Source organism: Pedobacter cryoconitis (assembly GCF_014200595.1).
In the GTDB taxonomy this organism is placed as follows: Bacteria; Bacteroidota; Bacteroidia; order Sphingobacteriales; family Sphingobacteriaceae; genus Pedobacter; species Pedobacter cryoconitis_C.
On sequence record NZ_JACHCG010000001.1, the window covers coordinates 1,903,157 to 2,018,499 of the forward strand.

97 protein-coding genes, 1 tRNA gene and 1 pseudogene (2 of these 99 running past the window's edge) are annotated in these 115,343 nt (G+C 38.9%); 59 read left to right on the plus strand and 40 right to left on the minus strand.

From position 1 onward, the window contains the following. From HDE70_RS07865 to HDE70_RS07880, 4 genes are all read left to right on the plus strand, one after another. Positions 1-1,493, plus strand: the 3' portion of a protein-coding gene (locus tag HDE70_RS07865) for an ATP-binding protein (RefSeq protein ID WP_183889214.1). Its footprint begins 277 nt before the window's first position; 1,493 of the gene's 1,770 nt are visible here — the last part of the coding sequence; its start codon lies beyond the left edge, outside the window; its stop codon occupies positions 1,491-1,493. Between the two features lie 100 nt (positions 1,494-1,593). Next, positions 1,594-2,085, plus strand: a complete 492-nt coding sequence (gene msrA, locus HDE70_RS07870; RefSeq protein WP_183889216.1) for a peptide-methionine (S)-S-oxide reductase MsrA — start codon at positions 1,594-1,596, stop codon at positions 2,083-2,085. 10 nt (positions 2,086-2,095) lie between these two features. Next, positions 2,096-2,830 (plus strand): SDR family NAD(P)-dependent oxidoreductase, encoded by a 735-nt coding sequence (locus HDE70_RS07875; protein ID WP_183889218.1) that lies wholly within the window; start codon positions 2,096-2,098, stop codon positions 2,828-2,830. Positions 2,831-2,985: 155 nt separating this feature from the next. Continuing rightward, positions 2,986-3,528: a GrpB family protein gene (locus HDE70_RS07880; RefSeq protein WP_183889220.1), complete on the plus strand. Its 543-nt coding sequence runs from the start codon at positions 2,986-2,988 to the stop codon at positions 3,526-3,528. An 18-nt stretch (positions 3,529-3,546) separates the two neighbouring features. On the opposite strand, the gene HDE70_RS07885 is transcribed toward HDE70_RS07880, so the two are convergent. Then, positions 3,547-5,100, minus strand: a complete 1,554-nt coding sequence (locus HDE70_RS07885) for an MFS transporter (protein ID WP_183889222.1) — start codon at positions 5,098-5,100, stop codon at positions 3,547-3,549. Between the two features lie 168 nt (positions 5,101-5,268). Here HDE70_RS07885 and HDE70_RS07890 point away from each other — a divergent pair, with 168 nt between their 5' ends. Both HDE70_RS07890 and HDE70_RS07895 read left to right on the plus strand, forming a co-directional pair. Further along, the gene (locus tag HDE70_RS07890; protein ID WP_183889223.1) at positions 5,269-6,273 is read left to right on the plus strand and encodes a pectinesterase family protein; all 1,005 of its coding nucleotides are present in this window, start codon (positions 5,269-5,271) and stop codon (positions 6,271-6,273) included. Beyond that, positions 6,263-7,915, plus strand: a complete 1,653-nt coding sequence (locus HDE70_RS07895; RefSeq protein ID WP_183889225.1) for a UxaA family hydrolase — start codon at positions 6,263-6,265, stop codon at positions 7,913-7,915. The genes HDE70_RS07890 and HDE70_RS07895 overlap by 11 nt, the downstream gene beginning before the upstream one ends. A gap of 14 nt (positions 7,916-7,929) precedes the next feature. Here HDE70_RS07895 and HDE70_RS07900 read toward each other — a convergent pair whose 3' ends face one another. Beyond that, positions 7,930-8,940 (minus strand): LacI family DNA-binding transcriptional regulator, encoded by a 1,011-nt coding sequence (locus tag HDE70_RS07900; RefSeq protein WP_183889227.1) that lies wholly within the window; start codon positions 8,938-8,940, stop codon positions 7,930-7,932. Positions 8,941-9,119: 179 nt separating this feature from the next. Between HDE70_RS07900 and HDE70_RS07905 the strand changes: the two genes are divergently transcribed. The 7 genes from HDE70_RS07905 to HDE70_RS07935 all read left to right on the plus strand — a co-directional run bounded on the left by HDE70_RS07905 (position 9,120) and on the right by HDE70_RS07935 (position 20,448). Then, a complete protein-coding gene (locus HDE70_RS07905) occupies positions 9,120-10,670 on the plus strand; it encodes a glycoside hydrolase family 28 protein (protein ID WP_183889229.1) in 1,551 nt (516 codons plus the stop codon). A gap of 6 nt (positions 10,671-10,676) precedes the next feature. Continuing rightward, positions 10,677-11,879 (plus strand): glycoside hydrolase family 105 protein, encoded by a 1,203-nt coding sequence (locus HDE70_RS07910; RefSeq protein ID WP_260160137.1) that lies wholly within the window; start codon positions 10,677-10,679, stop codon positions 11,877-11,879. A 50-nt stretch (positions 11,880-11,929) separates the two neighbouring features. Beyond that, the gene (uxaC, locus tag HDE70_RS07915; protein WP_183889231.1) at positions 11,930-13,330 is read left to right on the plus strand and encodes a glucuronate isomerase; all 1,401 of its coding nucleotides are present in this window, start codon (positions 11,930-11,932) and stop codon (positions 13,328-13,330) included. A gap of 93 nt (positions 13,331-13,423) precedes the next feature. After that, entirely contained in the window at positions 13,424-15,049 is a 1,626-nt protein-coding gene (locus tag HDE70_RS07920; protein ID WP_183889233.1) for an NADP-dependent glyceraldehyde-3-phosphate dehydrogenase, read from the plus strand. A gap of 241 nt (positions 15,050-15,290) precedes the next feature. Next, the gene (locus tag HDE70_RS07925; RefSeq protein ID WP_183889235.1) at positions 15,291-18,254 is read left to right on the plus strand and encodes a SusC/RagA family TonB-linked outer membrane protein; all 2,964 of its coding nucleotides are present in this window, start codon (positions 15,291-15,293) and stop codon (positions 18,252-18,254) included. Positions 18,255-18,269: 15 nt separating this feature from the next. Next, the gene (locus tag HDE70_RS07930; protein ID WP_183889237.1) at positions 18,270-19,904 is read left to right on the plus strand and encodes a RagB/SusD family nutrient uptake outer membrane protein; all 1,635 of its coding nucleotides are present in this window, start codon (positions 18,270-18,272) and stop codon (positions 19,902-19,904) included. After that, on the plus strand, positions 19,873-20,448 hold the full coding sequence (locus tag HDE70_RS07935) for an Rpn family recombination-promoting nuclease/putative transposase (RefSeq protein ID WP_183889239.1): 576 nt from the start codon (positions 19,873-19,875) through the stop codon (positions 20,446-20,448). The genes HDE70_RS07930 and HDE70_RS07935 overlap by 32 nt, the downstream gene beginning before the upstream one ends. A 75-nt stretch (positions 20,449-20,523) precedes the next feature. Here the strand turns inward: HDE70_RS07935 and HDE70_RS07940 are convergent, their stop codons facing one another. Together HDE70_RS07940 and HDE70_RS07945 are read right to left on the minus strand one after the other, a co-directional pair. Beyond that, a complete protein-coding gene (locus tag HDE70_RS07940; protein WP_183869605.1) occupies positions 20,524-21,633 on the minus strand; it encodes a polysaccharide lyase family 1 protein in 1,110 nt (369 codons plus the stop codon). Between the two features lie 140 nt (positions 21,634-21,773). Next, positions 21,774-22,169 carry a hypothetical protein gene (locus tag HDE70_RS07945; RefSeq protein WP_183889241.1) on the minus strand — a complete coding sequence of 132 codons (396 nt, stop codon included), beginning with the start codon at positions 22,167-22,169 and terminating at the stop codon, positions 21,774-21,776. Between the two features lie 137 nt (positions 22,170-22,306). Between HDE70_RS07945 and HDE70_RS07950 the strand changes: the two genes are divergently transcribed. Beyond that, positions 22,307-23,842 carry an alpha/beta hydrolase-fold protein gene (locus tag HDE70_RS07950; protein ID WP_183889243.1) on the plus strand — a complete coding sequence of 512 codons (1,536 nt, stop codon included), beginning with the start codon at positions 22,307-22,309 and terminating at the stop codon, positions 23,840-23,842. A gap of 25 nt (positions 23,843-23,867) precedes the next feature. Here the strand turns inward: HDE70_RS07950 and HDE70_RS07955 are convergent, their stop codons facing one another. Both HDE70_RS07955 and HDE70_RS07960 read right to left on the minus strand, forming a co-directional pair. After that, a complete protein-coding gene (locus HDE70_RS07955; RefSeq protein WP_183869608.1) occupies positions 23,868-24,269 on the minus strand; it encodes a hypothetical protein in 402 nt (133 codons plus the stop codon). A gap of 58 nt (positions 24,270-24,327) precedes the next feature. Then, positions 24,328-25,746, minus strand: coding sequence for a PLP-dependent aminotransferase family protein (locus tag HDE70_RS07960; RefSeq protein WP_183889245.1), 1,419 nt, complete (start codon positions 25,744-25,746; stop codon positions 24,328-24,330). Positions 25,747-25,838: 92 nt separating this feature from the next. Between HDE70_RS07960 and HDE70_RS07965 the strand changes: the two genes are divergently transcribed. The 4 genes from HDE70_RS07965 (at position 25,839) to HDE70_RS07980 (ending at position 29,094) form a co-directional block, all read left to right on the plus strand. Next, positions 25,839-26,735, plus strand: coding sequence for a DMT family transporter (locus HDE70_RS07965; RefSeq protein WP_183869610.1), 897 nt, complete (start codon positions 25,839-25,841; stop codon positions 26,733-26,735). A gap of 200 nt (positions 26,736-26,935) precedes the next feature. Then, a complete protein-coding gene (mqo, locus tag HDE70_RS07970; RefSeq protein WP_183889247.1) occupies positions 26,936-28,438 on the plus strand; it encodes a malate dehydrogenase (quinone) in 1,503 nt (500 codons plus the stop codon). Next, the gene (locus HDE70_RS07975; RefSeq protein WP_183869612.1) at positions 28,435-28,797 is read left to right on the plus strand and encodes a hypothetical protein; all 363 of its coding nucleotides are present in this window, start codon (positions 28,435-28,437) and stop codon (positions 28,795-28,797) included. The genes mqo and HDE70_RS07975 overlap by 4 nt, the downstream gene beginning before the upstream one ends. Before the next feature lie 114 nt (positions 28,798-28,911). After that, positions 28,912-29,094: a hypothetical protein gene (locus tag HDE70_RS07980; protein WP_221302016.1), complete on the plus strand. Its 183-nt coding sequence runs from the start codon at positions 28,912-28,914 to the stop codon at positions 29,092-29,094. A 4-nt stretch (positions 29,095-29,098) separates the two neighbouring features. Here the strand turns inward: HDE70_RS07980 and HDE70_RS07985 are convergent, their stop codons facing one another. After that, positions 29,099-30,142 carry a DUF4236 domain-containing protein gene (locus HDE70_RS07985; RefSeq protein WP_183889249.1) on the minus strand — a complete coding sequence of 348 codons (1,044 nt, stop codon included), beginning with the start codon at positions 30,140-30,142 and terminating at the stop codon, positions 29,099-29,101. Between the two features lie 309 nt (positions 30,143-30,451). Between HDE70_RS07985 and HDE70_RS07990 the strand changes: the two genes are divergently transcribed. Beyond that, on the plus strand, positions 30,452-30,880 hold the full coding sequence (locus HDE70_RS07990) for a hypothetical protein (protein ID WP_183869614.1): 429 nt from the start codon (positions 30,452-30,454) through the stop codon (positions 30,878-30,880). On the opposite strand, the gene HDE70_RS07995 is transcribed toward HDE70_RS07990, so the two are convergent. Beyond that, on the minus strand, positions 30,877-33,096 hold the full coding sequence (locus tag HDE70_RS07995) for a hypothetical protein (protein ID WP_183869615.1): 2,220 nt from the start codon (positions 33,094-33,096) through the stop codon (positions 30,877-30,879). The two genes, HDE70_RS07990 and HDE70_RS07995, sit on opposite strands and share 4 nt — an antisense overlap. 146 nt (positions 33,097-33,242) lie before the next feature. Between HDE70_RS07995 and HDE70_RS08000 the strand changes: the two genes are divergently transcribed. The 3 genes from HDE70_RS08000 to HDE70_RS08010 all read left to right on the plus strand — a co-directional run bounded on the left by HDE70_RS08000 (position 33,243) and on the right by HDE70_RS08010 (position 37,175). Then, complete coding sequence (locus tag HDE70_RS08000) at positions 33,243-34,145, plus strand: DMT family transporter (RefSeq protein ID WP_183889251.1); 903 nt, start codon at positions 33,243-33,245, stop codon at positions 34,143-34,145. Further along, positions 34,142-35,209, plus strand: coding sequence for a glycoside hydrolase family 130 protein (locus HDE70_RS08005; protein WP_183889253.1), 1,068 nt, complete (start codon positions 34,142-34,144; stop codon positions 35,207-35,209). The genes HDE70_RS08000 and HDE70_RS08005 overlap by 4 nt, the downstream gene beginning before the upstream one ends. 79 nt (positions 35,210-35,288) lie before the next feature. Further along, positions 35,289-37,175 (plus strand): PAS domain S-box protein, encoded by a 1,887-nt coding sequence (locus HDE70_RS08010; RefSeq protein ID WP_183889255.1) that lies wholly within the window; start codon positions 35,289-35,291, stop codon positions 37,173-37,175. Here the strand turns inward: HDE70_RS08010 and HDE70_RS08015 are convergent. Then, a complete protein-coding gene (locus HDE70_RS08015; RefSeq protein WP_183889257.1) occupies positions 37,159-39,120 on the minus strand; it encodes an ATP-binding protein in 1,962 nt (653 codons plus the stop codon). The two genes, HDE70_RS08010 and HDE70_RS08015, sit on opposite strands and share 17 nt — an antisense overlap. Before the next feature lie 244 nt (positions 39,121-39,364). On the opposite strand from HDE70_RS08015, the gene HDE70_RS08020 reads away from it, so the two are divergent. Beyond that, entirely contained in the window at positions 39,365-39,973 is a 609-nt protein-coding gene (locus HDE70_RS08020; protein ID WP_183889259.1) for an alpha-ketoglutarate-dependent dioxygenase AlkB family protein, read from the plus strand. 18 nt (positions 39,974-39,991) lie between these two features. On the opposite strand, the gene HDE70_RS08025 is transcribed toward HDE70_RS08020, so the two are convergent. Beyond that, complete coding sequence (locus HDE70_RS08025; protein WP_183869621.1) at positions 39,992-40,420, minus strand: DUF1810 domain-containing protein; 429 nt, start codon at positions 40,418-40,420, stop codon at positions 39,992-39,994. 133 nt (positions 40,421-40,553) lie between these two features. On the opposite strand from HDE70_RS08025, the gene HDE70_RS08030 reads away from it, so the two are divergent. Then, the gene (locus HDE70_RS08030; RefSeq protein ID WP_183889261.1) at positions 40,554-41,480 is read left to right on the plus strand and encodes an SDR family oxidoreductase; all 927 of its coding nucleotides are present in this window, start codon (positions 40,554-40,556) and stop codon (positions 41,478-41,480) included. A gap of 38 nt (positions 41,481-41,518) precedes the next feature. On the opposite strand, the gene HDE70_RS08035 is transcribed toward HDE70_RS08030, so the two are convergent. Next, positions 41,519-42,397, minus strand: coding sequence for an alpha/beta fold hydrolase (locus tag HDE70_RS08035; RefSeq protein WP_183889263.1), 879 nt, complete (start codon positions 42,395-42,397; stop codon positions 41,519-41,521). 105 nt (positions 42,398-42,502) lie between these two features. Here HDE70_RS08035 and HDE70_RS08040 point away from each other — a divergent pair, with 105 nt between their 5' ends. The 9 genes from HDE70_RS08040 to HDE70_RS08080 all read left to right on the plus strand — a co-directional run bounded on the left by HDE70_RS08040 (position 42,503) and on the right by HDE70_RS08080 (position 50,725). After that, positions 42,503-42,880, plus strand: a complete 378-nt coding sequence (locus tag HDE70_RS08040; RefSeq protein WP_183869624.1) for a MerR family transcriptional regulator — start codon at positions 42,503-42,505, stop codon at positions 42,878-42,880. Positions 42,881-43,052: 172 nt separating this feature from the next. After that, the gene (locus tag HDE70_RS08045; protein ID WP_221302017.1) at positions 43,053-44,192 is read left to right on the plus strand and encodes an epoxide hydrolase family protein; all 1,140 of its coding nucleotides are present in this window, start codon (positions 43,053-43,055) and stop codon (positions 44,190-44,192) included. Positions 44,193-44,221: 29 nt separating this feature from the next. Next, positions 44,222-45,175 carry a helix-turn-helix transcriptional regulator gene (locus HDE70_RS08050; protein ID WP_183889267.1) on the plus strand — a complete coding sequence of 318 codons (954 nt, stop codon included), beginning with the start codon at positions 44,222-44,224 and terminating at the stop codon, positions 45,173-45,175. A gap of 70 nt (positions 45,176-45,245) precedes the next feature. Further along, on the plus strand, positions 45,246-46,172 hold the full coding sequence (locus HDE70_RS08055) for an alpha/beta fold hydrolase (protein ID WP_183869627.1): 927 nt from the start codon (positions 45,246-45,248) through the stop codon (positions 46,170-46,172). A gap of 89 nt (positions 46,173-46,261) precedes the next feature. Next, positions 46,262-47,473 carry a TCR/Tet family MFS transporter gene (locus tag HDE70_RS08060; protein WP_183889269.1) on the plus strand — a complete coding sequence of 404 codons (1,212 nt, stop codon included), beginning with the start codon at positions 46,262-46,264 and terminating at the stop codon, positions 47,471-47,473. Positions 47,474-47,559: 86 nt separating this feature from the next. Then, a complete protein-coding gene (locus tag HDE70_RS08065; RefSeq protein ID WP_183889271.1) occupies positions 47,560-47,886 on the plus strand; it encodes a hypothetical protein in 327 nt (108 codons plus the stop codon). 52 nt (positions 47,887-47,938) lie between these two features. Then, entirely contained in the window at positions 47,939-48,877 is a 939-nt protein-coding gene (locus tag HDE70_RS08070) for a helix-turn-helix domain-containing protein (protein ID WP_183889273.1), read from the plus strand. Positions 48,878-49,029: 152 nt separating this feature from the next. Next, positions 49,030-49,980 carry a ketopantoate reductase family protein gene (locus HDE70_RS08075; protein WP_221302018.1) on the plus strand — a complete coding sequence of 317 codons (951 nt, stop codon included), beginning with the start codon at positions 49,030-49,032 and terminating at the stop codon, positions 49,978-49,980. Between the two features lie 169 nt (positions 49,981-50,149). Next, positions 50,150-50,725 (plus strand): Crp/Fnr family transcriptional regulator, encoded by a 576-nt coding sequence (locus HDE70_RS08080; RefSeq protein WP_183889275.1) that lies wholly within the window; start codon positions 50,150-50,152, stop codon positions 50,723-50,725. 166 nt (positions 50,726-50,891) lie between these two features. Here the strand turns inward: HDE70_RS08080 and HDE70_RS08085 are convergent, their stop codons facing one another. Then, entirely contained in the window at positions 50,892-51,716 is an 825-nt protein-coding gene (locus HDE70_RS08085) for a hypothetical protein (RefSeq protein WP_183889277.1), read from the minus strand. A gap of 249 nt (positions 51,717-51,965) precedes the next feature. On the opposite strand from HDE70_RS08085, the gene HDE70_RS08090 reads away from it, so the two are divergent. From HDE70_RS08090 to HDE70_RS08100, 3 genes are all read left to right on the plus strand, one after another. Beyond that, positions 51,966-52,715 (plus strand): HmuY family protein, encoded by a 750-nt coding sequence (locus HDE70_RS08090; protein WP_183869635.1) that lies wholly within the window; start codon positions 51,966-51,968, stop codon positions 52,713-52,715. A gap of 17 nt (positions 52,716-52,732) precedes the next feature. Then, the gene (locus HDE70_RS08095; protein ID WP_183889279.1) at positions 52,733-53,686 is read left to right on the plus strand and encodes a hypothetical protein; all 954 of its coding nucleotides are present in this window, start codon (positions 52,733-52,735) and stop codon (positions 53,684-53,686) included. A 160-nt stretch (positions 53,687-53,846) separates the two neighbouring features. Continuing rightward, entirely contained in the window at positions 53,847-54,479 is a 633-nt protein-coding gene (locus HDE70_RS08100) for a hypothetical protein (RefSeq protein WP_183889281.1), read from the plus strand. A gap of 71 nt (positions 54,480-54,550) precedes the next feature. Here HDE70_RS08100 and HDE70_RS08105 read toward each other — a convergent pair whose 3' ends face one another. From HDE70_RS08105 to HDE70_RS08120, 4 genes are read right to left on the minus strand one after another with little or no spacing between them, the layout of a single operon-like run. Beyond that, positions 54,551-55,306 (minus strand): LytR/AlgR family response regulator transcription factor, encoded by a 756-nt coding sequence (locus HDE70_RS08105; protein ID WP_183889283.1) that lies wholly within the window; start codon positions 55,304-55,306, stop codon positions 54,551-54,553. Further along, positions 55,303-56,331 (minus strand): sensor histidine kinase, encoded by a 1,029-nt coding sequence (locus HDE70_RS08110; RefSeq protein ID WP_183889285.1) that lies wholly within the window; start codon positions 56,329-56,331, stop codon positions 55,303-55,305. Before HDE70_RS08110 ends, HDE70_RS08105 begins: the two co-directional genes overlap by 4 nt. A gap of 8 nt (positions 56,332-56,339) precedes the next feature. Further along, the gene (locus tag HDE70_RS08115) at positions 56,340-56,819 is read right to left on the minus strand and encodes a hypothetical protein (RefSeq protein WP_183869640.1); all 480 of its coding nucleotides are present in this window, start codon (positions 56,817-56,819) and stop codon (positions 56,340-56,342) included. Positions 56,820-56,822: 3 nt separating this feature from the next. Further along, positions 56,823-57,773, minus strand: a complete 951-nt coding sequence (locus HDE70_RS08120) for a cytochrome P460 family protein (protein WP_183889287.1) — start codon at positions 57,771-57,773, stop codon at positions 56,823-56,825. Positions 57,774-57,967: 194 nt separating this feature from the next. On the opposite strand from HDE70_RS08120, the gene treZ reads away from it, so the two are divergent. Together treZ and treY are read left to right on the plus strand one after the other, a co-directional pair. Further along, on the plus strand, positions 57,968-59,794 hold the full coding sequence (treZ, locus tag HDE70_RS08125) for a malto-oligosyltrehalose trehalohydrolase (protein WP_183889289.1): 1,827 nt from the start codon (positions 57,968-57,970) through the stop codon (positions 59,792-59,794). Continuing rightward, positions 59,787-63,749, plus strand: coding sequence for a malto-oligosyltrehalose synthase (treY, locus tag HDE70_RS08130; RefSeq protein WP_183889291.1), 3,963 nt, complete (start codon positions 59,787-59,789; stop codon positions 63,747-63,749). The genes treZ and treY overlap by 8 nt, the downstream gene beginning before the upstream one ends. Positions 63,750-63,767: 18 nt before the next feature. On the opposite strand, the gene HDE70_RS08135 is transcribed toward treY, so the two are convergent. The 4 genes from HDE70_RS08135 to HDE70_RS08150 all read right to left on the minus strand — a co-directional run bounded on the left by HDE70_RS08135 (position 63,768) and on the right by HDE70_RS08150 (position 67,109). Beyond that, the gene (locus HDE70_RS08135; RefSeq protein WP_183869644.1) at positions 63,768-64,040 is read right to left on the minus strand and encodes a hypothetical protein; all 273 of its coding nucleotides are present in this window, start codon (positions 64,038-64,040) and stop codon (positions 63,768-63,770) included. Between the two features lie 111 nt (positions 64,041-64,151). Continuing rightward, the gene (locus HDE70_RS08140) at positions 64,152-65,045 is read right to left on the minus strand and encodes a helix-turn-helix domain-containing protein (RefSeq protein WP_183889293.1); all 894 of its coding nucleotides are present in this window, start codon (positions 65,043-65,045) and stop codon (positions 64,152-64,154) included. Positions 65,046-65,115: 70 nt separating this feature from the next. Then, positions 65,116-65,934 (minus strand): SDR family NAD(P)-dependent oxidoreductase, encoded by an 819-nt coding sequence (locus HDE70_RS08145; RefSeq protein ID WP_183889295.1) that lies wholly within the window; start codon positions 65,932-65,934, stop codon positions 65,116-65,118. Between the two features lie 110 nt (positions 65,935-66,044). Next, positions 66,045-67,109 (minus strand): DUF6588 family protein, encoded by a 1,065-nt coding sequence (locus tag HDE70_RS08150; RefSeq protein ID WP_183889297.1) that lies wholly within the window; start codon positions 67,107-67,109, stop codon positions 66,045-66,047. Positions 67,110-67,445: 336 nt separating this feature from the next. On the opposite strand from HDE70_RS08150, the gene HDE70_RS08155 reads away from it, so the two are divergent. The 8 genes from HDE70_RS08155 to HDE70_RS08190 all read left to right on the plus strand — a co-directional run bounded on the left by HDE70_RS08155 (position 67,446) and on the right by HDE70_RS08190 (position 77,571). Then, positions 67,446-68,459: a sensor histidine kinase gene (locus HDE70_RS08155; protein ID WP_183889299.1), complete on the plus strand. Its 1,014-nt coding sequence runs from the start codon at positions 67,446-67,448 to the stop codon at positions 68,457-68,459. Further along, on the plus strand, positions 68,456-69,217 hold the full coding sequence (locus HDE70_RS08160; RefSeq protein ID WP_183889301.1) for a LytR/AlgR family response regulator transcription factor: 762 nt from the start codon (positions 68,456-68,458) through the stop codon (positions 69,215-69,217). The genes HDE70_RS08155 and HDE70_RS08160 overlap by 4 nt, the downstream gene beginning before the upstream one ends. Positions 69,218-69,378: 161 nt before the next feature. Next, complete coding sequence (locus tag HDE70_RS08165) at positions 69,379-70,713, plus strand: TolC family protein (RefSeq protein ID WP_183869650.1); 1,335 nt, start codon at positions 69,379-69,381, stop codon at positions 70,711-70,713. A gap of 6 nt (positions 70,714-70,719) precedes the next feature. Continuing rightward, positions 70,720-71,781, plus strand: coding sequence for an efflux RND transporter periplasmic adaptor subunit (locus HDE70_RS08170; protein WP_183889303.1), 1,062 nt, complete (start codon positions 70,720-70,722; stop codon positions 71,779-71,781). 9 nt (positions 71,782-71,790) lie between these two features. After that, positions 71,791-74,919: an efflux RND transporter permease subunit gene (locus HDE70_RS08175; protein ID WP_183889305.1), complete on the plus strand. Its 3,129-nt coding sequence runs from the start codon at positions 71,791-71,793 to the stop codon at positions 74,917-74,919. 15 nt (positions 74,920-74,934) lie between these two features. Next, positions 74,935-75,957 (plus strand): DUF6268 family outer membrane beta-barrel protein, encoded by a 1,023-nt coding sequence (locus tag HDE70_RS08180; protein ID WP_183889307.1) that lies wholly within the window; start codon positions 74,935-74,937, stop codon positions 75,955-75,957. A gap of 55 nt (positions 75,958-76,012) precedes the next feature. Further along, complete coding sequence (locus tag HDE70_RS08185) at positions 76,013-76,990, plus strand: helix-turn-helix domain-containing protein (RefSeq protein ID WP_183889309.1); 978 nt, start codon at positions 76,013-76,015, stop codon at positions 76,988-76,990. A gap of 92 nt (positions 76,991-77,082) precedes the next feature. Further along, positions 77,083-77,571 carry a GNAT family N-acetyltransferase gene (locus HDE70_RS08190; protein ID WP_183869655.1) on the plus strand — a complete coding sequence of 163 codons (489 nt, stop codon included), beginning with the start codon at positions 77,083-77,085 and terminating at the stop codon, positions 77,569-77,571. 19 nt (positions 77,572-77,590) lie between these two features. On the opposite strand, the gene HDE70_RS08195 is transcribed toward HDE70_RS08190, so the two are convergent. After that, positions 77,591-78,481 (minus strand): cation diffusion facilitator family transporter, encoded by an 891-nt coding sequence (locus HDE70_RS08195; RefSeq protein WP_317617399.1) that lies wholly within the window; start codon positions 78,479-78,481, stop codon positions 77,591-77,593. 124 nt (positions 78,482-78,605) lie between these two features. Between HDE70_RS08195 and HDE70_RS08200 the strand changes: the two genes are divergently transcribed. Next, complete coding sequence (locus HDE70_RS08200; RefSeq protein WP_183889311.1) at positions 78,606-80,567, plus strand: ATP-binding protein; 1,962 nt, start codon at positions 78,606-78,608, stop codon at positions 80,565-80,567. 53 nt (positions 80,568-80,620) lie between these two features. Here HDE70_RS08200 and HDE70_RS08205 read toward each other — a convergent pair whose 3' ends face one another. From HDE70_RS08205 to HDE70_RS08235, 7 genes are all read right to left on the minus strand, one after another. After that, entirely contained in the window at positions 80,621-81,532 is a 912-nt protein-coding gene (locus HDE70_RS08205; RefSeq protein WP_183889313.1) for a metallophosphoesterase family protein, read from the minus strand. A 63-nt stretch (positions 81,533-81,595) separates the two neighbouring features. After that, entirely contained in the window at positions 81,596-83,356 is a 1,761-nt protein-coding gene (locus tag HDE70_RS08210; RefSeq protein WP_183889315.1) for a RagB/SusD family nutrient uptake outer membrane protein, read from the minus strand. An 8-nt stretch (positions 83,357-83,364) separates the two neighbouring features. Continuing rightward, on the minus strand, positions 83,365-86,904 hold the full coding sequence (locus HDE70_RS08215; RefSeq protein WP_221302019.1) for a SusC/RagA family TonB-linked outer membrane protein: 3,540 nt from the start codon (positions 86,902-86,904) through the stop codon (positions 83,365-83,367). 97 nt (positions 86,905-87,001) lie between these two features. Next, complete coding sequence (locus tag HDE70_RS08220) at positions 87,002-87,961, minus strand: FecR family protein (protein ID WP_183889319.1); 960 nt, start codon at positions 87,959-87,961, stop codon at positions 87,002-87,004. A 76-nt stretch (positions 87,962-88,037) separates the two neighbouring features. Then, the gene (locus tag HDE70_RS08225; protein ID WP_183889321.1) at positions 88,038-88,634 is read right to left on the minus strand and encodes a sigma-70 family RNA polymerase sigma factor; all 597 of its coding nucleotides are present in this window, start codon (positions 88,632-88,634) and stop codon (positions 88,038-88,040) included. 64 nt (positions 88,635-88,698) lie between these two features. Beyond that, on the minus strand, positions 88,699-89,964 hold the full coding sequence (locus HDE70_RS08230) for a TolC family protein (protein WP_183889323.1): 1,266 nt from the start codon (positions 89,962-89,964) through the stop codon (positions 88,699-88,701). 77 nt (positions 89,965-90,041) lie between these two features. Beyond that, the gene (locus HDE70_RS08235; protein WP_183869662.1) at positions 90,042-90,785 is read right to left on the minus strand and encodes an SRPBCC family protein; all 744 of its coding nucleotides are present in this window, start codon (positions 90,783-90,785) and stop codon (positions 90,042-90,044) included. 222 nt (positions 90,786-91,007) lie between these two features. Between HDE70_RS08235 and HDE70_RS08240 the strand changes: the two genes are divergently transcribed. Both HDE70_RS08240 and HDE70_RS08245 read left to right on the plus strand, forming a co-directional pair. Beyond that, positions 91,008-93,746 carry a PAS domain-containing protein gene (locus HDE70_RS08240; protein WP_183889325.1) on the plus strand — a complete coding sequence of 913 codons (2,739 nt, stop codon included), beginning with the start codon at positions 91,008-91,010 and terminating at the stop codon, positions 93,744-93,746. A 138-nt stretch (positions 93,747-93,884) separates the two neighbouring features. Then, a complete protein-coding gene (locus HDE70_RS08245) occupies positions 93,885-96,383 on the plus strand; it encodes a M1 family metallopeptidase (RefSeq protein WP_183889328.1) in 2,499 nt (832 codons plus the stop codon). Between the two features lie 55 nt (positions 96,384-96,438). Here HDE70_RS08245 and HDE70_RS27480 read toward each other — a convergent pair. Continuing rightward, positions 96,439-96,708, minus strand: a pseudogene (locus HDE70_RS27480) (nuclear transport factor 2 family protein); the annotation flags it as partial. 363 nt (positions 96,709-97,071) lie between these two features. Continuing rightward, on the minus strand, positions 97,072-97,338 hold the full coding sequence (locus tag HDE70_RS08255; protein WP_221302020.1) for a hypothetical protein: 267 nt from the start codon (positions 97,336-97,338) through the stop codon (positions 97,072-97,074). A gap of 1,162 nt (positions 97,339-98,500) precedes the next feature. Between HDE70_RS08255 and HDE70_RS08260 the strand changes: the two genes are divergently transcribed. Both HDE70_RS08260 and HDE70_RS08265 read left to right on the plus strand, forming a co-directional pair. After that, complete coding sequence (locus tag HDE70_RS08260; RefSeq protein WP_221302021.1) at positions 98,501-99,475, plus strand: alpha/beta fold hydrolase; 975 nt, start codon at positions 98,501-98,503, stop codon at positions 99,473-99,475. Positions 99,476-99,556: 81 nt separating this feature from the next. After that, positions 99,557-99,766, plus strand: coding sequence for a transposase (locus HDE70_RS08265; protein ID WP_260160517.1), 210 nt, complete (start codon positions 99,557-99,559; stop codon positions 99,764-99,766). A 535-nt stretch (positions 99,767-100,301) separates the two neighbouring features. Here HDE70_RS08265 and HDE70_RS08270 read toward each other — a convergent pair. The 4 genes from HDE70_RS08270 to HDE70_RS08285 all read right to left on the minus strand — a co-directional run bounded on the left by HDE70_RS08270 (position 100,302) and on the right by HDE70_RS08285 (position 103,989). Continuing rightward, complete coding sequence (locus tag HDE70_RS08270) at positions 100,302-101,306, minus strand: DUF6624 domain-containing protein (RefSeq protein ID WP_183869667.1); 1,005 nt, start codon at positions 101,304-101,306, stop codon at positions 100,302-100,304. Between the two features lie 200 nt (positions 101,307-101,506). Continuing rightward, positions 101,507-102,547, minus strand: a complete 1,041-nt coding sequence (gene gwsS, locus HDE70_RS08275; RefSeq protein WP_183889334.1) for a grasp-with-spasm system SPASM domain peptide maturase — start codon at positions 102,545-102,547, stop codon at positions 101,507-101,509. Between the two features lie 192 nt (positions 102,548-102,739). Continuing rightward, positions 102,740-103,711, minus strand: coding sequence for a grasp-with-spasm system ATP-grasp peptide maturase (gwsG, locus tag HDE70_RS08280; RefSeq protein WP_183869669.1), 972 nt, complete (start codon positions 103,709-103,711; stop codon positions 102,740-102,742). 71 nt (positions 103,712-103,782) lie between these two features. Next, positions 103,783-103,989, minus strand: a complete 207-nt coding sequence (locus HDE70_RS08285; RefSeq protein ID WP_183869670.1) for a hypothetical protein — start codon at positions 103,987-103,989, stop codon at positions 103,783-103,785. 127 nt (positions 103,990-104,116) lie between these two features. On the opposite strand from HDE70_RS08285, the gene HDE70_RS08290 reads away from it, so the two are divergent. Together HDE70_RS08290 and HDE70_RS08295 are read left to right on the plus strand one after the other, a co-directional pair. Further along, on the plus strand, positions 104,117-105,367 hold the full coding sequence (locus HDE70_RS08290) for a hypothetical protein (protein ID WP_183869671.1): 1,251 nt from the start codon (positions 104,117-104,119) through the stop codon (positions 105,365-105,367). Positions 105,368-105,414: 47 nt separating this feature from the next. Next, on the plus strand, positions 105,415-106,647 hold the full coding sequence (locus HDE70_RS08295) for a glycosyltransferase family A protein (RefSeq protein WP_183869672.1): 1,233 nt from the start codon (positions 105,415-105,417) through the stop codon (positions 106,645-106,647). Positions 106,648-106,861: 214 nt separating this feature from the next. Here HDE70_RS08295 and HDE70_RS08300 read toward each other — a convergent pair. Next, positions 106,862-106,951 (minus strand) — tRNA-Ser (locus tag HDE70_RS08300). A 105-nt stretch (positions 106,952-107,056) separates the two neighbouring features. Continuing rightward, positions 107,057-107,539 (minus strand): peptide-methionine (R)-S-oxide reductase MsrB, encoded by a 483-nt coding sequence (msrB, locus tag HDE70_RS08305; RefSeq protein WP_183889336.1) that lies wholly within the window; start codon positions 107,537-107,539, stop codon positions 107,057-107,059. 193 nt (positions 107,540-107,732) lie between these two features. Here msrB (HDE70_RS08305) and HDE70_RS08310 point away from each other — a divergent pair, with 193 nt between their 5' ends. Then, positions 107,733-108,635, plus strand: a complete 903-nt coding sequence (locus HDE70_RS08310; protein WP_183869674.1) for a helix-turn-helix domain-containing protein — start codon at positions 107,733-107,735, stop codon at positions 108,633-108,635. 87 nt (positions 108,636-108,722) lie between these two features. On the opposite strand, the gene HDE70_RS08315 is transcribed toward HDE70_RS08310, so the two are convergent. Continuing rightward, positions 108,723-109,223, minus strand: coding sequence for a DinB family protein (locus tag HDE70_RS08315; RefSeq protein WP_183889338.1), 501 nt, complete (start codon positions 109,221-109,223; stop codon positions 108,723-108,725). Between the two features lie 211 nt (positions 109,224-109,434). Here HDE70_RS08315 and HDE70_RS08320 point away from each other — a divergent pair, with 211 nt between their 5' ends. The 3 genes from HDE70_RS08320 to HDE70_RS08330 all read left to right on the plus strand — a co-directional run bounded on the left by HDE70_RS08320 (position 109,435) and on the right by HDE70_RS08330 (position 111,734). Continuing rightward, complete coding sequence (locus HDE70_RS08320) at positions 109,435-109,800, plus strand: hypothetical protein (protein ID WP_111633874.1); 366 nt, start codon at positions 109,435-109,437, stop codon at positions 109,798-109,800. A 106-nt stretch (positions 109,801-109,906) separates the two neighbouring features. Next, positions 109,907-110,437: a ferritin gene (locus tag HDE70_RS08325; RefSeq protein ID WP_183869676.1), complete on the plus strand. Its 531-nt coding sequence runs from the start codon at positions 109,907-109,909 to the stop codon at positions 110,435-110,437. A gap of 142 nt (positions 110,438-110,579) precedes the next feature. Next, complete coding sequence (locus HDE70_RS08330; protein ID WP_183889340.1) at positions 110,580-111,734, plus strand: alginate lyase family protein; 1,155 nt, start codon at positions 110,580-110,582, stop codon at positions 111,732-111,734. A 134-nt stretch (positions 111,735-111,868) separates the two neighbouring features. Here the strand turns inward: HDE70_RS08330 and HDE70_RS08335 are convergent, their stop codons facing one another. Together HDE70_RS08335 and HDE70_RS08340 are read right to left on the minus strand one after the other, a co-directional pair. Further along, a complete protein-coding gene (locus HDE70_RS08335; protein WP_183889342.1) occupies positions 111,869-112,999 on the minus strand; it encodes a TlpA disulfide reductase family protein in 1,131 nt (376 codons plus the stop codon). Between the two features lie 192 nt (positions 113,000-113,191). Beyond that, the gene (locus HDE70_RS08340; RefSeq protein ID WP_183889344.1) at positions 113,192-113,731 is read right to left on the minus strand and encodes a DUF4303 domain-containing protein; all 540 of its coding nucleotides are present in this window, start codon (positions 113,729-113,731) and stop codon (positions 113,192-113,194) included. A gap of 204 nt (positions 113,732-113,935) precedes the next feature. Here HDE70_RS08340 and HDE70_RS08345 point away from each other — a divergent pair, with 204 nt between their 5' ends. After that, positions 113,936-114,514 carry a fasciclin domain-containing protein gene (locus HDE70_RS08345; protein WP_111633899.1) on the plus strand — a complete coding sequence of 193 codons (579 nt, stop codon included), beginning with the start codon at positions 113,936-113,938 and terminating at the stop codon, positions 114,512-114,514. A 109-nt stretch (positions 114,515-114,623) separates the two neighbouring features. Then, the gene (gene msrB / locus HDE70_RS08350) at positions 114,624-115,127 is read left to right on the plus strand and encodes a peptide-methionine (R)-S-oxide reductase MsrB (RefSeq protein ID WP_111633870.1); all 504 of its coding nucleotides are present in this window, start codon (positions 114,624-114,626) and stop codon (positions 115,125-115,127) included. A gap of 10 nt (positions 115,128-115,137) precedes the next feature. On the opposite strand, the gene HDE70_RS08355 is transcribed toward msrB (HDE70_RS08350), so the two are convergent. Continuing rightward, positions 115,138-115,343: the 3' portion of a GNAT family N-acetyltransferase gene (locus HDE70_RS08355; RefSeq protein WP_183889346.1), read on the minus strand. The gene runs 220 nt beyond the window's last position; 206 of the gene's 426 nt are visible here — the last part of the coding sequence; the start codon falls outside the window, past its right edge; it ends in the stop codon at positions 115,138-115,140.

Below are 115,343 nucleotides of genomic sequence, written 5' to 3' on the forward strand. Positions count from 1 at the left end.
ACGGAGAAATGAAAACCTTTTATTTTGATTTCGAATACCGGGCAATAAAAAATGAATTCAATCAGACTATTTGTATCCTCCATACTGCAATTGATGTTACCGATAGAGTGACTAACCGCCAGCTGATGGAGGAATATTACAGCAAGGAGCTGGCACTAGAACGGGAACAGGCACTTAACGAAGAACTTGCGGCATCTAATGAAGAGCTCAATGCCGTAAACGAGGAACTCTCTCAAAGTCAGGAGGAACTGTTGGCCTTGAATGAAAGTTTAGAGAGAAGGGTGGAAGCCAGGGTAAAAGAACTCTCTGCCAGTGAAGCCCGGTATCGCAGAATTTCGGACGAACTCGCAGCAATTAATGAAGAACTGACCGCCTCAAATGAAGAACTGGCCTTAGCACATGAACAATTAAAGGAAACTTTCGATGAGTTGGAAGATAAGGAAATCGCCTTAAGGTTAGCTATTGAGGCTGCAAATTTTGGTACCTGGCATATACACTCTGAAAGCAGGGCATTTATAACCTCAGTACGCCTCAGGGAACTATTTGGGTATGATGCAACTCATGAAATTACTATTGAAGAGGCGCTCGGACAGATTACAGAAGAATACCGGCCATATGTTACAGAAAAACTGGAAAATGCACTTGCTGGTAATGGAGATTATGATGTTTCTTATCCTGTTATTGGATTTAATGATAAAAAAATCCGCTGGCTTAGAGCAATAGGTAACCTGAAGGCAGATAAGTCTGGAGAATTTTCTTCTTTCACCGGGGTTGTGATGGATATTTCTGTAATTAAAAAGGATGAGCAGCGTAAAAATGATTTTATTGCAATGGTCAGCCACGAATTAAAAACACCACTTACTTCACTCAACGGATATATTCAGGTACTTCAGCGTAAGGCTATTGTTTTTCAGGACAAATTTGTAAACAGTTCACTGGAAATGGCCGCCAAACAGGTTAAAAAGATGACCGGTATGGTCAATGGATTTCTAAATGTTTCCAGGTTGGAATCGGGAAAAATTGTGCTTAACCTGAGCCATTTTTCTTTGACAGATTTGATTGATGTGGTGGTAGAAGAAAGCAGGTTGATGGAGACAAGTCATATTATAAATTTTCAAAGTTGTGAGCATACACCTGTATATGCTGATTATGATAAGATTGGTAATGTAATAGTCAATCTTTTGAGTAATGCAGTTAAATATGCACCTACGGTTAAAAATATAGAAGTTACCTGTACAGTCATTAATCAAATGGTGCAGGTAGGCGTGAGAGATCATGGTATAGGTATTGGCGTTAAAGATATTAATAAGCTTTTTGACCGCTATTACCGGGTAGAAAGTAATAGCCAGGTTTCTGGTTTTGGAATCGGACTTTATCTGAGTGCTGAGATTATCGCCCGGCACAATGGCACAATCTGGGTAGAAAGTGAATTTGGTAAAGGCGCTACCTTTTATTTTAATCTGCCATTATACCAAGAAGAGATAAAAATGTAATTTAATAATCAAATAAACGGTTTAAAATAATTGTGGCTTGATTATACTTGCCTTTTACACAGCTGTGCTGTACCTTTATTAAACTAAAAGGAAAAATCATATGAATACTGAAAAAGCCATTCTTGCAGGCGGTTGTTTCTGGGGAGTGGAAGAGCTTATCCGTCATTACCCGGGTGTTATTTCAACAGTCGTAGGTTATACCGGAGGAGATGTACCCAACGCAACTTACCGTAACCATGGAACACACGCCGAAGGCATAGAGATCGTATTTGATCCATCAAAATTATCATATCGCGGATTACTTGAATATTTTTTCCAGATTCATGATCCGACAACACGCAACAGACAAGGTAACGACATCGGAACCTCTTATCGTTCTGCTATTTTTTATACAGATGACACGCAGCGCGAAACGGCGAATACTTTAATTGCAGAAATGGATGCCTCAGGAGTATGGCCGGGGAAAGTTATAACAGAGGTTGTCCAGGCGGCTGATTTCTGGAATGCAGAAGAGGAACATCAGGATTATTTGCAAAAACAGCCATACGGTTATACCTGTCACTTTGAAAGACCGGACTGGAAATTGAGTTAACATTTTATTAATGGCCAGAATATTTATTACCGGTTCAGCTGATGGACTTGGACAATTAGCAGCAAAACAACTGGTGGCACAGGGTCACCGGGTTGTACTGCATGCACGTAATGCAGAGCGGGCTAAATTAGCAATGGATAATGTACCTGGTGCTGATAACGCGCTCGTTGCTGATTTATCCAATATTGAAGAAACAAAAAAGCTGGCTGCCGAAGTTAGTGCTATAGGACAATTTGATGTCATTATTCATAATGCAGGTGTTTATCAGGTAGCGGCCAATTTGACTTTTGCTGTAAATACGCTGGCACCCTATATCCTGACAGCTTTAATCCATAAGCCAAAACGCATTATTTATCTCAGTTCTGAATTGCATATGGGGGGTAATCCTGATCTGATTAATTTGGACTATAAGATTGACCGGACAAGTTATTCAGACTCTAAAATGCAGGTCTTAATGCTTTGCAAAGCCGTTGCGCGTAAATGGCCTGAAGTTTTTTCCAATGCTGTTGATCCGGGCTGGGTCCCTACAAAAATGGGCGGGCAAGGAGCACCTGACAACCTGGAAGAAGGTTTTCAGACGCAGATATGGCTTGCTGTCAGCGATGATCAGCAGGCCCGGGTAAGTGGCCGTTATTTTCATCACCTGAAAGAAGCGAAGTATTTAGCTGCAACTGATGATATTCATCTTCAGGAGAAATTACTTGCAATTTGTGAACAGCTCAGCGGTATCCCTTTTCTTAAATAACTTTTATATCCTCTTTTAACAGGACATTTTATATACAGTTCAGCTGAGTAAGTGAACAGTTCAAGCGAATTTTTGGTTGCCTGGGCTATTTAATTCCTAAGTACAGCCACCTGCTCAGTAAATTTGGTACAACACCACCTGTTAAAAAAGAAGGGATGAAAATTAAAGTTGAACAATACAATCCGTTGTGGAAAGAATCATTTAATCAAATTAAAGTTGAATTAAGTGAAGTCATGGCTTCACTTAACCCACAGATAGAACATATTGGTGGTACAGCTGTAGAAGGTTTATCTGCTAAATCTATTATAGATATTCTGATCGGTGTAGACGATATTGATGAGCTGAACATAATTCCGGCTTTGCTCATGGATAAAGGTTACGTCTATTATGAAAACTATAACGAAGATATGCCGTATCGCAGATTTTTCGTCAACTTAACAAGTTCCCCGCTGCGTTCAGCTCACATTCATGTCTTACAATTGAACTCCGTACACTGGATACGCCACATTGCTTTTCGTGATTACCTTCGTACTTATCCCGGCATCAAAACTGAATATCAACTGCTGAAAGAAAAATTGAGTCAGCAGGAATGGAAGGACGGTAACGATTATAATGAAGGGAAAAACTCATTCCTGAAAAATGAAGAGCGGAAAGCTATCAAATGGTATAAATCCATAGTCAGGATGCAACCGATTTAAGATAGTACAGACAATAGTTTATATCCGGTCGGCTTTCAGCCTTTTGTTTGTCTTTTTGATAAAAACCACTGCCATTAACGCAGCTAAAAAACCAAGTCCGGCAGAGATTTTCATAATCTTCCCATAAGCATCAATAAAACCAGCATGATACGCTGCCAATACTTTCTTTTCCTGAATTGCAGTTAATCCTTCCGGTACCTTTGCATTCCCAAGATTTGAGGTTTGGGCAATTATCGCCTGTTTTTGCTGCGGACTAAAAGGTAACTCTTTAATCTCGTTTTGCAAAGCTGCGGAAAATAGCAAGACTGCCATGGAGCCCAAAACCGCATTTGCGAAAACACCGGCAATTCTTGATATCGCATTGTTAATACCTGAGGCTGTACCTGTAAAATGATCACTTACTGAGCCCATTACTGCTGCGGTAAGCGGGGCAACGGTCAAAGACATCCCAAAACCGAAAACAAGAATACCGGGCAAAAAGGTATTCCAGTAAGCTGAGGGGCCATTTGTCTGTTTGATAAAAGACAACAATAACAAACCCAGGCCAGCTAAAAACGGGCCTGCGATCAAAAATAACCCCGGCCCATATTTATCAGCCAGGCTACCGGCAAAACGTGCATTGACCACCATGAAAATAGTAAAAGGAAGAAAAGTAAGGCCAGATTCCAGTTGCGTATAACCCTGTACCTGTACCATATTTAATGAAATAAATAACATTCCTGCGCCAAGTCCTGCATAAAGGAAAAAAGTAAGCAGATTTGTTCCGGTGAAAATAGAATTACTGAATAAACTCAGCGGCATCATTGGATGGCTGCTTTTACGCTCGATTATAATAAAGGCGAACAACAACAAAATTCCTGCACTAATAGCACCATATCCCTGAATATGGCTAAAACCAACGGCTGGTAAACGCAGAAAACCAAAAGTGAGCAAAGCCAGTCCAAATGCAATAGCAATTGCTCCATAAAAATCCACTTTTTGTGTATTCTGCTCATCTTTGATCTCTTTTACTTTTGTCGCTAAAAAGAAAAGCACAATAACTCCGATAGGCACATTGATAAAAAAGATATAACGCCACAAACCCGCATCTGCCAGTGCCCCGCCAAGCGCAGGGCCACCCATAGTCACTAAAGTAGTAGCCGCAGACCAGGTTCCAATGGCCTTTCCCCGTTCTTTTTCATCAATAGCAGAAGAAATAAGTGATAAACTTCCGGGGATCATTAATGCGCCACCAATACCTTGTATCACCCTGAAAATAATCAGCATAGTGGCCGTGGAAGAAAACCCGCAGGCCGTAGAACCCAGGATGAAAATAAAGATCCCAATCATAAAGACCTTTTTCCTGCCCAGCCTGTCACCCAGCGTACCACCGATCAAAATCAGAGAAGCCAGCAGGAGTAAATAAGCATTTAATACCCAGAAAAGATCAGGCCCTGAAGCCTTCAAATGCTGTTGTAATGAAGGCAGGACCACGTTAAGTGCAGTGGCGTCGATAAAGGCCATTGCTGAAGCCATTATAGTACAAGCCATAACCCATTTGCCCTGGATACTTCGGAATGGTACTGTTGCCATAAATTTTGTCATTAATCAGCTCTTCTGCTGATGAGCAGTATTTAATAAAAATAGACAAAATCATTCGGATAAGAAAAAGCATCCGTACAACATTCCCGGCATCGTTTGCGCAGATTTAAATCCGGCAGTCAGTTAATTCCTGAAAAATTACAATTAGCATTGTCTTCTATGAAAGGAAAATTGATACTGCTTTTGACTGGCTGTTTATCCCTGACATTTTTTGCAAAGGCAAAGGTTCAGGATAAACAAATAACTGTTGCCAAAGATGGAACCGGAGATTATCTGACTGTGCAGGAAGCCATCAATGCAGTTCCTGATTTCAGAAAAGTCACGACTACAATTTTTATCAGGAACGGAATATATCAGGAGAAATTAAACCTGTCACCCTCAAAAAAACTTGTAAAACTAGTAGGAGAGGACGTTACCAAAACAATTTTGACTTACAATGATTACGCAGCAAAGAAAAATCGTTTCGGCGAAGAAATGGGTACTTCAGGTTCTTCCAGCTTTTACATTTGCGGAGATGGATTTAGTGCTTACAATATTACCTTTCAGAACACTGCCGGCCCGGTGGGTCAAGCTGTTGCCCTTTGGATATCAGGAGACCAAACTACCTTTTTCAATTGCCGGATAAAGGGTTTTCAAGATACACTTTATACCTATGGTGCAGGAAACAGACAATATTTTAAAAACTGTTACATTGAAGGAACTGTAGACTTTATTTTCGGTGCTGCGACTGCTTTATTTGAAGATTGTACTATTTCTTGTAAACAAGGAGCTCATTATATCACCGCATCTTCTGCTCCGGATACGATCAAGTATGGCTATGTATTTTTAAACTGCCGGATCACCGGTGATGCTTCAGCGCGTACCGTTTATCTGGGCAGACCATGGCGCCCCTATAGTAAAGCCGTTTATATCAACTGCGAACTACCAAAGCTGATCAAAACAGAAGGCTGGGACAATTGGCGCAAACAAAGCAATGAAAAAACTGCTTACTATGCAGAATATAAAAACAAAGGAGAAGGTTTTAATCCTGATCAACGGGTGGCATGGTCACATCAGCTCAGTGAGGAAGAAGTGAAACGCTATACAACGGATTTAATTTTTAAGGGATGGAACCCAAAAATTACACTGGCAGAAACCGGGAAATATATCAATTATGAGCATTAATATTTTAAAAGTTCACCCCAATGATAATGTGATTGTCGCATTAACTGATCTTAAAGCAGGTGAAACCGTTCAATATCAGGATAACTATTATTTGCTAACTGAAGATATTCCGGCAAAACATAAATTTTATACCTCAGCTATGGAGGAGGGTGAAAAAGTGATCATGTACGGGACCTTAGTTGGTAAGATACAAATTCCTGTGAAGGCAGGAGCGTTAATGACCACTGATAACCTGAAGCATGCAGCTGCCCCATACTTTTTCAGTCCTTATCAGTATCAATGGCAGGCACCGGATATCAGTAAATTCGAGGGCCTTACTTTTAACGGTTATCATCGCAAAGATGGAAATGTAGGTACCGCAAACTATTGGCTGTTTATACCGACTGTGTTTTGTGAAAACAGGAACCTTGATGTGATCAAAGAAGCATTGCACAATGAACTGGGATATGCGGTAACTGAAAAATACAAATCTTATACTCACCAGTTAGTGGAAGCCTATCAGAACGGGGCTGATACTGCAACACTTGCAGCAATTCCAATTGCGCTGGAACCCGAACACTTAAACACCAAAAGGCCATTCAAAAATATAGATGGGATCAAATTCCTGAATCATCAGGGGGGCTGTGGAGGTATCCGTCAGGATTCCGCTGTATTAAGTAAGCTACTGGCCGCTTATGCAGATCACCCTAATGTTGCAGGTGTGACCCTATTAAGCCTGGGCTGTCAGAACTTGCAGGTTCAGGATTTTTTGAATGATTTAAAAGAACGAAATCCTGCATTTGATAAAAAGCTCTATATTTTTGAGCAACAACAATCCCAAAGTGAAGAACACCTCATTACAACAGCCATCCGGCAAACCTTTGAAGGATTAATTGAAGCGAATCAAATGGAACGCCATCCGGCTCCTCTGAGCAAATTATGTATTGGGGTAAAATGCGGGGGCAGTGATGGCTTTAGTGGTATTTCAGCAAATCCTGCGGTTGGTTATTGTGCCGACTTGCTGGTCGGACTCGGTGCCAAAGTTTTATTGGCGGAGTTTCCCGAGCTCTGTGGTACAGAACAGGATATCCTAAACAGGACAAAAGACGAGCGAGCGGCAAGAAAATTCATGAAGCTGATGTCTGCCTACAGCCAGGCAGCAGAAAATGCGGGTTCCGGTTTTCACATGAACCCTTCACCGGGTAATATTAAAGACGGTTTAATTACAGATGCCATCAAGAGTAATGGCGCAGCAAAAAAAGGAGGGACATCACCCATAGAAGATGTACTGGACTATACTGAACCTGCATTGAAACCTGGCTTGAACCTGGTTTGTACACCCGGAAATGATGTGGAAGCGACCACTGGTAAAGCAGCAAGCGGAGCTACGCTGATTTTATTTACTACAGGATTAGGCACACCCACAGGAAACCCGGTTTGTCCGGTTATTAAAATATCGACTAACAACGCGCTAACAGCCACGATGAATGATATCATTGATATTAATGCAGGATCGGTGATTTCGGGTGAAAAAACTATTGAACAAATGGGAGAAGAGATTTTAACCTACTGCATTAAAGCCGCCAGTGGCGAAGTGATCCCAAAATCCGTTCTGTTAAACCAGGATGACTTTATTCCCTGGAAAAGAGGGATTTCCTTATAAGTCATCCCTGGTTATTACCGTACAAATAAGCTCGTATCCAGTACCTTTTTCTCAAAATCGTATACTGGATACTTACTTTCTATGACCTTAAGCAGCATCTGGGTCGCTATCTGCCCCATTTCAAAGGCAGGCTGGCGGATAGAAGTCAATGAAGGGTTCATCAGATCCAGTACATCAGAATTACTAAATCCTGTAATCGCGATATCCTGTGGAGTTTTGATATTTAAATTTTTAAATACCATCAGGCAATCAATACTTAATCTGTCACCTGCTACGAAAATCGCATCAGGTCTTTCCTTCAGGTTCATCAATTCTTTGATTGCATTTTCTGTTTCCTGATAAAACATGCCACCGTGCGGACAATACTTCACGTAGTCTTGTTCAAAAGGAATATGATGTTCCGCCAATGCCTTTTTGTAACCCTCCAGCCGTTCTATACTAATTGATAAATGGGCAGAACTCGTTAAATGTGCAATTCTTTTATACCCTTTATGAATCAAATGTTCTGTGGCTTCAAAAGCCCCTTTTTCATTGTTAGCTATAACTTTATGGGTGATAATTTCATCTGCAACCCGGTCGAAAAATACCATTGGTAATCCTTTTTGATGCAAATCCTGAAGATGTGAAGTGTCACTTGTTTCCGCAGATAAAGAAACCAGTAATCCATCTACAGATCTGGAAGCTAAATGCTGAATATTAATCTTTTCCCGCTCATAAGATTCATGAGTTTGCGTAATGATTACATGATAACCACGGTCATAAGCAATAGATTCAATCCCATTAATTGCCTGAGAAAAATAATGATTGGCAACCTCAGCCACAACAACACCAATTGATTTGCTCCGGCGTTCCTTTAAGCTCAGTGCAATAGGGTTAGGGCGGTAGTTTATCTTTTGTGCATACTCCCTTATAATCTTTTTGGTTTCAGGACTGATCTCATAAGTATCACGTAAAGCCCTGGAAATTGTAGAAGTTGAATAGCCCAGTGCACTGGCTATATCTTTTAATGTAGAGGGTACAAACATAACGCCTTTTTCTATTTGGTTAGAATTAACACAAGTTTACATATAAATTCTGATTGTAAAATGATAGAAAGCACCTACGGCAACGATTGCGTATTTATTTTAAGTGTAATAGTTTTATGCTGTCCTAAAACTATGTAGACTTGTTACCTATTGAAGAGAAAACAGCTAACCAGATTTTCATGAACAATTTCCGTCTAACCCTTACAGGCCTGATCCTCAGCCTGGCATTGAATCTAAGTGCACAGGATAAAAAAGCAGATCCTTTTGATCACCTGCCAGTAGTTAAAGAACCCGTATTCAAAACTGATACGCTCAGTATTGCTAAGTACGGGGCGGTAAGTGATGGCGTGACACTGAATACTATTCAAATTAATCAGGCTATAGCAGCCAGCAGTAAAAATGGTGGTGGTGTAGTTTTAATTCCCGAAGGAATGTGGTTGACCGGGCCGATTGAACTTAAAAGCAACGTAAACCTGCACCTGCAAAAAAATGCTTTACTCCAATTTACCAAAGATCTTAATCAGTACAAACTGGTAGAAGGAAATTGGGAAGGAGTGGCGCAGATGCGGAATCAATCACCTATCTGGGCTAATGAGCAGGAAAATATTGCGATAACCGGCTATGGGATTATTGATGGGGCCGGCGATGTATGGCGGATGGTTAAGAAAGATAAATTAACAGAAAGCCAGTGGAAAGCACGTATAGCTTCCGGTGGTTTGGTGAATGAAGAAAAAAAGATCTGGTATCCCTCAGAAAAAACATTTAAAGGAGCTGAAATGAAAGATCCCGGGCTGATTACTAAAGATAAATCTGCGGCATTTTACGACTCGATTAAAGACTTTCTGCGTCCGAACTTATTGGTACTTAATAATTGTAAGCAGATTTTGCTGGAAGGCGTTACCTTTCAAAATTCTCCCGCATGGAATTTACATCCTCTGATGTGCAGTGATCTTACTGTGCGGAATGTATATGTGAAAAACCCATGGTATGCACAGAATGGTGATGGTATAGACATAGAATCCTGTAAAAATGTACTCATCGAAGGAAGTACATTTGATGTAGGTGATGATGGGATCTGTATCAAATCAGGAAGAGATGCCGCAGGACGCAAACGCGGTATTCCGACAGAAAATGTGGTCATCCGGAATAGTACCGTTTATCATGCCCATGGCGGTTTTGTAATTGGAAGTGAAATGTCTGGCGGAGCCAGAAACATCTACATTACCGACTGTACTTTTATCGGTACAGATATCGGTTTGCGGTTTAAAACCACAAGAGGGAGAGGCGGCGTAGTGGAAAAAATTTACGCCAGAAATATCAATATGAAGGATATTGTTGGCGAAGCTATTCTCTTTGATATGTATTATGCAGCAGTTGATCCGATAGTTTTGTCCGGAGAAAAAAGAGAAACGCCAAAAATTAAGCTTTTGCCTGTCACTGAAGAAACCCCTGTATTCAGAGATTTTCATATCAGTAATATTGTTTGCGACGGAGCTTCCAAAGCTATATTTATCCGTGGCTTGCCAGAGTTAAATATCAGTGATATCTATTTTGATCAATTGACTATCAAATCTAAAGAAGGAATTGATTTACAAGAAGCTAAAAACATACAAATTAACCACATAAATCTGATTGTTGAACAGTCAAAACCATTAATCAGGATACAAAATGGAAATAATGTTTCCTACAAAAATCTTGATCCGGCTACGCAATCACTTCTCCTAAAATAAGCAGGTATGAAAAGATTATTTTTCTTAAAAGCAGGTTTGGTTTGTTTGTTCATTATGTCTGTGAATACAAGAACAATCGCACAGACCAAACCACTCAGTGAGGCTATGGCTGCTATGGTAATGGATATCTGGCAGGATTCCTTAAACCTTGATCCGGCTAATCCTAAGCCAGTTAAATGGGCCTATGATCAGGGAGTTATCCTGGAAGGGATAGAAGCTATCTGGAAAAGGACCAAATCAGATGTCTACTTTAAATATATGCAGAAGTCTATGGATTTCTTCGTCACCAAAAATGGGGATATCAACCGTTATAAACAGGCTGATTATAACATTGATAATGTTAAAAACGGCCGTACACTGCTTTCTTTATATAAAGTAACCGGGCAGAAGAAATATTTTAAAGCCGCCACCTTGCTCTGGGATCAGCTTAAAAAGCAACCCCGTACCAAAGAAGGCGGGTTCTGGCATAAAAAAATATATCCGAATCAGATGTGGCTGGACGGGCTGTATATGGGGGAACCTTTTTATGCAGAATATGCGGCTTTGATCAAAGCTGATCAAGCGTATGATGATATCGCAAATCAATTTATTTACATGGAGAAAAATGCGCGTGACAGGCGGACCGGATTACTCTATCATGGCTGGGACGAATCGAAACAAGAACGCTGGGCCGATAAAAAAAGCGGTGTTTCTCCGAATTTCTGGGGCCGGGCAATGGGTTGGTATGGGATGGCTTTGGTCGATGTACTGGAATACTTTCCGGAACATCATCCAAAAAGAAAAGCCCTTCTGGATATTTTGGACCGCTTATCAACTGCTATCGGCAAGTATCAGGATAAAAATTCTGGCTTATGGTACGATATTCTTGATCAGCCAGACCGTAAAGGGAACTATAAGGAAGCTTCGGCATCGTGTATGTTTGTTTACACGATCAGTAAAGGCGTTCGCAAAGGATATTTAGACCATAAATACTTTACAATTGCCAAAAATGGCTTTCAGGGCATAAAAGGAGAGTTTATCGAAGAAGGAGCGAAACCCGGGCAAATCAACTTAAAAGGTACGGTAAGTGTCTCCGGTTTAGGTGGAAAACCATATCGGGATGGCAGTTATACGTATTATATCAGTGAAAAGGTAATCACCAATGACCCTAAAGGTGTGGGCGCATTTCTATTGGCTGCTTCAGAAATGGAAATTGCAGAAGCACCTTAAAAAGGTCTTTAAAATATATAACAACCAATTTCTTATACTAATCTATTGCTGTGAAAAAGTTTATTGATGAAAACTTCTTATTAAATAATGAAACGGCCGTATTGCTCTATCATCAATACGCGAAAAATATGCCTGTGATAGATTATCACTGTCATTTACCACCAGATCAGATCGCTGAAGACAAGAATTTTGAAAACCTGACACAAGTTTGGCTCTACGGGGATCATTATAAATGGCGTGCAATGCGTGCCAACGGAGTTCCGGAAGAATATATCACTGGAAATAAAAGTGACTGGGAGAAATTTGAGAAGTGGGCAGAAACCGTACCCTATACACTGCGTAACCCACTATATCACTGGACACATCTGGAACTGCAACGCTATTTTGATATTTTTGATATTTTATCTCCGGCTACGGCCAGAAAAATTTATGATGAATGTACCCTAAAACTTCAAACGCCAGCTTACTCCGTACGGAACCTGCTACGAAAAATGAAAGTCAGTGCCCTGGCTACTACCGATGATCCAACAGACGATCTGGTACATCATCAAAAGATTAAAGCAGATGGCTTTGAAGTGAAAGTTTTGCCTGCATTCAGGCCTGATAAAGCAATGAACGCAGATGATTTCCCTGCAATGCTTGCTTATATCAAGAAATTGCAAGCCATTACATCTTATCACATAACAGATTTCGAAACTTACTTAAAGGCCTTAAAAGACCGTCATGATTACTTTGCGGCAAATGGTTGTTCTGTCTCTGATCATGGATTAGAACAGCTCTATGCTACTGATTACACCGATCAGGAGATAGACTTGATATTTGATAAGGTTATTCAACAGCAAGTATTAAATGAGCAGGAGATTTTACAATTTAAATCTGCTATGCTTTATCATTTCGCAATCTGGGATCATGAAAAAGGATGGGTACAACAATATCATCTTGGTGCATTAAGGAACAATAATTCACGTTTACTCGAGCGCCTGGGGCCAGATACCGGATGGGATTCTATTGGTGATTTTCAGCAGGGGCCTCAGTTATCAAAGTTTCTAAACAGACTGGATGCCAGTAATCAGCTTGCCAAAACCATTCTTTACAATCTGAATCCTTCAGATAATGAACTGATGGCAACAATGATCGGTAATTTTAATGATGGAACTATAGCCGGAAAGATTCAATTTGGTTCGGGATGGTGGTTTCTGGATCAGAAAGATGGAATGACCCGGCAGCTCAATGCACTATCAAACATGGGTTTGTTAAGTCGTTTTATAGGAATGCTTACCGATTCCAGAAGTTTCCTTTCTTATCCCCGTCACGAATATTTCAGAAGATTACTCTGTAATTTGCTCGGTGAGGATATAGAAAACGGTGAATTACCCGATAATATAGGCTGGATAGGGGAAATCATTAAAAATATCTGCTATAATAACGCAAAAGATTACTTTAATTTCTAAAATGGTTAATATGATTATATAATTTAAACGTTTAAGTATAAACTATTTCCTATTTTGTACGGGATAACTATTAATAAACATAAATTTTAACGGATGAATTTTCAAGACCAGCTCAATTCCATTTTTGTTGAAGAGCATGAAATACCCGAAGCATTCAGATTGCAGCAAGAACTGCATCAGCGCGCGTATTTAAGTAATGGTGCCATGCATCCCTGGGATGGAGAAGTTCACACTGTAGTTTCCCCTGTTTGTATCAAAACTCCTGAGGGTTTACAGCGTAAGGTGATCGGTACCTATCCATTATGTAGTGAAAAAGAAGCCATGGAGGCGCTTGACGCTGCTGTTGCAGCCTATGACAATGGCCGCGGCGAATGGCCTACAATGAGTGTAGCGGACCGGATTACCCATGTAGAGAAATTTACAGGCAGAATTATTGAAAAGAAACAGGAGGTTGTTAAGCTGCTGATGTGGGAAATCGGTAAATCTTATGCCGATTCTGTGAAAGAATTTGACAGGACAGTTGAGTACATTCATGCGACTATTGATGCCCTTAAAGATCTGGACCGTCAGTCATCAAGGTTTACGATAGAACAGGGGATTGTTGCACAGGTCAGACGTTCCCCACTTGGTGTAGTACTTTGTATGGGCCCGTTTAACTATCCATTGAATGAGACTTTTACCACTTTGATTCCCGCCCTGATTATGGGGAATACTTTATTGTTCAAACCACCTAAGCACGGTACGCTTTTACACTACCCATTATTGGAAGCTTTCAGAGATTCTTTCCCAAAAGGTGTAGTCAATACGATTTATGGCAGAGGAAATGTGATCATTCCCGGACTGATGAAATCAGGAAAGATTAATGTTTTAACTTTAATCGGTTCCAGTAAAGTAGCAAATGAACTGAAAAAGCTGCATCCAAAAGTTAACAGATTGCGGGCTATCTTAGGATTAGATGCAAAAAACGCAGCGATAATCACGGCACATGCAGACTTGGAATTGTCAGTTCAGGAAACTGTTCTGGGGTCTTTGTCTTTTAACGGACAAAGATGTACCGCTTTAAAAATTATTTTCATCCACCGTTCTCTGGCTGATGAATTCCTGAAATTATTGTCAGCCGCTGTAGCTAAACTAAAGTTTGGTATGCCGTGGGTAGAAGGTGTATCCTTAACTCCTTTACCTGAACCACATAAACCCGCTTATCTTAAAGAATGTATTGAAGATGCCATCACACATGGTGCCTCGGTAATCAATGCGCATGGCGGTACTACCAATGAATCTTTCGTATATCCTGCAATTGTTTATCCAGTAAACAAAGACATGAAACTTTATACGGAAGAACAGTTCGGACCGGTTATTCCTGTTGTTCCTTTTGATGACCTGGAAGAAACGATTGAATACCTGATTGAATCTACGCATGGTCAGCAGGTTAGTATTTTTAGTAATGACCACGTAGAAGTTGCTGCTTTAATTGATCCGCTGATCAATCAGGTGAGCCGTGTAAATATCAATTGTCAATGTCAGCGCGGGCCGGATGCGTTTCCGTTTACGGGTAGAAAAGATAGTGCAGAAGGTACATTGTCAGTTGTAGATGCACTTCGGTCTTTCTCTATCCGATCTCTGGTAGCTACCAAGCTGAATGAAAGTAATAAGTTGTTAATCAATGAAATAATTGATGGTAATAATTCTAATTTTTTAAGTACTAAATATCTGTTCTAAAAAATACTAAGCTTAATTACTGTGAAAAAAGGGAGTCCTGAAGTCAATTCAGAACTCCCTTTTTTTATGTGGATTATTGATTCCGTATTTCGGCAACGATTGCGTAGTTATTTTCCCGGATTTAAATTCATTTCGCTGGAAAACTATGTAGACTTGTTATAAAACTTAATTGATTTAATTTTTTGATTTCTCCCGGGAATAAAGAATTATACCCTTAAGCGATTATCCTAACCAAATATTTATGAGCAAATTTTATCTTTTAATTGTAGGGTTCTGCTTTTTTTGCAGTTTCCTATCCGCACAAACCCGCAAAATCTCGGGGCAGGTGACTGATGCAAAAAGCGGAGAAACACTGATCGGCGTGAGTGTCCTGGTCAAAGGAACCAGCCAGGGAACCAGTACCGATACCAACGGGAAATTCAGTTTAAACATTTCAGGTAACGATGCAATTCTGGTCATCAACTATGTAGGTTACCTCAAAGAAGAAGTAAGCGCAGCTGGCCAGACACAAATTCAAATTAAGCTGACACCCAATGAGACAGCCTTAAACGAGGTTGTGGTGATTGGTTATGGAACGGTAAAGAAAAGAGACCTTACTGGCTCAGTAGTTTCTGTGAAAGGCGAAGACATTGCCAAAGTTCCTTCTTCAAATCCATTAGAATCTATTCAGGGTAAAGTACCAGGAGTTGATGTAACCAGAAGCAGTGGTGCAGCTTCTTCAGGAGTAAATATCAATATCAGGGGGACGAGATCAATATCGGCAGGCAATGGCCCGCTGATCATTGTAGATGGTGTACAATATTCAAGTCTGCAAGATTTAAACCCAAATGATATTGCTTCTATGGAGATTTTAAAAGATGCTTCTTCCACAGCAATATATGGATCCAGAGGTGCTAACGGTGTAATTCTGATTACTACCAAAAAAGGGATCTCAGGACAGGCAACGGTTTCCTTAAACACCTATTATGGTGTGTCAAAAGTATCCAGATATCCTTCAGTAATGAATGCAGAGCAATATATCGAACAGCGCAGGCAGGCTAACCGTACTACAGGTAACTGGTCAGGTCCGGCAGACGATGTTAAAATTTTCAATTCCGCAGAATATACAGCGATACAAAACAAAGAGTTTCTGGACTATCAGGATCTGATCTTTCATGATGGAAGTCAGCAGGACTACCAGTTAGGCGTAAGGGCCGGGACAGAAAAAACCAAAGTATATTTCTCACTCGATTATCTGGATGAGAAAGGTGTCTTGAAAATGGACAAATCCAGTCGTTATACTGCCCGTTTAAATCTTGATCAGTCTATCGGTAAATACTTTACAACCGGGATGCAAGGGCAGTTTACACATTATGAACAAGATAACCGCCGTGACCCATTAAACCAGGTGAACAAAATCTCTCCGCTCGGTACACTTTATGACAATGATGGTAAATTCATCGTATATCCACTGGCAGGTACTTTTGTGAGCCCGCTTGCAGACGAACAGCCAGACGTCTATTCCAATAAAACCGTGATTAACCGCACACTGCTTTCCGCTTATATGGAATTCAAGCCTTTCAAAGGATTAGTTGCCCGTTCCAATCTTGGGGTAAACCTGAACAATGACAGGACAGGGACTTATGCAGACCGTTTTTCTCTGGATCGTAATGGCTCTGTGCCAAAAGCAACCTATTCAGCCTCGAACGGACATTTAATTAACATAGAGAACTATATTACCTATAGTAAAGAAATCAAAGATCATGCTTTTACAGTGACTGGGATTAACAGTTTACTTTATAACAGATCTGATAATATTGCTGCCTCAGGTGAGAATCAGTTGTTAAAATCACAATTGTTCTACGGTCTTGGAAATACGCAGAATCAGGCAGTAAACACAGCCTATACGATGAATAACCTGATTTCATTCGCAGGCAGGTTAAATTATGCCTACAAAGGTAAATACCTGTTAACGGCAACAGGGCGTACTGATGGTTCTTCGAAATTAGCAGAAGGCAATAAATGGGCATTTTTCCCTTCTGCCGCAGTAGCCTGGAGAGTTAGTGACGAACAGTTTTTAAAAGACAATAAAATCATCAGTGATTTAAAATTAAAGTATAGTTACGGTATTGCCGGCAGTGATAATATCAATTCCTATGCTACTCAGAGTAGTTTATCCAGGATTGCATTTGCTTACGATGATGCTCCGGCACTGGCTTACGGTTATTCTCCAAGAATTGGTAATCTGGCGTTGACATGGGAAAAAACGAAAACAAGTGATTTTGGATTAGAGATCTCGCTCTTTAAAAATAGAATAACTGCAACCGTTGATTATTATGATTCCAAAACCTATGATTTACTGTTAAACAGAAGTCTGCCACCAACAGACGGTGTAATCAGTGTAATTCAAAACATCGCAAAAACACGCAATAAAGGTATTGAGGTTTACATTTCTTCAAAAAACATCAGCCATAAAGATTTTCAGTGGACTACCAATATCAGTTTCAGCAGAAATAGAGAAAAGATTGTTGAACTTGCAGGAGGGGCGCAATCAGACGTGTTAAATTCCTGGTTTGTAGGCTCACCGATCCAATCTTTCTATGATTATGAAAAGATAGGGATCTGGCAAACAGCCGATGCAACAGAAGCGGCAAAATATGGGCAAAAACCGGGGGACATCAGAGTTCGCGATCTGAATAACGATGGTAAGATTGATGCCACCAACGACCGTAAGATTATAGGTACTAACCGCCCGGATTGGAGCGGAGGCCTTGAAAATACATTTACCTACAAAGCCTGGGATCTGAATATTTATCTTTTCGTCAGGATGGGGCAGACTGTATACGCCGATTTTTTGCGCAGATACGATCCGCAGGGAATTAACAACAGTTCTACGATTATTAACTATTGGACACCAGAAAATGCCACTAATGATTTTCCACGTCCAAATAAGAACATCTCGTTTAACTCTACACTCTATTCCACTGCTTTAGGCTATACAGACGGATCTTTTATCAGATTAAGGAATATTACATTAGGCTATACCGTACCCAAAAATGTATTGGAGAAGAGTTTTATCAAAAGCGTACGCGTTTACGCTACTGCCAGAAACCCTTTTACTTATACAAAATCATCTTTGCTTAAAGAATATGATCCTGAGCGGGGCGGATCAGAAGGTGCTCCGATGACCAAGCTTTATACCGTTGGCTTAAACGTTACTTTTTAACTCAAATTTATCGAAATGAAACAATATATATATAAAGGCATGATTGTCTTTGCAGGGCTGACAGTAACTTTTTCCTGCAAAAAATCACTTGTGGAAAACAACCCCTCAGGAATTACTGCTGAAAGTGTTTATACTACGCCGGCAGGATTTGAAACGCTTGTAAATGCGGCTTATTCCTATCAGCGCTGGTGGTATGGAAAAGAAGAAGGGCATAGTATTTCTGAGATGGGTACAGACCTCTGGATGAGTGGTGCTGGTGATATTAGTACTGATTTAACCCAATATATTAACCTTCAGGGTACAAATGCTGCGCTTACTACGGAATGGCAGCAATTATATGCGGCTGTTAATTTGTGCAATGCAGGAATAAATAAGATTGCAGGGGCAGGGCTGTCCTCCACTGCAAGGCCAATCAGAGAAGCCGAATTAAAGTTTCTGCGCGCATTTTATTACTGGCATATCGTTGAAACCTGGGGAGGAGTCCATTTTTCATTAAATGAAACTCAGGGAGTAATTACAACGGCGAATAAAACACCTGTAGAAACCTTTAATAAGCAAATTATTGATGACCTGTTATTTGCAGTGGCCAATCTGCCGGTTACCACAGCAGATTATGGAAGAGTGACCAAACCCGCTGCACAGGCTTTTTTGTCTAGAATGTACCTTACACAGAAGAAAAATGCGGAGGCCAGAGATATGGCTCTGGCAGTAATTAATGGTGGTTATGGTTTTACTTTATTACCTGCCTATGCTGACCTGTGGAAAATGGCAAATCTCAAAAACAAGGAAGTCGTTTATGCAGTTAACTATTCAACAAATTTATCTTTAAATGATCTTATAGATCCGATTCTCAATCCCCTGGGCCATAGCAGGGGTAGTAATAATGGACATATGTTATATGCGATGAAATACGATGATCAGCCTGGCATGTTGCGCGACCTGGCTAATGGCAGGCCGTTTGACCGTTATATGCCTACACGTTTTCTATTGGATTTATATGATGACAATGATTCCAGGTATGAAGGCTCATTTCAAACGGTCTGGTATGCAAATGGTACAACCAGGCCAGCAGGGATGAAAATAGGAGATACCGCTATTCTGACTACGAAAAAAGTGTTTCCATCTGCTGGTAAATTATATAAAGTATTTGATCGCAATGCTGTTTACAACGCAAACGGAACTGTTAAGGATCAATTACATTATGTCTCGCTGATTAAGTTTGCAGATCCTGCCAGAACAAGTATCAATGAGGCACAGAGTGCAAGAGATGTTTTTGTGATTCGTTTCGCCGAGTTATATCTGATTGCTGCTGAAGCCGAATTTAACCTGGGGAATCCGGGCGCCGCTGCAACTTACTTGAATGTGATCCGTAGCAGGGCCGCTAAATCTGGTAAAGTGGCTGCTATGCAGATTACGCCGGCACAGGTTACCTTAGACTTTATATTAGACGAACGGGCAAGGGAGTTTGCTGGTGAGCAAATACGCTGGTTTGATTTGAAAAGAGCTGGTAAATTGCAGGAACGTGTCAAAGCATTTAACCCTGATGCAAAAGGTATAACTGATTTTAACCTGATCAGGCCAATTCCAAGGACACAGCTGGATGCCGTTACTAATAAAAGTGAATTCACACAGAATCCTGGGTATCAATAAACTGAAAGAAGTTTTCCTGATTGGAATTCTGGATTTTAAAATGAAAAACTGCTTAAGCAGTGATTATTTGCAAAGCATTTCACTGGTCAATACCGGTACAGGTAAAATATTCCACAATGGACTGGGATTTAAGTTTTTGGAACTGCCTAAATTTGTAAAGAAAGAAGATGAACTGGAAACTGAGCTGGACAAATGGGTTTATATGCTTAAACACATGCACAGCCTGGATCAGATTCCTAAGTATCTGGATAAACGTGTTTTTGAAAAAATATTTAATATCGCTGAAATGGGCAGACTATCACCAGAACAACAATTTGTATACGATTCAATTTTGCAGCGGGAAGAAGACGATTATTGCCGGCTTAAATCTGCCGAGCGCAGAGGAATAGAAAAAGGAAAGGAAGAAGGTTTAGGGCAGGGAGAGGAAAAAGGGAAACATGAAACTGCACTGGCCATCGCAAGAAAGATGAAAGAAGAAAACTTTGATCTGGTTAAAATTGCCAGATTTACTGCACTTTCCATTGAAGAAATAGAAAGTCTTTAAGGAAAGAAGGAAGTGTAATCTTTGATTTAGACTATACTTCCTTCTTTCTTTTAGTATTCCTGTTTAAGAAACAAATCAGGAACAGTTATTACCAGTCAGCGTAGCTCCTGCACCACCCGATGAAGTAACCGCAGCTTTAACATTGGATGAATTCAATATTGAAATGCTGTAAGAAGGTGTAAATGCACTATTACCATTACCTATAACATTTCCCGTTACATTAGTAAACGTATTATCTTTAAGCTGAACAGCTGTAGATTTATTGTCCATTAAGTCAACAGGATTTTTAACATTTTCGAAAACGTTCGCCTCTGCCAGAATATTTGCCTCAAAACCCGCCTGTATACAGCTTTTACTTACCGTGCTGCTAAAATAGTTATTGACCAGATGGACTTTACCAAACCTGACACGGGGCATTCTTGCTACACAGCCTTCAGCCCACCAGCAACGTACAAATGTAACACGCAAGTGGTTCCTGTCAGCCGTAGCACTGTCACTTGAACCGATCAGGCCTGAAAAGCGATGATCATCTGAACCACCAGAACCACCCGCTCTTGGCGGCTTTAAATAACCAAATTTGCAATTAGAGACTGTAATATAATCAGAGATATTTTTGATATCAAAATTGCCATCAACACCGTCTCTGAACTCACAATGGTCAACCCATACATTTGTGCTCGCATCTAGTATTGCGTTATCCCAACCGTCAACATCATAAGCGCCGGGGCCTTCGAAGATCACATTCCGGATAATAATATTCGTGCATCTTTTAACATTGATAATGCCGGAATTAGCTTTGGTCTGATCATCGGAGACTAGTTTTGCTCCGGCAGAACCAAAGATGGTTTTTCCTGTCTGATCCTGGAAAGAGATTCTTCCGCCAGAAGGTATTGTAATCGTACCATTAACTTGTACCACTTTCACATTGACATTTTGTATGGCAGCTTTTAAATCCGCATAAGTAGTGACTACTGTTGGTGTAGCTGTCCCGCCACCTGTAGTTCCTCCGTTTTGTGAGGCCCATCCTTGCACCGTACAAGTAGCCTCAGTTACCGTTTTCAGCTTCGTTGCTGTTAAATTTTCTGTACCAGCCCCTGGATCTTTACTTTTCTGGCAGCCAAAGGAAATAAAGGCTATGCACAAGGCCGTAGCCGAACAGGTGAGGTAGTTTACTCTCGTTTTCATGTTTTTCATATTAGATTATAGTTGGTTAATTATTAAAATAATCATTGAAAAAATAGAAAGAAATTAAACAGTGAAATAAAAAACCGCAATCGATGCCGGTAACGATTGCGGAAAATATGAAGAAGCTAACCGGAATTAAATTAGTTGATATTCATCTTCATCACCTTGTCCAGTTCAATTGCTGAAACTTCAATAAGCTCAGGGCCGGATTCTAACGGATAACCGTCAACCTTCTTACCTGTTATGATGACCTTTTTGCCCGCAAATTTATTCAGGTTGATCTTTTTGCCAGCCTTCAATGCAAAAGTAGTTTCCGGTTGATTCGGCCCACCAGCTAAAGACTTACCTTTAAGCACATGTGTGCCATACTGGTAAGAAGTCATTCCTTGTTTTTGCAGCACACCAGCCCAATAAAATTTAGTTTGTTTAGTACGACTGATTTTTGACTTTTGAGGGGTAGATTTCTGCTGAGCAAAAGAATTCCCAGAAGAAAGGCAGATTAATATTGCTGCTGATAACGTAAGTAGATACTTCATATAGATGAAATTGATTAAGAATTATGTGTATTTATTATTCTTAAACGTTACAAATCATGATTACGCTACAAAATTTCAAGATAAAGAAGAGGGGGCAGGAGTAACATTTTTCCGGATATCCAGTCTATTACATAACAATGAAAATCAAAAACAAACTCCGCTTCTTTTTTGTGTTGATCTTAATGGCTGGTTGTCTGATAGATATAGCTAAAGCACAGGACACTGTCATTAGAAAAATTGATTATGGAAAGCTTGATTCCTTAAGCTCAAACCTCCTGAATCAAAAAAGAATGATAGAAGTATTTCTCCCGCAGGATTACGAGCCGGGAAGCGACCGTAAATATGATGTACTCTATGTGCTGGATGGGGGCAACTGGAATACGGGTTTAATCAAAGAAACCCAACATTTTCTAGAAGCAACATCCTTGATGCCCTCAACAATTATTGTCAGTGTTTTGGGCATCGACCGTAATAAAGACCTGAGTCCAACTCATCTTAAAGGTTGGGAAACTTCTGGCGGAGCGGATAAATTTCTAGGTTTCCTCAAAAATGAGCTTATCCCTTATATTGACAAAAAATATCCTTCAAATGGTGAAAATACACTTTGGGGACATTCATTAGGTGGCTTGTTTGTCACTTATGCCTTACTAAATGAACCACAAGCCTTTAAATCGTATATTGCAGTCGATCCGAGCCTTTGGTGGGACAACTGTTATATCCCAAAAATTGCATCCAGTAAATTACCTTCTTTATCAGGTTTAGGTATTACACTTTTTATGAGTAGCAGAGAAGGTGAAGAGGGTAAAACAATGAAGATTGATACCATGAATACCATTCTTGAAAAATACGCTCCTGCAGGATTAACCTGGAAAAGTATTGTTTACCCTAACGAAACGCATAATTCAATAAGACTGAAAAGTACCTATGACGGTTTAAAATTCTCCTATGCCGGACTTAATAATAAAGCACAATTTCATCCTATGAATGGTATTATACTGAAAGATAAACCCATTAAAATATGGTATTTTAATGATACGACTACAGTTCATTATACCCTTGATAGCACAGTACCTACTATTTTGTCTGAAAAAATGGGGCATGAACTTACTTTAACCAAGTCTGTAAGGCTAAATAGTAAAAACTTCACAGCCAGAGCCCGTTATAATGAGCTTATAACTGGTGACTTTATAGGTGGAAAAATCCTGCCTCCTGTTTCAAAACAGAAAAATCTAAAGCCAGGTGGTTTTAATTATGCTTATTACGTAGGTAAATGGGAAGAATGGCCAGACTTTAAAAACCTAAAAAATCCGGTGAAAACAGGAATTACAAATGGCGATTTTAACTTAGATGAACTTCACAAAAAAGATAATATTGCTGTAGTGATTGATGGACAACTGGAAACGAAGGAAGAGGGATATTACATGTTTATATTGGAGAACGGTGAAGAGGCAAACCTATATCTTGACAATCGTTTATTAATGCGAATGACCGATGCTAATAGCCAATTGTGTACTTACCTGGTACCATTGACCAAAGGTTTTTATCCACTTCGTTTAGAGTCTTTCCATAAAAATGAAGGCTATAAATTGAAGCTCAGTTATCTCACACCAGGTAATATGCATACCAAAAATGGTATTCCGATACCATTGAATCTTCAATATGGTCAAAACTAAAAATGTTTGGTAAGATCCAGGTCGTTTAACTAATAATAATTTGATAGCCTAGAATAAATGATAATAAAAATGGTAATAATATAAGAGCAGCTGAGTACAAACGGTTAGCCAAGCTTACTTTTACCAAATCACCACGATGGATAAAAATAAAAGGGCGGCCAAGATGAAGAATTGAAACCTTTATCAGCAGTAAGTCAATAACAATAAATAGAATAGGTAGTATAGAGAAAGGTATTAGTGCATAAGTAGCAGTCAAAATACACCCCGATATTAATAAAATTACTGAGAGTAATAATGAAAAACATAAGAATTTTGTCTCTTTGTATAAACGTAAATAATTGCGTTTTAAAGGCCTGCTACAAAATGGATCAATTAGATATATCCAGTATGCCGATCCTAAGACAAACCATATTAATTCTAACTTCATATATTCAATTAACGACAGACGAAAGTAATTAAATATTCCAGCTAAAAATTTAAAATCACTAACCTTTCAAACTCTTAGCCAGATTTCCAAGTAGTTTCAGTTTAGCTCTTATTTCCGCTGACCAGGATAAACCAATACAAAGTCTCATACAGTTTTCAAACTGACTTTGTAAGGTAAATATTCGCCCCGGGGTAATGCTGATTTGTTGTTTAATAGCCAGGTAATACAATTTCTTTGTGTCAATCTCCTTGCTGAATTCGATCCAGATGGCAAGCCCTCCCTGGGGTCTGCTCGTTTTTGTCCCTTCCGGAAAATATTCCGCTATAGCCTGGACATAATTCTGATAATTGAGTTGTAAAGTGCGGCGAAGCTGACGTAAATGATTTTCATACTTACCCGTCTTCAGGAAATTGGCAACTGATTCGTGAATAATAGAAGCAGAGGAAATAGAATGGATCAGCTTTAGTTTAAGTAATTTTTCCTTGTATTTACCCGGAGCCACCCAACCTACACGATAACCCGGTGCCAGGGTTTTGGACACAGAACTGCACCATAACACATTTCCTTCTTGATCAAATGACTTGCAACATTTTGGTCGCTGCGTACCAAAATACAGATCACCATAAATATCATCCTCAATCAAGGGGATCTGATGCTGAGCTAAAAGTGCAACAATTTCTTTTTTATGTTCATCAGGTATACAACTTCCTAAAGGTGTATTGAAGTTGGGAACCAGCAGGCAAAGATTAATTTTTGGAATAGCTTCCTTCAACGCAGCTATTTCTAAGCCTGTAACCGGATGTGTTGGTAATTCCAATATTTTAAATCCAAGGCTGACAGCCAGTTGTAACGTACCGGGATAACAAGGGCTTTCCATCGCTATCGTGTCCCCTGGCTTTCCCAGCGCCATTAAACAAAGAGATACTGCATTGATTGCGCCATGGGTAGTAATTAGTTCATTTTCATGCAAATTTCCTCCCCATGATAAAGAACGGATCGCGATCATCCTTCTCAATTTGATATTTCCCTGCAAAGGTTCGTAACCTGTACCACCCTCGCTGAGCTCACGGGTGGCCATGATGATCTCCTTTTTAAGCTTGGCCAGTGGTAGCAGATCTCCCGATGGCGCGCTAATGGAAAAAAGTGTCAGATTTTCATTTCCCATGTTGGCATAAACCTGGTTGATCAGTTCATCCGGTTCGTTGTCATTAGCCATAGATGACGGCTGGCTAACCTCAGGAAGCGGTAGTTTTAAATAAGGTAGCCGGCTTACAAAATAGCCTGACTGTGGTTTTGAATCGATTAATGATTGCGCTTCCAGTTCCAGGAATACTCTTTTTGCCGTATTCATGCTGATCATATATTCCTTACATAACATTCTTATAGAGGGCAATTTGTCTCCGGATTTTAAAAGCCCACTGGTAATCTGCCTGGCAATTCCAGTTGCAATGTCACTATACAGAAAATCTTTACTCATCTTACAAAGATAACTGTGTCCATTGAAATACACAAAACTGAGACTGTGTTTGTGTTTAAGCCTTCGCTACTTTTACGGGATAACCTAACAACATGGATACTAATCAGTCAATTCCTGATCAAACAACAAAAAATATAAGCCGCGGATGGATAAACGGAGCAATCGGCGTATTGATTTTCAGTGGGTCGATGCCTGCAACAAAGGTAGCTGTTCTGGGCTTCGGGCCAATTTTTGTCACTGTTGCCAGGGCAACCATTGCGGCTCTGCTTGCGCTGTTTATTTTACTGTTTTTTAAAGAAAAGCGACCAGAGCAAAAGCATTTTTTTTCCTTATTTATTGTAGCGACAGGCGCTGTCATAGGATTTCCGTTACTTTCTGCACTCGCTTTACAATATATGACTTCGGCACATTCGCTGGTGTTTCTGGGTATGCTGCCATTGACCACAGCAATATTCGGTGTAATGCGTGGGGGAGAGCGCCCCCATCCATTATTCTGGCTATTTTCCGGCTTAGGAAGCTTGTTGGTTATAGGCTTTGCAGTTGCTCAGGGCATTACCGCCTCACCAAAAGGTGATATCCTGATGTTCCTGTCAATAATCTTATGCGGGCTCGGTTATGCAGAAGGAGCGAAGCTTTCTAAAACACTTGGCGGCTGGCAGGTGATCTGCTGGGCATTAGTGCTTTCGCTACCCCTGATGGGGCCAGTTATGTTTTATCAGCTTCCTGCTACGTTCGCAGAAATTGGTACACTGGCCTGGATAGGGCTGGCTTATGTCTCTATATTCAGTATGCTGATTGGTTTTATATTCTGGTATCGTGGTTTAGTACAGGGTGGTATAGCCGCTGTGGGGCAGTTACAACTATTGCAACCATTTTTTGGATTAACTCTTGCCGCTACCTTACTTCATGAACAAGTGAGCATAGGAATGTTAGCTGTCACTGTTGGTGTAATCCTTTGTGTTGCAGGTTCAAAGAAATTTGCAAAATAAATAAGCTGACATCAATTATAATAATGGCAGCAAACAACAATTAATCGAAATTTCAGTCGTTGGATAAAGGGAAATAAGTTTGTAACGCTTCATCTTAAAGCCAGAAAGCCGGTAATGGATTTGGTATTGGGAAGCCCGATGGGTGTAGATATTCATCCTGAAAATAATAGATTTTTCATCACACATTAAAATAGAACACCATGAAAGAACCAGTTCATTCAGGAAACACAGACGTTATTCTCATCGGAGCAGGAATTATGAGTGCAACCCTTGCGGTCATGTTAAATGAGCTTGATCCCAATCTCCGGATCAAAATCTATGAAGTACTGGATCAGCCTGCACAAGAAAGTTCCAATGCCTGGAACAATGCAGGTACCGGCCATGCTGCACTTTGCGAGCTTAACTATACGCCTGAGAAAGAAGACGGAAGTATTGACATCTCTAAAGCACTTGAAGTCAATACAGAATTTGATTTATCACGTCAGTTGTGGTCATATCTGGCCGGGAAAAACATAATTAAAGACCCACAATCATTTATAAACTCAGTGCCGCATTTTAGTTTTGTGCAGGGAGCTGATAATGTAGAATTCCTTAAAAAGCGCTTTGAAGCACTTTCTGCCAGCCCATTTTATCATGGGATGGAATTTTCTGATGACAAGCAAATTATCGAAAGCTGGTTACCTATTGTGATGGAAGGCCGTGATCCGCAGGAAATTGTAGCTGCAACAAAAATGATTACCGGAACAGATGTAGACTATGGTGCATTGACCAATATATTCCTGGACTCCCTTAAAGAAAAATCAAACATTTCTATTCATTATCACCACCGCGTACAGGATCTTAAACGCGAAGGTTCCGGATGGGAAGCCAAAATCAGAAATGAGGAAACAGGCCATCACCATTTTGTTAACGCAAACTTTGTCTTTATCGGTGCTGGTGGCGGATCATTAGCATTACTTCAAAAATCGGAGATTCCAGAGGCCGAAGGGTATGCTGGCTTTCCGGTTAGCGGGATCTGGTTACGCTGCGACAAGCAGGAAATAGCAGAGCGGCACCATGCAAAAGTTTATGGAAAGGCATCCGTAGGCTCACCGCCGATGTCAGTACCGCACCTGGACCAGCGGCACGTTGCAGGCAAGACTTCTTTGCTTTTTGGGCCTTATGCGGGCTTCTCTTCCAAGTTTTTAAAACATGGTTCTTACCTGGATTTATTCAGTTCGATTGATCCGCATAATATTCTTCCTTTGCTTGCAGTAGGCAGAGATAATATGGCATTGACCAAATATCTGATCGGGCAGGTTCTTGAATCTAAAGAAGAGCGTTTTGCCGCATTACGTGAGTTCTTTCCTGGAGCCAATGAAGAAGACTGGCAGCTGGAAACCGCAGGGCAACGCGTTCAGATTATCAAAAAAGATCCTGAACATGGAGGAATTCTGGAATTCGGTACAGAACTGGTCGGCTCGTCTGATCAAAGTATAATTGCGATGCTTGGTGCATCACCCGGCGCATCTACCGCAGTTTGGATTATGGTCAATGTATTGGAACGTTGCTTTGCCGAAAAGATGAAAAATGAGGGATGGGCTGAAAAATTGAAAGAAATGATCCCTTCTTACGGACAATCACTAAAAGACAATCCAGCGCTTTGCCTGGATTTAAGAAAGAAAACTGCTGAAACACTTCATCTTCAAAATATAAAATCATGATCAAAGCCTATTTAATGTATACCGGTGAGGACGGTGACTCTCATTTTACAACCGGCAGTATAGCTGAAGGAGCGCTGGTCAAAGCCGACCACGTTCTTTTTAAGGAAACTCCTGCTCATTCTACCTTTGACTGGCATAATGATCCCATACCACAGTATGTGATCACGCTGTCGGGCATACTCGAATTTACCATGAAAAATGGTGAGAGCTTTATTCTTCACCCTGGAGATGTTCTGTTAGCTACTGATGAGACCGGAACAGGACACGAATGGAAGCTCTTGAACGATGAACCCTGGAAACGTATTTATGCTGTATTTGAGGAAGGCGCAGACACACATTTTATCCCTGACAAGAGATAATTTTATTTGTACCTTTATTCATCAAATGGAATTAACCGGAAATAAAGTAAAACTCAGGCGCTTAACTATCAATGATAAAGATGGATTAATTCAAGCAGCCAGCGATGGTGAACTGTGGAATTTACCTTATACCTCAGATTAGGTGCTAAAGAGGAGGGAGTTATCCGATACGAACGGATCATGCCCGATGGCAGAAAGAGAAATTCTGTGCGGTATAGTATCATCGAAGAAGAATGGCCTGAGGTGAAGCAATTATTGGTAGAGAAAATGCAAAAAATCGGGAATATAAATATATAGATCATCAAATACCTGCGCCACTTAATTTATATAAGTTAGACCGTTTAATTGCTATTTGATACTCTTTAAATACGTTGCTGAATTCTTCAGTGGACTCATAGTTGCTAAATTCATATTCCTCATTTAATCCTGTGTGGGTTGATAATGTAATTTCACCATATCTGACTATTGGAATCTGATAGTTTCCATTAAACCTTTTATCTGGCGTCCCGTTTTTATTGACCCTGGCCCATGTCTTGTCAATTATTTTTGAGTCGGCGGGAACAGCATCTGTTTCTGTAAAACGTACAGCACGTTGTTGTAAATTGATTTCATCAATGCCTATAATTGCAAAGTCAGCCTGGTTAGCATACATGATTATAAAACTTGGGTAGCAATACAAATCAGCCCCATTTGCATTTTGGAAATAAAGTGCTTCAAAATTTGATCTCAGGCCGGGAATTGAGCTGAACGAGAACTTTACCTCCTGCTTATTGACAATAGTGCTTGCTGAGGAACGCGAAATCACCCTGTCCTGAAAATGTGCGCTTGTGATATCCCAGATTTTATGACTGGTTGCTAATTTCTTAAAGGCGTTAACCAATTTGTCATACTTTTCTTTGATTTCTGAGTCAAAATCAATCTCCAAATTGACGTAACAATCCTCAATTGCTGCCTTTGTCTGACTAATTGCTTCTTTTTGCATTTCAATATCAGCCGTTAAATTTTCAGAGATACGTTTAATGAGCAACCCATAAAGAAATATATAGCTGAACATACGCTTTAATTTTGAAGTTCCCAGAGTTGTCTGGATGTTTAATAAATCACTCTCTAACTCTTTTCTCTGTTGGTATGCCAGAACAATCGCTTCTTTTACACCTTTCATATTCTGGCTTGTTATTTTATGGATATCTGCACTAAAGATGTTGTCAGCAGGGGCGGGAGGCGTATAGGAGTCAGGAAGTATAATTGCTCCTTCAATATCGATTGAGGTTGATATACCACTTTTGCTTAAGTTTAAATGTACTCCAGGGATGATTTTTATTCGTTTGTGGAAACTCCAGGCCATTTTTTTCAGAATTACAGGTTGATTTTTTCTTCAAAAATAGAGGGTGACAATGTGACTTTTTTACGGAAAACCATAAAATGAAGTACTATTTTTCAAATACTTTTGCGGCTGTTTAAATGTGTGTTTTGTTTTAAAATACGGGGTATTGTGCATGAAATTTGCACGATACCCATGTGTTTCGATGATTGGTATCGTTACTTCTTACCTTATTGTATCGAATGGCATAAACTTCCTGGTGCCTAATCCATAAGATTTTTAAAAGCTGTCTAAAAACAAAAAAACGTAATCAAAAACATTAGCTTTGCCCGCATGCAAGCCACCGAACTAAGAATAGGAAATTACGTGAAGACTTTATCTGGCAATGACCCGATAAAAGTAATGTCTATCTATCCTGAAGGTATTAACAGCCATACCGATGTTAACGCCGAAATCATGACCGGCCTGGTATTTGATCAAAGTGGATTTATACCGGGTAGAGTAGAAGAAATTTTTCCTGTTCCGATCACTGAAGACTGGCTCGTTAACAAATTTGGTTTTAAAAATAATGGTCAGGGCTACTACCAGCATCATGAATTTAATTTCTTCTTATATCATATCGTGGAAGATGAATATTTCGACTGTTATAAACAAGTGCCCGCAAACGATGAAACAGGAGATTTTAAAACACTGCAACACGTTCATAAATTACAGAACCTGTTTTTTGAATTGTTTGAAGAAGAGTTAACCCTTAAAGATTAATTAATTCCTGATTTCCAAATAATACTGACCCGCTGATTCCCTGACAGGAGATATTCAAGATGCCCCTTTGGGGTTAGCTTTCCTTTTAAAGGCTTTGTTTTCCCATTTATGGTCACCGTAAAATCCGGCAGGCTGGAAGCATCGCCCTTAATCATCATCATCCGGCAAGATAACCGCTCATCTCCAAGGGTAGAAAAATGTATATTCTTTCCTTTGATGGCTTTAAAACCGGCTGTCGGATAGTCTACATAGATTAAAAAAGATTCATCCGGCACCCGGAGATAATGTCTTGGTAAAATACCAAATGCATTTCCTGCGCCGTAAACCTCCTGACCAACCGAACCTGACTTTTGCCAGCCATCCTGCAAGTCTTCTAATGCAATCCACAGCTTAGTATCAACTTCCCCGATTTTCGGTTTTTCCTCCAGCATTTCTTCAGGTAACATACCAGGATAATAATAAACCGCCCGGTCAACCAGGTAGCGGATATATTCGGCGATTAACAATTTTACCGAAGGAAGGATTTCAACACCTTCAGCATGTTTCAGATAATCATGTAAAGCACAGAATACTTCCTGCTCTTCATAAACAGCAGTATATGGTGCATCGTTAAGTGGAAATAACGCGAAGAATTTCGGGAAGTTTCTGCCATAACCATAATTACAATCCCAGATTTGTGTATTCCGGAAGATCCCTGCCAGACACTGGTAACTAAGATCCAGATAAAGCTCATTTTGAGTAATCTTGTAAAGCCGGAGTAACGCACCAGAGGCAAATGCAGTATTATTTGCCTGATAAAATACTTCGAGCCCATAATCCTGCAATGTTTTTGCAGCCTTTTCTGCCTCATTTAAAAAGCGTTTTTCTTTAGTTAACTCCCACGCCTGAAGCATAACATGTGCATAAATCCCGGCCACATCTTTTTCGCCCCCTTTACCTTCAGCAGTCTCTGCTTTAAGTACTTCAAGAGTGTCCATCTTATAAAAAACAGGCCATTGATAGTTGAAATGATGCGCTACTTTTATCGCGAAATCCAGAGAATCCAGAAAAAGCTTTTCTGCAACCTGATCGCCTTTCAAAGCAAGCCGCGATAAATTAAGTAAAGGATGGTGTAAATACCATGAATCCATAACACCCGGTTTTTTCTGTTCTTCTTCCCCTTCAAGTTTTTCTTCTGCGGCAGGCAACCAGCGCATAATTGAACCGATTTTCCGATCATAAAACGCAGGTAAGCCATCTTTAATAGTTTTCATGACCCTCAGTTCCGTTTTACTCCATTCCACATAATCCAGAAGTGGCAGCAGTACTGCTAGTTGTACCATGATCTCTGGTGGGGTATTGTAGTCACTTACGTAAGCATTGAAATATTTATGGCCCGCTACCTGGCTCCAGCATCCGGGACTCTCTATCAAGTCTTTTAAACCCTTATCCAGAACGTCGGGCCAATGCTGATACCTGGTTTCTGGTCTTGGAAGCAACAGGTAAATCCTTGCCAGCAGATTGAGAAATTGTCTGGCGATCATAAATTCCTCCCCGGAAACCCCCTCCTCAAAAGCCACAAATGCATCTGAAATAACGACTTCTTTTCCTGCTTTTAAAGGTTTCTCTATTGCCGAAGGAAGTGCAAAACCCATTTCTGGCCAGCTGCCGCCAACAACATCTGCACAGGAGGTTTGTGTTTGCTGACAATAATCTGCCAGTGCGGTCAGATTTTGAAGGTAAAGCATGGTTGCCGAACTCGGTCTGGTTTCAGTCAGATAAATTAATCCTGTCCGGGTACCTTCCTGACTCACATGTATCTTTCCTGCTGTATTTTCAGGGTTGCCCTTTTTACCGGTAAACAGAATATCTCTTGGCCAGAATGGAACAAAAAGATCCTTTGCTGGCGTCAGGGTTGTCGTGTAGCGCAATACAGGAACTGCTGATTGCTCATCTATTATAATAGTTAACTGCTGCGTTCCGCTATAACTATTGAGCTTAAATTGGATGCTCTGGCTACTTTCTGTTCCCTTTTTTACTGTGAGGAACCCTTCAGGGCTAAAGGCTGCCCGAAAAGCAACCTTTCCGCCATTTGGCATTTCTGTTACAATCCAGATGGAGTCTTTACGCTGATAAACTTTAAATTCAAAACTACCGGCAGATTTAACATAAAGTGCTGACTGGTTATTCTGTAACTCAGCACATGCAGCCAGTGCCCAGGGAGATAGTCCGTTCATAATCAGGTCTGTTTAATTTTGATGAGGACTCAACAGTAAGACGAGTGCATTGTTTTAAATAGATTGATTTAAAATTATTTAAACAATCCTGAGATATAACCTGTTAATTATTCATCATTGTTACCAATCAATCCGAATAATTCTGAATGAAAAATAAACAAACTTCTTCCATATTATGGCTGATTTTTATCATGTTGGTATGGGGGAGTACCTATGCAGTGACTAAGTCCGTGGTCCATGTGTTACCGCCTGGTTGCTTTGCTTTTGTACGCTTTATAATTGCTTTACTATGTCTTTTACCAGTTTATCTCTCAGATCGTAAAGCTATAGCCGCCCAGCAATTTAAAAAAAATGATTACTGGTGGCTTTTTCTGATGGGAATAACAGGGATTTCAGGTTATTATGTTTTTTTTAATTACTCATTGATGTATACTTCAGCCTCCAGCGGGGCTTTAATCCAGGGTTTTATTCCAGTCTGTATTGCCCTGTCCGGAATTCTTTTTCTGAAGGAGCACTTATCCGGATTGCAGATTACAGGTATCTGTTTGTCTTTTATTGGGGTGGTTCTCGTTGGTTTGATTGCCGCAGAAGATAAAGGGGAAAAGAGCAATTTAATAGGTAACCTGTTGATGATTGCCGCTGTGTTATGCTGGACAACTTATACCTTAATTTCCCGTAAACTTAACCATTTAAAGCCGATTATAATTACCTTTTGGAGTGGTTGTATAGGTACTGCTCTGCTGTTCCCACTGTCAATATATGAATTCAGTCAATTCACTCAGCCAGTCCATATCAGTCTCAATGGATGGATGGCTTTAATTTATCTTGGAGCAATTTCCTCTGCCTTTTGTTATTTGATGTATAATAAAGCATTGGAGAAATTACCTGCTGCAATGGTAGGAAATTTTCTTAACCTGGATATTATGATTGGAGTACTGATCGCTATATTGTTTTTACAAGAGCAGCTCAGTATTATTCAGCTGGCCGGCGGTGTTTTTATCCTTTCAGGATTAGTATTAAGTTCACAAAAAAACAATAAACTGCAATGAAAGATCTTGCCAAACGATTTCCTGAAAACCCATTACTGATGCCCAAAGATATTAAGCCCAGCGCCCAGGGGCTTCAGGTCATTTGTTTACTTAATCCGGGGGTATTTATTTTCGGAGGCAAAACATGGCTGCTGGTCAGGGTAGCAGAAAGTATAAAACAAGTTGAAGGCTGGGCTTTCATTCCTGTACTCAACGATGAAGGCCATCTGGAAATTATGGAGGTCCCTTTAAACGACCCGGATCTGATTGCTACAGATGCAAGGATCTTTAATTACAAGGGATTAGATTACCTGACTACAGTTTCTCATTTACGATTGCTGAGCAGCCTGGATGGAATAAACTTTTCCGAAGAAGTAAACTACCCCGGCCTGTTTGGAAAAGGCAAACTTGAACGTTATGGTATTGAAGATTGCAGAGTTTCACTGATAGAGGGACTTTATCATCTTACCTATACCGCAGTTTCCGAAAATGGCGTTGGGGTGGGGCTGCAAACCACCACAGACTGGCAACACTTTGAGCGTAAGGGGATGATCTTACCACCGCACAATAAAGACGCAGCAATTTTTGAAGAAAAAATCGATGGCATGTTTTACGCATTGCACAGACCAAGCAGTAAAGATATCGGTGGTAATTACATCTGGCTTGCAGAATCTCCTGACGGACTGCATTGGGGAAATCATAAATGTATTTTGAAAACCCGTCCTGGAATGTGGGACAGCGCAAGAGTTGGCGGTGGCGCATCACCAATTAAAACTGAACAAGGCTGGCTGGAAATTTATCACGGTGCTACTGCTGAACATCAGTATTGTCTGGGTGCATTTTTAATGGACCTGCAAGATCCGTCAATTGTTCTTGCCAGAAGTATTGAGCCTATTATGGTACCATTGGAAAGTTATGAACTCAGCGGCTTTTTTGGTTTTGTTGTTTTCACCAATGGCCATATAGTCCACGGAGATCAGCTGACTATTTATTACGGTGCTGCTGATGAATTTGTATGCGGAGCTAATTTCTCTATCCAGGAGATTTTGCAGTCTTTAAAATGGAATACCTCCGGATCGCAATAAATAATTATAGCTGATTATTTTGTTCATCTTTCTTGGTGAAATACGTTAACAATGATTAGTTTTGTTGTATTAACTATATATGGAAGATTTCGAATTGCTTCGGGGGAAAATTGCTCAATATGAGAAAGAAAATAAAGAACTGGCACTTCGCTTGGAAGAGTTGAATGACTTTGTTGAAAACGCCTCATTACCACTACATTGGGTTAATGCTGAAGGAATAATTATATGGGCCAATCAAGCTGAATTTGTTTCATTGGGCTATACAAGAGAAGAATATATTGGATTTCCCATCAGTAATTTTCATGCAGATCAGGAAGTTATACAAGATATCCTTTACCGGCTGACCAATAACCAGACACTCCTTAATTATCCTGCCAGGTTACGCTGTAAGAATGGTGATATTAAAAACGTGCTCATCAATTCGAGTGTACTCTGGAAAGAGGGCAAATTTGTACATACGCGTTGTTTTACCAGAGATGTTACACCACTGATCCAGGAACTGGAAAGAAAGGCAGAACTGATGCATGATCTGGAGCAAAATGAAACTAAATTAAAAATAGCCATCGAGTCCACTAACCTCGGTACATGGGAATGGGATCCTAAAGCAAACATCTTGTTCTGGTCAGAAGAATGCAGAAATGTTTTTGGCTATCCTGCTGCTGAACAAATAACTTTTGATGAATTCAGTAAGATGATTCATCCTGAAGATAGATCCAATGTGATTCAGTCAATGCATGAATCTATTGAATCCGATAATGGTGAGACGAATAGCCTGACTTACAGGATTCACCGTTTTAATGATAATGAAATGCGCTGGATTAAGGCCCAATGGAGAAGGAGCTTTAAAACAGACCGCTATGCCAGCTTACTGATTGGGACTACACTGGATATCACAGATGTTAAATATGCAGAAGAAAAAAGTGCAAAGTTAGCGGCTATTGTCAATTCAAGTAATGATGCTGTGATCAGTAAAACTTTAAATGGAATCATTACCAGCTGGAATGACTCAGCAGAACGGACTTTTGGCTACAGTGCTGAAGAAATAATAGGTCAGCCAATCATGAAACTAATACCGCCTGACCGTGAAGAAGAAGAAATCCAGATTCTTTCCCGGTTAAGTAAAGGCGAAAGGGTAGATCATTTTGAAACCAGAAGAATCACTAAAACTGGAAAAATGATTGATGTGTCCCTGACTATATCACCCGTTAAAGATCCTGAAGGCAAAATTATTGGTTTATCAAAAATTGCCAGAGATATTACAGAGCGGAAACAAGAAGAACAGCGGAAAAATGATTTTGTGGCTATGGTAAGTCACGAATTAAAGACGCCATTAACTGCGCTTACCGGTTATCTTCAGTTATTGCTGATGCGTTCCAGGAAAGAAGGAGACGAGTTCAGTGTTAAATCATTGATCAGAGCAGAAGCCCAGACTAAAAAAATGGTAGCTATGATTCATGATTTTTTGAGTTTGGCAAGAATGGAAGAAGGAAAGCTTCAAATAGAAAAAAGGGAAGTAGAACTGCATCCATTAATGATGGAAATTGCCGAAGATGCTAAATTCTTAACTTCACTGCATACCATAAAACTAATAGACTGCGAGGGAATTATAATCAATGCCGATAGGGATAAAATCGGACAGGTATTAATGAACCTGGTCAGCAATGCCATTAAATATTCGCCCGAAGGAGGCTTAATTACGCTGGGTTGTGAAAAACAAAATGGAAAAGTGAAGATATATGTCAGTGATCAGGGCATAGGGATTAGCCCCAATGATCAAAAAAGACTATTTGAACGCTTTTACAGGGTAAATAATAATGGTATAAAAACTGTACCTGGTTTCGGTATAGGCCTATACCTTGTTTCAGAGATCCTGCGTTATCATGATAGTGAAATTGTGGTTGAAAGTGAAGAAAACGTCGGGTCAGTATTTTACTTTTATTTACAGACCCTCAGCTCTTCAATTTAAACCAAAAAACACTTCCTTTGCCAATTTCGCTGTCTATGCCTATTTGTCCGCCATGTTTTCTGATGATTTCTGAACAAATATAGAGTCCAAGCCCCAGACCTGAATATTGACTGCCAGCACTATCAACCCTGTAGTAGCGATCAAATATATGTGGTATTTTCTCCTGCGCAATTCCGGGGCCCTGATCTTCAACAGAAAGTTTAACGTGATCAGCTGACTTCGCTATATTGATAACTATCTCTTTAGATTCCGGGGCATACTTTATCGCATTATTGATAAAATTAGTAATGATCTGGCCAATCCTTTCCGCATCAGCATATACCTGTAAATCCGGATCTCCGGTAAGTTTAAGTTGATATTTGCCTTCATAATTGATATGCTCACAACATTCGCTGACAACTTCAGACAACTTGAATACAGTCTGGTTCAGATGGAGCTGTCCATGATTATATTTACTGGTATTCAGCAGGTCCTCAATTAAGTTGCCCACTTTATCTATACTTTTATTAGCTTTTTCAATCAAATTTCCCATCATTTCTGCTGATGGATTGCTGAGCATTCTTTTCATCAGTTGTAAGGAAACCTTTAAAGTTGTCACGGGAGTTTTAAGCTCATGGCTGGCAATACTGATGAAATCATCTTTTTGCTCTTGCAATAATTTCTGTTCGTGAATGTCAGTACAAGTCCCAAACCATTTCACTATTTTTCCTTCCGAATTATAAAATGGAGCTGCGCGTCCCAGCACCCACACATATTCACCAGTGTGTTTTTTTAACCGGTATTCAATTTCGTAATGTTCACCAGTTTTTAAAGAATGTGCCCATTTCTCCTTCGCTCTTTCCCTGTCATCAGGATGAAACATCTGATTCCAGCCTGTATCCTTAGTATGTTCAAAGTTTGAACCTGTAAAGTCATACCATCTGTGGTTATAATATTCATGCATGCCCATCGCATCAGTTACCCAAACCATTTGGATGATGGAATCAGCTAACTGCCGGAATTGTAAGAAATTCTCTTCTATAACCTTTCTGGCCTCTACTTGCTCCGTTAAATCTGTAGCTACGACAAGTATGCTATCTGTTTCGCCTGATTCATGCAGAATAGGCTGATAAAGTACATCAAAGTAGTATTTTTTTAAGAGTCCTTCATTTTCCAGCATGGCAGAAATCTCGTATTTAGCGTAGGGCAGACCAGAAGTATAAACATCGTCCAGTATTTTTAAAAAAGGTTGTCCTTCCAGCTCAGGCAAAGCAGTAGCTAAAGGCTGCCCGATAACCGCTGCTGATTTCCCCCAAAACTGTAAAAGTTTATTGTTTGCCATTTCAATAAGGAGCGCTCTTGATTTAAGGACACCAATAGCTACAGGTGTTTGTGTAATCAGGTTAGTTGACCTGGACTCACTTTCTGCAAGCTCAATTAAAGTCTGCTCAATTTGTTGCGTTGTTTTTACTTTATTGGTGGTTTCATAACAGGTAACCAGGACACCACCAATTTCCCCATTTACATCAATTACCCGGCTATAACAGAAAGTCCAGTAAACATCTTCCATTCTGTTATTTCTATAGATTGGAATCAGCTTATCCTCATTCCAGGTTGCTTCACCACCAGCCATCACCTGATCAATTAAAGGTTTGATAACCGGCCATATTTCCGGCCAGCATTCTTCTCCTTTTTGACCCAGTGCCTTCGGGTGTTTTCCTTCGTATCCTAAACTGGGTTTATAGGCATCATTATAAAATTGTATCAGCTCAGCACCCCACCATAAAAACATGGGGAATTTTGAATGAAGAATAATACTTACAGTAGTCAATAAATTTTGAGACCATTGATCCGGAGCTCCCAAAGTAGTTCCAGACCAATTAAATGAGCGGGTCAGCATACCCATTTCACCACCACCCTCTAAATATAAAGGATAGGATAGCTGTTGCCTTTCTTGTAAGGACATAATATTTTAATTCAGAGAATTGTTTAGATAGATGTTATAGATTATTATAGCTATTGCCTGTTTATAATATCAGGCAAGTAACGGCTTTGTATTAATGGCAATAACACATATATGTGTATAAAGATTAGGCACTCTAATTTTTTAGTAATTAACAGGGCTAAGTGTTTTTGATTACTAAAAATATTAGTATATATTTGTATTTGCTTAAGCTTTATAACTAAAGCTGGCATCAGAGGGATAGAATATGGAACAATTGAGTTTTTTTGCTGAGGCAGGCCAGAGTCCCGGACTTCCTGCCGAACTTTTAACTTATCACCCTGATATATTTACAGCGCAGGAAAGTGATAGGTTTCTGCAAAAATTTATTGCTGAAACACCCTGGAAGCAAAAAATAGTCAGTATGTATGATAAGCAGGTAATTACTCCAAGGCTTACCGCATGGTATGCGGATAAAGAAACCTATGATTATACCTCTTTACGCAAAACTGAGCCTTTGTTATGGACACCCGAACTTCTGCAAATTAAAGAACGTGCAGAAGAAATTGCGGGGGTGACTTTCAATAGTGTGCTGTTGAATTATTATCGGGATGGAAATGATTCTGTGGCCTGGCACAGTGACAATGAAAAAGTTTTGGGGACACATCCGGTAATTGCGTCAGTGAGTTTCGGACAGGTCAGGTCTTTTGATATCAGGAACAAACAGGATCATTCCAGCAAATATTCCATCAGGTTAGAAAATGGTGCACTCATGATTATGAAAGGTAATTTACAAACAGATTGGGAGCATAGGGTTCCAAAATCAATAAAACCAATGCGCGCAAGAGTGAATTTAACTTTCAGAGTGGTAATTTAGCTACTTAATAAATTAAAATCAACGGTGAAGATTGAGGATTTTTAAGGTGATATGGTCTTTCAGGCCGTTAAAGAATTTCTTTAATACTTTTTCAAAGACAGGATCACTATTCGGAATTTCAGAAAATAAAGTCATGCACGATTTCAGTTTCAAATCATCCGGGCTGCTCAATACCAGGTGTGCATCATTGGTCTCCAAAGCAAGCAGCGTATGACACATCAAAATCAGCCTTGGCCCAAGTACCCGGTGATGCAGAAATTCAGCAGCTTCCTGTAGATCCTTTATACCGTAATATTTTGAGTTTTCAGTAAAACCAAGACCCTGGATCTGTGGGAAAATATACCACATCCAGTGCGTGTTTTTTTTACCTTGCTGAATCTCGCCAAGCGCAGTTTGAAATACTCCTTTTTGAGCAGTTATAAATCTTTCCAGATCGTGTGATTTCATGTTAATTGATGATTTTCGAATACTTTAGCTTAGGTTTCCGTGGATTCATAGTGGTATTAAGGTAAACATTTTTTTCTGAAAACTTTTGTTAAATTACAGTGTTCACGCCTAAGTAAACATTAAACCATATCCTATGAAAGAAGAAAGTAAAATTGAAGACAAGCAGGTAACCAGTGGATCTCCGCTCGAAGATCCGACAAAGAAATATTTCAAACCTCCATTTAAAGAACAAGAACAACCCTGGCCAGGACTCGCATCCAAAATGGTGCCTGTACCAGATCACGGTGAAAAAAGTTACGTTGGCTCTGGCAGACTCACCGGACGTAAAGTACTGATCACAGGTGGTGACTCTGGTATAGGAAGAGCAGCTGCGATTGCTTATGCCAGGGAGGGGGCTGATGTAGCTATAAACTACTTACCAGAGGAAGAACCGGATGCTAAAGAGGTTATTGAACTGATCAAAAAAGCAGGCCGTAAGGCAATAGCTATTCCCGGAGATATCAGAACAGAAGAATTTTGTATAAAACTCGTTAAAGATGCTGTAAAAGAACTTGGAGGATTAGATATTTTAGTGAACAATGCAGGCAGACAACAAAGCCATCAGTCTATCCTGGAGCTGAGCACTGAAGAGTTTGACTGGACAATGAAGACTAATATTTATGCACCTTTCTGGATTACAAAAGCGGCATTGCCTCATCTTAAACCCGGATCTTCAATCATTGTAACCACTTCAGTTCAAGCTACAGATCCTTCAGCAGATCTTTTTGATTATGCACAAACTAAAGCTGCAAATACAAGTTTTGTGAGGTCAATGGCAAAACAACTGGGGCCTAAAGGTATCCGTGTCAATGGTGTATCACCAGGCCCGATCTGGACAGTACTGCAAGTTACAGGAGGTTCAACCCAAGAGAAAGTAAAACAATTTGGCAAAGAAACTCCCTTAGGCAGACCTGGTCAGCCAGCTGAGTTAGCTTCTATTTATGTACAACTGGCAGCGAATGATGCAAGTTATTCCACAGGCCAGATTTATGGCGCTGCCGGTGGGAGCGGCCAACCTTAAATACAATGGGCAATCCTGATCAGGGTTGCCCAAAAGTTTTAAAAGCCCAAAAAATCCCTGATATAATTGACTACTTCTCCTGGTTTTTCGGCAAGCATAAAATGTCCACTGTCTTCTACCTTAACTAATTTCGGATCAGTTATATAACCAGGAAGGGAATTTTGCAGCATCCCGTAACCGCTGGCACCTATTCCAAGTACAGGCATAATAAGTTTATCATAGGACTTACTATCTGCTATGTCTTGTGGAAATGCCTGATACCATGCGTTTGATGCTCTTATGCCATCATTGCTATCGTAGGCAAGCGCATACACCGCTTTATCAAACTCATCAATACTGCTTTGATTTTTTAATAAGGTTTTAAAAATCCAATCCAGAACCATGTGCATCCGGCCGGCAAGTAGTTGCTCTGGAAGTTCTTTGATCTGGCTGAAAGCCAGCCACCAGGGATAAACGTAATTCGCCCCTAAAATTGGAACCATAGGAAGCTGATACATTTGCGGATCTGGATGCGGTGTATCTAAAATAATCAATTTCTCTGTCTGTTCTGGAAAATTGGCGGCAAAACTAAAAGCGATATGCGCTCCAATATCATGGCCAGCAATATTAATTTTTTCGTACCCTGATTTTTTTACAAGTTCACTTATGTCCCTGGCCATATTCTTTTTATCATAGCCATCTGCTGGTTTTTCAGAACTGCCCATTCCTCTGATATCTACGACAATAACACGATAATTTTCAGCCAGTTCTGGCATTACTTTATGGTAAGCCCACCAGGTTTCCGGCCATCCGGGAAGCAGAACCAAAGGTTGTCCTTCTCCACCTTCTACATAATGCAGCTTTATTCCGTTCACTTCCACATGATGGTTTTGAAATCCCGGAAGCAATTTTACAAGCTCTTCGTCTGAATATTGCATTTTAATAAATTTATGTTTCAATTGTAATTGCAATAGTAAAAACTATTTTTGTAACCACAAAGTGTGTAGTATACTACATAGTTCAATTTATTTTACATTAATTTCATGAAACTAATTAATCAGCTTTCTAAAGAAACAGGAATACCTATAGGCACGATCAGATTTTACGAAAAATCAGGTTTATTCAGTGGTGAAAAGAAACAGGGGGTAACCACCAATAACTATGTTTATTATGGAAATGATGTTGTTGAAAAATTACGGTTCATACAAATGGCTAAAGCTGTAGGTTTTACCCTGGCTGAAATTAAAGAAGTAGTTGACGCCTGGTATAAGAAGCAAATCAGCCAAAAAGCAAAACTTGAAGTTCTTGATAAAAAACTCCTGCAAATAGACGAGAAAATCAAAGAGCTGAAAGCAGTAAAAAAGCAAATTGCTATTTGTAAGTTTAATATTGAAAACGGAATTGGCCCGGACAATAATTAAAATTGATTTTCAAAGCTGCCACAGCAGACACCTTTTGAAACCTTATCGCTCACCACATCTTTAAAGACTATGAATACCTCATAAGTACCTGCCTTTAGTTATAGTCAGTTTAAGTATAACCTATTTCGGTCGTTTCTGAGGTATATTTTCCGTCTTTTTCTTACCTTTCGTGATGATAAAACCTTTTTCAGTAAATGTTCCCCAGCAGGTTCTTGATGATTTGAAATTAAGACTAAGTTTGACCCGGTGGCCGGACGAAATCATGAAATCCAATTGGGATTATGGCGCTGATCTTTCTTATATGAAAGAATTGATCTCCTATTGGAAGGATACATTTGATTGGCGTAAGGTTGAAAATGAAATTAATGCCTATCCAAACTTTATAGCTGATATTGAAGGTCATCAGGTGCATTTTATGCATATCAAAGGTAAGGGGAAGCAATCAGTTCCTTTAATTATCACGCATGGATGGCCAGGGTCGTTTCTGGAAATGATGAAGCTGATACCTTTACTGACAGAAAACCCTGACTACTCTTTTGACCTGGTTATTCCTTCGGTTCCGGGCTTTGGATTTTCAAGTAAAGCAGTTGATCCGGGTTGCAACAGCGAATTTGTCGCAGATCTCTGGCATCAATTGATGACAGCATTAGGCTATAAACATTACGGAGCACAAGGTGGCGATATAGGGGCAGGAGTCAGCTCATGGTTATCCTTAAAATATCCATCAAATGTTATTGGTTTACATCTGAACTATATCTCTGGTTCTTATAAACATTATTTACAAGAAGATGAGCAGCTTACTGACGAGGTTGTGGCTTTTCAGAAAACCAGTGCGGAGTGGTCGGCCAAAGAAGGTGCATATGTTCACATGCATATTACAAAACCGCTTACTGCGGCTTATGGGCTAAACGATTCTCCTGCTGGATTGTGTGCATGGATTATTGAAAAATTTAAAGGCTGGAGCGATAATAAAGGCCATATTGAAAATGCCTTTACTAAGGATGAGCTGCTCGCTAACGTCACCTTATACTGGATTACACAAACAATCCATTCCTCAATGAGAATTTATAACGAAAACAGTAAAAAACCACTGACTTTTGGAAAAAATGATTTTATAAAAGTACCAGTCGGTTTTGTTAAATTCCCGAAAGAATTGCCAACTCCGCCACGTGCTTACGTGGAAAAAAGCTTCAACATCCGGCATTGGACTTCTATGCCTGCGGGCGGGCATTTTGCGGCTTCAGAACAACCCGTATTACTGGCAGATGATATCCTGGATTTCTTTTCAAAATTGAATGAAAAACAGCATTAAACAGTATAATTAATGTTCTAAATTGCGCAATGAACCGAATAGACCGTCTTTCTGCTATCCTAATTCAATTACAATCACGCAGAACTGTGAGGGCCAGGGATATTGCAGATCGCTACCGGATTAGTTTAAGAACTGTCTACAGAGATATCAGCTCTTTGGAAGAGGCCGGAATCCCCATTATAGGAGAATCCGGAATAGGTTATTCCCTGGAAGAAGGTTACCGGTTACCGCCGGTTATGTTTACGCGCGAAGAAGCCACAGCCTTGATTACCGCAGAAAAATTAGTAGCTCAATTCACCGAGCCAACACATACCAGTTTATTTTCTTATGCATTAGACAAGATCAGAGCTGTACTTGAACCTGGTGATAAAGATTACCTGAGCCATATGGAAGGTAAAATAGAGATCGTGCAGCATACTTTCCTTCAGGAAGGTGTAACGCAGGATGACATTTTGAAAATTATACTGGCTGGACTTGGAGCTCACCTGGTGATGAAGATGAATTACTTTACACATGCCAGGCAAGAGGAAACAAAACGTACCATTGAGCCCGTAGGCATATTTTATGTAAATCGTTACTGGCATTTGTTTGCTTTTTGCCGGGAGAAAAATGATTACAGGGATTTTAGATTTGACCGGATTAAACAAATCTCCTTAACTGAGATCAAATTTAAAACCCAGCATCCCACATTAAAGAGTCTGCTGAACGCGCAATATGCAGCTACAAAACTAGAAGAAGTGACTTTGCTTGTTTCACAGCAGGGTGCATTACAAATCAGCGATTCAAAGTACTATTTTGGTTATGTATCAGAGCGCAATGCAGCCGCTGGAATTGAAATGGACTTTTTAACCATGTCTATTGAAGGGTTCGCACGCTGGTATATCTCGATTGCTGATTATGCAACGATCCTTCATTCCGATAGCTTAAAAAATAGTGTAAAATCATTGTTTGCTTCCTTCGCTGAGACCGTGAAAACTATTTAAAAACTTGCTGACACAAGGCTGTCACACCTTGAATGTTTCTTTGCAGTGTTAAAATTAAAAGAAACACAAGATGAAAACAGCACTAAACGCTACCTGGAATCAAGACGCAATCAAAGATGAAGAACTGGTTAAATTAGTTCCAGGATTTACAAATAAAAATGCAATTGTTAACGGCATTAATATTCACTATGTTGAAGGAGGACAGGGGCAACCACTAGTCTTAATTCCAGGATGGCCTCAAACCTGGTGGGCATTTCATAAAATGATGCCTGCCTTAGCGGAGAAATTTCATGTGATCGTTGTTGACATGAGAGGGATGGGCAGCAGTGATAAACCAGAAACTGGTTATGATAAAAAAACGATGGCTAAAGATATCTTTGAGCTCGTTCAGCAATTAGGGTATGACGAAGTGAATATCGGCGGACATGATATCGGAGCTCAGGTCGCTTTTAGTTTTGCAGCTAATCATCCTGAAGCAACGACTAAACTTATTATTCTGGATACACCACATCCTAATGCAGGTATGTATTATATCCCACTGATCCCATCTCAAAATAACTCTTTAACTAGTGATCAGCCTCAAAATCATCTATGGTGGATGGCATTTAACCAGGTAAAAGGTTTACCAGAGGAACTTTTAATTGGCAGGTCACACTTAGTTCATAATTACATTTTTAAGTATGCCTCGGTAGATGAAAGTGCGATTAGCGCGTTTGACCGTGCGGTTTATCTCGCGGCTTATGACAATGCAGACGGTATTCGTGCAGGTAACGGATGGTATCAGACTTTTGCGCAGGATATTGAAGACAATAAGGAGTATGCAGCGTTAATGGTGCCCGTAATTGGTATTGGTGGAAGCGGTTATGAATTACTGCAAAGAGAATTACCTCCATTTGCAGTTGATTTGCAAGTGGTAAAAGTTGAAGGAAGCGGACATTTTATTATGGAAGAAAATCCTGAAGAAACTACAGCATTGATACTGGGATTTTTAAAATAAACAGGTTAAGCAACGCTTTCTCTTTGGAGGAAGGGTTGCTTTGCTACCGATCTCAAAACACTTTAAACCACAAACATTAATTGATTCAAATGGCTTCAAAAAAAGATACCGCGATGGTATTTATTTTGGTGACTCTCCTTATAGATTTTACCGGATTCGGAATTATTATTCCTGTTTTGCCCAAACTAATCCAAAACCTGACTGGTGGAAATATCAGTGTTGCCGCAGATTATGGTGGATATTTAATGGCTGCTTATGCGCTGGCTCAATTCATATTTTCACCTATTCTCGGTGGGTTAAGTGATAAATTTGGAAGACGCCCAATATTATTGATCTCTTTATTTGGCTTAGGTATAGATTATATTTTTCTTTCTTTTGCGCCCTCCATATTTTGGTTGTTTGCCGGGCGCATTTTAGCAGGTGTTGCAGGTGCGAGTGTCAGTACTGCACTTGCTTATATTGCTGATATTTCTGAACCTGCACAAAAGTCCAGAAATTTCGGACTGGTTGGTGCCGTTTTTGGCATTGGTTTTATCCTAGGCCCGGTTGTCGGCGGACTCTTTAGCACCCTTGGTTTAAGAGCCCCTTTTATGGTTGCTGCCGGATTAGCGCTGGTCAACTGGTTATACGGTTATTTTTTATTGCCAGAATCTTTAGCTGAAGTCAACAAAAGAGATTTTTCATGGAAAAGGGCGAATCCAGCAGGTGCATTTGTAAATATTGCTAAATATCCGGCAATCATCGGATTACTGATCACGATGTTCTTACTTTATATCGCTAACCATTCGGTCAATTCTAATTGGTCTTATTATGTAATTGAAAAACTCAAGTGGGATTCAACGATGATAGGGTATTCATTAGGACTGGCAGGGCTGGTGCTTGCACTTGTGCAAGGTGTATTAATCAGGTTTATTGTTTCTGAAAACCATCAAAAGCTGGCCATTTATTCTGGTCTTCTCTTATACAGTATAGTGTTCATTTGTTTTGCATTTGCAGCTAACGGTGCATGGATTATGCTTTTTATTTTACCTTACGGACTGGCAGGAATTGGTGGCCCGGCTATGCAGAGTTTAATCTCAAATCAAGTGGCTCCGAATTCTCAGGGAGAGTTACAAGGGATCATTACTGGTTTGCAAAGTCTGGCCGCAATCATTGGCCCCTGGGTGATCAGCCATATCTTTGTGTATTTCATCAGATCGTCTGCTCCTGTATATTTTCCGGGTGCGCCCTTTATTTTTAGTGCTGTTTTAACCCTGACCGGTTTAGTCATTGCCTTGAAGACTATCCGGAAATATTATTAATGTTTTTTTGGTTACAGAATTGACCGGAATGGATACATAACAGGCAGGGGATGAGCTTACATTTGTTGTAGATAAACGAACAAAAGATGACTAAAGTAAATAAACCAGGAGGTTTGGAAACAACGACTTTCAAGCTTGTAAAAGATAAAAGCTACCAGGATTTTATAGCCGCAAATGCCGATGTAGATGCATGGCTGAAGAAACAACCAGGATTTCAGTCCAGACATATTGCGCAACAGCGGGACGGAACCATAATTGATGCGCTGACTTGGGATTCCGAACGGGATGGCAATACAGCAATGCACCGTTTGATGAGCGAGCTCGCAGACTCGCCCGTACATGATATCATTGATCAGGGAACAGTTTCCTGGAATATGTATCCCATTTATCACCAGATCCGGAACGCTGAATAAATTATTAACTTCGCATGGAACAGAACGCTTCTTTCCATGCTAATTTCATCTCATGACAAAGGAAAATCCACAGCCAGTTAATTTCCAAAGTATATCGGCACTTCTTACGGCGCTGGGTTTGGATAAGCCGTTACACCCTTTAATTGCGCTGGTAAACTATAAAGATATCAAAGTAGATACTGCTGAAGTAGGTAAGGGTTATATACTTAATTTTTTTAAGATCTCTTTTAAGGAACATTTTGCAGGACAAATCAGGTATGGACAGGGACATTATGACTTTGAGGAGGGTGGGCTGTCATTCACGGCACCAAATCAACTGATTGCTGCGGCAAGTGAGGAGAAAGATTACAGTGGTTATACTTTATTATTTCACCCGGATTTTATAAGGAATTATCCTTTGGGCAAGCAGATTGCCAAATATGGTTTCTTTTCCTATTCGGTAGCTGAGGCCTTGTATTTGTCTGATAAGGAGAAAAAAATAATCTTCTCAGTTTTTGATAACATCGCAATGGAACTGGATACTAATATTGATCATTTTAGCCAGGATGTGCTGATCTCGCAGATTGAGGTACTGCTTAACTATAGCAATCGTTTTTACGGCCGGCAGTTTATCACCAGGAAAATAGTGCATCATGATCTTATTGCTGAAATGGAAGCTTATTTACTGGATATTTTCAGTATGGATAAACCTCTTGTAAATGGTTTGCCTGCTGTGATTGAGATTGCAAATTATCTGAAGGTTTCTCCACGGTATTTAAATGATATGCTGCGTTCTTTAACAGGGCAAACTACGCAGCAGCATATTCATAATAAGCTGATTGATAAGGCAAAGGATATACTCAGTACAAGTCAGCTTACAGTTGCAGAGATTGCTTATAGTCTGGGTTTTGAGCATCCCCAATCATTCAGCAGACTCTTTAAAACTAAGGTCAAAGTTTCCCCGCTTGAATTCAGACAGTCTTTTGTGTTGATGCGGCCGTTGAAAGTGTGATTTCAGAAGCAAAATACAATCTCTGGAAAGCTATTGAAGAATGGGAATTGCTGCTGGACAAAAAATCATTGCTTACCAGAGTTCAAGAACAAAAATCTCTGAGAGAGGCTAAGGGTTTGTAATACAATTTTATATAAAATAATAGAAACGATATGGAAGCAATGAATACGGAGAGCCTGGCTAAAGCTATATATATTATTGGGAATGGTGTCATTGCAAAAGCTTTAGCAGTCGCTTTAAGTGGAAAAGGTAAGGACGTAATTATAATCAGGGGGAGTGTTGACGGTCAACCTGATTATACGGAAAATATGGAGGTAGAAGTGGAAGGCGGTACTTTGCAGGCCGGAATAACTATAAGCTCTTTGAGTAATTATACCGCACTTGATGGTATGATATTGTTAACGAACAAATCCTTTGGAAATGAGAAATTGGCTGAAAAGCTTAAATCAAAGGCAAAGAATACACCGATAGTTTTTCTTCAGAATGGATTACATATTGAAGATAGCTTTATTAAGCTGGGTTTTACTGAATTGTACAGATGTGTATTATTGGCAACGAGCCAGTCCGTATCTGCGCATAAAGTAAGATTCAGACTTGTTGCACCTTCACCGGTTGGTTTAATTAAAGGATCAAATGAAGTTCTGCATCACCTTGTTAATGAATTGAATACCGCTGTATTTTCTTTTAGGGAAGAACCAGATATTCAGAAAGTAATCTGGAAAAAAGTAATCAGCAATTGTGTGTTTAACTCCATCTGTCCTTTACTGGAAATCGATAATGGTGTTTTTCATCGCAATGAAGCTGCATTGGAAATTGCAAAAACAGTAATTAATGAATGTATAGCTGTGGCAAATGAAAATGGTATTGATTTAACCATGGATGAAGTACTGCAAAATGTAATTGCTATCAGTAAAATGTCTGATGGACAGAAAATATCAACGTATCAGGACATCTTAAATAAACGGGAAACAGAGATTGAAACACTGAATTTTGCAGTAGCAAAGGTTTCGCTGCTTACAGGTAAAAATCTTGTTCCTGTAACGGCTTTGTTAGGGGAACTGACCAGGATTAAATCGGGATTGTCCAGAATAGACCGGGTTTAGTTATTTGTTAAACTAATTTAATTTTTAGTTGACATCAATGGAGAAACAAGAGAAGGCTTCGACTATTTTGAATTTAATGAGAATTATCAAATTACACGCCTGGTAAGTTTCTTTGGGCCGTTGGGATAAAGCTTTAAGAGCCGTACATTTGAATTCAATCTGCTAAAAAATGTACGAGCTCTTTTTTGAAAACCTGGCGAAACATATCAAACTTGAAAATTCAGAAATGCTATTGATCCAGCAGAAGCTCAAATCAAAAAAGCTAAAGAAAAATGAGAGTTTGCTTAACACTGGTGAGGTCTGTAAACATATTTATTTTGTAAATAAAGGAAGTTTACGCATGTTTCATCATACTGAGGATGGGGCGGAACATAATATTCTCTTTTGTCCGGAGGATTGGTGGTGTGCAGATCTAAGTAGTTTTGCATCAGGTCAAAAGTCATTTTACGCGATCGCTGCACTAGAAGAGGGTACTGAAGTGGTTTTTCTGACACATGAAGCATTGGAAAATCTATATATAACGGTTCCAAAACTCGAAAGATTCTTTCGGATATTATATCAAAATGGCTTTAGCTCTTATCAAAGACGGATTACCAAAATCCTTTCAAAGCCAGCCCATGAGCGTTACAGGATTTTCAAGAAACAGTATCCGGGGTTAGAGCAGCGGATTGCTCAAAAACAAATTGCTTCTTATCTGGGGATTACCCCGGTTTTTCTGAGTATGATCAGGAGGGAGAAGAAATAACTACGCCGGCAAATGTTGATGTGGGCGAAATTATTATTCGCCCTTTCCGCGGTCAATCAAGTCTCCTACAGCAATGAAGTATTATTTTTCTTTATTCCAGTGCTTTAACAACTCCGAAAAAGTAAAAAAACAACCGTGAATATCTCCAATAATCAAATAGTCCATTTTATGATCTTGCTTTTGGTATCCGCAATATCTCTTCCTTGAATTCTTTGGTCAAAATTGGATATAAGTCTTCAAATTCCCAAAGCCGCATCGGTGTAATTTGAATGTACTCAACCGGATACCATATTTTCACATAATTCCTGATTGCCGTTTTTGCTTTTTCAAGCTCACCCGTTAACAAGAAAAGCCTTGCGGCATGCAGGTGATTGTCTCCATTGGTTAATTCTTCTGCATACTTTTCATAATATGCTAAACTTTCGTCTGTATTTCCTTCTTCAAACATAAAACTAAGCAAATATTCTGCTCCTTTAACGCTGTCATGTGTTAATTTAGGTTTGTATTTTTTTAATTGTGCAATAAAGCCGGTCATTTCTTTCCCATCCTTAATAACTTTAAGTGGTGCGGGATCAATTGTCAGGTTCTTTTTCCCCTTAAGTTTTGCCAGATGCTGACTCACCTGGTGTTTATAGGTATTAAAGCGATAATCTTCCAAATCTGATTGTTTCTTTTCAGCCAGGTATGTTTTGTAGAAGTTTTCTGCTCTTTTTTGATGATTACTTATAATGGCCGCGCTTGTATAAGCAAAGAAGTGTTCAGATAAGATGTTTCCTGCGTACCATTGTTCATCAAATGGTAAAGCCTTTTCATCATTTACCATCGCTAACTCATAATTGCTGCTGAAGTAGTTAAATTCTGCTAAAACAATAGCTTTTTGCGGTTCAAATTCTTTTATTTCTGCAAGCTGCGCTAACCCGGACTCTATTTGTCCGCTTCTTAAAGTATCCAGTATGTCCCTTAGTTTCTTCGGTATTTTAACAATGTCCATAAAATAACTGCTATTTCTTCATGAGATAAATAATTCACGCAATATATCAATAAATACGGATTGAATAAAAGCTAATACAGATAGCACAAAAGATAATACACATTGAATAAAAGATAATACAGATTGAACAAATATTTACAGAAGTCTTTATATAGGTTTGCGGCACATTAATTAGAATCGTTTTAAATAGCGAACTAAATCCTGTATAACAACCTCAAAAGAGGCATTATTCACCACACAAAACACAATATGAAAAGTGTAACTACCAATAGAATACCGATAATATCTTCTTTGGCACTGCTTGTTTTTATGTTTTCTTCTTGTTCAAAAGAAAATGATGTTCAGCCAGATACCCCACAGAAGCCTGTTACTGAAGAGCCATTTAAAGGAACAGCTCCTTTTAATACACTGACACGTATCACCAACTTACAAATTACTAAAGAGGACGCATTATACGCAGGTGTAACTCCTCCATTTTACTACAGCCTGGAAAATAACAAAGCAATCAGTCCTGATCAGGCAAAAACAGCAGATTGGGATATCGCGTTTGACGGTATTTTCAATAGTTTTCTGGAAGGGAACAGCAGTACTGATAAAAGCAATAAAGGTTTTAGAGGTGGGGGCAATGGCGGAATCCTGATTCTCCCGCTCCCTTTTGACCAGGTCACAACAATACCCGCGGATTCCGAGTTTAAAACAAAAAGCAGGGCAGTAGGATCGGATGATGCCGGTGCATTCGGAGAAGGTGTTGGCTGGTATCTCTACGACTATGGAGGAACGATCAGAGGTGGCGGTGCAATTGATAAAAAACATGTGGCTTACGCCATGCCCGAAACCAGGACAATTATTCTGCGTACCGCAAAAGGGAATTATGCTAAAATAAAGATTATAAGCTGCTATAAAGATGTTTTAACGGCAGATAAGATGTTTAAAGACACCCCCAAAATGTTCCTGACATTCGACTTCATTCTATTACCAAAAGGCAGCACCAAATTCTAATGATTACAATTAAAAAAATGAAACTAAATTACCTGATCTCTGCATGCTGCGCCGTATTTGTCTTATTGACCCCGGCCTGCACTAAATCCAATGACCCAACACCAGAACCTAACAGCAAAATTCTGACTTATACGGTATCGTTACCTGAAAATGATATCCATGGGGTTGTTGACGACATTGAAAAAACCGTTACTATTTATATTCCCTTACAATATGGTTTGACATTTATTGAACCGAAGATCACGCTTTCGGCTGGTGCAACCCTTAAAAATACTCCGCAACGGGTAGATATACTGGATGAAAAAACAACTTACGAGGTAACAGGCAGTGATAAAAGTGTAACCACTTATAAACTGATCATCGTTGTACAGCAAAAAACGCCACTGGTTGTAGATGAATTATCAACTGATGATATTGCTAAAATCAATATTGGCAGTTCGATAACAATCACTGGAAACTTTGAGAGAACCTTGTTTGACGAGGTTAAAATGACGCTTATTGCCGCTGATGGGAAAGAAACTGTACTCTCTAAAGGTGGTGAATATGTTTCTTCTGTGATCAAAAAAGACGGGAAAGTTTTTTATTCTATAGACAGACAAATGCCGCTGGATATGCAGCCGGGCGTTTATAAAGTAAGAGTGAAGTTTTTGAAGTTAGAAATAGAAATGAAAAAACCAGTAGAATTGGTTTTCGGCAGACCAGGCTGGTTATTAGGGAATAAGATTGTGAATCAGGGTGAGACTTTTATTATCGAACGCTCTTATAATTCCGTATTCAAGAATTTCACTGAGTTCAGTATTATGGTGAACGGGGTAAAAACACTATTGCCTATTGTTTCCTATACTTTAAGTGAAGCTGTAATCCGTGTTCCTGAAAATGTACCTCCGGGAGATTATATCCCTACGGCATTATTTGAAGGGTTTCCACCTAAAACAGGATTTTCTTACGTCACTGTCAGAGCAAAAAACTAAAAATCAGATCATATACAGGCTTTGCCTTTAAATTATTAATAAAACCATGAGATTTATATACAGTAGATTAAGAGTCACACAAATTGTATTCAGTTTATTGATACTCTTATCCATATTATCATCCTGTAAGAAAGAGGACAGTAAAATTTACACCACGGATATGTTAAGTTTCGTCACTAATGATGCGACAGGAGAGCCTATTAAAGGAGCAATCACCGCTAATAATGAGATTTATTTCTACTGGCCACCAGAACAAAAGTTACCGGACAGTATTGCTCCGGTCATTAAACTGTCTGAAGGAAGTACGGTAAAACCAGCTTCCGGAACAAAGGTGCTGTTCAATGAACAGACCACATTCAATGTAACAGGACATGATGGAAGTGTTAAGACTTATAAGCTTAAAATTTCACCTTACGATCCGGAACCGTTTATCAAATCGGTAGGCTTTTCGGCCAATAATCTATTCATTTATCCTGCATCTGAGTTTTATGAATATAACTTGATAGACATCGAAAATGTGGGCGTCAATGAAGGAATTGCAGCTAATAATAAAAAGATAGCGCTTTTCCTGGTTGATGCAAATAACGTGGATGTTCCCTTAAAGATGATCAATAAGGAAGATGTACCTGAGAAGCAGATGAAAACCTATTTAAGCTGGTTGGATGGTCAAAAAGGTACTTTCTTTGTCTCTGTGAATAAAATTGAAGCAGGAGTCTATAAAAAGATCAAATTGAAGTATAACAATCATATTGTATACTATGATAAAAACATCAATGTTAAAGTGAGGAAATAAATTCATCGCTATGCTGGTTAAAGGCCTCCCGTTTTTGAGTTGCGGGGGGCTTTTGTTATTTAAACTCTTTCTTACCGGTTATCCAGCCAGTTTAAGAATAAGGTGGCTTTATCTTTTCCTATGATCAATTGTTCAGCAGTGGAAATATTCAGTTTAACAAGCAATTTACGGGCAAAGTAGTGTTCTACTTCTTTAACGGCACTATAACTAATCAAGTACTGACGATTGATCCGAAAGAATTGTTTCGGGTTCAGCACTTTGTAAAGTTCTTCCAGCGATTGTGAAATTGCGTATTCTTCACTGTTAACAGTGACCAGCGTCGTGATTTCATCACGGATATAAAAGCAGGCAATATCGTGAGTTTGTATGGTGCTGTATTTATTGTTTTTAAAAACTAAAAACCCTGTTTTACCGGCCGGATCCAGTAGCTTATTGATTTGAAGTGAAGCCTGTTCGTTGACCTGGAAAAAATTCTTAAGCAGGGCTACTTTTTCAAACGCACTTTGGAGACTCTCAGTTGAGAAAGGTTTTAAAATATAATCCACACCATTTGCCTTAAAAGCATCCATCGCATATTCATCAAAAGCTGTACAAAAGATAACAGGGGAGAGCACCTGAACCTGTTTGAAAATTTCAAAACAATTGCCATCAGCTAATTGAACATCCATGAAGATCAGATCAGGATTGGCATTCTCCGAAAGATAAGCTACTGCCGTTTTAACGCTTTGAATAGTCGCAGCAATCTGAGCAGAGGGCTGGATTAACAGGATCATTTTGGCCAATGCTTTAGCCGTTTTGATCTCATCTTCTATGATTACGATATTCATATCAGTGGAAGTTTAACAGTAAATGATCCGGGATTTTCTTCTATTTCTATGTTTTTCCCATTCAGATGCTGGTAGCGCTGGTTTATATTTTCCAGTCCCATTTTTAAAGAGGGGTCCGGATTCATTTTTAGCTGCAAATTGTTCTGAATGCAAAGCATATCTTTATTGACAGATAAGAAGATAGTTAACGGTTGTTCGAGTGAAACTACATTATGTTTGATGCAGTTTTCTACTAATAATTGCAGGGTAAATGGTGGGATTAAGGAGGTGGAATAGCTTTCAGGTATCTGATCGTCGAAAATGATCCCTTCTTCAAACCGGGCACTTAATAAAAACATATACGAATGCAAGATGCTTAATTCTTCTGCTAAGGGAATAACATCCTGCTTTCGTTTTTCCAGGGTAAATCTGTAAAAATCTGAGAGGTTTAAAATAAATTCAGCACTATGCTTGTCTTCAATTTCCACCATTGACTTTAATGTATTCAAGCTATTAAAGAGAAAATGCGGGTTAACTTGCTGTTTTAGTGATTCATATTGTGCAGTCAGGTGATCAGCTTTAACACGTTCCAGCTCCAGTTCAATTTGATGATTCCTATAGGTTTGATATAAAAAATATAAGAACATATAGATAGTCAGGTTGATCAGTATGCCGCGGAATTGATACATTAAGATCATAGATTGAAAATGATATCCTGGAAATAATACCTGGTGAATACCAACAAGAATCAGCATCAGCACGATTCCAAAGAAGATACTGTAAAGCAACCTGAGATTAAAAAACCTGTTGGTTACCGGGATATTGGAAAACTTCGGTAAGCCGTAAATGTTGAAATACCAGGTAGAAAGAGAGAATAAAAAAGCAATAGAAGCGTCTACAGCCAATTCTACAGCAGTTACATGAAGTTGCAGGATTTTTGGTATAGAGGCAAGTATGCCCATAAATAAGGAGCTGAACCAAATGATTTTTGCCGGGACAAAAAAGACTGATTTATGCGCTGAATAATTGATTTTGCTGGATAACATGAACTGATTTAAGGCATTACTGACGCTTTTTGGGCTAAGATATATTTTATCCGGTCTTTTTCGGTCATGGAATTGATGTTTAATTTTTCTCCTTTATCAATTTTATAGGTAGTTTGGATAGCGTTTCCATCCGCTCTGGTAGTTACCGTCTCGACACTTTGAAATTGCCCCGGGATTTTTGCACCAAACCATCTCTCGTCGTCCTGCTGTTTCCAGGTAACCAGTGCAAATACCATACCTCCAACGGTACTGTCCTCTTTTGATTTTGCATATTTTAAAGCGAGATCATTCCCATACAGCGTTGACATAGTAGCTTCTTTTTTGCTGATCATAGAGGTAATTACTTTCAGCCCCAATTGATTGAAGTGTAATTGCTCCGGCAGGCCTGCGGCTTTATTTAATTCACCTGCATGATTATTTTGTTGCTGACAGCCCATTGCGCTTAGCAATAGTAAGATAAAGGCTGAATATTGCATTTTGAATTGCATAGTTTAATGTTTAACTGGAAGGGTGAATACAAAATCATTATTGGACATCGGGCGGTGACAGTTGACACATTCAGTTGCGTATCCAATGTTTTTACCATAAGGCAGCAGTTTCATTGTTTTGAACCTTGCCCAGCCCCAGCCTTTTGTATCCTTATATTTCTTACTGTCTTTAATCATATATTCTACTTGCTTGAACGCACCTGTTTTGACATTTCCATCGGCATCCTGTAGTTTATCCCATGCAACTTTAGCGAAAATAGTTCCTTCTGGCCACGGGTTAATCTGATGTTCAGCTATGGCTTTAATGGCAACAGGGTTTCCAAAGATTACCCGCATGGTATTATTGTCAATCCGATCAGTTGTGCTCACCACCTGCCAGTTTTTATAGCCGGGCTGATAAGGAACACCAGTCAGTGTTTCTGGCAGTTTCTCTGCTTTAAGGTGCTGTTCATTCCAGTTATTGAATTGTTTATTCGCTGTATTGATCAGGGCAGTATCTGCGGGATGGTCTTTAATCATACCTGCAACGTAGTTTTTGACAATAACTATCTCAGCCGGATCCAGGTTCGCTGAACGGTGCAGTACCTGGTAACTTTTCAATGGCATGCTTCCTGTAGTGATCTGGTTAAGGATTTCAAATAGCCTGGCTTTCTGATCGCCTGGTGCCATGTTGCCCCATTCAGAAAAGTTAAGGCCCGCTTTGCCTTCTTCAATATCCGCGAGTGCAATACTGTAGGCTGGTTGAAGATGATCAAACCATTTGAGATCTGGTTCATTGGAATGACAGTCATAACAGGCTGTTTTTAAAATAGCCTTTACATTTTCGGGGCCGTTAAAATCTGCGGTTACAGGTTGCTTTTTTAATTCGGGCCTGAAGAGTTGCAGGATACCAAAACAAAGCAGCAGGATGGCTAATACCCGTATTGTTCTTCGTTTATAAAGGGGTTTTTTCATGGTTTAATTGTTTCAACTATATAAATCTACCTAAATGTTAAATTTCAGGAAAGGGGAAAATGGGCACGCTGGCGAAATCGTCCGGGAGCCGGACAGATCCGCGCTCCGGAAATTAAATACAGGAGTAAAAATCTTAAAACTCTTTTTGGGACATGGTGTTCTTAAATCAACTAAAAGAGAGAAATCAGCTACATATGGAAATATTAAAAAGAGGCATCGGTGTAAATTTTAATCCTCTTAACGAGGCAGTAGTTAAAGTTTGGGCACCAGGCGCCACACAGGTTTCCATAGCTACCGAAACATTACTATTGGAGCTTAAACCTGATTTAGCTGGCTACTGGTCGCTTTGCACAGCACTGATCAAACCTGGTGATTTGTACTGGTTTGTAATAGATAAGGAAAAACGTTTGGCCGACCCTGCTTCTTTAGCGCAGCCTGACGGTGTACATGGCGGTTCTCTGGCCATCAACACCGCTTATAACTGGACAGACTCTTCGTGGGAAAACATCCCTTTGCAAGATTATATTTTTTATGAAATACACACTGCTGCTTTTAGTAGTGAAGGTACTTTTAAGGGAATTATCAATCATATTGACCACTTAATTGAGCTTGGGATTACAGCAATTGAGCTGATGCCTGTCGCTTCATTTCCAGGAAAGCGGAATTGGGGATATGATGGTGTTTTTCCTTTTTCAGTTCAGGAATCGTATGGAGGTGCGGCCGGTTTGCAGGAGTTGGTCGATGTATGTCACCAGAAAGGACTTGCAGTGGTTTTAGATGTGGTTTATAACCATGTTGGCCCTGAGGGAAATTATCTAAGTGCTTTTGGGCCGTATTTTACAGATAAATATAAAACGCCCTGGGGCAATGCTGTCAATTTTGATGACCAGGGAAGTGATGGGGTCAGGAATTACTTCATAGAAAATGTACTGATGTGGTTCCGTGATTTTCACATTGATGCTTTAAGACTTGATGCAGTTCATGCAATCAAGGATTTTGGCGCGTTGCATATTCTGGAAGAAATCAGGTGCCATACAAGTTTATTACTGGAAAAAACCGGACGTAAACATTACCTGATTGCAGAATGTGATTTGAATGATCCACGCTATATCACTGCAATTGGGGAGAATGGTTTAGGAATGGATGCGCAGTGGGTGGATGAGTTTCACCATGCGTTACGGGTAACTGCTGGTGAGCCTGCCAGGGGTTATTATGAAGATTTTTCCGGTATACAGCATCTTGCGAAATCTTATATAGACGCTTATGTTTATACAGGTATGTACTCAGTTGTACGTGAAAAAACATTTGGACGCAAGGCATTTGGAAAGAATGACAATCAGTTTGTTGTCTTTTCTCAGAACCATGATCAGATTGGTAACAGGATGCTGGGAGAACGTACAAGTAAGCTCTTCAGCTTTGAAATGTGTAAACTAATGGCTGGCGCTGTACTGTTTTCTCCTTTTTTACCTTTATTATTTATGGGAGAGGAATGGGGAGAGACTAACCCGTTCCTTTATTTCGTAGACCATTCAGACCCGGAGTTGATTACGCAGGTCAGGAATGGCAGAGCTGAAGAGTTTGCAGCGATGTTTGATCAGGGAGAAACACCTGATCCGCAGGATGAAGGTACTTTTAATCAATCCCGGCTAAATTGGGAACTGATTGGTGAACACCGGCATGCTTGTATTTTCCGCTATTATCAGCAGTTGATTTCTCTGCGTAAAAAGTACTTCAGCTTTATTGCCCATGAATCTCCGGAAGTCAGTGTGCTGGAGGCACAAAATTCTTTGTTGCTGGAAAGAAAATGTGCTGACCCGACTGAGCTTATCTGGTGTGTGCTCAATTTTTCAACTGAACAACTGGTGCTCGATATTCCTGATCATATCAGTATTTTAAAGGAGTTGATTAACTCTGCATCTTTAATATGGCTTGGCCCCGGCGAACCTTCATCAGCCGATCTTAATCACCAGATTATTGTATCCCCAGAATCTTTCATAGCTTATTCCGCTAAATATGTTTAATCCGATCTCTACTTACCGCATTCAATTTCATGCGGATTTTACTTTTAATGATTTTCGTAAATTGATCCCTTATTTGCATCAGTTAGGTGTAAAGACAATTTATGCTTCGCCAATTTTCACCGCTGTTCCTGGAAGTATGCATGGTTATGATGGCATCAATCCAATACAGATTAATCCGGAGATCGGTTCGTTAGCGGAACTTAAATTAATCGCTAAAGAGCTGGCTGCTGTAAAAATGGGCTGGATACAAGACATTGTACCCAATCATATGGCTTATGATTACCGGAATCCATGGCTAATGGACGTGTTAAAAAAGGGGGAGCAGTCAAAATACAGAAATCATTTTGATATTATCTCAAAGGATTTGGCAAAAGAACCATTAATGGCGCCTTTTCTGGGAGCTGGTTTAGCGGAAGAGATCGCGAATGAAAAGTTTTCACTAGTAAAGCAAAAAGGAGCATGGTTTTTAAAATATAACGAGAGTTACTGGCCATTGAGAAAAGGTACTGACCTGAAAGGTTCGATGCAGGAGATAACCGGGCAGCAGTTTTACCGTTTATGTTCTTATCAGGAAAGCAACGAACGCATGAATTACCGCCGTTTTTTTACGGTGAATAGCTTGATTTGTCTGAATATGCAATCGAAGGCTACTTTTGACGATTTTCATGTTTTAATTAAAGAGCTTATAGACCAGAAGATATTCCAGGGATTGAGGATCGATCATATCGACGGGCTTTTTGATCCGATGCAGTACCTGGAAAATTTAAGAGCGCTTTGTGGGGAGGATGTTTATATCGTCGCAGAGAAAATTTTAGAGCCTGGAGAGGTTTTACCTACAGAATGGCCCATACAGGGGACTACAGGATATGATTACCTTGGACTAGCCAACCAGTTGTATACCAATGAGCAGTCGGAAAAGAAGTTTGATAAATTTTATAAAAATCTGACTGATGACCATCAGCTTGTTGAAGAACAGATCCATGAAAAGAAACGTAAAATTCTAAGTACTGCGATGCAGGGGGAGCTTGAAAATCTCTTCCAGCTTTTGCTGAATATTTTACCGGAAGGATCAGAACGACTGGCAACCGGAGATTTCGGGGTATTTAAACACATCATCTCTGAACTTTTAATTCTATGCCCGGTTTACCGGTTTTATGGAAATGCTTATCCACTGCCACAGCAGGAAATGGAGGCTATGGAAAAGCTGTTTGCAGAATTGGAAAAAGATAAAGAATTATTAAAGCCGGTTCAATTGATAAAAAAAGCACTGCTTTATGATCACATATCTTTTTATCAAAGATTGATGCAATTCTCCGGGCCGTTAATGGCTAAAGGTGTGGAGGATACTTTAATGTATACTTACAGCAGGCATATCGGCAATAATGAAGTTGGAGATTCTCCGGCAGTTTTTGGATTAAAGGTGGCAGATTTTCATGAGGCTGTCCTGAACAGAGGTGAAAACTGGCCATTGACTATGAATTCTACTGCTACGCATGATACTAAGCGTGGAGAAGATGCCAGGGCAAGGCTGAGCATCCTTACTGATCTCAGAGGAGAATGGTTGCAGCAGGTGAAGGATTGGAACGTGTTAAATGCAACGGATGGAGCTGCTCCTGATGAAAATGATACCTATTTCATTTATCAGACCCTGGTGTCAACTTATGATGAGCGGGAAGACCGTGAGGTTTATCAAAACAGGTTTCTTGACTATATGCAAAAAGCCTTACGTGAGGCTAAAGAGAAATCCGGGTGGGAGAATCCGGACGCAGAGTATGAGGCTGCAACCAGTGCATTTGTGGTCAGAATTCTCGATACTCAACGTGAATTCTGGTCTGTTTTCATTGATTTTTTCCGAAGACTAGCACATTTGGGCATGGTGAAATCATTGTCTTCTTTAATTCTTAAACATGGGGTTCCGGGGATTCCTGATACTTACCAGGGTACGGAGCTTTGGGATTTTAGTATGGTAGATCCTGATAACCGCAGGGCTGTAGATTATGGGCTACGCAAACAGTATATGGAGGATTTTTTAAAAAAATCATTCAATATCAAATTATTGTGGCAGGAAAGCTCGGCAGGAGAAATCAAATTACTGATTTTGCAGAAACTGCTAAAGTTCAGAGCGGAATATGCTGAGTTATTCAGATCCGGATTATATATCCCGCTAAAGGTTACTGGTACGCATGCAGCTGATTTTATTGCTTTTGCACGCAGATATCAAACGGACTGGGCAATATTTGTAGTGCCTGTGAATGTTGCAGCGCTATTAACTGAGCAGAAGAGTTTGCATTTCGGGTTAGGGGATACTCAGGTTGTTTTACCTGCGGAGGCTCCGTTGGCTTATGTTGATTTAATAGAGAATCAGAGCTGTGAAGTTAAGGATAGTGTTCTTGTGTTACAGGATGTTTTTAAATCTGTACCATTTGGCATCCTGCATCAAAAAGTTGAACATCAGGAAAGGGGCGCCGGGATTTTAATGCATATTACTTCATTGCCTTCTGCATTTGGTATTGGTGACCTTGGCCCGGAAGCAATTAATTTTATTGATTTTTTAGCCGCTTCTGGTCAAAAATACTGGCAGATATTACCTTTAAATCCTGTGCTGGATACGCAAGCTTATTCTCCGTATGCCTCCAGTTCGGTCATGGCTGCAAATCCTGTTTTAATTAGTCCGGAACTCTTAATCAAAGATGGACTGCTGGAGAATGATGATTTTAAAACAAAGCACCTGAAGGTCAAAAGAAAAGTCAATTTTGCTTCGGTCGTTCAAAAGAAAAAGAGATTGTTAAACTTAGCTTATGAGCAGTTTAAACAAAAGTTTGAGGGGAAGGGTCAGGAGTTTTCAGACTTTTCTTCCAGCCAGGCTTACTGGCTGGAAGACTATGCAGTGTATGAAGTACTAAAGACTTTAAATGCTGATAAACCGTGGTATGAATGGCCTTCTGAGTTGAAAAACAAGGATTTGTCTGCTTTATCAGAATTTAAAGCTCAGCATGAGGATGAAATAAATGAGGTTAAATGGTATCAGTTTATATTCTTCAGGCAATGGAAAGAATTGAAGGCATATGCAGTGAGCTTAAATATAAAGTTAATTGGTGATCTTCCATTTTATGCTGCACTGGATTCCTGTGATGTGTGGGCTAACCAGGAGCTGTTTGAAATCAGTTCTTCAGGAGAGATGAAGGGCGTCGCCGGGGTTCCGCCAGATTATTTTAATGCCGATGGACAGCTTTGGGGGATGCCAGTTTATAATTGGAAAGCGATGGAAAAGTCAAAATATGACTGGTGGGTGCAAAGAATAAGGAGAAATATTGATTTGTATGACTTAATCCGCCTGGATCATTTTCGTGCGTTTTCATCTTATTGGGAAGTTCCCGCGGGAAGCAGTTCTGCAAAATTTGGCAGTTGGAAAAAGGGGCCGGGAAGGCAGGTTTTCGATTTTCTAGCCGCACAATTTGGAAATATCCCTTTTATTGCAGAAGATCTGGGGGAAATTGATGTAGAGGTGGTAGCGCTCCGTGACCACTATGAGCTGCCTGGGATGAAGGTCTTACAGTTTGCTTTTGGAGAAGATAGCCCGGCGTCCGTTCATGCACCCCATAATTTTACTTCGGTCAATTGCCTGGTTTATACGGGAACCCATGATAACAATACAACCAGAAACTGGTATGAAAAAGATATTAATCAGGATGACAAAGCAAGAATTAACAGTTATACGGGTTCAAAAGTTTCTAAGGGAAACATCGCGCACGTATTGATCAGGTTAGCTTATGCATCAACTGCCAATGTTGTCATCGTTCCGGTACAGGATATTTTGAACAAAGGGGCAAAAGCAAGGATGAATGTTCCTGCTTCGATTAAGCGGAATTGGGTATGGCGGGTAAAGTCCAGGGAGTTGAATGATGCTATACGTGTTTATTTACATGATTTAGTTAAATTATATGGACGTTCATAATCAGATGGAACCTGTTAGTTAAACGGATGCGAGGTTAATCGTCTCTAATTTATCAAAAAGAAGCCATGAACCTGATTCTGTATCGTTTATATAATCCTGAAGTATTTTACTTAGCAGGTTAAGGTTATCAGTCAGGTTCTGGTGGATTTGTGTGAGTGGTAATGGTAAAATATCAGGTGGTGGTATAAATTGACTATGTGTGTTGTGAAGTATAGTTAATACATCTTTTAAGGCACGATCAAAGCTTCCAAAGTTTGATGAGGTGTTTAAAGTATCAGCTGATATTGACATACCACCTTGTTTTAATTCCTTTAACATATCAAGATATGGAATGCGGGATCTTAGTGTTAAAGATGTTTGTATGTTCTGAAGTAATCTATTTGCGAAATCTGTTCCTGTCATCTAATTGGTCATTTGCTTTTTAAAGCTATTTGGACTAACGCCAACTTCTTTTTTAAATAATCTTGAAAAATAAGATAAATTTTCAAAACCCAGGGCATAAGCAATTTCAGATATATTTTGATCTTTGCCAATCAGCCGGTTTTTTGCCTCAGAAATCAGGTAAATATGAATGTGTTCTAATGCGGTTTTCCCACTTTCCACTTTTAACAGGTTACTTAAATAACCTGGCGATATATTTAGTTTTTCTGCGATAGCATTCACTGAAGGCAGCCCCTTAGTGTCTAAAAATCCACTTTCAACATAATGCGCTAATTCTTCATTAAATTTTGTTACTGTTCTGGCAGAAATATCTGTACGATTGATAAACTGTCTTTTGTAAAAACGCTGGGCATATTTTAGCATGGTGTCTACATTTGCCAGGATAATCTCCCGGCTATATTCATCCTGATTGTCACAGTATTCATTTTCAATTTTGTGATACAATTCCCATATTGTTTTTTCTTCCCTTGGAGTGAGGTGCAATGCTTCATTGATCTCGTAATCGAAGTAGTGATACTTTTTAATATCCTGATGAAGAGCATGACCATTTAAAAAATCTTCATGAATAAATATCAGGAAAGCTTCTTCTTCGAGTTCAAGATCCCGCATTTCAATTACTTGCCGTGGTTTGAAAAATAGCATAGAACCACATTCATGATCATATTTTGTGCGTCCGTATTTGATTACACCGGCTATAACTTTCTTCAGGCCAATTACATAAAAATCGGTCGTAAATTCCCGGTTACCAATGGTACAAAGCTGGCTGTTACATTCATAAATGCTGAATAGCGGATTTTCTGGTGGTGGAAATCCGTTCTCTTTATGTAATTCACTAAGGATTTTATAATGTTTCATGGCTGAAATAATAAAAGCACAATCTACAAAATTAAGGAGGTAGATTGTGCAGGTATAATTAAAGGGTTAATTAGTATCCGTGAGCTGCTACAGCAACATCTTTCCACTCTTCAAATTCTGCAAGGCGCTGTGTATAAACCTGCTGAACTGCGGGGTAAGCGATTTTACCGAGCAGGAAGTGTAATGGAGGGTTTTCGCTATCAATTAATTGAAGGAATGCTGGTACGGTTGTTTCCGGATTACCCCAACTTTCTGGTGTCGCTCCCTCTGAAAATGCCTTTTTTAACGGATTGTAAACTTCGTTGGCTTCAGTTCTGATAGATGATGCTCCTGACCAGTCTGTAGAGAAGCCATTAGGTTCAATCAGGCTAACATTGATCCCAAAGCTTTTAACTTCAGTAGCCAGGGTCTCACTTAGTCCATTAACGGCATATTTTGAGGCATTGTAAAGGCCTAAAACGGGTAGGGTAATTAAGCCCAGGAAACTGGAAACCTGGATAATGTGTCCGCTTTTTTGTGCTCTCATTACTGGCACTATAGCCTGACTTAGCCAAAGTACACCGAAAAAGTTAGTTTCCATTTGTGCACGTGCTTGCTGTTCGTTAGTTTCTTCAATTGCTCCGAATAAACCAAAACCGGCATTGTTAACCAGTACATCAATTCTGCCAAAGTGATCTTTAACTTTTTGTACGGCTTCAAAACAGGCTTCTCTATCATCAACATTCAGTTTTACAGGGAAAACTGAGTTTCCGAATTCTGAGACCAGGTCGTTTAAATCTTCAATATTTCTGGCAGTTGCGGCTACTTTATCGCCACGTTTTAAAAGGGCTTTAGCCCATAATTTACCAAAGCCGCGTGAGGCACCGGTGATTAAAATTATTTTTGACATCTCTTGAATTTGTTTAATTAGTATAAGACAAATTTAGGGGGAGATGCCGCGCAGGATTTATACAAAACCTTGAATTATTAGCACAAAACGTTTATAAGTACTGTTCCTGTTTATAAACCGAAACCTATACCAGCATTTACCATATTGTAATTTTCTGCTACGCCATAAGATCCAAACAGTCTCAGGACAGGGAATTTAAGCTGAAAGCCCATATCAGCACGAAAACCTTTGATATAATTTGCGTTTATGTTTACAGGATCGGTAAAAGTGGTGTAAGATATTTGCGTCTCCGTTATGCCATTTATGATCGGATAGTTCCCTTTTAAGCCCACCTTTGTTTTTGATACGTTGTAACCCGCAGACAGGTAAGGAGTGAAGAACGAAAGCTGTTTGGAGAAAATGGCCTGAACCAGATAGTTATCCAGATTGCCATAAATTTCCTGACGGCTAAAATCTGTTGATTGTTGCGGATCTGAGGGGACTAAAAAGTCATCTGGTTGCAGGTTCAGTTTTTTAGCGTAATGAAGTCTGCTGTAATTAAATGCAAGGGCGAAATCAAAGGGAATGGAATTCCCTCCGCTTGAAAAATCCTGGATAAGATTGTGCTTGATACCAAAACCAATCATACTTACTGAACCTATGCCTTTATTAAGTTTTATCTTTGGAATGGCGCGGACTGTTACATCTGTATGCTGGAAAAGGCCTACCGTTAGCTGTAATTGTGGGGTGGGCACTATATCTTCAAACAGACCTCCTGGCATATCAAACGTCGTGAGTTTATGGCCGTTGGTATCATAAATATCCATAGCTGGGCCGTTAACATGTTTATCACCGCTAAAGGTGGGGGCTATTACCTGATTCAGATTAGCCGGACGAATATTGCTGGAAAGACCGATTTGCGTTACATTGAATGTCCTTTCTGTGGTAGGTACAATGACTGCTGTAGCGGTAGCCCTCAGTTCAAAATGAAATAAGCCCAATGTTTTTGCTGTGTTTGTCCAGCCACTACTCATCCCCATGCCCAATCCTTTCAATAGCGGGCGCCCATAAGCGTCAACAAGTTTGGCGGCATCGTCCGGGCCGGCTTTGATCAGTTGTTCGAAGCCAGTCTGTGCTTTTATAGCGTTTGATGTTAATAATAGTAAGGTAGCGGCTATGTAAAGTTGTTTTTTCATTATTAAATAGGATCAGGTTCAGCGTTTCCTTCTCTGATTGATTTGATGCAATTCTGAGGCTTCCTTAGCCAGGAATTTCTTAATTGCTAATATTATTCTCAAAATTCTAATTTTCATAATCCAATTTGCAGGTCAGGGTATACCAACGGTTACAAAGTTGGGTAAATTAGGTGTAATCAATCCTCTTAATCAAGTGAAACGTTCAAATGGTTTGGTGAAGTGTACAATTAATCAACTGAAGCGATTATATTTCTTTTGATGTACAATTCAACCCCGACTTTGGCCGTTCCATGTTAAAATATTGCCCTCGTCTGGTTTTTTGAAATACATTTGCAAATGTTCAAATCCTATCAGCTTAAATGGTTTTTTATCCTCTCAGGTATTTTAGCAATAAGCACCCAGCTGCTGCGCAAAGAAATCTCCAGAGAAATAGCGTATTGGGAATATTTTAATTATGCACTCCAAAATTATGGAGTGATCCTGATTGCGTGGTTACCTTATGGATATTTCTTTAACCATAAATTCCCGTGGCTTAAAAATTACACCAAGAATCTGCTGAGTATAGTCGTGTCTATTTTATTTGCTCTTGGATTAGCATATGTTTTTTCCCTGGTATTACCTCCGGATAGATTAAATGATAAGGCAGTTGGTTTTAGCAATTTATCAGACTTCAAAATCCATTTCGTTTCCTCTTTTTTTCTGGGACTGATTTGTTATGTAGTCTTTTATAGTATTTATACCAATGCCGCTTTACAGCAAACAAAGTTGGAGAATGAAATTCTTGAACAAGCACATCTTCGTGCGCAGCTAATATCTTTACAGCAGCAGATCAGCCCTCATTTTTTATTCAACTCCCTGAGTACGCTCAAAACTATTGCACCCGACTGGCCGACAAAAAATTATATTATCCAGCTGGCTATTGTGTACCGGTATGTATTAAATTTCAATGAACATCACCTTACGCCACTAAGTGATGAGATTAATTTTATCAGATCATATCTGTATATTATGAATGAACGTTTTGAGGATAGTTTAAAGATAGTTATCAATATAAAGGAGGAATACTTAAAGTTACTGATCCCGTCACTTTCTTTACAGTTACTGGTAGAAAATGCAATTAAGCACAATACGATTTCAGCGGAGAAACCATTAGAACTGACAATTATTACAGATGATTCACCGGCACTTACAGTAGTGAATAATTTTCAGCCAAAGAAAGTACCTGCCGAAGGGACTGGTACAGGATTGAAAAACATTCGGGAACGTTATAAGTTATTGGCTAATCAGGCTATCAAAATTTTAAATGAGGATGGGAAGTTCTCTGTCACTATACCTTTACTTCAAAAATGAGAGTAGTAATAATCGAAGATGAATTGAAGACGGCAAATGAGCTGAAAAGTATGCTCCAAAGCCTTAATGATGAAATTACAGTCGAGGCTGTTTTAAAGTCAGTAGCCGCTGCAACAGATTGGTTGAAGAGAAATCCTGCTCCCGATCTCATTTTCTCTGATATCCAGTTGGGGGATGGACTGAGTTTCGAGATTTTCAGAGAGGTAGAAACCAATGCACCTATTGTTTTTTGCACTGCATTTGATGAATATGCAATCAGGGCGTTTGAATCCAATAGTATCGATTACTTATTGAAACCGATTGAAGAAGATATGGTGAAGAAAAGCCTCGAAAAATATCATCGGCTTAATGTACACTTGATTAATCAAAGTCAGCATGCCCAGAACCTGAACAAGATCCTGGTGCAGATGGATTCGGGTTATAAGCAAAATATTCTCGTTCATTACCGGGAAAAAATAATTCCTGTCCGTGTGCTGGATATTCAGTTTATCTACGCCTCAAATGGTGCGGTATACTTGCATACTTCCAATGATAAAAGCTATGTAGTTCAACATACTATTGAACAATTGGAATCGATGCTAAATCCACAATTATTCTTTCGTGCCAACCGGAAGTTTATTATAAACCATGCTTTTATTACGAATATTGAACACTATTTCAATCGCAAGCTTTTCGTCATGACAAAAAGTGAAGCCCCCGAAAAGATTATTATCGGCCGGGTTAAGGCACCGGTCTTCTTAAAGTGGGTTGAGCAATAGCCCGCAATTACTTCCTGTTTTCCATTTTGTTCATTTCACTGTTCATTTTGTCCGTTTCATGGTCAAAATCAAAATCCGGATGTTAAATCCGTATAGTTTTGCACAAAAAGATAGTACTGCTTAACCCTTTTAGGTTAGGCAAAAGCGTCTTTAAGCAGGATATGAAAAAAAAGATAATATTGGCAGTGATGTGCTTGCTACAGCTCCATGTATTTGCACAACAGAAGTGGGACCTGAAAGAATGCATTGATTATGGGCTACAGCATAACCGCAATACAGCTGTTTATGAGAACGAAAAGAAAGCGGCTGATGCGAAAGCCAAAGAGGCACTTTCAGATTATTTACCTAAAGTTAGTGTCTCAGCAACTTTAGAAGACAATTTAAAGGTTCAGGAATCTGTTATTCCGGCTGGGGTATTCGGCCCAACAGATATTCGTGTAGCTTTTAGTCAGAAATTCAATAGCAATGGGCTGGCACAACTCGATCAGACTATTTATGATCAGTCATTGTTAAATGGTTTAAAAGCAAATAAGTACAGTAAGCAGCAGGCGGGCCTGAATATCGTCAAGAACCAGGAAACGATCATTTATAATATTGGTAATGCATATTACCAGATCATTGTGTACAGGGAACAATTGCGGTTGCTGCGTGAAAACCTGGAGACTTACCAAAAGCAGATTGATATCTCTGCATTACAGGTAAAAAAGGGGGTGACCCTTAAAAAAGATCTGGATAAGGTTACTGTAGATTATAACAATGCAGTCTCTCAGATTCGTGTGGCAGAAAGCAATCTGACACTTGCTGAAAATCAACTTAAGTATGAAATGGGGTATCCGATGACCGGACAGTTACAGGTAGAAAACCCATCTGTAGAAGGCCTGAGTGCTGTGGTGCGTCCAGATCTGGATAGTAATGGGTTTTTAGCGGATAAACGGACAGATTATCAGCTTTCCATGGTGAATGCTAAACTTTTGGAAATAGACCAAAAGAGGATCAAAGCGGGAGCGCTTCCCAAGCTTAGCGGGTATGCCAGGTATGGTGCTGTCGGCTTTGGTAACACGCTTGGCCCGGCCTTTAAAGATTTAAGCCCATATTCTGTGATCGGACTGAAACTCAGCATTCCGCTGTTCGATTTCTTTAAGCGCAATGCGCAGTATAATCAGGCAAAGTATAAAAGTCTCAATGCAGTTGAAAATTTAAAGCTGGATGAAGGCAAGTATGAAATGGAATATCAGAATGCCAGAACAAAAATGGTTAAGGCTAAGAGCAGCCTGGAAAGCGACCGGCGAAATATTGATCTGGCACAATCTGTATTCAAAATAACTGACTTGCAGTATAAAAAAGGTGTTGAAAATTTAACGGAGTGGCTAAATACACAAAACTCAATCAAAGAAGCACAAAATAATTACCTCAACTCACTCTATAGTTTCCTGCAAGCCAGATTAGACCTGGAAAAAGCGGCAGGTAGTCTTAAAACATTTTATACCTCACTTTAAACAAAAATGAAACGTAAACACATCATAATCCTGATCGTCGTGGTCAGTATCGGTCTTATTATTTTTAAGCTCGCTGTAAATAAAAGCAAGCTCAATGAAAAGGAAAATCCAAAGGAGAATACTGCTGTGGTAAAGATACCTGTAAAAGTTGCTACAGTTAAGGAACAGCTACAGGAAATCAACCTGATAAAAACAGGAAGCCTTGCACCATTTAAGGAAGCCAAAGTGCTTTCAACAGTTGGGGGGACAATAGTGCAATTGAAGTTCAATCTTGGTGATTATGTACATGAAGGGCAGATCCTTGCGGTTATGGATACCAAATTGACGCAGCTTGATTTACAAAAAGCACAGACCAATGCAACCAAATTACGCCACGACCTTCAGACCTATACAGAATTGCTGGAAGGACAAGCAGCAACCCGGGAGAAAGTAAACGAAATCCGCCAAAATTATACGGATGCTGAAAATCAGGTCAATCAACTTAAAAAACAAATAGCAGATGCGTCTGTCAAAGCACCTACCAGTGGTACAATTTCAGCAAAGATGCTGGAGCAGGGTGTGTTTGCCAATGCAGGGGCTGAGCTTGGAACGGTTGTCAATCTTTCGCAGGTTAAAGTTCAGCTTAAGCTGACGGAAAATGAGGTTTACCAGGCAAAGATGGGGCAGTCGGTTAAGATTACAACAGATGTTTATCAGGGTCAGGTTTTTAATGGCAAAATCACTTTTATCAGCCCTCAGGCAGATGAAACACATAATTACCTGGTAGAGATCATCGCCGATAATAAAGATGGCTCTTTACTACGCTCCGGTACTTTCGTTTATGCTGACTTCTCCCGAAAAACAAAGCAAAATATCCTGCTCATCCCAAGAGAAGCATTGACCGAAAGTATCAAAGATGCGAGTGTTTATGTTGTCGAACATAATATAGTTCACCAAAAGCCAATCAAAACCGGTATAGAAATGAATAACCTGATCCAGGTTATCAGTGGCCTGAACGCCGGTGAGGTTGTGGTTACTTCCGGACAAATCAATTTAAAAGAAGGCTCACCAGTTAGTGTCTCTAAATAAAACATCATCATGTCAATAACCGAAATTGCCGTTAAGCGGCCCTTATTAATTATTGTAGTGTTTACTGTGCTGTTTATTTTCGGTACCAAGTCCTATTTTAGTTTAAATTATAATTTGCTCCCAAAAATCGAAATACCTACAGTTTCTGTAAGTACTGTTTATCCGGGAGCGGCAGCAGCTGAAGTAGAAACTTCAGTAACCAAAAAACTGGAAGATGCTTTTTCTTCAGTAGAAGGACTTGATAAAATTACATCCACTTCGCAAGAAGGGGTGTCCAGTGTTGTTATACAGCTGAAAAGTGGAACTGACATCGATCAGGCTGAGCGGAATATTCAGCGGAAAGCAGATCAGGTTCAGAATGATTTGCCTGATAATGCAGATAAACCTGTAGTCAATAAGATCAATTTAGAAGAGGTACCGGTTATTAAGGCTGGGGTAACTTCTACAAAATCCCCGCGTGAACTGTATGATTTCGTCGATAAGCAATTGCTTCCCATTTTGCAGAATGTAAAAGGTGTGGGACGGGTAACGATAGTTGGTGGTGATGAACGTCAGATACAAGTTAATATAGACCAGAACAAGCTAAAGTCATATGGTTTAGGAATTGGTCAGATCTCTGACGTGTTAAGTAAAGCGAACCAGTCTTTTCCCGCAGGAAGTATAGAAACGCGTGATCAGCAGTTGTCGATACATTTTGACGCCAGTGTTGCTTCTCTTGCACAGATCAGGGGACTGATTGTTCAGCAAAGACCGGGGGCAGGCAGTATCTATTTAAAAGATGTGGCAGAAGTAGTCGATGCGACTGCTAAAACCACAGCGATCAATCACATTAACGGAATTCCATCTATTGGTGTGCAGATTATTAAACAAAGTGATGCGAATGCGGTCGATGTAAGTGAACAGGTTAAAAAGAAATTTGAAGAAATACAGGCCACTTATAAAGACCAGGCTTTAAAATTCAGTATCTCTTCGGACCAGAGTATTTATACGCTGCGTTCTGCGGATGGGGTTATGGAAGATCTTGGGCTTGCAGTAGTCATTGTAGGGGTAATCATGCTCGCTTTTTTACATAGTTTCCGCAGTTCTATGTTTGTGCTTGTAGCGCTTCCGTCCTCTATCATTCCAACGTTTATTGCGATGTACTTTTTTGGTTTTTCGCTCAACCTGATGACATTGATGGCAATGTCCTTAGTGGTGGGAATCCTGGTAGATGATTCTATTGTGGTACTGGAAAATATATACCGTCACCTGGAAATGGGATCGGATAAAAGAACAGCTGCATTGGAAGGAAGGAGTGAGATTGGTTTTACAGCATTGGCAATTACCGCAGTAGATGTGGTTGTATTCCTACCTATTGCTTTTGCAGGTGGAATTATTGGTGCATTGCTCCAGGAATTTTCATTGGTGGTCGTATTTTCTACGCTGATGAGTTTATTTGTGTCCTTTACGGTTACCCCTATGCTGGCCAGCAGGTTCGGTAAGATTGAAAAATTAAATGAGAAAACTTTGTGGGGGAAACTCAATCTGGGTTTTGAGCGCTTTCTTGATGGACTTAAAGATGATTATGGAAAGTTGCTGACCATTGTGATCCATAAAAAAAGATGGTTGTTATCCGGAGTCATTTTACTGATCATTGGAAGTATTTCTTTAGTTCCATTTGGTTTTATAGGTGCTGCATTTATCCCATCTGCGGATCAGGGAGAGTTAATGATCAATCTTGAGCTGGCGCCGTCTACCACGCTTTATCAGACCAACATGATCACGCAACAGGCAGAAAAATTGATTATGAAGGAAAAGGTCGTAACGAATGTCTTTTCCAGCATCGGTTTTACAAGTGGGAGTGTTGCTGGAACCACGAATAACAGTAATCTGGCAGAAATTACAGTTTCTATGGTAGATAAAAATGACAGGAGCATATCCGCTGAAGATTTCGGTATTCAGCTTCAGCAGAAGTTAAGTGCAGTGATTCCTGGTGCAAAGATTACCTCAGTTCCTACCTCTGTAGGCGGAGGGGCTAATCAGGCGCCTATTCAGATCGGCATTAAAGGTCTTGATCTTAAAGCGATCCGCAAAGTTGCCGAAGAATATAAAACCCTTATCGCTACAGTACCGGGTACCAAATTTGTTGAACTTTCTGTTAAAAATCAGAAACAACAGGTCGAGGTTAAGCTGAACCGTGAAAAGATGACGTTGTTGGGAATTGATGCAAGCCAGGTCGGTGCAGCTTTACAAAATTCATTCAGCGGTAATAAGAAGAGCAAATTTAAACAGGGTGGAAACGAGTATGACATCCTGGTTAGTCTGGACAGATACGACCGTTCTAATATTAACAATGTTAACAACCTGTCTTTTACCAATAGTGATGGTCAGTCTTTTGTACTGAGCCAGTTTGCTGAGGTAAGAGAAGGTTTGGGAGAGAGCGTACTGGCAAGGAGCGACCGGTTAGGATCTATCAGCGTGAATTCAAATGTGGCTGGCAGACCAACGGGGTCGGTGAATGCAGCTATTAAAAAGAAAATCAGCAATGTGAAATTACCTGAAGGGGTAACGGTCGAGTTTCTGGGTGATGCCAAAAGTCAGGGTGACGCATTTGGCAGTTTATTTTTTGCTTTAGGGGTTGCTATTGTACTGGTTTACCTGATTATGGTGGCTTTATACGAAAATGCAATTTATCCTTTTGTTGTTCTTTTCTCCATTCCTGTAGCACTGGTTGGCGCCTTGCTGGCCCTGGCACTGACAATGGAAACATTAAACATCTTCTCGCTGATTGGAATGATTATGCTGCTTGGCCTGGTCTCGAAAAATGCAATCCTGATTGTAGATTTTACGAATCAGCTGAAGGCTGAGGGTTACACTGTGGAGAAGGCTTTAATAGAAGCGGGCAGGGAAAGGCTAAGGCCAATTCTGATGACCACACTGGCCATGGTGTTTGGTATGTTGCCAATTGCACTGGCGAGTGGTGCTGGTGCAGAAATCAAAAATGGGATGGCCTGGGTAATTATTGGCGGATTAACGAGTTCGATGATCCTGACGCTGTTTGTAGTGCCGTCTATGTACCTCATCATTGAAAACCTGATGTTGAAATTTAAAAAGAAGAATGTCAAAGAAGGCCAGTTGTTACTGGAAACTCATAATTAAATAGCGAAATAGCACATGAAGTACAAAACTCTTTTTTATCTCCATATTTTAATTGCAGCCTGTTCTACGGCAAATGCGCAAACAGCCCGGAAAGCCGCAGCAATCAAAAGGATGACCGATTCCCTGACTATGGAGGGATTGTCGGCCTATGCCATGCGATACCCGCAATTGAGACAGGCCTTTTTCGCCACTGATTTCATCGGTAAAGCAAATGTTAAAGGTGAATTAAACGGAAAGGATCTGTATGAGGGTAAAATGAATATCACCAGGATCAGGTCTAATTTCAACGTCCCTATTTCAAACTGGGGCAGAAATGTAGTTACCGGATCAATAGGGTACCAGCAACAGCAGCTAAAAACAACTGATATTACCAGTTATGATCCTCGTTTTTCTAATGCAGACATCAGTACAACCAAGTCTACAATCAGTTTGTCGGCTACTTTTGGCCGGTCGGATTCGGTTTTCAATAAGCTGATATTTTATGGGCTTGGTATTTCGGGCGTTACTGATGAGCTTTCTTCTATTAAAAGGCTTAATTATATCGGTTCTATCTCTATGCCAATCAGAAGAGATCAGAATTCTTCGTTAACAATAGGCCTGGTAGTGATTCTCGATCCGTCTGCAATTGTTCCTGCCATACCGATAGTGAGCTACTGGCATAAATACAAGGCTTCGAACGTTGAATTATTTGTTGATTTTCCTTCAAGGATCGTTTTGAGAAAGCAGTTTTCTAAAAGGAGCTGGGCTACTGCCGGGTCTGAACTGGGTGGGAGTTTGCTGTTCTTTAATTTAGATAAGCCATCTTTACCACAGAATAATATCTACACCAATGCGGAAGTACGTACGGGGTTAACTTTTGAGTATCTGGTAACGAAAAAGCTGATCCTTGGTGTAAATGGTGGACTTTATAGTACAACAGCGGCAAGAATGTTTAACCGGAATGATAAACCGGATGATTACTTTTTTAAAGCGAAGACTGGTTCTGCTCCATACCTTACTTTCTCGGTTTCTTTTCTGCCGTTTTTAAAAAGGTTATAATTATGAGGTTACAAATAGCTTAACTTAGTGCTTAAATCATCTCAATATAAACCTTATGCCCATCAAATTTCATAACGAAGAAAGCAAGCAATTTATTTCTATCAATGAAATAGATGTACAAAAAATGATTTCAGGCGACCTTGTCGAAACAGAAGATATGTTTAGACTTCAAGATGCTGCTGTTCATTTTAAAAATTGGTATTTTGATGGGTATCGCATGGCACATAGCTGGCTTGACAATCAGGAAAATACACTTTCATACGGAATAAATAATGACATTGATGCAGTCCGGTTTTATTTTAACATCAAAGGCAATACTAATTTTCATTACCAGGAATTTAACAAAAATTTCAATGTAAACCGTGCCCAGTACAATTTATTGTATTCACCCGAACTAAATACTGAGGTAGTACATGGCAAAGGGATATCTGAAATATTCTCCTTACAACTTAAAAAAGAACGTTTTACTGCTCTTTTAGGTGAAAGTTGTGTTGGGCTGAACAAATTTGTGCGGCAGTTAATGGACGGAAAAGAAATGATCTTCTCATCCAGTTGGCTATATATCGGAGCTGAAATTGAACGCTGCGTTTCAAGTATGTTAAATTGCAGCTATATTAATGAACTAAAGTCCACCTATCTTAGTGCTAAGTCAACTGAATTATTGATACTATTAGCTCATGCAACTTCGGATAAGCAAGAAATAACAGGCATTAAAACGAGTGCAGATAAAGACAAAATTTATGGTGTAAAAGAGTTTTTAGACCGGTGTTATACTGAAGAAATTAGCCTGGATAAGCTTTGTACTGGCTTTGGATTAAATGAATTTAAACTGAAAAAAGGGTTTAAGGATATTTTCAATACTTCTGTAATAGATTATTTAATTAGCCGTCGTCTGGAAGAATCTTACCCGTTGTTGGCTGAAAAGAAGCTTAATATTAGTGAAGTGGCTTATAAAGTTGGTTATTCTTCTCCTTCCCATTTTAGCAAGTCTTTTAAGAAAAGATTCGGCTTTACGCCATCCCAAATCAAATAATATGTTTATCCAGATTACACCTGTTTTTATCCGGATTTTGCAAGTCAATAATTTAATCATCTGATAATTTTGCTATAAATAAATTCAGACTTATGATTAGAAATTGTATAGATACAGAAGTTACGCGTATCCTTGAAATAATAAATAAAGCCGCGGTGGCTTATCAGGATGCTATTCCTTCGGATTGTTTCCATTTGCCTTACATGAATTTAGATGAGCTGTTGAAAGAAATCAATTCTGGTGTAGTTTTCTGGGCATGGGAAGAAGCTGGCATAATAGTAGGGGTTATGGGAATACAGCAATCAAAGGATGCAATGCTTATCCGGCATGCTTATGTTGACCCTGCCTACCAGGGAAAGGGTATAGGGAGTAATTTATTAAGCTTCCTGCTCAAGCAATCTGTTGGAACTATACTAGTTGGAACATGGTCTGCTGCGCACTGGGCTATAAGGTTATACCAGCGTCATGGTTTTAATTTGGTTTCGGAGGTTGAAAAGAATCAGTTGCTTGATACTTATTGGACTATTTCTCCAAGACAGCAAGAAGTTTCTGTTGTCCTGTGCCAAAAGAAGATGATTTAATCCTGAAATGGACTATTCGTTAGTTAGGCTCAATATGGATCAGGACATTCGCCAATTCAGGAAGTTTAGCGCGAAGTGTATCTTGCAGGCGATGTGAGATATCATGTCCTTCTCTTACTGAAATATTTCCATCTACAATGGCATGCAGGTCAATATGATACTGCATGCCTGCTTTACGCACGTAACATTTTTCAGTATCAATAACGCCATTAACAGTTAAGGAAACTTGTCTGATGTTGACTACGAGGTCATCATACAAATGCTCATCCATAATTTCGCCTAAGGCAGGCCTGAAAATTTTGTAGCTGTTATAAAGGATAAAAGCGGCGGCGAAAAGGGCTGCAATATCATCTGCTGATTCATACCCTTTACCTAGTATTAATGCAATTGAGATCCCTATAAATGCCGCAACTGAAGTAATTGCATCACTACGGTGGTGCCAGGCATCTGCTTTTAACGAGGAACTATTCGTCTCTATCGCTTTTTTCATCACCTTTCGGAAAGAGATTTCTTTCCATACAATGAGTGCAGCCAATAGAATTAACGTCCATGGTTTTGGTAAAGCATGCGGTGTCCCTATATTCTGAATGCTTTCATAAGCGATAATTGTAGCAGAGGTAATCAAAAAACCGACAACCAGGAAGGTCACTAATGGTTCCGCTCTTCCATGACCGTAAGGATGATTTTCATCTGCTGGTCTGCTGGCATATTTGAGCCCAAAAAGGACAAGCAGCGACGAAAAGATATCAGCAGTTGATTCTATAGCATCGGCTATCAAGGCATAGGAATTTCCGAAAACACCTGCTACTCCTTTCAGTATTGCAAGGACAGCATTACTTACAATACTGAAATAGGTTGCCCGGACTGCTGTTTGATGATTCGTCAATTGACTGCTGTTTTCGCTTTTCACGCTGCAAAGGTAAAATAAATCAGGTTTATCAATTGATAATATTTTTAGAGGATATGATTTATTAACGAAACTTTTTTATTTAACATTTGTATTAGATCTCTATATTTACCCAAAAAGCCACCTGATGCCTGTTAATGCGAATAACTTTCCAATGGAGTACTTGTATGAAGTACTCTCACTATCTCCCAATGCGACCGGCATTTACACTGGTGAGGACGTAATTATTCTGGCTGCCAATCATGCAATGCTTAGGATATGGTCTAAAAAAAAGGATGTGATAGGTAAGCCTATGGGGGAAGCAATTCCAGAACTTAGCGGACAACCTTTTCTGGATATTCTTAAAAATGTTTATCTCAGTGGTGTGGATTACCAGGCCGAAGATATGCCTGCACAGTTAGTGATAGATGGTGTGTTGCAAACCAGGTATTTTGATTTTTTGTATAAAGCTGTTAAAAATACAGAGGGAAAGACGGAGTGTATTCTGCATACGGCCACAGATGTGACTTCTCGTTATTTATCTATGGAAAAGGTTGATTTGCTGGATAACAATCTTAAGTTAACTAATAAAGAGTTAATTGCTGCGAATGACCAGTTGAATGCTATTAACGAAGAATTGATCCAGGCGCAGCGGGAATCAGAACTGGAGCGTCAGCGGCTTTCAGATTTTGTAATGCAGGCTCCTGCGGGAATTTGTGTATTAAGGGGGGAGCAGCTGGTTTATGAACTAGTCAATCCTGCTTATCAGAAGTTATTGCCAACAAGGGAGCTGATAGGCAGACCTCTTTTTGAGGCATTGCCTGAACTTGTTGGACAACCTGTTGAGGATATTTTGCTCAATGTGTACCATACAGGAATAAGTTGTGCGTTACATGAGCTGGCTGTACCGATTGCAAGTTTAGAGGGGCTTGAGGTGGAAGAACGATATTTTACTTTCAATTATTTACCACTAAAAGATACTGTAAGTGAAACAAAAGGAATACTTGTATTCGCTTATGAGGTTACTGATCAGGTGATTGCACGTAAAAAGGTTGAAGAGAGTGAAAGGCATTTCCGTCATCTTTCTGACTTGGTTCCGGCTAAGATCAGCAATGCTCAGGCCAATGGGGAAATTACTTTTTTTAATCAGCAGTGGCTTGACTTTTCAGGAATGGACTTTGAAGAGCTCAGGGATTTTGGTTATCACAGCATGATGCATCCTGAAGAAATTCCTGATTTTATAGCGGGTTTGAAGAAATCGGCAGAGACTGGTATTCCCCTGGAAATGGAAATGAGATTCAGGAATATTCATGGAAAGTATATCTGGCATTTAAATATTGCTTCTCCAATATTAGATGAGCAGGGAAATATCAAAATGTGGGTAGGTTCGACTACGGACATTCAAAAATTGAAAGAGGAAGAGCAGCGTAAGGGGGATTTTGTGAGCATGCTGAGCCATGAACTGAAAACCCCGGTAACCTCTATTAAAGGCTATGTTCAGTTGTTGTTGAAATTAGCTGATAAAGAGGAACTGTTAAGCCCTGGAAAACTGAAATCTTCACTTGTCCGTATTGATAAATTGGTGGTACAATTGACTAACCTTATTTACGATATGCTGGACCTGACCAGAATAGAGGCTGACCAGGTAAAGATTAAACTGGAGCCGCTAAACCTGGAAGAATTGGTAGCTGAGGTTACTGAAGACCTCCGGTTTATTAATCCGAAGCACCAGATCAATGTTGATTATGGTTTCAAAGGGGTAGTCAACGCTGATAAAAATAAGATTTCACAGGTTCTGATCAACTTTATCAGTAACGCAATTAAGTATGCTCCAAAGAGTGATGTGGTAGATATTAGTGTGTTTAAAACTGAAGACGGAATGGCTGCGGTAAGTGTACGGGACTATGGAATTGGCATAGATGAAAAGGAGCATCAGAAGGTGTTTGAGCGTTTTTACAGGGTGGAGGAGCAGTCAAGTAAAGTTTTCTCAGGTTTTGGTATTGGACTTTTCTTAGCACAGTCTATTATTAGCAGACATCATGGGAAGATTTTTATTGACAGTCAGATTGGTAAGGGTTCTGTATTTACTTTTACGCTTCCTGTACGATAAAGTGATGGATATGAGATTCGAGCTAAGGGCCCAAATCTCATTTTATTTGAAGCTTAATAGTTTATATAATGTTCATCAAAACTTCCGTCCGAATACAGATCTATTAAGCCATATCCGGGTGCGGTTTCCCGTTTATTACCTTCCCACCAAGCACCACTTACCGCTCCGTTACATATATAGGTTACTCCATTATAAACAACTTTATCACGCAGGTGAATGTGTCCGCTGAGACATAGCTTTACATTGGGGTGCTGATAAAACAAGTTTATTATTTTTGCAGTATCTGTATGCATATCACCGCCCAGCATCTCCCATTTATTGACAATGTTGTCTTCAACCATGAGTGTGGCCGTTAGGATAGGGATATGTGACATCACCAGAACAGGGACATCAGCAGGCGTGTTTTTCAGTTCATTTTCCAGCCACGTAAACTGTACTTCTCCGAGTTTACCAATATACCAGGTGCCATCAATATCCAGATGTACGCTGTCCAGAATAATAAATTTCCAGCCATTTTTAATAAAACTATGATAAGGGCTGGAAAGCTTCAGCTGATCCATGGAGTATTGTTTGCCATAAATAGCCTGCCCCTTATTGTCTTCATTCCACCAGATATCGTGATTACCTAAACAATATTGCACTGGAATATTACATTCCTGCGCCATGATTTCCTTCACTAATTTCCACTGCCCATTGATTGTGGACAGCTGTTCTTTATTCATGTCGTATACAATATCACCCCCGTTAAGAATCAGATCTGGTTTTGGATGCTGTTGTTGTACATGGTGCAGACATTTAACAAACTTTTTTGGGGCATCAAAATGATCTTTTAGATGGATATCGGTCAGATGGGCAATCCGCATGACCTTTGTCTTTGTGTTGAGATTGTTGGCAAAATTGATAGAGGGAGCTAATAACAGGCCACCCAGACCGGTAAGGCTTTTAAGAACAGATCTTCTTTTCATTTGTGTTATCTATTTAAGTTAAAAGCAGCCCTGCTTAATTTGCAGGACTGCGGAATGCTTATATTACCAGTTTGGATTTTGTTTTAAATTAGGATTTAGCAGCAGATCCTGACTTGGCAAAGGAAAAAGATAATCTCTTTCCTCTCTGAATGTCTTTGGTGTGTTGGGGTTAACCACGATATTACCACCGGCAGATCCATTCTCCAGAGAAATATCAACATCCAGCTTCAGAAATTGTGCATCAGGCACTACTGGCTGATTCCCGGTATAAATTACCAGATCTGTTTTACCATCGCCATCGAGATCATAATTGCCTGTTCCAGGAAAGTATGCACCTTTAAATTGTTCTGTGAGTAAATGACCTTCCTTCCAGCGGATCAGGTCATTCCACCTGAACCCTTCCATTACCAGTTCGATCCGGCGTTCTCTTCGCAATTCCAGAATGACCCCTTTATTTGCACTGCTTACATGTGTATACTGTGCCGCAAGATAGGGATCAGGATTACTATTGGAAAGCATCAGGTTAATACCGGGCATATTTACACGGTCTCTTAGTTTTTTAACGGATTTATCGAGATCTCCCTGTGTTAAAGTACCGAGTTCCGCTTTCGCTTCAGCAAAATTGAGCAACACTTCTGCGTAACGAAAAATAGGGAGAGGGTTAGGTGATTTACTGTTCGCATCATTAACGGCCGAAGTAACAAATTTTGTAAGCTGGTAACCAGTAACCGTACCGCTGTAAGAAGGAGCGAGTACTGTCGTACCATCTACTCTTTTATAACCAGGCGTCCTGATGGTTTGTGCAAGGCGTGGATCTCTGTCCTTGGTTTCGTCAAAGAAACCATAAATATTGTATCCTGGCTTGTCTGTAAAACGGGAGCCGTCTTTCATGAGGTAACTGTTGACCAGTTTTTTTTCTAATCCTGGCTTACCAAAAGAAGGGGATACAGTGTAATAATTTACGTTATGGTTGATCTGAAGACTGGTACTATATTGTCTGGCCAGAATTACTTCTGTTGGGTTGACAACCAGGGCATGAAAAAGATCAGCATAAGCTTTATCCGGGCTGCTGGTATAAACATTATATGGCCCTTTATCAATCAGCTGTTCTGCTGCATCTGCCGAGGCCTGTAAAAAGCGATTGGCATCTGGCAGGCTAAATTCTGTATGATATTTTCTAAAGGTACCTTCAAACAGACATAACCTTGATTTTAAGGCTAGTGCAGTCCATTTAGTCACTTCCGAAGCTGATTGCCCAGCTGGCAAATTAGCAATCGCAAAGTCGATATCATTCAGTACTGAATCCATGACCAGTGTACGTGGATCTCTGGCTTTAGTAAGTGCTTCGTTATCATTCGTTTCAATTGGTTTGGAATACCAGGGCACATCGCCATAAGCTGCTACCATATTAGCGTAAAAATACGCTCTGAAAAATTTAGCAACAGCAGCATATTTAATAGCGATAGCGGGGCTCACTCCACCACGCTGATAATTTTGCAGAAAGTAGTTGACATTTCTCAGGTTTGTCCAGTTCCAGCCACCACCAGCTACAGGAACCAAGCGGTTACCTGTTATCTTTTTGTCTAGTCCATTGAGTACAATATTATCACTATTTTCGGTATACAGACTTGTGAAGGCTTTATCTTCATTGTCTGCGTTAGGTAACATATTATCATAAAATGAAGTGACATAGAGTTTAAGTTCATTTTCTGAATTGAAACTATTGTTAGGGGAGATCTGGGAAAGTGGTTCCAGGTCAAGTGATTTTTTACAGGCCGTAATCAGTGTGATGGCTGCCAGTGCCAGATATATAATTCTTTTCATGTTTGCTGTTAAAAGGTGACGTTCAATCCAAGGGTATAAGTTTTCATGAAGGGATAAGCCCTTCCGCCTTTATCTGTCCCATCTGGTGTAAGTTGTTCAGGGTCGATATATTTTGTTTTAAGCTTGGTCAGCGTAAGCATATTCTGCCCGGTGAAGAAGAATCTGAGCTTTTCTATTTTCCACTTTTTAATAATCGAAGCGGGCAGGTTATAACCTACAGTCAGATTTTTTAAACGCAGGTAAGCTATGTTCTGTAAGTATTTGTCGTTGTTATAATACAGCTCACCTCCGTCATAGGCAGCATATCCACGGTTAATAGGGAAATAAGAGTCAGGATTTTCAGGGCTCCAGAGTTTACTTTCGAAATCTTTAGGGATGAAAGAAGAATAAGGTCTTCCAAAAGTCCCCCAGAACATACCAGCTTCTGTATTCGGGTACCAATCTTGCTTACCGATACCTTGCAGGGAAACAGACAGGTCAAAATTGCTCCAGTTAAAGCCTGCATTAATACCGAAGGAATATCTTGGCAGCGAATTTCCGATCTTGCGAAGGTCGCCATGATCCTGTAACGTGTTTTTACCATCATTGATCACGCCATCTCCATTGAGATCTTTAAACTTCAGATCACCAGCATGCAGTTTACTCCATTCTCCGGGTGATCCGGTGCGCTGTCCGTCTACATAGTCCTGGTTTATTTTCCAGTTTTGTGCCTCCTGATCAGATTTGAAATAACCGTCTATGCTGTATCCCCAGATTTCTCCAAGTTCTTGTCCTACATAAAAATTGCTGAGCAAGTTGTTCGGGTTGTCAAACTTGGTAATCTTTGCGGTATAATCTGAAAGTACCACACCAAAGTTATAGCCAAAAGGTTTACCCATTAAAGTGCCGCTGTCTTTCCAGCTTACACTGATGTCCCAGCCTTTAGTGAGCAGATCCCCGGCATTCTGCTTTGGCGAATCAGCACCATAAACAGATGGAAGTGTTTTTCCATTGATCAGCATATCGGTCGTTTTACGTCTGTAGATATCTAAAGAGGTTTGCAGGCGGTTATTAAAGAAAGCCATATCTGCACCGAAATTGAGCGATGTAGATTTTTCCCAGGTAAAATCTGGTACAATGGGATTAGGAGAACTTAATGTTTGCGTCTGATTTCCATTAACTACCCATTTGGATAGGGTTGAATTCATAACCGGAATATAGGGATAGAGGTTATTACTGCCGGTTCCTACATCCTGATTTCCTAAAGTACCATAGGAGGCTCTCAGTTTAAATTCTGATACAGCAGGCTTTAGTGCTTCGAAAAAAGATTCTTCACTGATTCTCCATCCGCCGGATATTGAAGGGAAGAATCCAAACCTGCTTTTTTCCGGAAAACGCGATGTACCATCGTATCTGCCATTTAATTCAAGCAGGTATTTTCCTTTATAGTCGTAATTGATCCTGCCGAAATAACCTAATAACGCCCATTCACTCGCACTACCTGTAGCTTGTTGCGCTCCTGTACCTAAATCGATCTGGTTCAGGTCTTTAGATAAGAGGTCGAAACGAAGTGCAGTGTTGGTTTTATATTTCTGCAACTCATAATTATATCCCGCAGTGACTTTAAAGTTATTTTCTTTGATTTTCTTTTCATACGTCGCGTACAAATTGACAGAATGGTGCTGGTCCATATCAGTTCCTTCTTTGTACTTATCATTTCCTTCATATTTAATGATACCTGGATTTATAGACCAGGGGATTACTGCCTGACGCTGGAAATTTGAAGAGGGACGAAGCTGATAAGCATAATTTCCGGTGAAAATTAATCCCGGTACTATATTGGCGTTAAAGCCAATAGTATTCGTTAAATCATAGTTTTTAGTACCTCCAAAAGACTTTTTGTTTTGAAAATTTGCGTATTCGTTTGCTCCATAATTGTTAAGGTTTGTACGATAGGTAAATGTGCCGTCCGGATTTTGAGGTACATAGGCTGCCATCGCGTGGTTATAGAAACCCGGGCCATCCGATTTATATCCGTTACCTGGATAAGTATAGTCAGTGGCGGCAAATTGTGTATTGGAAAAAACAGTCAGCCATTTAGAAAGATGTGCATTAATCTTCGCCCTGAAATTGTAAGCATTGTAAACGTCTTCGCGCAAATAGGATTGGAAAAGACCTTTTTGCTGGTAGTATCTGCCTGATAAGAGAAAGTCTACCTTTTTATCTCCGCCGGTAACATTTATGTAATGTTCCATGGCAGGTGCATCTTTTTTAAACAGAAAATTCCACCAGTCTGTGTTTCCGTAATAGGAATACTGGTCTTGTCCATTTCTGTTTTGTACCACTACCGATGGTAAGGTTTTATCGGTTTGTCTGAGTTTAAGCTGCGCATAATCATCAGCATTGTAACCGCTGTAGCTATTTCCCACATTCCGGGAGAAAGCTTCATCTACCAATCTCATTTGAGTATAGCCATCGGTAATAAAATCTGTTTTTGTGGTTACCTTTTGTAAGCTAAAGTTACTGCCGTAGTTTACGCTTATTTTTCCCTCGGCGGCTTTCTTAGTGGTAATCAGGATTACACCAAAGGCTGCTCTAGCACCATAAATAGCTGCGGAAGCCGCATCTTTTAATACAGTTACATTTTCTACGTCATGGGGGTTAATCATGTTGACATCACCTGGAATTCCGTCAATCAGGATCAGTGGAGAGCCGCTTACGTTGGTAATAGACGCGAAACCCCGCACGTTAAATTTACCGGGACTGCCGGGCTGACCATCACCGAAAGTAATATTCAGGTTTGGAATAGCACCTTGCAAGGCCTGGGCAATTCCGGCAACCGGACGATCTTCAAAGACTTTAGCATCTACCTGGCTTACAGCACCGGTAAGGTTTACTTTTTTCTGTGTGCCATAACCAACTACCACAACTTCATTCAGCCCGTTTTTTGCGGGGGATAGTTTAATATCCATGGTTGTAGTCTCGCCGGCTTTAAGCTGGATGTTTTTAAGCTGCTGATTTTCATAGGAAATATAACTTGCCTCAATAGTATAAGTTCCAGCTGGGGCAGAAATCTTGTAGTTACCTTTTTCATCGGTCTGCACAGATTTGCCAAGTTCGGCGATTTTAAGGGTTGCACCAGGCAGGGGCAGACCTTTTTCATCTGCAATCTTCCCATAGAGCCTGCCTGGTTCCTGAAGTTTAATTTCTTCTTTACTCAGGGCATTAATAACGATGATTCCGTTCACTTCCCTGAAGCGCATTGGTTTGGATTCGAATAGTTTTTTTAAGATGTTTCCAAGTGTTTCGTTTGAAAAGTTAAAATCGCTGATGGAGTAATTGTCCAGCAGATGGCGGTCATAGGCAAAATTCACTTTGCTCTGGTACTCCAGATTTCTGATCGCGGTTTCTATGGTTGCATGCTTGATGCTGACCGATATTCTTTTATTCAGGACCTGACCGTTTCCGGCAAATGACGGAAATAGCAATGAAATGGTACAAAGAATAGTTAACAAGACAAAAGTGAATCTCATCGCTTGAATTATGACATTGTTAAGTTTTAATTTCATACATTGTATGGCTTTTAATTGTGAAATGATTGGAAGTTTTTTTTGCCTTAACGGCTTAAAAATGAAGACAGTTGTTCGCGCAACTGTCTTTTTTTTATTAGTAGATTTCTATGTCGTTCCTCCTTTTTTTAATTTTTAACTGATGTATTGCCGCAACAATCTCCATGGCTTTCAGCGCAGGAGCAGAGGTGCTTATGGTTGTTGTGAAATGTTTTGTTTTGAGATTTTGATTATTGGTGTAAACCTGGATACCAAAGTTTTTAGCCATCAGGATTGACATCTCTTCGAAAGAGGCATTATTTAAGACCAGATTACCTTTTTGCCAGGCCATATTTTGTTCATCAAGCGGTGTGAGCTGTATGGTTTGATCATTGCGCTGATAGGCCATTTGTTGTCCTTTTATTAAAAAATGACTGGGCTGGTTGTCTACCCGTACACCAACTTTACCCCGGAGTACGCCAATAGTCATTTTTCCAAGCTGGCTATAGGCACGGATATTAAACGCAGTGCCAAGTACCTGGGTGGTTAAACGTCCGCTTTTAATGATAAAAGGATGTTTAGGGTCGTGTTTTACATCAAAGAAAACTTCTCCGTCAATCAGCTGGACAATCCGTTTAGCGGGGAAGTCTGGTGATATACGGATGGTAGAAACGCTGTTCAGCATCAGGTTTGTTCCATCGGGCAGGGTAACGTTTTTTCTTTCGCCGGTTTGGGTAGAAACTGTAGTGAAGCAACCTCCAGGACAGTTGTTTTTAGTGGATTTCCCCGGAACCGGTGTTTTCCAGAACAACAAGGCTAATGATCCGATAGTGGTCAAAATTGCAGCAGCTCTTAGCCAGCTCAGACGGATTTTTATAGCCTCTTTATGTGTTTTTATTCCGGGTGCTATCGAAGCCCAGATTTGTTCTTTAACCTGTGCTTCCTTTCTGGCATCCATTGAAATGGGGTCTGCATCATCCAATTGCTGATACCAGTTGTCTACTATTTCTTTTTCGGGTCCTGAATTTTTATGTTGCAGGTAATCTTTTAACAATTGCCTGTTCCTGGTACTGCTCATAGCTATCCTTTTAACCTACTATCTGAAAAAGTGGTTTTGGGTACTATACGCAGTGTGTGAAGTGTGTGTTAAGTTTTTATGAAGCGGCTAAATAGCAGATCATAAACACGGGAATTACCCAGTCTCCTTTGTGGTGGTCCATTACTGTGGTACGGAGCCGTTTTAGTGCTTGTCCGATTTGATTTTTCACTGTTTGTTCGGAGAGGTTAAGCTGAGCAGCAATATCGGCGACAGAAAAGTTTTCATCTCTGCTCATGCGGAATATCTGCTGCATTTTACCGGGCATCTTTTCAACTGTGGCTTCAATAACAGTTTTAAGTTCTTTGTTTTCGAGCAGGATGTCGGGGGCTGTGTCCATTGGGATGTCCAGCAGTTCAGATTTTTTGATCTGACCGGAAGTGTGTGCGTAATAGCTGATTATACGATATTTTAAAGCTGTAAAAAGATATTTTCCAAGATCGTCTTTTTCTGATGCATGGATATGGTGTCTCCTGTTCCAGACCGAAAGCATTATTTCCTGTATCATGTCTTTAGCTTCATCTTCGTCTACTCCTTTGCAGGCTCTGAGATAGAGGACTTTCCAGTATTTATCATAGAGTAAACGGAATGCGGCCTGATCGTTTGCTTGTATCGCAGCGATTAAGTAGGTATCAGAGATATGATTAGCGTCCACGATCCCAAAATTAGAGAGTTTAATGGTTGGTTGGTGGTGGGGTTGTGTTAAGGATTTGTTATAATTATGGTTTAATGACGGTTGTGCCTACGGTATAGTTTAAATCAGCAATGGCTTTTTGAAGACTGAACTCTTGTTGCAAAAGTTTGAGTTTGGTGTCCTTATAAGAGTCAAAGAAATCTACAAATTCAACCAGCCCTATTTTTCCGCTTTCATAATCATGAAGCAAGCTTTTAAATAGCTGATCGTATTGCTCATTAAACTCTGTGTGTTTGGAAGATAGAACATTTTTACTAATCTCATATTGCTGAAAGGTTGATACAACAGCATTTTCCAGTCTTAATTCGTTTTCTTTAAGTACGCTTTCTTTGTTTTGTATAGCATAACGGGCAGAGCGGATATTGCCCTGGTTCCGATTAAAGAAAGGCAATTGAAATCCAACTTGCATGCCAAAATAATCTTTAGAATAACTGTTTGTATGGTCATAATCTACACCGAAGGTAATGTTAGGTATAGCTAAGGCCTTTTGATATTCAAGGTTATGTTTAGCATAACTAAAGGCCAGATCGGAAGAATGATAATCCGCTCTGTGAATTTTTGCCTGATTGATTAGATTATTGAGGTCTAATTTTATCATTTCTGTTTTGGATTGTTTGATAACGGGGGCAATGAAGGCTGTAGATTTTGTACGAAGCAATACCTTAAGTTCAGTTTCTAAAGCGTTGATCTGCCTGCTATTTTCTATTTTATCATTTTCTAAACCAAAAAGCAGTGCTTTTAAGCGGATGTAATCTTTGAATTTTGTCTTATCAGTTTTATAGGTATGTTCAATTTTGGTAATTAACTGATTACCCGCGGTGAGCTCATTCTGGTAAACTTTCGCCTGATCATTCAGGTTCGCAAGCTGTGCAAAATCCAGTTGCAGGTTATAATGTAAATTGCGCATTAAATCATTAAAAAGAGCCTCCTGAATTTCTGCCTGATCTTTAGCGAGTTCAATTTCTTTTCCTCGTTTTCCAGCAGTTTTAATTACCTGGCTAACTACAAGATATATTTCTCCATTCCCATCTGTATGATTGAAAAATTTGCGGGTATTATCATATAGATTTTGATCTGTCGCTAAATATGGATTATCCCAAAGCTTTGCTTGTTTTATCAGCGCTTTTGAAACCTGAACATTATATTTCTGTGCAATCAGGCCGATATTATTTTCTAAAAATGTTTTTTCAGCATCAGGAAAAGTAATCTTCAGCGTATCCAATTGCGCACTGGCCTGAAAGGACGTAATATTCAGGAATAAAACCAATAAAGTGGTATAAGTTGTTCTCATGTAGAATTCTTTTGCTAAGTTTTAAAATAAAAGGCCTCCGTTGTGGGGAGACCTTTTATTTTAATTATGTCCGTTGTTTAGCTATTCTGTTCCGAAAGCCCTGCATAAGCTCTGAAGTCGGCGGCCTCTGCATAGGCTTTGAAATTCTGGATGTCCTGACGGATCATACGTTCAAATATTCCATTAAACAAAGACGTGATACCTCTGCCTACACTACCTGCGGGGGAGAAGTAATCGATCTCAATTTGAATCTCAGTACCTGTACCGTTTAAGGAGTCTTTAAATTCTATTTTACCTGCGTTGTCGATCATAGATCCTTCAAGAGATTGCCAGCCCAGATATACGCCTTCTTCTTCACGGGTAATCTCTGCGTTCCAGGTCAGGTCAAGCAAACCACCCGGTGTATTAGCCTCCCATAAGGATACCTTATCACTTATTTCTTCAACATTTTTGAGGTGTTTCATAAATTTTGGCAGGTTGGAAAGGTCACGCCAAAAAGCATATACTTCTTCTTTTGGTGCATTGACAGTAATCTGCTCAGTAATATTAATTGCTTGTGGGTCAGTAGTATCTTTATTCAGCTGCTTGTAAACTGGACAGAATCCCGTAGCGCCACGATAAAGCATTAGTCCGCCTGCTGCTGCACCCTGAATTCCCAGAAATGGATGTTTTCCCATTTTCTTTATACTTTTATAGACCAGCCATGTTCCGGCAATCAGCGAGACAATTCTTTCGCCCTGGTCTATGTTTTCTTTTCCTGTCGGCTGAAGGCCAAAAGCTGTTAATTTATCGATGATTTGAGTGCTTATTTCGTTTTTCATATGTCCTGTTTTGTAGTACAGAACAAAGCGGGCCCACTTTGGTTTAAAGATTATGAAAAATTATTTCTCAGAACATCCGCTGTAATAACCATAGTTCAAACTGAGTGAATAAGGCTTGTTGATTTCTGAAATAAATTTTTACTCTTGTGTTTTAACAGGTGAAGTAATTAAATTTACACGTTTCTAAAAATAAATCTATTTTAGCGCTTCTTTTTAATTCTGATGAATAAAACAACCTTGTTGAGCTGTAATCAACTTCTTGATATATTTTCTACATCGCATATTGCCACTGCAATATACACCACCGACAATTTAATTATCGAAGCAGCCACGGATGCTATGATTCGTTTTTGGGGGAAAGACAGATCTATTATTGGTTTGCCATTAGCACAGGCGGTCCCGGAATTACAAGGTCAACCTTACATTGATCTGCTAAGGACCGTCTTAAAAACTGGTGTAACTAATACAGGAAAAGGTGTGCCCGCAGTTTTGGAATCAGATGGTGTTTTGAAAACAACTTATTATGATTACGAATATAAAGCGGTAAAAAATGACAAGGGAGAGAATTATTGTATTTTACATTATGCGACTGATGTAACAGAGCGTGTTTTAGGATTACAGGCCATGGAGAATGAGAAGCAATTGCTTGTCAATCTAGAAAATGAACAGACTTTAAATGAAAAATTGACTGCTGCAAATGAAAAGGTATCTGCGGCATATGAAGAGTTACATGCGATTAATGAAGAATTAAACAATAGCCAGCAGGACCTGTATAAGCTAAATGCTGTGTTAGAGGACCGCGTAGTAGAAAGGACAAAAAGTCTGGCCAGAAGTGAAAATAATCTGCGCTATCTGATCAATGATGCCCCGGTGGCTATTGGAGTGTTAAATGGGCCTGATCTTATCGTTGAATCTGCTAACCAATATTTGCTGAATACCTGGGCTAAATCAAGTGAAATTATAGGTAAAACTCTTTATACAGCTATCTCTGAATTATATGAACTCTCTTTTTTCTCGTCATTAGCCAAAGTAATGGCTAGTGGTAAGCCTTATGTGGGGAACGAAGTTAGAGGAACTGTGGAAATTGATGGCAGGAAAGAAGAAATTTATACAGACTTTATTTGTAAACACTTAACAGATGAATCGGGTCAAACTGAAAAGGTCATCATTATTGCAACCGATGTTACAGAAAAGGTTAAGTCAAAAGTTATCATCGAAGAAGGAAGGCACAGGTTAAATGAGATGATCATGACCACGCCGGTCGCAATGGCTTTATTTAATGGTAAAGATTTGATCATTGAACAGGCGAACCATGCCATGCTTGCCGATACCTGGCATCGCCAGAAAGAAGAGATATTGGGCAAGAGACTGATTGAAGCATTTCCGGAACTGGAAGGGCAGCAGTTTCCACAATTATTAATGGATGTATTTGATTCCGGGATCCGTGTGGCTATGCCAGAAGTACCGGTAAAAATTGTACTGCCAGATGAATCTGTTAAGGAAATTTATGTTAACTTTTCTTATGATCCTTTGAAGAACAAAAATGGACAGGTAGAATCAATTTTAGCCACAGTTATTGATATTACGGCTACAGTGACAGCAAGGCAGTTGCTGGAAAGGAGTGAAGTTAAACTTCAGGCTTCACTGGAAGAAGTGGCTGCAACAAATGAAGAACTTCAGGCTTCGACAGAAGAATTAGCCGCAACTGTAGAGGAACTACAAGCTTCTTCGGAAGAACTGGCTGCAACAAATGAGGAGCTCCAGGCCTCAATGGAAGAATTAGCAGCAACTAACGAGGAAATAGCCGCTTCTCATGAAGAAGTACTGAGTACAAATGAAGAATTACTGGCTACTCAGGATCAATTAGAACAAATGGTTTTAAAGATCAGAGCGAGTGAAAACCGTTTTAAATTTCTATTGAATTCTATCCCGCAGCAAGTGTGGACAGCGACGCATGATGGTGCTCTGAATTATTTAAATGAACGGGTATGCACTGATTTTGGTTATGAAAATGAAGAGATTATTGGTCATGGATGGCAGAAATTTATTCATGCTGATGATTTACCGGCGGCTTTGGCTAACTGGACAGAGGCACTGAAAAATGGGAAAGAGTATTTAGTAGAATTCCGTTTGTTATTTAGTGATGGAACTTATAGATGGCATCTGGCAAGGGCGCTTCCTTTGATAGAAAATGGCAGCATCACTTTATGGATTGGTACAAATACAGATATACATCTGCAAAAAACTAATGAGCAGCTAAAGGACGAATTTATATCAATTGCCAGTCATGAATTAAAAACTCCATTAACGAGCATAAAGGCTTTTAATCAACTGATTTTAAGGACTAAAGATCAGGACAGGTTAAATGGGTTTGTGATCAAATGTTCTGATAATATTACCAGGCTGGAGAAACTGATTGCCGATCTGCTTGATGTGACCAAATTAAACGCGGGTAAGATTGAGTATAATATGGCACCGTTCAGTTTTAAAAAACTATTAACTGATACTGTAGAAAGTGCGCAGCATATATTTCCTTCTCATCAGATTATCCTGGAGACTTGTTGTGATTTTGAATTTACCGGAGATCAGTTCCGGCTGGAACAGGTGATCAATAATTTTCTGACCAATGCGGTTAAATACTCTCCTGATGGAAAATTTGTAATGGTTAATAGTAGTTTGGAGCATGACCATGTTTCAGTGTCTATCAAAGATTTTGGTATTGGTATAGCCCCTTCACATATCAATAGGTTATTTGACAGGTATTTTAGGGTAGATAGTACAGCGATGCGATTTGAAGGTTTAGGGCTTGGCTTATTTATCTCTTCTGAAATCTTAAAAAGACATAGTGGTGAAGTCGGAATAGAGAGTGAACTTGGAAAAGGGTCAACCTTTCATTTCAGGCTTCCGTTAATTCCTAAAAGAGCAGAACTTGGAAATAGTGTTTCTATGAGTGAAAACTAATGCCCGTAAATGTGCAGAATATTAAGTAGTTATACAGGTTAATTGTGTAGCGAAAAAGATAGCTTTCAGGAGTAGGAATTGTTTGCAGTTATTGCTTGCACCGCCTACATTTGCGATCGTTTTTTCTAAACCACACACATGAAAATTGACCAAAAATGTTGTCTATGGACAGTAGCTGGCCTCCTTCTTTTTATAGGGGTCTCGGCTACAGATAAGGCAAATGCACAAACAAAACCGGAAGATCCGTTAATGAGAATTTACAGGGAAACACCTGTCAGAATTAACGATCTTATCCATACCAGACTGGATGTTAGTTTCGACTATAAAAAGCGCCATTTGTATGGCAAAGAATGGGTGACCATTAAACCGCATTTCTATCCAACTGATACTTTGAGACTGGATGCAAAAGGAATGGATATTAAGACAGTAGCCATTGTGAAAAATGGAAAAAATGTTCCTTTAGATTATAAGTATGACCAGCTTTCACTAGCTATAAACCTGGATAAGGTTTATAAGAATACTGAAAATTACACACTTTATATTGAGTATACAGCTAAACCGGATGAGCCTAAGCCGGGGAAAGACCTTGCTACCTCTGAGTCGAAAGGTCTTTATTTTATCAATCCTGACAGTACCGTAAAAGATAAGCCTGTACAGATCTGGACAGATGGTGAACCTGAAAATTCTTCTGCATGGTTCCCTACAATCGATAAGCCCGGTCAGAAGACTACTGATGAAATTAATATGACAGTGCCTGCAAAATATGTTACCTTATCTAATGGCAGACTGGCATCTCAGAAAAAGAACGCTGATGGTACAAGAACTGATACCTGGAAAATGGAATTACCGCATTCTCCTTATCTGTTCATGATGGCTGTTGGTGATTTTAAAATTTACCATGATAAATGGCGGGGCAAAGAGGTGAATTATTATCTGGAACCTAAGTATGCCCCTTACGCGAAAGAAATTTTTGGCGATACGCCTGAAATGATGGATTTCTTTTCGAAAACGCTGGGCGTTGATTATCCATGGAATAAATATTCGCAGATTGTAGTACGTGATTACATCAGTGGGGCCATGGAAAATACGACAGCAACTTTGCATGGTACTTATATCCAGGGGACGACACGTGAACTGGCAGACCGTTATTATGATGCAGGAAGAAGTACGATTGCGCATGAACTATTTCACCAGTGGTTTGGCGACTATGTAACCGCAAAAAGCTGGAGTCATATTACAGTTGGTGAGTCTTTCGCTAATTTTAGTGAGGTCCTTTGGGCGGAGCATAAATATGGACAGGATGTTGCTGATGATCACAACAATGCAGATCTTGAGTTATATCTGGATAATCCTGAATATGCGGATAAGGATTTAGTCCGTTTTTATTACCGTAAAATCGAAGATGTTTTTGATCCGGTAAGTTATCAGAAAGGTGGCCGTATTTTAAACATGCTGCGTCAATATTTAGGGGGTCAGGCTTTCTATAAAGGATTGAATATATACCTTAAAACTAATGCTTTTAAAACAGGGGAGACTCAGCAGTTGAGATTAGCTATGGAAGAAGCCAGTGGCAAGGATTTGAACTGGTTCTTTAACCAGTGGTATTTTGGTGCAGGACATCCTTTCTTAGATATTAGTTATAAATGGGACGGGAAGACACAAACTGTTTATTTGAACCAGACCCAGCAGGGGAAAGCTTTTATTCTGCCTTTGTCTATTGATGTGTATATGGGTGGCAAAAAGGAACGTCATATGATCTGGATGAATAGTAAGTCTGATACTTTGAGTTATCAGCTTTCTGCTAAACCGCAATTGGTTAACGTTGATGCAGACAAGAATACACTTAGTCAGAAAACTGATCATAAAAGTATAGAGGAGTTTTTATTTCAGTACCAGAATGCTCCGTTATATATGGACAGGTATGAGGCTATTAATGCAGCTGTAGCGAATAAAAAAGAGGAAGCTGCGCAGAAAATATTAGTGCTTGCGTTACAGGATAAGTATTATGGATTGCGCTTGAAAGCGCTGAATAGTATAGATCCTGAGAATAATAGTTTGAACGAAGCGGCTCTTCCTGTTATCTTAAAGCTGGCTAAGAGTGATGAAAATAACCTGGTTAAAGCAGCAGCTATTCAGTTAATTGGTAATGCTAAGATTGCGCCGCAACAATTGGAACTTTTCAGGTCTGAGTTGAAAAATCAGTCTTTTGCTGTTATGGGTGCTTCGTTGAGTGCATTTGCTGATGTAGACCATGCGGAAGGTTTAAAAATGGCTAAAACTTATGAAAAAGGGAGTACTGATCGTTTAGTTTCAGCTATCATTGGTGTTTATGGCAAGTATGGACAGGATACGGAATGGGAATATGTCTATAAGAATTTTCAAGAGGCAAATTCACGGAGCAAGATCGCAATGATGAAGGATTTTACGGGTATGCTTGCAAAGTTGAAAAATCCTGAGTATACGCAGCAAGGTGTTACGGTTGTTAAGAATTTTGGAATAAGACTGAAGGAATATGGTTTTGGAGATAAAGCGATTGAAGATCTGAACCGTGTTAAAGAAGGCAGGAAGAAATTGAATGACGATGCTTCTGTTCAGTTTATTGAAGGCGCGATCAAGGAGATCAAAGAGGCAAAATAAGGTTTAGTAATGGGATTTGAGTTCTTATCTCAAATCCCATTTAATAAATTCAGAGCTAATGATTAAAGGCATTGTCAACAAGAAATGTATCTTCATGTAAATGCATTTTGTAGATTTTGCCATCTGCAATTGCCAGATGCATTGCTATAGGTGTTTTGAAATGTCTTCCGGTACTTGCTATGACATGAGAAAAGGAACCTAATATTACGGCCTCATCTCCATCTATGAAAATTTTCTCAATTTCGACCTTGCTTTTTTCAACTTCATAATATGGCCACATAATATTCAGGTACTCCGCTACTTCTGAGCGTTTTGACCTTCTGCCAGTCCGATTATGAAGATTATCTTACCTTTTGTTCATTTGGTTAATTTAGCATATGTGTTCAGAAGTTCATTTATCTATTGGATGGCTAATTTGAAATTTCAACTAACTCAGAGTCTATCCTCCAATATGGATTAGCTCGTTACTCTCGCTAATCCCTTTTGAGGCTTCAATCAAAAATGCTTTTCGCTTTGCTCAATGGCAATTTTTTGTTTTTAATATGGCCTCTGAGGGATCAAGTCATAAGCTTGTGGATTAGGGATTAAATTTCAAGTTTTAGGTTTGATATTTTCTTAGTCAAAGCAGATGGTTACGATTCTTTAATAAGCCAATTACTTCCTGATTTTATAGTTCAATTTATCATTATTAAACACCCTGATTACTTTGATAAGAGATCGGCCAACGCTTCAGCGGAATTCTTAGGGGGAGGAAAGATCCTGATTTTTCCAGGCTTGCAACTTTTACGAAAGTTCTCTGATGCCTTTCGGTTTCCATTGATTGTTTCATTGTGCCCAGTACAGAACTTTTGAAACAACCTGTACTCCAAACTGCTGCTTTAAAAATGAAATCGCCCAGGATTCCCTTTACAAATTTACCCCTTAAACTTCCCATAATAAATAAATGCTTTTCCACCAATGTAAGCTATTAGCGTTAAAGATTATCCTGATGCGTAAAAAATGTCCGCAATTGTCCGCAGCTGTCTGCAATTGTCCGCAGTTGTCCGTAGGTTAGTCAAAGGGGAAATTATAATTTCATTAATCTTCATCCGGTTATGACCTGGTTGTGCCTGAGTGGTGGTCGGGATGACACCAGATTGAGAACAGGCTTTAAGCATACTTACTCTAAGTCATTTCAACTAGTTGTTTTGACTTGGACTTGCCATGGACTCACGTTACTTTAGCATTGCTCTTACCCTAACGAGTACTCGGGCAGTACTCGGACAGTACCCGGCCGATATAGAGTTATTATTTAGCTATTTTGAATTTATTTACTAATAGCCCGGCCTTGTTTCGGCTGAGTCATTCCCATGCAAATTAAAAGCTTTCAGCGCAACTTCCAGAGGCATAAGAGCATCCGTGATCTCAAAGACTTTCTGTTTAGCGTGTCAAAAATTTATGCTTAAAAAAGAGCCTGCTCCACAAGTTGATGACTTGATCCGGGATTAGCTCGCTGCTCTCGCTGATCTCTTTTGGGGGAGGCTTCACTAACTTAAAATCCCGCTTTAAAGTATTGTGTCGAGGGGTAGAGATTGGTGACTCACCGAATCACTCACCGATCTTAATATCTTTTATAGCTGCAAATGCTGTATAATAAATTTAGGTATAAATGTTTTAAAACAAAATCTTCTCCAACATGATAGGTCGCAGAAATTTCGTGCTCAGAAAGTTTGTCTTTCGGACATAATTCATTAAAAACTAATAGAGTGTTTTCCTAAAAAAAATTAACTTTAATCATTCTGGGAAGACCTAAAAAAACAATCCCCGAAAATTTTATCAAGGATGTACGTCGCAGTACCCGATGAATCTTCACTGCAGAATAGAAATTTTGATTGTGATGGAAGCGCTACGTGCAGAGAATTCTATCGCCGAGATCTGTCATAAGCACAGTATTAAACGAATACAAATTTACAGAAATTTTTATTAAGTGGTAGCAATGAAAGCGCAAGAACTAAGAGCAGGAATAATCGCAGTATTTTTTATAAATTTGTATGATCTTATAATTGGCATAGGTTGACCGAAAACACTGGCATCAATATTCCGAAATGCCCAAGTGATTAAATATTGAAGCTGTAATCTTGCAAGATAATACCGAAATTAAAAAAATGGTTAAAAACCGTCCTTCGCTCATAATGAGAATACCAAAAATATTTTTAAAAACAATCATAGGAATTGTAGCCATAATCGCTATCCTACTCATCACGACATTCCTGATTCATCAAGTCAATTCAAGCATCGAAGCTGATAAAATTGAAGATTATGGTCAAAAAATAAAAATTTTTGACGGTACAATGAATATTACAATAGATGGCCATGATCCAGACACGATTGTGTTACTCACCGGATTTGGAACAGCAAGCCCAAGATTAGATTTTGAACCATTAATCAGAGAATTAGACAAAAAGTATACAGTGATCACGATTGAACCTTTTGGTTATGGATTGAGTAGTGAAACAAATCGTGAACGCAGTTTGAATAATATGTCGGAAGAAATCCATGAAGTTGTGAAACAATTAAATCTTAATCGTTTTATATTAATGGGGCATTCCATTGCTGGGCTTTACAGCTTAGCATACATTAACAATTATCCAGGTAAAGCAATCGCATTTGTAGGTATTGATACCAGTGTGCCAACACAACCTTGGCCGGGTTATAATTCGGCACCTATGGATTTTTTAGCCAAAGCAGGTGTAATGCGTGCATTTTTAAAGTTTTTTGGAAATGAAAAACCTAAAGAAGAATCAGAAGTACACCGTTTTGAACAAGAACACATGATTACGATGAAAGTAACCGGAAACAATACTTTGCACAGAGAAGCAACTTCATTAAGTAATAGTTTTAAAGATGCTCAAAAATTATCTTTCCCGAAGGATTTACCGGTTTTATTATTTGCAGACGAAAACTCAGCTGTCAAAGGCTGGACAGAACTGCATCAAGCGCAAGCCAACAGCGTGGATAAGGGAAAACTAATCTTATTGCCTGGTTCTCATTATCTACATCATACACAATCTAAACGAATTGTAGCAGAACTTGAGTCTTTTTTAGGAAAATAAAATAATTGATCCCGTCGTAGCGCTTCCTTGTTTGAAGTGTATAATAACAGCAATTAAATGTGTATAACATTCACTACTTGGATGATCCCGGTAAATCACACGAAGAAAAAAGTTCACAGTGATCAAGGTGACCTGGCTATTCAGGTCCCCAGGGATCGAGATGGTTCATTCAACCCAATTATTGTTCCCAAACGACATAACATGATTGACGGGGTTGAAAAAGTAATCGTATCGCTGTATGCAAAAGCTATGAGTGTGTCTGATATTGAAAACATGATGCGCGATGTTTAGTATACCTTATCGTTTGGATGGTTGTATATCAAATAGATATACGAAATTCGGTGAGTCGTGTCGATTTCCAAAACTACTCACCGAGTCGCTCACCTACAGGATGGGAAACGGTGCATATTTTGGATACCTCTGAAATGCAAAAAGCCTGCTATCGTATGATTTGCAGGCTTTTTGTTGGTTTTGAGACCTTATTGGCGGAGAGTGGGGGATCGACCAAAACCGATTTTAAATTTCTTTAGCCCGTATTTTATATCTTTTTTGTTCTTAGGGCACCTGATTGGGCCACCAGCAAAACAACACAAAATTGCTATTCCTTGTATATTCCAAAATATGCAAATATTGGAATTAGGCAAATAGTACCATTTTTTAATATAATTTGTTTTATAGTTACATGTTTTGTAGTGAAGGTTGTAAAAAAGAAATAGGTGTATTTTGTATATGGACGCAACTGATCTATGATCCTGATTTAAGCATTAACCCGGCGAATAAAGCGCTCAAAAGGAGAAATAAGAAAAGAAAAATCGGGACTTGGAGTTTATTGAATAGCTACAGCCGATTCCTCAGATAGGTCCTTGTAATATTGTTCAATACTCCATTTGATACCCCATTGACTTACATATTCTTTAATAGGAGATAAACCTACTTTTGTACGTCTCTTATCTACATTTTCAGGATCTACAAGTGGCTGAATATAGTACTTACCAGTTTTATTATTGCGCATAATCTGGCTTCCATAAATTTGCTTTTTCCCTTGTCGAAGAGAAACTCTATCTTCTAGTAATGCCAATCTTGACGATAGTGCCTTTCCCTGCTTGACAGCAGTTCTGAGCAGAGGTAAATATTTTAATTGTGTAGCTAGGTCAGAATGTTGAATAACGAGGAATAGCGCGTCACTACCTCGCTCACCTACCACATCTTTGCTCAACCATCCGTATTTATCAAGGATATATTTAATTTTTTTTATGTTCATAGAGTCGTTTTTCGCCATTTGCGCTAGATTTAAGCGCATTTGAGTCGAAGACCATCCGTATTTCTTTTCTATTTCAGCAAGTTGAAGTCTGGGAATCTGATCGTCTTGATTTACTGTGTCTAAGATTGCAACTAATGATCTATTGAGATTTTTGAACTTTAGGCTTAGATACTTATCTTCTTTTCGCTGATTGATCTTCACATTGGTCAAAATCTTCTTCCATCTTTTATCCATTTTTAAACTGTAAAATGCAGTATCTGTAGATATCTCTGTATATCGACAATAATTGCCTTTTAAACTTCTTTCAAGCTGATAATAAGCAGAGTCAATTTCTCCACCTAGTGCCCAGGATTTTGCTGCACTATATCTATCGTTTACAAACCCTAAATTATGATTTGAGAGAAAAGCCTTTGTGTAAGATTCAGCTGATTTAATATATTCTTTTTTCTGGAAAAGCTGTTTTGCCGTATCGATATAAAGAGAATAATCTTTTGATATCTGAGCAAGGGAATTTGTTGTTAACAAAGTCCCTAAAGTAATAATCAAAATATAGATATTTAATCTTTTCATCTTCCATTACACCAATTATTATAATCTATAATCGAATTTCTATTAACTGGATTTAGATATAAAGTTTCAAATCTATATAAATATTATTACAATAAATTCGATAAAACATGTTAATCAATTGATTTTTAGATATATGAAATCTAAATAGATTTAGTTACCATCAAATTTTACAAAATAGAGTTATTATTTGAAACAAGTTACTATTTCTCTTCCCATGTTTCTAAATATGGATTATAATTGCATTTAGCTGGTTTTGATAGCACATCAATTGTTGATATAAATGCCCTGCAATCTGTACAGATATAGCGAAATTCACAATCCTTGCAGATATTTATTTGATTCTTGTTAATCGACCAGACTTTTTTAAACTCTTTCATTCTTATAACCTCCTTTAAAGTCTGGAATTTTATATTTCCATATGAAAGGCTCATTGATGGACAATTTTTGATGTTGCCAGATTTATCTATGGAAATTTTTCTATTTAAACAGCTATTAAATAGTTGTGCCTCGCTAAAAGATTCAATATTTAAAGTAAAATAGCTTTTTGATATTACACCACAATGATACTCATCATTAATCTGATCTTCAGTAAAGAGTATATAAGTGCAAGGTAAGGACTCATTCTCTAAAACGCTGTTCTGTGGAGCAGAATGAAAAATAACCAAACTAAGTCTTAGGTTAGAACTGGCAAAAGATATATATTCTTGCTTTGTTGTAACTTTAATTGGATAAGGGATAATGACCTCTAAGGATGTTATTGAACTCGATTCCGTAAACGCTAAAATTTCAGATACTTCATTTAATGTAGTTTCAGTAAAGAATCTAAGTTGCAAAGCCTTGCAACCCAAGTCTTCAAGTTGAATAAAGATGTCAGGGAAATTATGGTTAGAATCAATACCTACATCAATTATTGCATTTGTAATAATCGAAGGGCTTTCCCAATGGAGATCTAATTTAGGGAAGAGTCCCAGCTCTTCAAATTCGCAGAAGAAAATATACTCCTCAGAAGATAAAAAATGGAAATACTCCTCTAGAATTTCTTTATTTTCAGCACCATAAAAACTAAAAATATCATTAATCGATAAATCACTTTGCTCGGAAAGAATTTCATAGAGGTCATTGGTGATAAAATTATATCTTCCTCTTTGAATATCACATATTATAGATCGGGATGCTCCCTTGACAGGAATACAATTCGCATATAATTTAAAATGGCTCTTATCTAGAAGCTGGTTAGACATTTCGATATGGGTTTATAATGTTGAATTACACAATACTGAGCAGTATTAAATTTTTCTACTGTCACAATTTTTAAAGAGGGTGCTGTTTCATCACTATTTTTGTATTCAAGATTCTGGAATCCAACAGGGAGGTAAATGATAAGGTCTTGCTCTATATATTGTTTCAATTGTTCTAATCTGGATGGATTCATTTTAATTTGATAAGTAGTTAGCGATTTTTTTTTCTAAATAGTAGTTGCATGGGTAGGAGGTCATTCCAAATTGACCTATTGGATTAATCTCGAAAAATACATAATCATTTTTTAAAGTTACTGCCATATCAATCGATCCAGTATTAAGGTTCAATTCCCGCATTAGCACCTTCAACATATCTTTAACACTAACCGGAAGATTATATGGAACTGTTCTATTCGGTTTAACGTAATTATATTTTCTAAAATCTACGGATGTTTTTGTATCCTCTTGCGAAAATATCGCCATAGTGTAGAAGTCGCCATCAATAAAGAAAATCCGAAGTTCATACTTCTTTTCAATTTTCTCTTGGAATAGTGAAACAGTAAATGTGTTATTCAAAATTTTTAAATTATCATCACTTATTATATTTGTATAATAAGTGATGATACCTATTTCCAAATCGTGCGCCATTAGGCCATCTGATAATGGTTTACAAATTATGCTTTGATATTTAGATTTAAAATTTAGTAATTCTTCCTTATTACTAGTGATTAAAGTATCTGGGATAGCAATACCAAGCCTTTGTGCCTTTTCAAGAACAATTAGTTTATTGATATCTGTCTGGAATATATTGCCTAGGTGTTTCTTCTGTCTAAATTCAAAATTGAAATATTCTTTTAATTTTCGCTGTTCTTGATCTAGATGTTTAACGAACTGTTTTTCAAAATCAAAATCTTCAAGATACTTAATAGCTGGAAAAGCAATGGAAATATTACCTCGTCTATGCCAGAATGAATGTATTTCCATAAGGTCTATTTTCTTATTATCATATTCAAACCTAAGATGATTATTCTTAGAAAGCTGCACAGAATTTACATGCAATCTATTCTTATCATCAATTAAATGGACTTTTATTTTAAAATGATGAAGCCAATCTATCACATTGTAAGTGGATTGATCCCCATCAGTAGATATTATAACTACGGTCATAAGTTGTACAGTTTAAATGTATAAAACCATATAATATTACGATAATTGGAATATTATATGGTTAATCACAATTACCCTTGATCTAATTCATAATCATTTACTGTTTCTGTATCTGAAAAATTGTCAGGTGTAGAAGCTCCGCCTTCATGGAAAGTCTCACCAACAAATATGGTTGGCTTAACTGTAGCATAGGGATTTGGGTTAGTTACAATACCACCCATATAGTTTATTGCGTTTTGTATGATCTCGATAAATTGAAGTTTTCTAAGTTTTTTCATGATTTCCAGATTTATACATAAATATACCTAATTGTATTACTCCTGTTCAATAGTCAGAAATATTGGGACTATTGTCCTTATTAGAATATTCTATTCTGTGTAAATTAGTTTACCAGATAGCGTATATATGATAATATCAGATGAATTTAAAAATGTGATTTTTGAAATTGAAAACTCTAATAATCAAAAGATTAAAAGAAATTCTGAAACTGAGGTATTTAGATTAAAACCCGATCCATTATTAACATCTAATCTATCAGGAAATTATGGAGCACTTTTCGTTAGGTCTATGCTTCGTAAATTAAGTATTGATGAACATCATGTGTTTAAATGGAGGCCAGAGAATAAATTTAGACAATATGAAATATTCAACTATTATATTCCTGGTTGTATGCCTCAGACTCTTAGTTTCTCTAAATTATTGAACCAATCTAAGGGAGTTCAGCAAATAAAAGAGTTATTTTCAGAAGGTTTTTTTCTCAAAGCAACTTTAGGAGATGCTTCCTTTTCTACAAATAGTTGGGATAAAACAGCAGAATTTGATCAAATATCAAAACTCCATAACGTCAATAGCAATAATTATGAAAGCTATATGTTGCAAAAGAAATTGGATCTTAAATGTGAATTTAGAATACATACATTTTGTAAAGATGTTATTCCCTGTTTAACTTATGTGGTACAGAGCCAGATACTGTCTAGCGATTATGCCGGTGTAGAGAAATTTTTAAATGAAATTCTGCAAAAATTACCCGATGGAATTTTACAAGGAACATTAATTGCTTGGGACATTGGGTTAACAAGTAATGACAAATATTTCGTTATCGAAGCAAACTTTACAGGATGCCATCCGGAGTACCGTGCTGGATTCCAGACAACTGGTTATGTTGACGACAATCATTTTGGACCAATAGTTTGTGCTTGGCTAAATAATTATTTTAATGTAAAATACGGAATATACGTAGATTCTGTAGAAAAGAGTTTATTAGAAAGTAATCCATTTTATCATTCATTTATATTTTACATGTCAATATTTAAAAATGCACATATTGATGTAATTATGGATAAATTAAATGGGATTTCAGTTTCAGCAATTATTTATTTAGGTGATGATACAAATAAACTTATCATTAGATTGATTAAACATTTTTTGTTGGTTGATTATGCTGAAATGTATTATGTCATTGTAAAGAACGAGTGTCTTTTAAGAGTTAGAGAGCTGTTTTTACGAAATGATCTGATTAAAGTATGGTCTGAACATGAGCTTTTTACTAAAAACCAACTTGAGCTGGTCGAACAATTGAGCTATGATAGGAGAAAACAGATTTGCCATTATCATGTAATCAGAAAATTAAACAATAACCCTTACGTATTGATTTAAAGAGTTTTATGAAAGTAATCTCTACAAGTAAATAATAGAATATCATCATGGGGTTAATAAACGATAATGACTATAGTGCTGTACTTTGGAATAAAAATGGCAAGCATAGACATTATTCTAAAAATATTCTAAGTTTTGAATTTGAGGAAGAGGATTATGATTATCTACTATTTTTGAAATTTGAAAATAGGCTGTTGGATTCAATTCTAAATATTGATGCTCTAATCATGTCACTAGAATTAATTTATAATCAAAATCCAACAACCTTTGTAATTCTTACACCTAGAAAAGTTCCACCACTTTATGCTGCAAGCGAGGATGAATTTGTATATTCTTTCAGCTGTAATTTTCAGTATTTCAAAAGACTGGCTAGCCTTTTCAATACCCCCTCTTATTTATTTACGAATATCTTGTTTGAATTGTTAGATCAAATATCAAAAGATAATTCTGAATTTACAGGAATACTAATAAAGCAACTCCCTTTTGAAGGTGATAAAGTTATATCAGTAAATAGCTGTAATGTTGTTATTCCCCATAGAGGTGACAATGAATATTTACGAAATGCCCTATCTTTTTTAAATCATGTAGATGGAACAGAAATATATGTCGGTATTGACCAGGAGGTAACTGAAAACCTACTTCGACTCAAAAAGAATTATCCTAACGTTTCATTTTATAGTTTCACACCTAATCCAGTTGGACCTTACGTGATTCGAAACAGATTGATTGACCTAAGCGATAACGAGCTCGTATTTTTCCAAGACTCTGATGATATTCCTTGTGCGGATCGTTTTGTGAGAATATCAGATTATATGAAAGAAAATGGCTGTCAATTATGTGGTTCCCATGAACTCAGACTTGATTATTACGATAGGACAGCACGATCAATTAGATTTCCCATAAATGTAAGTAGAGCATTGGAAACAGGCCCTTGGCATTCTCTACTACACCCAGCTTCTGCAATAACAAGAAAAGCATTCTACGATTGTGGGAAGTTATCAGAGGAAAGGACTTTTGGGAATGATACTAAATTTTTGCTAAGTAGCTTCTTTATTTTGAATAATATAAGAAATGTAGATGAGTTCTTCTATATACGAAAAATACATCCGGGATCGCTTACAACATCTCCAGATACAATGATAGGGTCGAGTATTAGGAAAAAGTTAACTCGCACATGGAATTCTGATTTTGAGGAGGTACGAGAGAGGGGCATGAAACTGGAAAATTCAAGTTTAAAGTATGAAGGTTCAAAACTGATATTCGTAGTAAGGAAATTGTAAATACCTGTTTACCTCTAATAAGGTCTTCTTTGAGAATATCCTCCAATGTGGATTAGCTCGCTGCTCTCGCTGATCCCTTGTGGGGGGAGGCTTCAACCAAAAATGCTTTTCGCTGCGCTCAATGGCAATTTTTTGTTTTTAATCCAGTCTTGCGCTTTCAGCGCAGACCTGGCTTTAAAACAAAAAATGCCACCCTGCGGGCAGCATTTTTGTTTGGCGGAGAGTGGGGGATTCGAACCCGCGGACCCTTTGACAAGTCAACAGTTTTCAAGACTGCCGCAATCGACCACTCTGCCAACTCTCCGCGACAAAAGTACAAATAATGTTCATTTCTGCAAACAATGCCCTTGGTTAATTGTTTAACAACCTCATTATGAATTATAAAAAATGCAATTAACCCTTCAAAAACCTACTTTTTGATGAATTTAAAGGCTCCTGAGTTCATACAATACCTCAACCCGCCTTTATCTTTTGGCCCATCGTCGAATACATGCCCCAGGTGAAGCCCTGTTTTTGCCTCCACAATCTCATCTCTGGACATCCCAAGTGAATTATCACTCACTACTTCTATAGCTGTACTATTAATGGGTTTAGTAAAACTTGGCCATCCTGTCCCTGAATCGTATTTATCATCGGAGCTGAATAAGGGTTCGCCGGTAGCAGCACTGACATAGATTCCTTTTTCATGGTTATTATAGTAAGCATTATGGTATGGTGTTTCTGTTCCTCTTTCTACCATGATCTGATAGGCGGCAGGACTGAGTAACTTTTTCCACTCTGTCTCTGTTTTAGTAACCGGGTATTTTTTCTGCTTTGCACCATTTCCTGACTGCTGTCCACATGCTGTTAAGAACATCAGGACGATTATTGTCATACTTGCTATCTGTTTCATAACTTATGTATTTAATATCCTTATAAACGGGCAGAGAAGTTTCCCGGATTTCTATTCACCTATTATGATGATATCCCTACAATTCAATCTTCTGTCTAATTGTTTGAATTTTGCAATTAACGGTTTGAATAGCGCAATCCTCATCAATCCAGATACCCCTATATTTGTACAGAAAATTGCTTAAATTCATATTATGGATAAGACACAAACATTAGAACACTTTTATCAGCAAAAGTTTAATAGTGTTCCCCAGACCTTACAGAATGGTGTAGGGCATTTTAATGTTTTCCGTATTGAAGATTGTCATGGGCCAAATGCTACTCCTGTTACCTACAGCCGCAGGGATTTCTATAAAGTGAGCTTGATACGTGGAGAGTATTTATATCATTATGCGGATAAAAGTTTAGTTGTTAAAGGCACTACCTTAATATTTTTCAATCCCAATGTTCCTTATACAGTACAGGCGCTTTCTGAAAGCACCACCGGCTACTTCTGCATCTTTACAGAGTCTTTCTTTACAGAAAAAATTCGTGGGAGCCTGAATGAACTGCCAATGTTTAGTATAGGAGGGAAGCCTGCTTATTTTTTAAATGATACACAGGAACAATTTGTTGCCGGTATCTTTGAAAAAATGCTGGAGGAAATAAATTCTGATTACGTATTTAAGTATGATTTGCTGCGTAATTATGTGACTGAATTAACGCATTACGCATTAAAATCTGAGCCTTCTGAAAGCCTGTACCAACATCCAAATGCACAATCCAGGATAACTGCTGTATTTACCGAATTATTGGAACGTCAGTTTCCTATCGAAACGCCTTCCCAAAGATTTGCGCTGCGTTCTGCTAAAGACTTCGCAGAACGACTGGCAGTACATGTAAATCATTTAAACAGGTCTATCAAGGTCACTACTGGTAAAACCACCACAGATCTGATCTCAGAGCGTGTATTAACGGAAGCTAAGTCTTTATTGAAACATACGGACTGGAACATTTCTGAAATTGGCTACTGCCTTGGCTTTGAGGAAGCAGCTCATTTCAACAACTTCTTTAAAAAGCAAACAGCCTTTACACCAGGACATTTTAGAAATGTTTGATTTTAACAGTTTCTAAAATAGCATAATAAATAAAAAGCCTGAACACATCAAAATGTTCAGGCTTTTTAAATAAAAGAGAATACAGGCTTAATCCATAGCGGGAATACCCATGTCAGCCCATTCTTCTTTAGCAGGGCCATATATACCCGGAACAGGCAAGCCTACCATACGCATCACAACTGTCATTTGTGCGCGGTGATGGGTCTGATGAGTAACGAATACGGACAATACTTGTCCTTTCGTCCAGACCTGACCATACATGTCTACTTTGTCGCCTAAGGTAGAGTCCGTCCATTTTGACTTTACTCTTTTCAATAGTAGTGTATTGTATTCCTGATAGACCTTTATGATTTCTTCAAAGCTTTCTGGTATTGGAAGTCCATCAAGCAGATTTTCTGTCATCAAACCAGCATGTGATCCCATTTCGGGTATAGTCTGGGTAATGTGCCAGGCTAACCTGTCTAATGTTCTTACATTTTCGTGGATTTTAATGGATTTAGTTTCATTCGTAATGTTACGGAATATTTGAAGCGTACTATTCTCTTCATTCTTCCAGTCATTTTCGAAATCTTCAATACTACGGTACATAGAGGTAAGGATTTAATTAGTGTTTTTCAAATTGCTTATTGGGTGGTAATGCCCAGTAAATATGGCGTGAGTTTAGGTGGTAACAATATAGGAATATTTACATTTATCGTCTACAAAACAGGAATATTTAAAAATATTACAAATTATTTTAACAATTTATTTGTATCAAGTCTAAATAATGTGAATCTTTGTATTATAATCATAAATGTTAATGCAAAACGTAGCCGTAGCACCTTCAGTTGAATTATTAGAAGTATTCCAAACCAGGAATGGATCTGTATCTCAGTCGGATTCTCAAAAATGCTGGTACGTTAATTTCGCAGGTCATAACAATCGTTTCGATTATCGTTCGATCATGAAGCTTAGAAAAGCCATTTATGGCATCGATATCGAGGCTTTACTGCTAAGTTCTGATAAAGCACCTGATCTGGAGATTGTCTTTATCTGTGCTTGTGATCATTGTTATGTATTAACCTTATTAGAAATTATCGCCTTCAAAGAATTAATAGAAGGTACGTTTGTAATGCTTGAACTTAATCGCATCCTGCACGATAGGGTATATAGTCTGACAGCTTAAGCTTCTTTAGACTTAGAATCTTTCCATATTTCTTTTAAATGCTCTAAAATTGATTTATAGCACTACTTTTGTCATACGATATAGGTAATAATTAATTTATAATCATATGAAAGACATCATCCGCGTTAAGTGTTTGCTTTCTACTGAAGTAGAAAAACTCTTAAATCAACAAATAAAAAAAGAAGCTCAATCTTCATCAGCATATTTAGCAATGGCATCATGGTGTAACCAACATGGTTACGATTTCTCCTCTGACTATTTCTTCAAACAGTCGGACGAAGAAAGACAACACCAGCTTAAAATCTATAAATATGTTTTAGATATGGGCGGTACTGCAATCTCTCCGGAAGTATCAAACATCAAATTAGAATATAACTCTTTCAGAGAAGTTTTCGAAGAAGCTTTAGATCAGGAAATCAGTGTTACTCAATCTTTGAAAAATATCGCAGCTAACTGCCATAAAGAACAAGATTATATTACTGTTGAATTCTTAAACTGGTTCTTCAAAGAACAACGTGAAGAAGAATACAAAGCAAGACGTGCGCTTGAGTTGTTCGACGTTATCGGCGAAGAAGGCACTGGCAGATGGCAAATCGACAAACATGTTGGTGGCATTGTTTATGACAGCGAAGCATAGTTTGAACTAAAGACAAATTATATAAAACCGGTTATCATCATGATAACCGGTTTTTTTATGCCCAAAATCAAATAATTAAATGTGTTATCTATTTCATGGCTTAGTTTAATATCTACATCTATTAACAATGAAAACTATGAAAATGAACAGAACTAAATCCTGGCTGATTTGTCTTGGCCTGGTAACGCTAACTGCATTTATGATACAATGCAAAAAGTCTGTAGCCGCTGATGGTACAAATAACCCAGTCAGCAATTCCAGTGTAAATGGAGCTCAATTAGTTTCATTTGTACATCCCGCACTGCTGAATACGCAGGCAAGTCTTGACCTGATTGCTTCACAAACTAACGGGGGTGATGCTGATCGGACTGCTGCCTACCAAAAGGTAACTGATTTTATTAACAGCCATAAATACCCGACATCATTTCCTGCAACAGTTGTGGTTGGATCCAATGGAGCAACTTCTCCTTCAAAAAACCAGATTAGAAGTGATTCCGAATTAGCTTATGCAACGGCTTTACGCTGGGCTAAGACCGGAAATGCAACTTATGCAACACAAACAATTGCCATTTTAAACGGCTGGGCAAGGAATTTCAAGGATTATGCTTTACTGGATGGGGACACAAATGCTAATCAGCCAGATCTGGAAGCTTCCTGGATGACACCAACTTTTGTAGCTGCTGCCGAGATTATCAGATATTATAAAGTTAATGGACAGTCTGCTGGCTGGTCTGACGCTGATATCAATCAGTTTTCAACCTTTATATCGCTTGTGAAAGACAATTACATCAATAAAATTCCAAAGTATAATAACAACTGGGATGCTTCTGCCGGATATGCGAAAATGGCCATTGGTGTTTTCCTGAATAGTACAACGGTTTATCAGAATGGATTAGATTTTGTTAAAACCTATCTTCCTGTTGTGATTAATCCAGACGGAACTTTACCTGAACTTTGTGATAGAAAAGACTGCGTACATTACCAGTATTCGTTAACAGCTTTTGCTTATGCAGCTGAGATTGCAAGGCTTCAGGGTGATAATTCACTTTGGACGATGAATTCAAATCTGATTAGTAAAGGATATGATTTTATGAGAAAAGCTTATGATCGTACTACAGGTTGTAATTACTGTACTGTGAATAGTCCGGTATTTCCTGGTACTGAAATCGCTTATAATTATTATAAAACGGCAAATCTTAAAACTTTAAGAGAATTGCAGCCACCTCTTGGCGTACCGAATGACAATACATTTTTAGGTTTTACTACCTATACTCATTTTGGAGTTACAGGTCTTTAAATAATTCAGGAGCTAAATAATAAAATTATCATTTAGCTCCTGAATTATTTAAAGACCTTCTTGATTCATTTTAGTGTTATTCCCTGTTTTCTGAATAATTATCAGGTCTCTCAGACGAAAAAACTGGGGGTAAACTATTTTGATTTTGCATCTAAAATTTCTGCAAGTTTCTTTTGTAGTTCTTCTTCTCTTAAACCTTTAGCGATGATTTTTCCGGAAGGGTCAACCAGGAAATTAGCAGGTATTGATCTGACACCATATAGTTTTGCAACTGCATTATCCCAGAATTTCAAATCTGAAACATGAGTCCAGGTCAGTTTATCATCCTCAATTGCTTTTAACCAGGCTTCTTTCTTACCAGGCTGATCTAAGGAAACTCCTAATACCGTAAATCCTTTGTCTTTATATTTGTTATAGGCAGCAACAACATTTGGGTTCTCCCTTCTGCATGGCCCACACCATGATGCCCAAAAATCAACTAAAACATATTTTCCTTTAAAGTCTGATAACTTCACAGGTTTATCATTCACATCATTCTGTGTAAAATCCAAAGCCTGCTGACCAATTTTTGTCTTTTTTGCAGCTTCAAAGAAACCTGCTATACTTTTTCCTGTACTGGTTTCACGAACTTTTGGTGAAAGCCCATTATAAAGCTGTTCTGCATCTGATTGTACTTTATCATCAGTCGCTAATTGAGATAAAACTACAAGACTAATGTAAGATCCTGGATTTTTACGGGCGAAATCCAGGTAAATCGGAGTCAGGCCTTCTGAGGTTTTATCGTAACGGTTGGAAAAGCTTTCCAGAAATGCTTTATCATTTTTCTGCTCCGGAGTGAATTTTGAATATTCTTCGTTAAGTACATTTAGCTGATCCTGAATAGATTTAGAGCTTGCTTTAAGTTTACTGTTATCCGCATTAACCAAAGAACCGCTTACTGTTGCATGTTTCAGAGAGTCTATAGCAGTCACTTTAATATTTGCAGGTTCGATATAAAATGACAAAGCATCGCTTCTAATTCCTTTAGTTGCAGATTTTTTATAGAGGATACTTCTGGCGGGATCTTTAATTTTGCCGGTGAAAGTAAAAATACCTTTTTCAGCTATTGCAGAATCCAGTATACTTTTTCCGTCTGCATTGTAAGACAAAAAAATTTTATCTCCTGGTAGTAATCCTTTTACGTCTCCTTTGAGGCTGAATGGCTGCTGAGCAAGTAAGGTGAACGGGAGCAAGGCTCCGATGAGTAGCGTAGAAGTTTTTTTCATGTTTGGTTGGTTTAATAAGGTTGGTACACAAAGATAAATAAAACACTACTAAATTAGTATACTTTATTCATTAAATATGATTTTTCATTTGTTGCAAGATTTTAACGAGTGTTCTGGACATAAAAAAGCCCTTGTGCTGAACGATTTTATCAACAGAAGGACTTATAAAAAGAATTTAAGGATATTAACGAGTTAGCTGACGCTGCTCATCCTTAGTTCTGCTTCATCCAGATTTTCATCGTGATCTATACAGAATATTTTAAAATCCGGTGTCTTATGGATTTTCTGGTATTCTTCAGTTTTGGTAAATTCAACTAAGGTTTTAGAAAAATGCAATAGCAAATTTTGTGTGAGTTCATTGGCAGGTCCTTCGTCATCTTCAGTTTCCTCATGATCATCATCTTCACCATCACCAAATAATTCTTCCTCAGAAAGTACATAAGTGGTGGCAAAAGATTGATACTCCCAATCGCCGGTATTATATCTCAGTTCATTAATTTGTTCTACAGTTTGATAAGAAGCTTTATACTTTCCACTTTGAGATTCTGTAAGGAGAGTTGAAAAGGCACTTTCTGTATTGAAACACAAATTTACTTCGGCATCTTCTGCGTTACAATCAAATGCAAATGCGTAAAAAACTTCATCGGGATGCGCTGCTAAGAACTTGCTTACCTCAGTTTTTGTAAAAGCCAGTAACTCATTTTGTATTTTATTAAAATCTATTTCCTGCATAGCTATGTCTGATTAATATTAATTGATATTTCTTTATTTTTACCCCCAGGTAATTAATAACGACAGCAAGTTACGATAATTATCATTAAGGTGATTATATCAAAATAAATTCATTAATAGTCAGTGCGTTATGTTACTTATTTGGTCTTTTAAAAACCAATAGTATAGCATCTGTCGTAAATGTGGTTAAATATCAAAACTAAGATGAAAAAAACATTTATCTCAGCATTTGCTTTAGTAGCTATCGCATTTGCTTCACAAACACAAGTTCAGGCACAATCAAAAATGAATATGTCGGGCGATACCAAAATGGTAGGTGGTGCAGCAATGTATCCTACAAAAGATATTATTGATAATGCTGTAAATTCTAAAGACCATACTACATTGGTTGCTGCTGTTAAAGCTGCAGGTTTAGTCGAAACTTTAAAAGGAGCTGGCCCGTTTACAGTATTTGCACCAACTAATGAAGCATTTGATAAATTGCCAAAAGGTACTGTCGCTACTTTGGTTAAACCTGAAAACAAAGCTACCTTAACCAAAATCCTTACTTACCATGTTGTTGCTGGAAAAATGGATAGTAAAGCTATTGCAGCCGCCATCAAAAAAGGAAAAGGTAAAGCTGAGCTGACTACTGTTGAAGGTGGAAAACTTTGGGCATGGATGGAAGGCAAAAAATTAGTGCTGAAAGATGAAAAAGGTGGAATGAGCACAGTAACAATTGCTGATGTTTACCAGAAAAATGGTGTTATCCATGTAGTAAATAGTGTATTGATGCCAAAATAGATTAAGCTATATTTATATCAGAAAAGCCTCCGGAAAAATTAAGAGGCTTTTCTGATTATTCTTTGTAAGGTTTTCTCTATTTAACAGACTAAATGATAAAAAGAAGATTATGAAAACTATATTAAGTTCTGCAATTCTATTATTGTTCTTTTATACTGGCTACAGTCAAGGTAAAACCACAAAAAACCCTTATTACTCCAGAACGGATACTAACGTATTAAAAGTAAGTAACGCGGTATGGAAAAAAATACTTCCTGCTGAGCTTTACGCAGTCGCAAGAACAGGGGCAACCCAGCAAGCCTTTACGGGAAGTCTTTGGAATTCTGAACGCAGAGGAATGTATTACTGTGCTGTTTGTGGAAATCCACTATTTAAGTCTGATGCAAAGTTTGCAAGTACCTGCGGATGGCCGAGCTTTTTCGAACCGCTAAAAACTAAAAGCACTATATACAGAGCAGATAATTCTTTAGGTATGGAAAGAACAGAAGTACTTTGTGCACGTTGTGGTTCTCACCTCGGACATATCTTTGATGACGGGCCAGCACCAACACATAAACGCTTCTGTATGAATTCTGTATCTCTTGATTTTGTACCTGATGGTTTAGGTAAATAGTACCATTCTTTCAGGAAGAAACAGGCCGTGAAAAATGCATGCTGGTAATGATATATTTATGATTTAGGTATAACCGGTGTGCATCATTTCTGGTAGGGCCGCTATCCAGTTCTACTTTATTCATACCTGCTGCTTCCGCTTCTTTATGGATATATTCTAGTAAAGAAGCCGCATAACCTTTGCCGCGGTATTGAGGCAAGGTAAACAGATCATCGA

Coding starts and splice junctions, on each gene's coding strand:
- HDE70_RS08065 (WP_183889271.1), top strand. CDS start 47,560: ATGACTAAAGTAAATAAACCAGGAGGTTTGGAAACAACGACTTTCAAG.
- HDE70_RS08345 (WP_111633899.1), top strand. CDS start 113,936: ATGAAAAAAACATTTATCTCAGCATTTGCTTTAGTAGCTATCGCATTT.
- HDE70_RS07960 (WP_183889245.1), bottom strand. CDS start 25,746: ATGAGTAAAGATTTTCTGTATAGTGACATTGCAACTGGAATTGCCAGG.
- HDE70_RS08080 (WP_183889275.1), top strand. CDS start 50,150: ATGTACGAGCTCTTTTTTGAAAACCTGGCGAAACATATCAAACTTGAA.
- HDE70_RS08015 (WP_183889257.1), bottom strand. CDS start 39,120: ATGTCCTTACAAGAAAGGCAACAGCTATCCTATCCTTTATATTTAGAG.
- HDE70_RS07910 (WP_260160137.1), top strand. CDS start 10,677: ATGAAAAGATTATTTTTCTTAAAAGCAGGTTTGGTTTGTTTGTTCATT.
- HDE70_RS08215 (WP_221302019.1), bottom strand. CDS start 86,904: ATGAAATTAAAACTTAACAATGTCATAATTCAAGCGATGAGATTCACT.
- HDE70_RS08160 (WP_183889301.1), top strand. CDS start 68,456: ATGAGAGTAGTAATAATCGAAGATGAATTGAAGACGGCAAATGAGCTG.
- HDE70_RS07895 (WP_183889225.1), top strand. CDS start 6,263: ATGAGCATTAATATTTTAAAAGTTCACCCCAATGATAATGTGATTGTC.
- HDE70_RS08175 (WP_183889305.1), top strand. CDS start 71,791: ATGTCAATAACCGAAATTGCCGTTAAGCGGCCCTTATTAATTATTGTA.
- HDE70_RS08230 (WP_183889323.1), bottom strand. CDS start 89,964: ATGAGAACAACTTATACCACTTTATTGGTTTTATTCCTGAATATTACG.
- HDE70_RS07965 (WP_183869610.1), top strand. CDS start 25,839: ATGGATACTAATCAGTCAATTCCTGATCAAACAACAAAAAATATAAGC.
- msrA (WP_183889216.1), top strand. CDS start 1,594: ATGAATACTGAAAAAGCCATTCTTGCAGGCGGTTGTTTCTGGGGAGTG.
- HDE70_RS08235 (WP_183869662.1), bottom strand. CDS start 90,785: ATGAAAAACGAAATAAGCACTCAAATCATCGATAAATTAACAGCTTTT.
- HDE70_RS08010 (WP_183889255.1), top strand. CDS start 35,289: ATGGAAGATTTCGAATTGCTTCGGGGGAAAATTGCTCAATATGAGAAA.
- HDE70_RS08185 (WP_183889309.1), top strand. CDS start 76,013: ATGCCCATCAAATTTCATAACGAAGAAAGCAAGCAATTTATTTCTATC.
- HDE70_RS08285 (WP_183869670.1), bottom strand. CDS start 103,989: ATGAAAAAACTTAGAAAACTTCAATTTATCGAGATCATACAAAACGCA.
- HDE70_RS08180 (WP_183889307.1), top strand. CDS start 74,935: ATGAAGTACAAAACTCTTTTTTATCTCCATATTTTAATTGCAGCCTGT.
- gwsS (WP_183889334.1), bottom strand. CDS start 102,547: ATGTCTAACCAGCTTCTAGATAAGAGCCATTTTAAATTATATGCGAAT.
- HDE70_RS08320 (WP_111633874.1), top strand. CDS start 109,435: ATGCAAAACGTAGCCGTAGCACCTTCAGTTGAATTATTAGAAGTATTC.
- HDE70_RS08200 (WP_183889311.1), top strand. CDS start 78,606: ATGCCTGTTAATGCGAATAACTTTCCAATGGAGTACTTGTATGAAGTA.
- HDE70_RS08115 (WP_183869640.1), bottom strand. CDS start 56,819: ATGCAATTCAAAATGCAATATTCAGCCTTTATCTTACTATTGCTAAGC.
- HDE70_RS07920 (WP_183889233.1), top strand. CDS start 13,424: ATGAATTTTCAAGACCAGCTCAATTCCATTTTTGTTGAAGAGCATGAA.
- HDE70_RS07940 (WP_183869605.1), bottom strand. CDS start 21,633: ATGAAAACGAGAGTAAACTACCTCACCTGTTCGGCTACGGCCTTGTGC.
- HDE70_RS08270 (WP_183869667.1), bottom strand. CDS start 101,306: ATGAAAAGATTAAATATCTATATTTTGATTATTACTTTAGGGACTTTG.
- HDE70_RS08295 (WP_183869672.1), top strand. CDS start 105,415: ATGGGGTTAATAAACGATAATGACTATAGTGCTGTACTTTGGAATAAA.
- HDE70_RS08100 (WP_183889281.1), top strand. CDS start 53,847: ATGTTAAGTTTCGTCACTAATGATGCGACAGGAGAGCCTATTAAAGGA.
- HDE70_RS08095 (WP_183889279.1), top strand. CDS start 52,733: ATGAAACTAAATTACCTGATCTCTGCATGCTGCGCCGTATTTGTCTTA.
- HDE70_RS08005 (WP_183889253.1), top strand. CDS start 34,142: ATGAAAGATCTTGCCAAACGATTTCCTGAAAACCCATTACTGATGCCC.
- treZ (WP_183889289.1), top strand. CDS start 57,968: ATGGAAATATTAAAAAGAGGCATCGGTGTAAATTTTAATCCTCTTAAC.
- HDE70_RS08050 (WP_183889267.1), top strand. CDS start 44,222: ATGAACCGAATAGACCGTCTTTCTGCTATCCTAATTCAATTACAATCA.
- HDE70_RS08045 (WP_221302017.1), top strand. CDS start 43,053: ATGATAAAACCTTTTTCAGTAAATGTTCCCCAGCAGGTTCTTGATGAT.
- HDE70_RS08240 (WP_183889325.1), top strand. CDS start 91,008: ATGAATAAAACAACCTTGTTGAGCTGTAATCAACTTCTTGATATATTT.
- HDE70_RS08340 (WP_183889344.1), bottom strand. CDS start 113,731: ATGCAGGAAATAGATTTTAATAAAATACAAAATGAGTTACTGGCTTTT.
- HDE70_RS08135 (WP_183869644.1), bottom strand. CDS start 64,040: ATGTCAATATCAGCTGATACTTTAAACACCTCATCAAACTTTGGAAGC.
- HDE70_RS08310 (WP_183869674.1), top strand. CDS start 107,733: ATGGATAAGACACAAACATTAGAACACTTTTATCAGCAAAAGTTTAAT.
- HDE70_RS07995 (WP_183869615.1), bottom strand. CDS start 33,096: ATGAACGGACTATCTCCCTGGGCACTGGCTGCATGTGCTGAGTTACAG.
- HDE70_RS08060 (WP_183889269.1), top strand. CDS start 46,262: ATGGCTTCAAAAAAAGATACCGCGATGGTATTTATTTTGGTGACTCTC.
- HDE70_RS08330 (WP_183889340.1), top strand. CDS start 110,580: ATGAACAGAACTAAATCCTGGCTGATTTGTCTTGGCCTGGTAACGCTA.
- HDE70_RS07925 (WP_183889235.1), top strand. CDS start 15,291: ATGAGCAAATTTTATCTTTTAATTGTAGGGTTCTGCTTTTTTTGCAGT.
- msrB (WP_183889336.1), bottom strand. CDS start 107,539: ATGAAACAGATAGCAAGTATGACAATAATCGTCCTGATGTTCTTAACA.
- HDE70_RS08335 (WP_183889342.1), bottom strand. CDS start 112,999: ATGAAAAAAACTTCTACGCTACTCATCGGAGCCTTGCTCCCGTTCACC.
- treY (WP_183889291.1), top strand. CDS start 59,787: ATGTTTAATCCGATCTCTACTTACCGCATTCAATTTCATGCGGATTTT.
- HDE70_RS07945 (WP_183889241.1), bottom strand. CDS start 22,169: ATGAAGTATCTACTTACGTTATCAGCAGCAATATTAATCTGCCTTTCT.
- HDE70_RS08315 (WP_183889338.1), bottom strand. CDS start 109,223: ATGTACCGTAGTATTGAAGATTTCGAAAATGACTGGAAGAATGAAGAG.
- HDE70_RS08105 (WP_183889283.1), bottom strand. CDS start 55,306: ATGAATATCGTAATCATAGAAGATGAGATCAAAACGGCTAAAGCATTG.
- HDE70_RS08155 (WP_183889299.1), top strand. CDS start 67,446: ATGTTCAAATCCTATCAGCTTAAATGGTTTTTTATCCTCTCAGGTATT.
- HDE70_RS07905 (WP_183889229.1), top strand. CDS start 9,120: ATGAACAATTTCCGTCTAACCCTTACAGGCCTGATCCTCAGCCTGGCA.
- HDE70_RS07890 (WP_183889223.1), top strand. CDS start 5,269: ATGAAAGGAAAATTGATACTGCTTTTGACTGGCTGTTTATCCCTGACA.
- HDE70_RS08220 (WP_183889319.1), bottom strand. CDS start 87,961: ATGAGCAGTACCAGGAACAGGCAATTGTTAAAAGATTACCTGCAACAT.
- HDE70_RS07950 (WP_183889243.1), top strand. CDS start 22,307: ATGAAAATCAAAAACAAACTCCGCTTCTTTTTTGTGTTGATCTTAATG.
- HDE70_RS08035 (WP_183889263.1), bottom strand. CDS start 42,397: ATGCAATATTCAGACGAAGAGCTTGTAAAATTGCTTCCGGGATTTCAA.
- HDE70_RS08325 (WP_183869676.1), top strand. CDS start 109,907: ATGAAAGACATCATCCGCGTTAAGTGTTTGCTTTCTACTGAAGTAGAA.
- HDE70_RS08075 (WP_221302018.1), top strand. CDS start 49,030: ATGGAAGCAATGAATACGGAGAGCCTGGCTAAAGCTATATATATTATT.
- HDE70_RS08090 (WP_183869635.1), top strand. CDS start 51,966: ATGAAAAGTGTAACTACCAATAGAATACCGATAATATCTTCTTTGGCA.
- HDE70_RS08000 (WP_183889251.1), top strand. CDS start 33,243: ATGAAAAATAAACAAACTTCTTCCATATTATGGCTGATTTTTATCATG.
- msrB (WP_111633870.1), top strand. CDS start 114,624: ATGAAAACTATATTAAGTTCTGCAATTCTATTATTGTTCTTTTATACT.
- mqo (WP_183889247.1), top strand. CDS start 26,936: ATGAAAGAACCAGTTCATTCAGGAAACACAGACGTTATTCTCATCGGA.
- HDE70_RS08030 (WP_183889261.1), top strand. CDS start 40,554: ATGAAAGAAGAAAGTAAAATTGAAGACAAGCAGGTAACCAGTGGATCT.
- HDE70_RS07880 (WP_183889220.1), top strand. CDS start 2,986: ATGAAAATTAAAGTTGAACAATACAATCCGTTGTGGAAAGAATCATTT.
- HDE70_RS08070 (WP_183889273.1), top strand. CDS start 47,939: ATGACAAAGGAAAATCCACAGCCAGTTAATTTCCAAAGTATATCGGCA.
- HDE70_RS07990 (WP_183869614.1), top strand. CDS start 30,452: ATGCAAGCCACCGAACTAAGAATAGGAAATTACGTGAAGACTTTATCT.
- HDE70_RS07875 (WP_183889218.1), top strand. CDS start 2,096: ATGGCCAGAATATTTATTACCGGTTCAGCTGATGGACTTGGACAATTA.
- HDE70_RS08020 (WP_183889259.1), top strand. CDS start 39,365: ATGGAACAATTGAGTTTTTTTGCTGAGGCAGGCCAGAGTCCCGGACTT.
- HDE70_RS07975 (WP_183869612.1), top strand. CDS start 28,435: ATGATCAAAGCCTATTTAATGTATACCGGTGAGGACGGTGACTCTCAT.
- HDE70_RS08040 (WP_183869624.1), top strand. CDS start 42,503: ATGAAACTAATTAATCAGCTTTCTAAAGAAACAGGAATACCTATAGGC.
- HDE70_RS08265 (WP_260160517.1), top strand. CDS start 99,557: ATGATCCCGGTAAATCACACGAAGAAAAAAGTTCACAGTGATCAAGGT.
- HDE70_RS08210 (WP_183889315.1), bottom strand. CDS start 83,356: ATGAAAAGAATTATATATCTGGCACTGGCAGCCATCACACTGATTACG.
- HDE70_RS08145 (WP_183889295.1), bottom strand. CDS start 65,934: ATGTCAAAAATAATTTTAATCACCGGTGCCTCACGCGGCTTTGGTAAA.
- HDE70_RS08290 (WP_183869671.1), top strand. CDS start 104,117: ATGATAATATCAGATGAATTTAAAAATGTGATTTTTGAAATTGAAAAC.
- HDE70_RS07900 (WP_183889227.1), bottom strand. CDS start 8,940: ATGTTTGTACCCTCTACATTAAAAGATATAGCCAGTGCACTGGGCTAT.
- HDE70_RS07955 (WP_183869608.1), bottom strand. CDS start 24,269: ATGAAGTTAGAATTAATATGGTTTGTCTTAGGATCGGCATACTGGATA.
- HDE70_RS07885 (WP_183889222.1), bottom strand. CDS start 5,100: ATGGCAACAGTACCATTCCGAAGTATCCAGGGCAAATGGGTTATGGCT.
- HDE70_RS08025 (WP_183869621.1), bottom strand. CDS start 40,420: ATGAAATCACACGATCTGGAAAGATTTATAACTGCTCAAAAAGGAGTA.
- HDE70_RS08190 (WP_183869655.1), top strand. CDS start 77,083: ATGATTAGAAATTGTATAGATACAGAAGTTACGCGTATCCTTGAAATA.
- HDE70_RS08085 (WP_183889277.1), bottom strand. CDS start 51,716: ATGGACATTGTTAAAATACCGAAGAAACTAAGGGACATACTGGATACT.
- HDE70_RS08245 (WP_183889328.1), top strand. CDS start 93,885: ATGAAAATTGACCAAAAATGTTGTCTATGGACAGTAGCTGGCCTCCTT.
- HDE70_RS08110 (WP_183889285.1), bottom strand. CDS start 56,331: ATGTTATCCAGCAAAATCAATTATTCAGCGCATAAATCAGTCTTTTTT.
- HDE70_RS08140 (WP_183889293.1), bottom strand. CDS start 65,045: ATGAAACATTATAAAATCCTTAGTGAATTACATAAAGAGAACGGATTT.
- gwsG (WP_183869669.1), bottom strand. CDS start 103,711: ATGACCGTAGTTATAATATCTACTGATGGGGATCAATCCACTTACAAT.
- HDE70_RS07985 (WP_183889249.1), bottom strand. CDS start 30,142: ATGGCCTGGAGTTTCCACAAACGAATAAAAATCATCCCTGGAGTACAT.
- HDE70_RS08205 (WP_183889313.1), bottom strand. CDS start 81,532: ATGAAAAGAAGATCTGTTCTTAAAAGCCTTACCGGTCTGGGTGGCCTG.
- HDE70_RS08150 (WP_183889297.1), bottom strand. CDS start 67,109: ATGAAAAAACAACTTTACATAGCCGCTACCTTACTATTATTAACATCA.
- HDE70_RS08055 (WP_183869627.1), top strand. CDS start 45,246: ATGAAAACAGCACTAAACGCTACCTGGAATCAAGACGCAATCAAAGAT.
- HDE70_RS08170 (WP_183889303.1), top strand. CDS start 70,720: ATGAAACGTAAACACATCATAATCCTGATCGTCGTGGTCAGTATCGGT.
- HDE70_RS07930 (WP_183889237.1), top strand. CDS start 18,270: ATGAAACAATATATATATAAAGGCATGATTGTCTTTGCAGGGCTGACA.
- HDE70_RS08165 (WP_183869650.1), top strand. CDS start 69,379: ATGAAAAAAAAGATAATATTGGCAGTGATGTGCTTGCTACAGCTCCAT.
- HDE70_RS08120 (WP_183889287.1), bottom strand. CDS start 57,773: ATGAAAAAACCCCTTTATAAACGAAGAACAATACGGGTATTAGCCATC.